This is a genomic window from Stenotrophomonas sp. STEN083, assembly GCF_056759195.1.
Genome location: NZ_JBRRCU010000007.1, coordinates 1 through 109,269, shown reverse-complemented (window position 1 = coordinate 109,269; position 109,269 = coordinate 1). Strand labels below are relative to the sequence as shown.

90 protein-coding genes, 2 tRNA genes and 1 pseudogene are annotated in these 109,269 nt (G+C 62.6%); 58 read left to right on the top strand and 35 right to left on the bottom strand.

What is annotated here, in order from left to right:
* Positions 1-127: 127 nt before the first annotated feature.
* Positions 128-1,549 carry a M28 family peptidase gene (locus ACVOK8_RS04145; protein ID WP_481565703.1) on the bottom strand — a complete coding sequence of 474 codons (1,422 nt, stop codon included), beginning with the start codon at positions 1,547-1,549 and terminating at the stop codon, positions 128-130.
* A gap of 253 nt (positions 1,550-1,802) precedes the next feature.
* On the opposite strand from ACVOK8_RS04145, the gene ACVOK8_RS04140 reads away from it, so the two are divergent.
* A complete protein-coding gene (locus ACVOK8_RS04140) occupies positions 1,803-2,783 on the top strand; it encodes a hypothetical protein (RefSeq protein ID WP_481565702.1) in 981 nt (326 codons plus the stop codon).
* A 61-nt stretch (positions 2,784-2,844) separates the two neighbouring features.
* Here ACVOK8_RS04140 and mscL read toward each other — a convergent pair whose 3' ends face one another.
* The 3 genes from mscL to ACVOK8_RS04125 form a co-directional block, all read right to left on the bottom strand.
* The gene (gene mscL, locus ACVOK8_RS04135; RefSeq protein WP_481537904.1) at positions 2,845-3,261 is read right to left on the bottom strand and encodes a large-conductance mechanosensitive channel protein MscL; all 417 of its coding nucleotides are present in this window, start codon (positions 3,259-3,261) and stop codon (positions 2,845-2,847) included.
* 58 nt (positions 3,262-3,319) lie between these two features.
* On the bottom strand, positions 3,320-4,024 hold the full coding sequence (locus ACVOK8_RS04130) for a fumarylacetoacetate hydrolase family protein (RefSeq protein WP_481565701.1): 705 nt from the start codon (positions 4,022-4,024) through the stop codon (positions 3,320-3,322).
* 278 nt (positions 4,025-4,302) lie between these two features.
* A complete protein-coding gene (locus ACVOK8_RS04125) occupies positions 4,303-4,584 on the bottom strand; it encodes a hypothetical protein (RefSeq protein WP_481565700.1) in 282 nt (93 codons plus the stop codon).
* A gap of 173 nt (positions 4,585-4,757) precedes the next feature.
* Here ACVOK8_RS04125 and ACVOK8_RS04120 point away from each other — a divergent pair, with 173 nt between their 5' ends.
* The gene (locus tag ACVOK8_RS04120; RefSeq protein WP_481565699.1) at positions 4,758-5,105 is read left to right on the top strand and encodes a Rieske (2Fe-2S) protein; all 348 of its coding nucleotides are present in this window, start codon (positions 4,758-4,760) and stop codon (positions 5,103-5,105) included.
* Between the two features lie 210 nt (positions 5,106-5,315).
* On the opposite strand, the gene ACVOK8_RS04115 is transcribed toward ACVOK8_RS04120, so the two are convergent.
* The 4 genes from ACVOK8_RS04115 to thiS form a co-directional block, all read right to left on the bottom strand.
* Positions 5,316-7,163: an SLC13 family permease gene (locus ACVOK8_RS04115; RefSeq protein ID WP_481565698.1), complete on the bottom strand. Its 1,848-nt coding sequence runs from the start codon at positions 7,161-7,163 to the stop codon at positions 5,316-5,318.
* A gap of 124 nt (positions 7,164-7,287) precedes the next feature.
* Entirely contained in the window at positions 7,288-8,040 is a 753-nt protein-coding gene (trmB, locus tag ACVOK8_RS04110; protein ID WP_481565697.1) for a tRNA (guanosine(46)-N7)-methyltransferase TrmB, read from the bottom strand.
* The gene (locus tag ACVOK8_RS04105) at positions 8,040-8,834 is read right to left on the bottom strand and encodes a thiazole synthase (RefSeq protein ID WP_282272409.1); all 795 of its coding nucleotides are present in this window, start codon (positions 8,832-8,834) and stop codon (positions 8,040-8,042) included. The genes trmB and ACVOK8_RS04105 overlap by 1 nt, the downstream gene beginning before the upstream one ends.
* Positions 8,835-9,209: 375 nt before the next feature.
* Positions 9,210-9,410 (bottom strand): sulfur carrier protein ThiS, encoded by a 201-nt coding sequence (thiS, locus tag ACVOK8_RS04100; protein ID WP_481565696.1) that lies wholly within the window; start codon positions 9,408-9,410, stop codon positions 9,210-9,212.
* A gap of 178 nt (positions 9,411-9,588) precedes the next feature.
* Between thiS and ACVOK8_RS04095 the strand changes: the two genes are divergently transcribed.
* The 6 genes from ACVOK8_RS04095 to ACVOK8_RS04070 all read left to right on the top strand — a co-directional run bounded on the left by ACVOK8_RS04095 (position 9,589) and on the right by ACVOK8_RS04070 (position 15,531).
* Complete coding sequence (locus ACVOK8_RS04095) at positions 9,589-11,376, top strand: autotransporter outer membrane beta-barrel domain-containing protein (protein WP_481565706.1); 1,788 nt, start codon at positions 9,589-9,591, stop codon at positions 11,374-11,376.
* A 250-nt stretch (positions 11,377-11,626) separates the two neighbouring features.
* Positions 11,627-11,700 (top strand) — tRNA-Gly (locus ACVOK8_RS04090).
* 147 nt (positions 11,701-11,847) lie between these two features.
* Complete coding sequence (gene rimK / locus ACVOK8_RS04085) at positions 11,848-12,723, top strand: 30S ribosomal protein S6--L-glutamate ligase (protein ID WP_296247046.1); 876 nt, start codon at positions 11,848-11,850, stop codon at positions 12,721-12,723.
* A 209-nt stretch (positions 12,724-12,932) separates the two neighbouring features.
* Positions 12,933-13,394, top strand: a complete 462-nt coding sequence (locus tag ACVOK8_RS04080; RefSeq protein ID WP_481565695.1) for a hypothetical protein — start codon at positions 12,933-12,935, stop codon at positions 13,392-13,394.
* Between the two features lie 126 nt (positions 13,395-13,520).
* Positions 13,521-14,198: a response regulator transcription factor gene (locus ACVOK8_RS04075; protein WP_057629745.1), complete on the top strand. Its 678-nt coding sequence runs from the start codon at positions 13,521-13,523 to the stop codon at positions 14,196-14,198.
* Positions 14,191-15,531 carry a sensor histidine kinase gene (locus ACVOK8_RS04070; protein WP_481565694.1) on the top strand — a complete coding sequence of 447 codons (1,341 nt, stop codon included), beginning with the start codon at positions 14,191-14,193 and terminating at the stop codon, positions 15,529-15,531. Before ACVOK8_RS04075 ends, ACVOK8_RS04070 begins: the two co-directional genes overlap by 8 nt.
* A 208-nt stretch (positions 15,532-15,739) precedes the next feature.
* On the opposite strand, the gene coaE is transcribed toward ACVOK8_RS04070, so the two are convergent.
* From coaE to ACVOK8_RS04055, 3 genes are read right to left on the bottom strand one after another with little or no spacing between them, the layout of a single operon-like run.
* Positions 15,740-16,396, bottom strand: a complete 657-nt coding sequence (gene coaE / locus ACVOK8_RS04065; RefSeq protein WP_481565693.1) for a dephospho-CoA kinase — start codon at positions 16,394-16,396, stop codon at positions 15,740-15,742.
* A gap of 55 nt (positions 16,397-16,451) precedes the next feature.
* Positions 16,452-17,318 carry a prepilin peptidase gene (locus ACVOK8_RS04060; protein ID WP_481565692.1) on the bottom strand — a complete coding sequence of 289 codons (867 nt, stop codon included), beginning with the start codon at positions 17,316-17,318 and terminating at the stop codon, positions 16,452-16,454.
* A gap of 7 nt (positions 17,319-17,325) precedes the next feature.
* Positions 17,326-18,585 (bottom strand): type II secretion system F family protein, encoded by a 1,260-nt coding sequence (locus ACVOK8_RS04055; RefSeq protein ID WP_481565705.1) that lies wholly within the window; start codon positions 18,583-18,585, stop codon positions 17,326-17,328.
* A 357-nt stretch (positions 18,586-18,942) separates the two neighbouring features.
* Here ACVOK8_RS04055 and ACVOK8_RS04050 point away from each other — a divergent pair, with 357 nt between their 5' ends.
* The 5 genes from ACVOK8_RS04050 (at position 18,943) to ACVOK8_RS04030 (ending at position 24,741) form a co-directional block, all read left to right on the top strand.
* A complete protein-coding gene (locus ACVOK8_RS04050) occupies positions 18,943-19,299 on the top strand; it encodes a prepilin-type N-terminal cleavage/methylation domain-containing protein (protein WP_481565691.1) in 357 nt (118 codons plus the stop codon).
* Complete coding sequence (locus tag ACVOK8_RS04045) at positions 19,253-21,262, top strand: hypothetical protein (protein WP_481565690.1); 2,010 nt, start codon at positions 19,253-19,255, stop codon at positions 21,260-21,262. The genes ACVOK8_RS04050 and ACVOK8_RS04045 overlap by 47 nt, the downstream gene beginning before the upstream one ends.
* Before the next feature lie 181 nt (positions 21,263-21,443).
* Entirely contained in the window at positions 21,444-21,803 is a 360-nt protein-coding gene (locus tag ACVOK8_RS04040; protein WP_481565689.1) for a prepilin-type N-terminal cleavage/methylation domain-containing protein, read from the top strand.
* A 368-nt stretch (positions 21,804-22,171) separates the two neighbouring features.
* Entirely contained in the window at positions 22,172-23,485 is a 1,314-nt protein-coding gene (locus ACVOK8_RS04035) for a flippase (RefSeq protein WP_481565688.1), read from the top strand.
* The gene (locus tag ACVOK8_RS04030; protein ID WP_481565687.1) at positions 23,485-24,741 is read left to right on the top strand and encodes a class I SAM-dependent methyltransferase; all 1,257 of its coding nucleotides are present in this window, start codon (positions 23,485-23,487) and stop codon (positions 24,739-24,741) included. The genes ACVOK8_RS04035 and ACVOK8_RS04030 overlap by 1 nt, the downstream gene beginning before the upstream one ends.
* Positions 24,742-24,767: 26 nt before the next feature.
* On the opposite strand, the gene ACVOK8_RS04025 is transcribed toward ACVOK8_RS04030, so the two are convergent.
* From ACVOK8_RS04025 to ACVOK8_RS04005, 5 genes are read right to left on the bottom strand one after another with little or no spacing between them, the layout of a single operon-like run.
* Complete coding sequence (locus ACVOK8_RS04025; protein ID WP_481565686.1) at positions 24,768-25,538, bottom strand: glycosyltransferase family 25 protein; 771 nt, start codon at positions 25,536-25,538, stop codon at positions 24,768-24,770.
* Entirely contained in the window at positions 25,528-26,571 is a 1,044-nt protein-coding gene (locus tag ACVOK8_RS04020; RefSeq protein ID WP_481565685.1) for a glycosyltransferase family 4 protein, read from the bottom strand. The genes ACVOK8_RS04025 and ACVOK8_RS04020 overlap by 11 nt, the downstream gene beginning before the upstream one ends.
* Entirely contained in the window at positions 26,571-27,326 is a 756-nt protein-coding gene (locus ACVOK8_RS04015; protein WP_481565684.1) for a class I SAM-dependent methyltransferase, read from the bottom strand. The genes ACVOK8_RS04020 and ACVOK8_RS04015 overlap by 1 nt, the downstream gene beginning before the upstream one ends.
* Before the next feature lie 10 nt (positions 27,327-27,336).
* Entirely contained in the window at positions 27,337-28,563 is a 1,227-nt protein-coding gene (locus tag ACVOK8_RS04010; protein WP_481565683.1) for a glycosyltransferase family 4 protein, read from the bottom strand.
* On the bottom strand, positions 28,553-29,410 hold the full coding sequence (locus ACVOK8_RS04005) for a glycosyltransferase family 2 protein (protein WP_481565682.1): 858 nt from the start codon (positions 29,408-29,410) through the stop codon (positions 28,553-28,555). Before ACVOK8_RS04005 ends, ACVOK8_RS04010 begins: the two co-directional genes overlap by 11 nt.
* A 122-nt stretch (positions 29,411-29,532) precedes the next feature.
* On the opposite strand from ACVOK8_RS04005, the gene pilB reads away from it, so the two are divergent.
* Positions 29,533-31,260: a type IV-A pilus assembly ATPase PilB gene (gene pilB / locus ACVOK8_RS04000; protein ID WP_481565681.1), complete on the top strand. Its 1,728-nt coding sequence runs from the start codon at positions 29,533-29,535 to the stop codon at positions 31,258-31,260.
* A gap of 235 nt (positions 31,261-31,495) precedes the next feature.
* Here pilB and ACVOK8_RS03995 read toward each other — a convergent pair whose 3' ends face one another.
* Together ACVOK8_RS03995 and ACVOK8_RS03990 are read right to left on the bottom strand one after the other, a co-directional pair.
* Entirely contained in the window at positions 31,496-32,896 is a 1,401-nt protein-coding gene (locus ACVOK8_RS03995) for a sigma-54-dependent transcriptional regulator (protein ID WP_481565680.1), read from the bottom strand.
* A gap of 58 nt (positions 32,897-32,954) precedes the next feature.
* Positions 32,955-34,580 carry a sensor histidine kinase gene (locus ACVOK8_RS03990; RefSeq protein WP_481565679.1) on the bottom strand — a complete coding sequence of 542 codons (1,626 nt, stop codon included), beginning with the start codon at positions 34,578-34,580 and terminating at the stop codon, positions 32,955-32,957.
* Between the two features lie 256 nt (positions 34,581-34,836).
* Between ACVOK8_RS03990 and sucC the strand changes: the two genes are divergently transcribed.
* The 4 genes from sucC (at position 34,837) to ACVOK8_RS03970 (ending at position 39,466) form a co-directional block, all read left to right on the top strand.
* Complete coding sequence (gene sucC / locus ACVOK8_RS03985; RefSeq protein WP_346499776.1) at positions 34,837-36,006, top strand: ADP-forming succinate--CoA ligase subunit beta; 1,170 nt, start codon at positions 34,837-34,839, stop codon at positions 36,004-36,006.
* Between the two features lie 21 nt (positions 36,007-36,027).
* On the top strand, positions 36,028-36,903 hold the full coding sequence (gene sucD, locus ACVOK8_RS03980) for a succinate--CoA ligase subunit alpha (protein WP_481554207.1): 876 nt from the start codon (positions 36,028-36,030) through the stop codon (positions 36,901-36,903).
* Between the two features lie 543 nt (positions 36,904-37,446).
* The gene (locus ACVOK8_RS03975; protein WP_481565678.1) at positions 37,447-37,827 is read left to right on the top strand and encodes an endonuclease domain-containing protein; all 381 of its coding nucleotides are present in this window, start codon (positions 37,447-37,449) and stop codon (positions 37,825-37,827) included.
* A 1-nt stretch (position 37,828) separates the two neighbouring features.
* Entirely contained in the window at positions 37,829-39,466 is a 1,638-nt protein-coding gene (locus ACVOK8_RS03970) for an NAD+ synthase (protein ID WP_481565677.1), read from the top strand.
* Positions 39,467-39,991: 525 nt separating this feature from the next.
* Here ACVOK8_RS03970 and ACVOK8_RS03965 read toward each other — a convergent pair.
* Complete coding sequence (locus tag ACVOK8_RS03965) at positions 39,992-40,876, bottom strand: outer membrane protein assembly factor BamD (RefSeq protein ID WP_481565676.1); 885 nt, start codon at positions 40,874-40,876, stop codon at positions 39,992-39,994.
* A 117-nt stretch (positions 40,877-40,993) separates the two neighbouring features.
* Between ACVOK8_RS03965 and rluD the strand changes: the two genes are divergently transcribed.
* The 4 genes from rluD to ACVOK8_RS03945 are packed head-to-tail and all read left to right on the top strand — an operon-like array spanning position 40,994 to position 43,692.
* Positions 40,994-41,983: a 23S rRNA pseudouridine(1911/1915/1917) synthase RluD gene (gene rluD / locus ACVOK8_RS03960; RefSeq protein ID WP_481565675.1), complete on the top strand. Its 990-nt coding sequence runs from the start codon at positions 40,994-40,996 to the stop codon at positions 41,981-41,983.
* Positions 41,983-42,762 (top strand): peptidoglycan editing factor PgeF, encoded by a 780-nt coding sequence (gene pgeF / locus ACVOK8_RS03955; protein WP_481565674.1) that lies wholly within the window; start codon positions 41,983-41,985, stop codon positions 42,760-42,762. Before rluD ends, pgeF begins: the two co-directional genes overlap by 1 nt.
* A complete protein-coding gene (locus tag ACVOK8_RS03950) occupies positions 42,759-43,298 on the top strand; it encodes a DUF4166 domain-containing protein (RefSeq protein WP_481565673.1) in 540 nt (179 codons plus the stop codon). The genes pgeF and ACVOK8_RS03950 overlap by 4 nt, the downstream gene beginning before the upstream one ends.
* Positions 43,291-43,692, top strand: a complete 402-nt coding sequence (locus ACVOK8_RS03945) for a thiol-disulfide oxidoreductase DCC family protein (protein WP_481565672.1) — start codon at positions 43,291-43,293, stop codon at positions 43,690-43,692. The genes ACVOK8_RS03950 and ACVOK8_RS03945 overlap by 8 nt, the downstream gene beginning before the upstream one ends.
* Before the next feature lie 241 nt (positions 43,693-43,933).
* Here ACVOK8_RS03945 and otsA read toward each other — a convergent pair whose 3' ends face one another.
* The 5 genes and pseudogenes from otsA to ACVOK8_RS03920 form a co-directional block, all read right to left on the bottom strand.
* The gene (otsA, locus tag ACVOK8_RS03940) at positions 43,934-45,301 is read right to left on the bottom strand and encodes an alpha,alpha-trehalose-phosphate synthase (UDP-forming) (protein ID WP_481565671.1); all 1,368 of its coding nucleotides are present in this window, start codon (positions 45,299-45,301) and stop codon (positions 43,934-43,936) included.
* Positions 45,298-47,103: pseudogene (locus tag ACVOK8_RS03935) on the bottom strand (glycoside hydrolase family 15 protein); the annotation flags it as partial. The gene otsA and the pseudogene ACVOK8_RS03935, both read right to left, overlap by 4 nt.
* A 27-nt stretch (positions 47,104-47,130) precedes the next feature.
* Entirely contained in the window at positions 47,131-47,877 is a 747-nt protein-coding gene (gene otsB, locus ACVOK8_RS03930) for a trehalose-phosphatase (RefSeq protein ID WP_481565670.1), read from the bottom strand.
* A gap of 267 nt (positions 47,878-48,144) precedes the next feature.
* Positions 48,145-49,476 (bottom strand): OmpA family protein, encoded by a 1,332-nt coding sequence (locus tag ACVOK8_RS03925; protein ID WP_481565669.1) that lies wholly within the window; start codon positions 49,474-49,476, stop codon positions 48,145-48,147.
* Positions 49,477-49,737: 261 nt separating this feature from the next.
* Positions 49,738-52,170, bottom strand: coding sequence for a TonB-dependent receptor plug domain-containing protein (locus tag ACVOK8_RS03920; RefSeq protein WP_481565668.1), 2,433 nt, complete (start codon positions 52,168-52,170; stop codon positions 49,738-49,740).
* Between the two features lie 207 nt (positions 52,171-52,377).
* On the opposite strand from ACVOK8_RS03920, the gene ACVOK8_RS03915 reads away from it, so the two are divergent.
* The 6 genes from ACVOK8_RS03915 (at position 52,378) to ACVOK8_RS03890 (ending at position 60,650) form a co-directional block, all read left to right on the top strand.
* The gene (locus ACVOK8_RS03915) at positions 52,378-52,851 is read left to right on the top strand and encodes a DUF3574 domain-containing protein (RefSeq protein WP_481565667.1); all 474 of its coding nucleotides are present in this window, start codon (positions 52,378-52,380) and stop codon (positions 52,849-52,851) included.
* A 55-nt stretch (positions 52,852-52,906) separates the two neighbouring features.
* Positions 52,907-53,800 carry an XAC2610-related protein gene (locus tag ACVOK8_RS03910; RefSeq protein WP_481565666.1) on the top strand — a complete coding sequence of 298 codons (894 nt, stop codon included), beginning with the start codon at positions 52,907-52,909 and terminating at the stop codon, positions 53,798-53,800.
* Between the two features lie 64 nt (positions 53,801-53,864).
* Positions 53,865-55,442: a hypothetical protein gene (locus ACVOK8_RS03905; RefSeq protein ID WP_481565665.1), complete on the top strand. Its 1,578-nt coding sequence runs from the start codon at positions 53,865-53,867 to the stop codon at positions 55,440-55,442.
* A 77-nt stretch (positions 55,443-55,519) separates the two neighbouring features.
* Positions 55,520-56,332 carry a DUF3014 domain-containing protein gene (locus tag ACVOK8_RS03900; RefSeq protein ID WP_481565664.1) on the top strand — a complete coding sequence of 271 codons (813 nt, stop codon included), beginning with the start codon at positions 55,520-55,522 and terminating at the stop codon, positions 56,330-56,332.
* Positions 56,333-56,509: 177 nt separating this feature from the next.
* On the top strand, positions 56,510-59,098 hold the full coding sequence (clpB, locus tag ACVOK8_RS03895) for an ATP-dependent chaperone ClpB (protein WP_481565663.1): 2,589 nt from the start codon (positions 56,510-56,512) through the stop codon (positions 59,096-59,098).
* 265 nt (positions 59,099-59,363) lie between these two features.
* A complete protein-coding gene (locus ACVOK8_RS03890) occupies positions 59,364-60,650 on the top strand; it encodes an O-acetylhomoserine aminocarboxypropyltransferase/cysteine synthase family protein (RefSeq protein ID WP_481531338.1) in 1,287 nt (428 codons plus the stop codon).
* A 158-nt stretch (positions 60,651-60,808) separates the two neighbouring features.
* On the opposite strand, the gene ACVOK8_RS03885 is transcribed toward ACVOK8_RS03890, so the two are convergent.
* The gene (locus tag ACVOK8_RS03885; RefSeq protein ID WP_481565662.1) at positions 60,809-61,459 is read right to left on the bottom strand and encodes an NAD(P)-dependent oxidoreductase; all 651 of its coding nucleotides are present in this window, start codon (positions 61,457-61,459) and stop codon (positions 60,809-60,811) included.
* 120 nt (positions 61,460-61,579) lie between these two features.
* Between ACVOK8_RS03885 and ACVOK8_RS03880 the strand changes: the two genes are divergently transcribed.
* Both ACVOK8_RS03880 and ACVOK8_RS03875 read left to right on the top strand, forming a co-directional pair.
* Complete coding sequence (locus ACVOK8_RS03880) at positions 61,580-62,506, top strand: LysR family transcriptional regulator (protein ID WP_481565661.1); 927 nt, start codon at positions 61,580-61,582, stop codon at positions 62,504-62,506.
* 44 nt (positions 62,507-62,550) lie between these two features.
* The gene (locus tag ACVOK8_RS03875) at positions 62,551-63,429 is read left to right on the top strand and encodes an AraC family transcriptional regulator (protein WP_481565660.1); all 879 of its coding nucleotides are present in this window, start codon (positions 62,551-62,553) and stop codon (positions 63,427-63,429) included.
* Here ACVOK8_RS03875 and ybaL read toward each other — a convergent pair.
* The 3 genes from ybaL to ACVOK8_RS03860 form a co-directional block, all read right to left on the bottom strand.
* Positions 63,405-65,117, bottom strand: a complete 1,713-nt coding sequence (gene ybaL / locus ACVOK8_RS03870) for a YbaL family putative K(+) efflux transporter (RefSeq protein ID WP_481565659.1) — start codon at positions 65,115-65,117, stop codon at positions 63,405-63,407. The two genes, ACVOK8_RS03875 and ybaL, sit on opposite strands and share 25 nt — an antisense overlap.
* 234 nt (positions 65,118-65,351) lie before the next feature.
* Positions 65,352-66,560 (bottom strand): MFS transporter, encoded by a 1,209-nt coding sequence (locus tag ACVOK8_RS03865; protein WP_481565658.1) that lies wholly within the window; start codon positions 66,558-66,560, stop codon positions 65,352-65,354.
* Positions 66,560-67,750 carry a serine hydrolase domain-containing protein gene (locus tag ACVOK8_RS03860; protein WP_481565657.1) on the bottom strand — a complete coding sequence of 397 codons (1,191 nt, stop codon included), beginning with the start codon at positions 67,748-67,750 and terminating at the stop codon, positions 66,560-66,562. Before ACVOK8_RS03860 ends, ACVOK8_RS03865 begins: the two co-directional genes overlap by 1 nt.
* Before the next feature lie 121 nt (positions 67,751-67,871).
* Here ACVOK8_RS03860 and ACVOK8_RS03855 point away from each other — a divergent pair, with 121 nt between their 5' ends.
* On the top strand, positions 67,872-68,765 hold the full coding sequence (locus tag ACVOK8_RS03855; protein WP_481565656.1) for a LysR family transcriptional regulator: 894 nt from the start codon (positions 67,872-67,874) through the stop codon (positions 68,763-68,765).
* A 106-nt stretch (positions 68,766-68,871) separates the two neighbouring features.
* Here ACVOK8_RS03855 and ACVOK8_RS03850 read toward each other — a convergent pair whose 3' ends face one another.
* Positions 68,872-71,250 carry a TonB-dependent receptor plug domain-containing protein gene (locus ACVOK8_RS03850; RefSeq protein ID WP_481565655.1) on the bottom strand — a complete coding sequence of 793 codons (2,379 nt, stop codon included), beginning with the start codon at positions 71,248-71,250 and terminating at the stop codon, positions 68,872-68,874.
* 312 nt (positions 71,251-71,562) lie between these two features.
* On the opposite strand from ACVOK8_RS03850, the gene ACVOK8_RS03845 reads away from it, so the two are divergent.
* Positions 71,563-73,440, top strand: coding sequence for an ABC-F family ATP-binding cassette domain-containing protein (locus tag ACVOK8_RS03845; RefSeq protein WP_481565654.1), 1,878 nt, complete (start codon positions 71,563-71,565; stop codon positions 73,438-73,440).
* Between the two features lie 217 nt (positions 73,441-73,657).
* Here ACVOK8_RS03845 and ACVOK8_RS03840 read toward each other — a convergent pair whose 3' ends face one another.
* On the bottom strand, positions 73,658-74,539 hold the full coding sequence (locus tag ACVOK8_RS03840) for a LysR family transcriptional regulator (protein WP_481565653.1): 882 nt from the start codon (positions 74,537-74,539) through the stop codon (positions 73,658-73,660).
* Positions 74,540-74,706: 167 nt separating this feature from the next.
* Between ACVOK8_RS03840 and blaCESS the strand changes: the two genes are divergently transcribed.
* The 4 genes from blaCESS (at position 74,707) to ACVOK8_RS03820 (ending at position 80,320) form a co-directional block, all read left to right on the top strand.
* Positions 74,707-75,609 (top strand): CESS family extended-spectrum class A beta-lactamase, encoded by a 903-nt coding sequence (gene blaCESS / locus ACVOK8_RS03835; RefSeq protein WP_481565652.1) that lies wholly within the window; start codon positions 74,707-74,709, stop codon positions 75,607-75,609.
* A 71-nt stretch (positions 75,610-75,680) separates the two neighbouring features.
* Complete coding sequence (locus ACVOK8_RS03830) at positions 75,681-76,928, top strand: cation:proton antiporter (protein ID WP_481565651.1); 1,248 nt, start codon at positions 75,681-75,683, stop codon at positions 76,926-76,928.
* A 69-nt stretch (positions 76,929-76,997) separates the two neighbouring features.
* Positions 76,998-79,646 carry a serine/threonine-protein kinase gene (locus ACVOK8_RS03825; protein ID WP_481565650.1) on the top strand — a complete coding sequence of 883 codons (2,649 nt, stop codon included), beginning with the start codon at positions 76,998-77,000 and terminating at the stop codon, positions 79,644-79,646.
* A gap of 26 nt (positions 79,647-79,672) precedes the next feature.
* Positions 79,673-80,320 (top strand): hypothetical protein, encoded by a 648-nt coding sequence (locus ACVOK8_RS03820; protein ID WP_481565649.1) that lies wholly within the window; start codon positions 79,673-79,675, stop codon positions 80,318-80,320.
* Positions 80,321-80,356: 36 nt separating this feature from the next.
* Here the strand turns inward: ACVOK8_RS03820 and ACVOK8_RS03815 are convergent, their stop codons facing one another.
* Complete coding sequence (locus ACVOK8_RS03815) at positions 80,357-81,277, bottom strand: DUF3011 domain-containing protein (protein ID WP_481565704.1); 921 nt, start codon at positions 81,275-81,277, stop codon at positions 80,357-80,359.
* A gap of 207 nt (positions 81,278-81,484) precedes the next feature.
* On the opposite strand from ACVOK8_RS03815, the gene aspS reads away from it, so the two are divergent.
* The 3 genes from aspS (at position 81,485) to ACVOK8_RS03800 (ending at position 84,391) form a co-directional block, all read left to right on the top strand.
* On the top strand, positions 81,485-83,242 hold the full coding sequence (gene aspS, locus ACVOK8_RS03810) for an aspartate--tRNA ligase (RefSeq protein ID WP_481565648.1): 1,758 nt from the start codon (positions 81,485-81,487) through the stop codon (positions 83,240-83,242).
* Positions 83,243-83,245: 3 nt separating this feature from the next.
* Complete coding sequence (locus ACVOK8_RS03805) at positions 83,246-83,767, top strand: GNAT family N-acetyltransferase (RefSeq protein ID WP_481565647.1); 522 nt, start codon at positions 83,246-83,248, stop codon at positions 83,765-83,767.
* Positions 83,768-84,127: 360 nt separating this feature from the next.
* A complete protein-coding gene (locus ACVOK8_RS03800) occupies positions 84,128-84,391 on the top strand; it encodes a transposase (RefSeq protein ID WP_481565646.1) in 264 nt (87 codons plus the stop codon).
* A gap of 41 nt (positions 84,392-84,432) precedes the next feature.
* Here ACVOK8_RS03800 and ACVOK8_RS03795 read toward each other — a convergent pair whose 3' ends face one another.
* Together ACVOK8_RS03795 and ACVOK8_RS03790 are read right to left on the bottom strand one after the other, a co-directional pair.
* Positions 84,433-85,446 (bottom strand): FecR family protein, encoded by a 1,014-nt coding sequence (locus ACVOK8_RS03795; protein WP_481565645.1) that lies wholly within the window; start codon positions 85,444-85,446, stop codon positions 84,433-84,435.
* On the bottom strand, positions 85,443-85,925 hold the full coding sequence (locus ACVOK8_RS03790; protein ID WP_481565644.1) for an RNA polymerase sigma factor: 483 nt from the start codon (positions 85,923-85,925) through the stop codon (positions 85,443-85,445). The genes ACVOK8_RS03795 and ACVOK8_RS03790 overlap by 4 nt, the downstream gene beginning before the upstream one ends.
* A gap of 198 nt (positions 85,926-86,123) precedes the next feature.
* Here ACVOK8_RS03790 and ACVOK8_RS03785 point away from each other — a divergent pair, with 198 nt between their 5' ends.
* The 17 genes from ACVOK8_RS03785 (at position 86,124) to ACVOK8_RS03705 (ending at position 102,168) form a co-directional block, all read left to right on the top strand.
* Positions 86,124-89,201 (top strand): TonB-dependent receptor domain-containing protein, encoded by a 3,078-nt coding sequence (locus tag ACVOK8_RS03785; protein ID WP_481565643.1) that lies wholly within the window; start codon positions 86,124-86,126, stop codon positions 89,199-89,201.
* 36 nt (positions 89,202-89,237) lie between these two features.
* Positions 89,238-89,903 carry an esterase/lipase family protein gene (locus ACVOK8_RS03780; RefSeq protein WP_481565642.1) on the top strand — a complete coding sequence of 222 codons (666 nt, stop codon included), beginning with the start codon at positions 89,238-89,240 and terminating at the stop codon, positions 89,901-89,903.
* 67 nt (positions 89,904-89,970) lie between these two features.
* Positions 89,971-90,702, top strand: a complete 732-nt coding sequence (locus ACVOK8_RS03775) for a YebC/PmpR family DNA-binding transcriptional regulator (RefSeq protein WP_481565641.1) — start codon at positions 89,971-89,973, stop codon at positions 90,700-90,702.
* 73 nt (positions 90,703-90,775) lie between these two features.
* Positions 90,776-91,297 (top strand): crossover junction endodeoxyribonuclease RuvC, encoded by a 522-nt coding sequence (gene ruvC, locus ACVOK8_RS03770; RefSeq protein WP_481565640.1) that lies wholly within the window; start codon positions 90,776-90,778, stop codon positions 91,295-91,297.
* Between the two features lie 10 nt (positions 91,298-91,307).
* Positions 91,308-91,895, top strand: a complete 588-nt coding sequence (gene ruvA, locus ACVOK8_RS03765) for a Holliday junction branch migration protein RuvA (protein ID WP_346499851.1) — start codon at positions 91,308-91,310, stop codon at positions 91,893-91,895.
* 35 nt (positions 91,896-91,930) lie between these two features.
* The gene (locus ACVOK8_RS03760; protein ID WP_481565639.1) at positions 91,931-93,856 is read left to right on the top strand and encodes a potassium transporter Kup; all 1,926 of its coding nucleotides are present in this window, start codon (positions 91,931-91,933) and stop codon (positions 93,854-93,856) included.
* 33 nt (positions 93,857-93,889) lie between these two features.
* Positions 93,890-94,936 (top strand): Holliday junction branch migration DNA helicase RuvB, encoded by a 1,047-nt coding sequence (gene ruvB / locus ACVOK8_RS03755; RefSeq protein ID WP_481565638.1) that lies wholly within the window; start codon positions 93,890-93,892, stop codon positions 94,934-94,936.
* The gene (gene ybgC / locus ACVOK8_RS03750; protein ID WP_481553105.1) at positions 94,926-95,351 is read left to right on the top strand and encodes a tol-pal system-associated acyl-CoA thioesterase; all 426 of its coding nucleotides are present in this window, start codon (positions 94,926-94,928) and stop codon (positions 95,349-95,351) included. Before ruvB ends, ybgC begins: the two co-directional genes overlap by 11 nt.
* A 20-nt stretch (positions 95,352-95,371) precedes the next feature.
* Entirely contained in the window at positions 95,372-96,154 is a 783-nt protein-coding gene (tolQ, locus tag ACVOK8_RS03745; RefSeq protein ID WP_481535904.1) for a protein TolQ, read from the top strand.
* Positions 96,155-96,192: 38 nt separating this feature from the next.
* The gene (gene tolR / locus ACVOK8_RS03740) at positions 96,193-96,621 is read left to right on the top strand and encodes a protein TolR (RefSeq protein ID WP_481565637.1); all 429 of its coding nucleotides are present in this window, start codon (positions 96,193-96,195) and stop codon (positions 96,619-96,621) included.
* Positions 96,611-97,681, top strand: a complete 1,071-nt coding sequence (gene tolA, locus ACVOK8_RS03735) for a cell envelope integrity protein TolA (protein ID WP_481565636.1) — start codon at positions 96,611-96,613, stop codon at positions 97,679-97,681. The genes tolR and tolA overlap by 11 nt, the downstream gene beginning before the upstream one ends.
* 165 nt (positions 97,682-97,846) lie before the next feature.
* On the top strand, positions 97,847-99,166 hold the full coding sequence (tolB, locus tag ACVOK8_RS03730; RefSeq protein WP_481544131.1) for a Tol-Pal system beta propeller repeat protein TolB: 1,320 nt from the start codon (positions 97,847-97,849) through the stop codon (positions 99,164-99,166).
* A gap of 61 nt (positions 99,167-99,227) precedes the next feature.
* Positions 99,228-99,746, top strand: a complete 519-nt coding sequence (gene pal / locus ACVOK8_RS03725) for a peptidoglycan-associated lipoprotein Pal (protein WP_057628800.1) — start codon at positions 99,228-99,230, stop codon at positions 99,744-99,746.
* Positions 99,747-99,749: 3 nt separating this feature from the next.
* Positions 99,750-100,559: a tol-pal system protein YbgF gene (gene ybgF / locus ACVOK8_RS03720; RefSeq protein ID WP_481565635.1), complete on the top strand. Its 810-nt coding sequence runs from the start codon at positions 99,750-99,752 to the stop codon at positions 100,557-100,559.
* A gap of 27 nt (positions 100,560-100,586) precedes the next feature.
* On the top strand, positions 100,587-101,282 hold the full coding sequence (gene queE, locus ACVOK8_RS03715; protein WP_481565634.1) for a 7-carboxy-7-deazaguanine synthase QueE: 696 nt from the start codon (positions 100,587-100,589) through the stop codon (positions 101,280-101,282).
* Between the two features lie 78 nt (positions 101,283-101,360).
* The gene (queC, locus tag ACVOK8_RS03710; RefSeq protein ID WP_481565633.1) at positions 101,361-102,032 is read left to right on the top strand and encodes a 7-cyano-7-deazaguanine synthase QueC; all 672 of its coding nucleotides are present in this window, start codon (positions 101,361-101,363) and stop codon (positions 102,030-102,032) included.
* Between the two features lie 60 nt (positions 102,033-102,092).
* Positions 102,093-102,168, top strand: a tRNA-Lys gene (locus ACVOK8_RS03705).
* A gap of 235 nt (positions 102,169-102,403) precedes the next feature.
* Here the strand turns inward: ACVOK8_RS03705 and ACVOK8_RS03700 are convergent.
* On the bottom strand, positions 102,404-103,480 hold the full coding sequence (locus ACVOK8_RS03700) for a DUF5694 domain-containing protein (protein WP_481565632.1): 1,077 nt from the start codon (positions 103,478-103,480) through the stop codon (positions 102,404-102,406).
* 315 nt (positions 103,481-103,795) lie between these two features.
* On the opposite strand from ACVOK8_RS03700, the gene ACVOK8_RS03695 reads away from it, so the two are divergent.
* Both ACVOK8_RS03695 and ACVOK8_RS03690 read left to right on the top strand, forming a co-directional pair.
* Entirely contained in the window at positions 103,796-104,419 is a 624-nt protein-coding gene (locus ACVOK8_RS03695) for an ECF-type sigma factor (RefSeq protein ID WP_481565631.1), read from the top strand.
* Between the two features lie 23 nt (positions 104,420-104,442).
* Positions 104,443-107,196, top strand: coding sequence for a protein kinase domain-containing protein (locus ACVOK8_RS03690; protein ID WP_481565630.1), 2,754 nt, complete (start codon positions 104,443-104,445; stop codon positions 107,194-107,196).
* A gap of 37 nt (positions 107,197-107,233) precedes the next feature.
* Here ACVOK8_RS03690 and recQ read toward each other — a convergent pair whose 3' ends face one another.
* The gene (gene recQ / locus ACVOK8_RS03685) at positions 107,234-109,036 is read right to left on the bottom strand and encodes a DNA helicase RecQ (RefSeq protein ID WP_481565629.1); all 1,803 of its coding nucleotides are present in this window, start codon (positions 109,034-109,036) and stop codon (positions 107,234-107,236) included.
* Positions 109,037-109,269: the final 233 nt, after the last annotated feature.

Genomic DNA, 109,269 nt, shown 5'->3' with positions numbered 1-109,269 from the left:
CGGCGCAGCTCTTCGCCTTCCTTCAACACCCTCCCCCCGGCCCGGACGCTCCGCCCCGCCCACTACAGAAAGCCAAACCAAGAAAGGCGCCCTGCGGCGCCTTTCTTGGCTTCAATCCGACAAGGAATCACTCCCGCGGCGGCACCACATCCTTGGCTTCGCTGCCGAAGCTGCCTTCAGACTCCGCTGCCAGATAGGCAAACACGGTGTAGGCCGCCACGTTCTGGGCAAGCGCCTTCGGGTCGATCTTGTCCAGGGTGTCGTCCGGAGTGTGGTGCAGGTCGAAATAGTCGGTCCCGTCCTGCGCCAACCACGCCCAGGCACCGCCCTTGGCCGCCAGCGGGCCGACATCCGGGCCGGGGCCGCCTTCATTGGCACGGTACTCGATGCCCAGCGGCGCCAGCGCCTCGCCGATCTGGCGGGTAGCCTCGCGCGATTCGGCCGGATTGCCCGAGCCGGTGTTGAAGGCATAGATACGCCCGGCGCCGAAGTCGCTCTCTGCAGCGATGTGCTGCTGCACGATCTCGCCTGCGGCCACGCGTGCGGCGGCGTAGGCCTTGCCGCCGTGCAGGCCCTGTTCTTCATTGGCAAAGGCGATGACGCGGATGGTGCGCTTGGGTGCCTGCTTGAGCTGGCCGATCAGATGGCCGGCGGCCATGGTGATGCCGATGCCTGCGCCGTCGTCGATGGCGCCGGTGCCCAGATCCCAGGAGTCCAGATGACCGCCGATCACCACTACTTCCTTGGGCAGGCTGCGGCCGGTGATCTCGCCGATCACGTTCTGCGAGGTGTAGCTGCCATCCCAGCCGCAGTCCAATGCGATGCGGATGCGGGTAGCACCGCGCGCGACCAGACGATTGAGCTGGTCGGCATCTGGGCCGGAGAGTGCGGCCGACGGCACCGGGGTCAGGCCTTCGTCGTAACGGGTGATGCCGGTATGCGGCATACGGTGCGAATCGGTGCCGGCCGAGCGCATGATGAAACCGACAGCGCCCTTGCGGATCGCTTCGGACGGGCCACGGCTGCGCACGCTGCCGCCGATGCCATAGTCAGCACCATCCCGCTTGCGGGTCATGGTGAAGTCGACATAGGCGATCTTGCCGGTCAACGAGCCTTCCGGCGCTGCCTTCAATGCATCCAGGCCTTCAAAGCGTACGATCTCGGCTTCCACCGTGCCGGCCGGGCTGCCGCCCAGCGCGGTGATGGTCAGCGGCTGCGGATGCGCGCCCAGTACCGAGGCGTGTTCGCTGCGGCGCTCCCACTTCGGGAAGGTGACCGGCTCGGTCCAGACCTTGTCGAAGCCAAGTGCCTTGAACTTGGCCTTGGCCCATTCCACTGCACGTGCATCGGCCTCGCTGCCGGCCATGCGCGGGCCAACTTCGGTGGTCAGCGATTCCACTACCTGCCAACCGGTGTTGTCAGCCAATGCCTGCGCGCGCAGTTCGGCGGCCTTGGTGAGTGCCTGCTGCGGAATATGGGTGGGCGCAGCGTTGGCAGCGGCCGAGGAGCACAGCAACAGGAGGGCAAGGGAAAGAGCGCGGCGACGCATAGTCAATTCCAAGGTGATTTGTCGAGTCAGGGTAACAGTGGTTTGGCGTAGGGGAATGTGCCGGTTGGGATGTGTGGAAGTCTTGGCACTGGCTAAGTAGTTCCCCTTCTGGCTGCTTTTGCACGCATCCGCTAGGCGATATGGGCGGCCAAAACGATGACAGGCAAGCGAGGGTTTTTCTCGTATTGCGACGCAACATCACAAGCGAGCCTGAGCACCCCCACCGGTTTGGTGGATAGCTCAGGAACACTTGATGACATTGCGACACAAGACTGCAGGGACGTTGCTGATGTTGGCGTTGCCAGTAATCGGACTGGCACAGACGCGCTCCATGGACGATGTGCTTTTCACCGGGCCGTTGCTTACTCCGGGACCGGCAGCCATGCCGCAGGGCGAGTTTTTCGCTCAATCGTATTGGATATACAGCCGCACCAATGGCGTGTACGACGATCAAGGCGATCGCCATGCGCTGGATGCACACGACAGCAGTCAGTTGCTGAGCCTGTTGCTCGGTGGTGGTATCACCGATCACCTGACCGGCGAGTTGGTGCTCAATGGCAGTCGCTCCGCGCAGGGCGCGCAGCACAGTGATGGCTACCGCATTGGCGATAGCGCAGCGCGGCTGCGCTACCAGTTGCGCGCTGGCGATGCATTGGCCAGCGAGATGACCTTGGCTGCGATGCTGAGTCAATCGCTGGCGACTGGCCGGCATGACCGCTTGGGTGAGAACACGCTCAACGGGCAGGGCAGCGGTGTCTATCGCACAGGCCTGTCGTTGCTGGGGCAGCAAGTGCTGTGGATGCCGAATGGCCGGCCGCTGCGCTGGCGCTGGCAGACTAGCTGGAGCCCGTCGCCGCGCAGTGTTTCGGTGGTCGGGCGCAGTGTCTATGGCACCGAGCAGAGCTTTCGCGGCACGTTCAACGCAGGAGCGGCGGTCAGTGGCGCATTGGGGCTGGAATACAGCATCAACCGCAATTGGGTGTTGGCCTTGGATCTGACTGCCAGTACGCAGTCGGGCAGCGTGCTTGATGGCAGTGTTGCTGATGCATCTGGTCAGCGGAAGGCGCTGCACCAGAATGGCTCACGCAGCCGCGCGTTCAGTGCGGCACCCGCTGTGGAATACATCATCAACGACCAGGTCGGTGTGCTGTTCGGTGTGCAGGCGTCGTTGCCGGGAGGGCGCAACAGCGCCTCCCATGTCAGCCCGCAGGTGTCGATGACGATGACGTTCTAAAGGTTGCAAACGGCAACGGCCGGGGAATCCCCCGGCCGTTGCTGGCAGATCTGTAGAGCGGTCAGTGCTTGTTGAGGCCGTCACGGATTTCACGCAGCAGCAGCACTTCTTCGCTGGGCTCAGGCGCGGCGGCCGGGGCTTCTTCCTTCTTGCGCGACAGGCGGTTGACCACCTTGACCAGCATGAAGATCGCAAAGGCGACGATGACGAACTGGATCAGCGTATTGATGAAGTCGCCATAGCCGATCACCACGGCAGGGATTTCCTTGCCGTCGGCGCCGATCTTTGCCGGTGCCAAGGTCCAGGCCAATGCCGAGAAATCGACATTGCCGATCAGCCAGCCGATCGGCGGCATGATCACCTTCTCGACCAGCGAGGTGACGATCTTGCCGAATGCGGCACCGATCACGACACCGACCGCGAGGTCGATGACGTTGCCGCGCATCGCAAATTCCTTGAATTCGCTGATCATTCCCATGTGTTTTTCCTAGGTATGCATGAAGGGGAGCTGGCGCAGACTACTCCAGTGGATGTCATCAGGCGATCAAACCTTCGCGATGTGCGATTTTTCCTAGGCGGGCGATGAAACGGTCGCCGGGCTGGAGTGCGGCCACACCGGCCGGGGTACCCATGAAGATCAGGTCGCCGGCACGCAGTGCGTAGAGCTTGGACAGCTCGTGCAGGATGTCGGCGACGTTCCAGATCATCTGATCGAGGGTGGACTTCTGGCGCAGTTCGCCATTGATTTCCAGCGACAGTTCCAGCGGTGCCAGATCACCGACCTCTGATGCCAACACCAGGCTGCTGACCGGCGCGGAATGGTCGAAGCCCTTGGCGATATCCCAGGGACCGCCTTTGGCCTTGGCGGCTGCCTGCAGGTCGCGGCGGGTCAGGTCCAGACCGACGCCATAGGCCAGTACCAGGTCCATTGCCTGATCCATGGCGAGCACGCCAGCCGGCGCATCCTTGCCCAGCGCCACCACCAGTTCCACTTCGTGGTGCAGGTCGGAGGTAGCGGGCGGATAGGGGATCGCGGTGTCGCCAACCACGATGGCATCGGCTGGCTTCATGAAGAACATCGGCTGGCCGCGTTCGCTGGCCGAGACCGGTGCTGTGGCGCCCATCTCGCGGGCGTGATCGGCAAAATTGCGGCCCACGCAGTAGATGCGGTGCACCGGGAAGGTGCCGCCACCGGCAACCGGGATGCGCGGCTGGGGCAGGGCGGGAATCAGGTCAGTCATGGTTGCGTCCAGGTGAAACGACGCAAAAGTCTAGCGGACGCAGGCGCATTCTGTAGAGCGAAGCGCTGCTCCTGGAATGCCGATTTTCTGTGGGAGCTGCGTAAGCCGCGAAGCAGATTGCAGCTATGTCGGTAGTTTCAGTGGTGTCGGCTTCGCGGCTTACGCCGCTCCCACAACCTTGGTGCACCGGTAAGGCTGTTGCCGAGCATGGCTCGGCACTACCGGGGAGGTGGTCGGGAAAGCCCCTGCCGAGCATGGCTCGGCACTACAGAAAAGCGTTAGCGTGCTTGCGGCAGGGCGGCTCTGCGTACTACGCGGTACTCGGCGTCGACCACGGTCGGGTCGGCCTTGCGTACGGCGCGGGCCTTGCGCGATGCAAACAGCTTCCAGGCGATGCCGCCCAGGATCATGGCCGCGCCAATGAACACGCCGCCGACCACCAGCACCGCAAGAATTGCGATGCCGAGCAAGCCCAAGGCAATGCGCACCAACGGGTTGCGCGGTTTGCGCGGCTCGAACAGGTTGCGCAGCTTGGCGAATTGGACGTAGCGGATGTTCATGAAAGCTCGATGACGTTGAGTCTGCTGTGGAGTATCAGGGGCGTTTGGGCCAATTGCGTGAAGTTGTCGTTAATTGATGTCTGAATAGGGGGCGCGACAATGCCGTGAGTCAGCTTCGTCCCGACCTTGGCCACCCATGCGACAATGACGGGCTTACTCGTATCGGTGTTCCAATGTCCAGCGCCATCGCTTCCGGAATCGAACTTTGCCCGTTGGCCGCCGTGCCTGACCAAGGCTTTCACTCGGTGGTGGCAGTGATTGATGGCGATGCCGAAACCTTGGTCTTGTACCGTGATGGCGATGCGGTGCGGGCGTGGTTGAACGTGTGCCCGCACGCCGGGCGTGCCTTGGATTGGGCGCCGGGCCAGTTCCTCAAGAGCCGCGAAGGGCATCTGGTCTGCGCCGTGCACGGTGCCTCGTTCGAACTGGAAGGTGGTATCTGCGTCGCAGGTCCGTGCAAAGGTGACTCGCTGCGCGCGGTGCCGGTATCGGTCGGCGATGGCAAGGTGTTGCTGGGCTGAGGCTGGTCAAACGGGTTTTGCAGGCCCTACGACTTTTGTAGGAGCGGCGGGGGGCCCCCCCCCCCCAGCGGTGGGCCGGCGGCGCTGTGTGGTGTGGGGGAAAAAATACCCCCGGGGGTGGGGTGGGGGGGTTTTTTTTTTTGGGCTGGGGGGGGGGGGGGGGGGGGGGGGGGGCGCCCCCCCCCCCGCTCCTACAAGATCCCGAGCCTCTCAGAACATGATGTTGATCATGATCACCACGATCACGGTATAGAGCAGCGACAGCGGTCCGCCGACCCGCCACATCTCACGCGGGGTGTACTTGGCCGGGCCCATCGCCATCGAGATTACCGGGTTGGAGGCGGTCATCAGGTTGTTGGACGCCGACAAGGCCACGATCAGCGCGAATGCGGTCGGATTGCCACCCGCAGCCAAGGCCAGGTTGACCGCGATCGGCACCATCACGATGGTCGCGCCGACATGGCTGATCACCAGCGAGAACGCGGTGGTCAATAGCGCCAGTGCGATCTCAAACACCCACACCGGAATACCGGCGGGCAACTTGTCGATGGTGTGGCCGGCAATCCAGGCCGCCGCACCACTGCTGTCCATCGCCCAGCCCAGCGGAATCAGGCCGGCCATCATGAAGATGGTCTTCCAGTTGATCGCCGCATACGCCTCGTCCATGCGCAGCACGCCAGTCAGCAACATGCCGGCCACGCCGGTGAGCAGGGTCAGGGCCACCGGCAGGTGCGAGGTGAGCGCGATGATGATGGTCAGCGCGAAGATTGCCATCGCGATCTTGAATTTGTGCGGGCGCTGCTCGCCCTTGGGGTAGTCGGTGACCACCACGAAGTCGCGGCTCTCAGCGGCAGTGGCCAGGTCCTGCCAGATGCTGTGGAAGACCAGCATGTCACCGGCACGCAGTGCGGTGTTGCGCACGTCCTCGCGGATCACCTGTTTGTCGCGGTTGATCGCCAGCAGGCTGATGCCGCGTTCCTTGCGCAGGCGCAGCTCGCCGGCGGTCTTGCCGATCAGGCGCGAGGTCGGCGGTACCACCGCTTCGGAGATGCCGGCGCGGGCCGGATTGAACAGATCGCCCAGTTGCTTCAGTCGCGAGGACATACGCAGGAACTGGTTCTGTGCGAAATCCGATACCTGCTGGCGCGGCCCCATCGCACCGATCACGCTACCTACCCAGATACGCATGTCGGCCGGCGGCGACAGACGGGTGTCATCGCCGGTCTTCAAGGCAAGCAGCAACGGCGCATCGAACAGGTTCTCTGCCTCGCCAACGGTCATGCCGACCAGCGGGCTTTCGGCGGTAACCAGCAGTTCGAAGACGTCGCCTTCAATGCCATAGGATTTGGCGAAGTAGCTCTCGGTGCGGGCCGGCGCCTGGCCATCCTCGCTTTCGGTTTCTTCTTCCTGCAGTTTGCGGCTGCCGTAGAAGCGGAAGTAGAGCAACGAAGCGATCAGCAAGGCGACGCCAATTGGCAGCGGCGCGAACATGCGCAGCGGTTCGATGGTGGCGGTGCCGGAGGGCAGGTTGTTGTTGGCCGACATCAACAAATCGTTGAGCAGGATCAGCGGCGAGTTGCCGACCATGGTCAGCGCGCCACCCATCACGATGGCGGCGGAGATCGGCAGCAGCTGGCGCTTCAGGGTGAGCGCGGTGCGCGAAGCCAGGCGCGAGGCGACCGGCAGGTACAGCGCCATCACCGAAGGGTTCTGCATGAACGAGGAGTTCAAGCCGGCGGTGGCGCTGGTCAGCAGCAGCAGCCGTTGTTCCAGGCCATGCGAACGTCGCAGCAGCCAGCCGGCGAGCCGGTTCAGTGCGCCGGTACGGTCCAGGCCGGCACCGAGAATGGTGGTGGCGATGATGCTCATCACCGCGTTACCGGAGAAACCACCGAAGATTTCTTCAGGGGCAATCAGGCCGGTGACGCCCAGCACCACCATCACCACCAAGGCCACTACGTCGGCGCGGATGCGCTCGAACAGGAACATGGCCATCGTGAAGCCCACCAGCCCGAGCACGAGCTTCATATCGGTGGTGAGCGTCAGCGCGGTATCCATCAGGGCAGTGGCTTCAAAGAGGAGAGCTGGGACGGTTTGACAGTGCACTCTGCCATCAACGCTGCGCAGGCGGCGTGTTCGGCAATCTCATGGAAGCGTGCAGCTGTCATCGCGTCCTCATCACTCAGCCGGCGTCCGTGTTGCCGGGCTTGTCATACAACAGATCCCAGACGCCATGGCCCAGCTTCTGCCCGCGGGTCTCGAAGTGGGTCTGCGGGCGCCAGTCCGGACGCGGTACCGCGCCACGTGGACCGGCGCGGTTGACCAGGCCGGGAGTAGCGTCAAGCACGTCCCACATCTGCTCGGCGTAGTCTTCCCAGTCGGTGGCGCAATGCAGACGGCCGCCAACGCGCAGCTTGCGCACCAGCAACTCAGCGAAGGCCGGCTGCACCAGGCGGCGCTTGTTATGGCGCTTCTTGTGCCAGGGATCCGGGAAGTAGATGCGGATCTCGTCCAGCGCGCCGTCGGCGATTTCCTTCTCCAGCACTTCCACGGCGTCGTGGTGGTAGAGCTTGACGTTGTCGGCATTGTCATCAGCCAGTGCATTGAGCAGGCGGCCTACGCCCGGTGCATGCACCTCAATGCCGATATAGTCCTTGGAGGTGTCGAATTGGGCGGCGTAGCGCAGTGCAGCGCCGTTGCCGAAGCCAATCTCCATCACCTTGGGCGCGTTGCGGCCGAAGGTGGCGTCCAGGTCGCGCGGCTCGCCATTGAAGTCGATACCGAAGCGCGGCCAGCGCTCGTCGAACGCGCGCTGCTGGGCCGGGGTGAAGCGGCCCTGGCGCAGCACGAAGCTGCGGATCTCGCGGCGGCCTTCGGTCACGGTGAAGGGCTTGGGCGGTGCCTTGGAGCCCGCGCTGTCAAAAGGATTGGTCATCAGCCGATCAGCCCATCAACGGGAGAGGAGGCGCTGGCGTAGCGCTTGCGCGGGATGCGGCCGGCGAGGAAGGCCTCGCGGCCAGCTTCCACGGCCTTGCGCATGGCGCTGGCCATCAACACCGGGTTGCGGGCACCGGCAATGGCGGTGTTCATCAATACACCGTCGCAGCCCAGCTCCATCGCGATGGCTGCGTCCGAGGCGGTGCCGACGCCGGCATCGACGATGATCGGCACCTTGGCGTTCTCGATGATCTCGATCAGGTTGTACTTGTTCTGGATGCCCAGGCCCGAACCAATTGGCGCGGCCAGCGGCATCACCGCGGCGCAGCCGATTTCTTCCAGGCGCTTGGCCAGGATCGGGTCGTCGGAGGTATAGACCATGACGTCGAAGCCGTCCTTGACCAGTTGTTCTGCGGCCTTGAGGGTAGCCATCACGTCCGGGTACAGGGTCTTCTGGTCGCCCAGCACTTCCAGCTTGGTCAGGTTGTGGCCGTCCAGCAGCTCACGGGCCAGGCGGCAGGTACGTACCGCGTCTTCGGCGGTATAGCAGCCCGCGGTATTGGGCAGGATCGCGTAGCGGTCCGGCGGCAGCACGTCGAGCAGGTTGGGCTCGCCCGGGTTCTGGCCGATGTTGGTACGGCGGATGGCCACGGTGACGATCTGGGCGCCAGCGGCTTCGGTAGCCAGGCGGGTTTCTTCCAGATCCTTGAACTTGCCAGTGCCGGTCAGCAACCGGGAGGAATAGGTTTTGCCGGCGATGACCAGCGAATCGGTGGGGACATTTGCATTCATGTCCGAATTATCACCCATCCCGCCGACCTGTAGTGCCGAGCCATGCTCGGCAGGGGCGAGCCAGGACTGTGGTGCCGAGCCATGCTGGGCAAAGGGCGTCACAGGTAACGCCCCAGCGCAGCACGGCTGCGCTCTACAGGTGGAGCCGGCAGCTGGCTGCTGTTGCTCCCTCCCTTTGCCGCAGGCAAGGGGAGGGCTGGGGAGGGGGTGGTTTTTCAGCCCTTTGTGGATTGCCAGCTTCGCGGCTTACGCCGCTCCTACGCGCATCGCCGGTGAAGCCTCTGCCGAGCATGGCTCGGCACTACCGATCCCTCCACAAAGCTCGCTGGGAAAGCTCCTTGCCGAGCATGGCTCGGCACTACCTTGTTGCGGTACTCAGCCGCCGCCCAGCGCGTGCACGATTTCCACTACGTCGCCGTCCTGTAGCTGATGGCTCGCATGCTGGCTGCGCGGAATGATGTCGCCGTTGATCTCAACCGCTACGCGCCGCTCGGCCAGCCCTTCGGCGGCCAATAGGTCAATCAGGGTCAGGCTGGGCTGCAGCTGGCGGGGTTCGCCATTCAGATGGATGTTCATGCCGCCATTCTCGCCAGCCAAGCCGCAAAAGCCCAGCCGGCAGACAGTTTGCGGCGGCGCAGCGTGTGTGTCTTACGCGGTAATGAAAACATAACAACGTGCGGCGGCGTATGTCTGTCCGTTTTCCCTCACCCAGGAGTTCAACATGTCTCTTTCCCTTCGCCCGTTGCGTGCTGCCGTGGCTGTCGCCATGGCCTTGGCCGCAGTGCCGGCCATGGCGCAGTCGCCGTATTCCAAGACGGTGTTCTTCGGTGACAGCCTGACTGATACCGGGTATTTCCGCCCGGTGTTGATGCAGCTGGATCCGAATGCTGCCGTGGTGGGCCGTTTCACCACCAACCCGGGTTGGGTGTGGGCGGACTACGTAGCCAAACAGTACGGCACCAATGCCAGCCCCAACGGCAACGGGCAGACCGGCGACAACTACGCTGTTGGCGGCGCCCGCGTGGGTGTGGATACGGTGGGCGCGTTGGGTGCAACGCCGTCAATGAAAAGCCAGATGACCAAGTACCTGGCGGCCAACGGCGGCAAGGCAGATGCCAATGCGCTGTACACGGTGTGGGGCGGTGCCAATGATTTGTTTGCGGTGCAAGCCGCGCCAGCCCAGGCGCAGGCCATCATTGGCGCGGCGGTGACTGACCAGATTGGCATCGTTGGTACGCTGAAGGCCGCTGGTGCGCAATACGTGGTGGTTCCGACCCTACCTGATATCGGCTTGACCCCAGCCTCCCGCGCCGGTGGCGCCGTCGGCATGGCGCAGGGCACTGCGCTGGCGAAGGCTTACAACAACGCCCTGTTTGGCGGGCTGAAGCAGGCGGGGCTGCAGGTGATTCCGGTGGATACCTTCACCATCCTGCAGGAAATCGTCGCCAACCGGGGAACCTATGGTTTCACCAATGTAAGCAACATGGCCTGCACCTCGGCCTCGTCGCTGACCTGCTCACCGCTGAGCCTGGTAGCGCCGAATGCAAACAACACCTATGTGTTCGCCGATGGTGTGCATCCGACCACCGCGGCCCATCAGATTCTCGGCCAGTACACGATCTCGGTGTTGGAAGCGCCGCGGCTGCAGCAGGTCCTGAGCCATTCGGCGCAGACCACCGGCCGTGCCCGCGCCGACCAAGTTGGCGCCCACTTGGGTGCGCGTCCAGCAGATGGCCTGAGCTGGTGGGGCAATGTGCGCGGTGACATGCAGCGCTATGACCATGCCGATCTCTATGACGGCATGGCCCCGGCAGGTCTGTTCGGCGTCGATTGGGCGCGTGATGGCATGGTGCTGGGCGGATTCGCCGGCTATGGCCGCATGGATGCCGATTTCGGCAACAGCAAGGGCAACTTCACCCAAGACGACGCCACGTTGGGTCTGTTCGCCGGCTGGTACGGCGAGCACGCGTGGCTCAATGGCCAGGTGAGCTATAGCTGGCTGGGTTACGACGTCACCCGCAAAGTGCAGCTCGGCCCAGCGACCCGTGAGCACAAGGGTTCGCCGGACGGCAGCAACCTCACCGCCGCGATCAATGCGGGCTACGAGTTCGGCCAGGCCGGCGGCTTCCGCCATGGTCCGGTGGCCGGCGTGGTCTGGCAGAAGGTGAAGCTGGACGGCTACGTTGAAAGCAATGCCAGTGCCACTGCGTTGGGCTATGGCGACCAGGACCTGGATTCGACCGTTGGCCGCATTGGCTGGCAGGCCCGCTTTGATGGCGGCAATGTTAAGCCGTACGTACAGGTCACCTATGACCATGAGTTCGAAGACGGCAAGCAGGCCAGCGCCTGGTTGCAGACCATGGCTGACGTCGGCATGTACAAGGTGCCGGGGCTGCAGTTCGATCGCAACTACGCCACCGCAGTGCTGGGTGCCCGCCTCAAGCTGTGGGGTCTGGACAGCAATATCGGCCTGAGCACCACCACGATGCAGAAGTCCGCGCGTGACGCCACGGTGTTCGCCAGCTTCGGCGGCAGCTTCTAAGTTGACGTAGTAGCAAACAGCTAGGTGTTGTGTGTGGGAGGCGGTGTCGCATCTGCGGCATCGCCTCTTTTTTTGCCCGGGCATGCATGAAGTGCTTGTGATGCGGGCAGCGCTTACCCGGGCTACGGCCTCGTTGCCGGCATTGGTCTGCACGCAAACCCGCCCGGCCAGGCTTGCTTTTTAGCTGGGAACGCGCAATCGGAGACATTGCTTTGTCCCTGCGTGGCGCATAGACTTCAGCCTCGCCAAAGCGGGCGTAGCTCAATGGTAGAGCTGTAGCTTCCCAAGCTACTGACGAGGGTTCGATTCCCTTCGCCCGCTCCATTTCTGGCTGGTTTTCGGGGAATGCGCGCGACGCGATGGCGGGTCTTGTTTACCCGCCCATGAAGGCCCCGCCAACACCACGTTTCAGATCATCCGGAACCGGTAACGTCGCGATATGCTGCGCGCCTACCGACCATTCCCGCCGCGATGAAACTGGCCATTCTTTCCCGTAATACCAAGCTGTACTCGACCCGCCGCCTGGTCGAAGCTGCACGCAGCCGCGGCCATACCGTGCGCATCCTCGACCCGCTGCGCTGCTATATGCGTATCACTTCCAGCGGATTTGGCATGCACTACAAGGGCAAGGCGCTGACCGGGATAGATGCAGTGATCCCGCGCATCGGTTCCTCCATCACCCGCTATGGCACGGCCGTGTTGCGCCAGTTCGAGATGATGGGCGCACGTACCCCGAATCCTTCCGATGCGATCCTGCGCGCCCGCGACAAGCTGCGCGCGCACCAGTTGCTGGCTGCCAAGGGCATCGATATGCCGGTGACGGTATTCGGCGACAACCCGGACGATACCGACGACCTGCTGTCCATGCTCGGGCCGCCGCCGCATGTGGTGAAGCTCAGCGAAGGCACCCAGGGCAGGGGGGTGATTCTCACCGAGAAGCTCAGTGCCTCCAAGGGCACCGTCGAGGCCCTGCGCGGCTTGTACGCCAACTTCCTGGTGCAGGAATTCATTGCCGAGGCCCAAGGCGCGGACCTGCGCTGCCTGGTGGTGGGGGACCAGGTGGTGGCGACCATGCGCCGGCAGGCGCAGGACGGGGACTTCCGTTCCAATCTCCACGCCGGCGGCGTTGCCGAACGGGTGGTCTGCAGCAAGGCCGAGCAGCAGGTGGCCATACGTTCGGCCAAGGCGCTGGGGCTGGGCATTGCCGGCGTCGACCTTATCCGCTCAAAGCGCGGGCCACTGGTGCTGGAGGTCAATTCCACCCCGGGGCTGGAGGGGATCGAGGGTGTCTCAGGGGACGATATTGCCGGGCGCATGATTGAATACGTGACCAGCCTCAAGCGTTGAGACCGGGGATGCAATTTCTTTGCATGGTTTTAACAAGCCTTTAATCCGGCTGGCCCTAGCCTGTTTCCACTGTGCCCAGCCCTCCTCAGTGGGTCCGGTGATCGGGAATTTTTTAGGCCCTGGCGGTTTCCGTCGGGGCCTTGTTTTTTGGAAAGTATTGTTGAGTGCGTGAGCTGGGGTTAGAGTGCGAAAAATCACATGGAGGCGGTATGGTGCGTAAGCTGACGTTGTTTGCCCTGGCGTTATTTCCCTTTATGGCGTTGGCTGGTGAAGTAAGGATGCCGTTGCTATCCGACGTGCCTTTCCAGGCGCAACAGGCAAAGGTGCGCTCGGAGCTGTCCGCTGGTGAGGTCTATTCAGAAATTGCTCCAGCCGAGCGTGACAATGTGTTGGCCGCCCTTGACCGGCTATCGGTTGTTGTTGGCGAGGGAGCTGTCAATGCGCTGCCGGCTGAAAGCAAGGAGCCTGCGCTCAGAGATCAGGAGTTGATCAATACGGCCCTTGCCAAAGCCCGCGCTGACAGTCGTCTGGTTTGTACGCGCGAGCGGCCGATGGGTTCCAACAGGACCACCCGGCAGTGCATGACCGCTGCTCAGCGCGAACGTATTCGTCAGGACACAGTCAAGCGGGACTTCATGGGCGGCGGGCGGAGCAGCACTTTGGGCAACTGATTGGCCGCAACAGGTGTATGTTCGAATGGCAGGGGCGCAGGGCGTTAACGCGAACTATGCTGTAATTCCTCGCATACACGGGCATCTATCGCCTGTTACTCCTATAAATCGAAGGTAACCGCACACGTGCGTATTCTTGTAATCGAAGACAACAGCGACATCGCCGCCAACCTTGGTGACTATCTTGAGGACCGTGGGCATACGGTGGATTTCGCCGCTGACGGTGTAACCGGCTTGCATCTGGCCGTTGTGCATGAGTTCGACGCGATCGTGCTGGATCTCAACCTGCCCGGCATGGATGGCATCGAGGTCTGCCGCAAGTTGCGCAACGATGCGCGTAAGCAGACGCCGGTGTTGATGCTTACCGCACGCGATTCGCTGGACAATAAGCTGGCAGGCTTCGATTCCGGTGCAGATGACTACCTGATCAAGCCGTTTGCGCTGCAGGAAGTGGAAGTGCGGCTCAATGCACTTTCGCGTCGCGGCAAGGGCGCGCACACCCGCGTGTTGGAAGTAGGTGATCTGGAATACAACCTGGATACTCTGGAAGTGCGCCGCCAAGGCAAGCTGTTGCAGCTCAACCCGACCGCGTTGAAGATCCTGCAGGCTTTGATGGAGGCCTCGCCGGCGGTGGTTACCCGGCAAGAGCTTGAAACCCGCGTCTGGGGTGAGGAACTACCGGATTCGGATTCGCTACGTGTGCATATCCATGGCCTGCGCGCCGTGGTGGACAAGCCCTTTGAAGTGCCGATGATCCAGACCCGTCACGGCATTGGTTACCGTATCTCCGCACCCGATGCCTGAATCTGCATTGCCTGAGCGGGTTAGCAAGCGGGGGCGTTACCGTCGCCGCTTGCGCAGCCGTATCATCGTCTCGTTCGTGCTGCTGGGCTTTTGCCTGACAGCATTGTTTGCGTTTGCCACGAACTGGGCGCGGATGCGCGTGGAGAATCAGCTCGTCGAAGATGTGATGAATCGCAACATCGACGAGTACGCACGACGTTATTACGTTGATCCGACCCGCAATCCTGAATTTCCTGTGCTGCAGATCCGAGGATACTTTTATCCCAAGGATAAGTTCGAGCGGGTGCGCGAGGAACGTCCGGAATGGGCTGCGCTCCCCAACGGGAACCACAACGTCAGTGGCATTGACGATGCGGGGGTGCCGTTTGCCTACAGATTGGCGGTTCGTAAGGCGGACGATGCGTGGTTCTTCCTTGCTTACGACATGACAGAGAGCATCCGAGGTGAGCAGCAGCTCAAGCGCGCGCTGTTCTTCTCGGTCATTGTATTCAGCCTGCTTTCCTGGGTGTTGGGTTGGTGGTCTGCGTCACGGGTGATGCGACCTGTGTCCGACCTGGCGGCCCGCCTGCGCGCCTATCGGGGGGGGAACACACATCCCGAACCGCTCGCGCCGCGCTTTCCCGATGACGAGGTAGGGCAGCTGGCCGAGGCGCTTGATGATTACTCAGCACGTCTGACCGAAGTAGTGCAGCGTGATCGTGAGTTCAATGCTGACGTCAGCCACGAGTTGCGCACGCCGCTGGCGGTGATTCGTGGGGCTACCGAGTTGCTGTTGGCGCGCCCCAATCTTGATGAAAAAGTGCTTCAGCGTCTGCAGCGCATTCAGCGCGCCGAACAGCAGTGCAGTGATCTGATTGGCTCGCTGTTGCTGCTGTCGCGCAATGAACGTGCGCAAGGGAGCAGCAATGTTGCCCGGGTTGCCGAGCAGCTGCTGGAATCGCACCGGGCCCAGCTCGGTGGTAAGCCGTTGGAGCTGGCGCTGGAAGGCTCACGTGAGCTGGTGATCGATGCGCCCGAGTCGGCGCTATCAGTGGCGCTGGGCAATCTGATCGGCAATGCCGTCAAATATTCGCAGGAAGGCCGGGTGCTGGTGCGGGTAGGCAGCAATGCGGTGGAGGTGATCGACAACGGCCCGGGCTTGAGCGAGAAGGATGCCGCCAGTCTATTCCAGCGTGGCTATCGCGGCACTCATGCGGGGCATTCGCAGGGCGGCGGTATCGGCCTGTCGATCGTCAGCCGGCTTTGCGCGCTCTATGGCTGGCAGGTGGATATTCGGCCGGGCAAGGAACGCGGTGTGATCGCAACGCTGACGTTTTCGCCTGAGCAGCCCTGATCGGAGTGGATGCAGGAATTCCTCCTGTCATCGCAATGCCGCTGATTAAAGCATTCGACTCACCAAAAATCCGATGCCGGACCGTCGGTTTCGGATTTTTGCAGGAGCGGCGTAAGCCGCGAACAGGCGCATCTTCAGGTGAAGAGGCGAGAGCAGTGCCAGCTTCGTCGGTTAAGCCGTTCCTACAAATAAACAGTGGGCCGGTGGATCACCCGCTTCGCGAGCCGATATCCACGTATGGTTTGCGTCGCCCTGCCGCCCCAGCAAGCTCCCGATAACGTGCATCCAGCATCTCGATATGCGCCTGCAGCGCATCCGGATGGCCATCATTGACGATCACATCGTCCGCCAATGCCAAGCGCTGCGCGCGGCTGGCCTGCGCCTGGATCATCCGTTCCGCCAGCGCGGCATCAATGCTGTCGCGGCTGAGCAGGCGCGCAAGTTGTATCTCCTTCGGTGCGTCGACGACCAGGATACGTTGCAGCCAAGGGTAGCTCGCTCGCCCGCCAGCTTCGGTGAGCAGCGGAATTGCTGCAATCGCATAAGGACTGGTCGACTCCTCGCAAATGCCGCGCACACGGGCGCGGATGGCGGGATGGGTGATGGCTTCAAGTGCGCGGCGTTCATCGGGGTTGGCGAACACGCGCTGGCGCAGGAAGGCGCGGTCCAGGCTGCCATCTGCTTGCAGGACCTCGCTGCCAAATAGTTGGGCAATTGCCGCAAGCCCGGGGCTGCCGATGGCCACCACCTCGCGCGCTGCGATATCCGCATCCGCCACGGTGATGCCCAAGGTTTCGAAGCGCCTGCTGACTTCGCTCTTGCCCGAGGCGATGCCGCCGGTCAGTCCAACGATGAAGCTGCTCATGCGATCACTCCAAAACAACAATGGCCCTTGAGGGGCCATTGTCGCTTGTGCTTGTTTATTGCTGTAGTCCAGCCAGCCGCATATAGCTGCCTATCATCTGGTCGCCCCACATGAAGACCAGCCAGCCAGCGATGGCCAGGTAGGGACCAAACGGGATGGGCGTGGCGCGGTCGCGGCCGCGCGAGTACAGCCAGATCGAACCGATGATGGCGCCGACCAGCGAGGACAACAGGATGATCGGCAGGATGCCCTTGAGCCCGCACCAGGCGCCCAATGCCGCCAGCAACTTGAAGTCGCCGTGGCCCATGCCTTCCTTGCCGGTAATCTGCTTGAACAGCCACCAGACGGTCCACAGTGACAAGTAGCCAAGCGCGGCGCCTATCAGCGCGGGCTTCGTAGGCATGTACAGGTTGTCCATGCTTCCGATCAGGCCCAGCCACATCAGCGGAATGGTGAGTTGGTCGGGTAGCAGCTGCGTGCGCAGATCGATGCCGGACAGCGCAACCAGGAAGCAGCTCAGTACGATCGCGCCAAAGCCTTGCCAGCCGAAACCGAACTGCCAGACGCTGGCCAGCACCATCAACGCGGTAACCAGCTCCACGATCGGATACTGGATGGAGATGGGGGCCTGGCAATGGCGGCACTTGCCGCGCTGGATCAGCCAGCTGAACAGCGGGATGTTCTCGTACCAGCTCAGCTTGTGTTTGCAGTGCGGGCAGTGTGAGGGCTCCACCACGATGCCTGGCGGCGGCGGCTCATAGATGTCGGGCAGTTCGAGGATTTCGCGCGCATCGCGCTTCCACTGCCACTCCATGCGCTTGGGCAAGCGCAGGATCACCACGTTGAGGAAGCTGCCGATCAGCAGTCCCAGTCCGGCCGCGGCTGGGTAGCCGAGGCCGGGATGCTGGTCGAGAAATGCCATACGTTAATTATCCAACAATCGAGGCCAGCTTGAAGATTGGCAGGTACATGCCGATGACCATGCCGCCCACGACCACGCCGATGAATACCATGATCATCGGCTCGATCAGGCTGCTCAGCGCGTCCACGGCATTGTTCACTTCCTGCTCGAAGTACTCAGCCACCTTGAACAGCATCGTGTCCAGGGCGCCGGCTTCTTCACCGATAGCGGTCATCTGCACGACCATGTGCGGAAAGATGTTGACCTGCTTCATCGCCATGTTCACCGGGTAGCCGACGGCAACGTCGTCACGCATGTGCAGAACGGCTTTTTCGTAGACGCTGCTACCGGTGGCGCCGGCAACAATGCCCAGTGCTTCCACCAAAGGTACGCCGGCCTTGAAGGTCACCGCCGTGGTGCGGGCGAAGCGGGCAATGGCACTGTTATGCAGGATCTGGCCGATAACCGGGACCTTGAGGATCAGCTTGTCCATGGTGTGCTGCATGGACAGGGAGCGTCTGTAGGCGAACATGAAACCGACTACGGAGCCCACACCGATGAGCAGGATGAGCCACCACCAGCTCACCAGGAACCTTGATGCTGCCACGATCATCTGGGTGAAGAACGGCAGGTCGGCGCCAAAGCCTTTGAAGACTTCCTCGAACTGGGGCACCACCCAAATCAAAAGGATGGCGCTGACCAGCAATGCCACGGCAACGGTCATCGCCGGATAGAACAGGGCCTTCTTGATCTTTCCCTTCAGTGATTCCAAGTTCTCCTGGTAGTTGGCAATGGTTTCGAGCACCGTCTCCAGTACACCTGCGCCTTCGCCTGCGCGGACCAGGTTGCGATACAACTCGTCGAACTGCACCGGATGCTTGCTGATGGCTTCATAAAGGGATGAGCCGCCTTCCAGGTCGGTTCGCACCTGGCCGACCATCTTGGCCATGCGCGGATTCTTGTGGCCGCTGCCGATGATCTCCAGGGCGGTCACGATCGGCACGCCGGAGCGCATCATCGTCGCCATCTGGCGGCTGAAGAAGGCGATATCCCTAGGCTTGATGGGCTTGCCCGCCGCGCCAAACAGAGGCTTGGGCTTGGGTTTGACAACGGTGGGGTTGATGCCCAGCCGGCGCAATTCCGCCTTTAGGGTGGCGGGACTTTTTGCGTCCTGTTCGCCTTTCATCTTGACGCCGCGCTTGTCGGTCCCCTCCCAGACAAACGGCTGCATCTGGCTGGTGCTGCGCCCAGCCGGTTCGTTCTTGATTGCGCTACGGGTAACGGCCACTTTTCTCTCCCCGTCCAAGCTTCCCCAGCCCGGACACCAGACCGCATGGTAGCCGTTCGCTTGGCTTTCGGCACACTCTTTACGAACAGTTTGGTGGCCTTCGTCACGCCGCTGTCGGTTCGGGCTTGGCTGGCAGGGCGTGCAATGAATGGTCACAAAGTGACGTTGAGGGGCATCATGAGGTGCCGATCAGGATTTTATGGCGGGGGGCTTCCCTTATTCATGGATGCTGCCATCATTGTCACGGGGAGTAGGGGGTGTTGGTCCAGTTGGCACGTAACCTGCTTTGTAACCCCATGCGGGGCAGGCATTCGCCTGTAACCATGTTCACAATTCACACCTCTAGGGGATGTACTCATGAAGAAGCAGCAAGGCTTTACCCTGATCGAACTGATGATCGTGGTCGCGATCATTGCCATTCTGGCCGCCATCGCGCTGCCGCAGTACCGTAACTACACCCAGCGTTCGGCCAACGGCGCTTGCTTGGCTGAAGCCAAGGCCTACATGGGTGCTGCGGTTGCCAATCTGGCAGATAGTACGGCTGCACCGGCATTTGACAGCAATGCCTGTGAGAGCGGCGCAACCCCGACTGTTGCCCAGTACAACGGCGGCACCACTGTTAGTTTTGTGACCCCGACCAAGGGTAACGTGGCTGTCAAGAAGAGCGTTGACTGCAATGCAGGCAGCGGTGCTTGCGAGCAGGTTGCTCCGTAAGGTTCCAGTGTCCGGTTGTTGTTGCAATGGAAAGCGCCGAAAGGCGCTTTCTTTTATTCAGACCATTGTTGTGTTTTTTTTGGGGTTGACCGGGGCGTTGATGAAAGGCGTGAGACCACTTGAGGCAAGGCAGTTTCTGCTATGGGGCCTACTTCTGGCGATACTGGCAGCCTGTCCTTTCATTCCAGGCTTGGCTGGCGGCTTCATATTTGACGACGTGCCGAACATAGTCGAGAACGCTGCTCTGCATGTGCATGGGTTTGATTTGGATGCTCTTGCCAGCGCTGCCTATAGCTTTCAGCCGGGAAATGGCACTCGAGCATTGTCCATGCTTAGTTTTTCCTTGGACTACATGAGGGGGGGCTTGAATCCGGAGACCTTCAAGAGCACGAATCTGTTTATTCACGTGCTTACCGTTCTGGTTTTAATGGCGTTTCTGCGCCGCCTGTTCAGGGTTATGGGTTGGGGGGGCGGGCGGGGAGACTTCTGGGCGCTTCTGCTAGGGTTGATTTGGGCTGTGCATCCGTTGCAGGTTTCATCGGTGCTATATGTCGTGCAGCGCATGCAGACGCTGGTCACATTATTTGTACTGCTCGCGTTATGGGCCTATTTGGAGATGCGGCAGGCTCAAATTGACGGCTGTAGGAGCCGCGGGTACGCAGTGTTCGTGGCCCTCTTCTGGGTGCTCGGCATGGCGAGCAAAGAAGATGCAGCTTTACTTCCGCTCTATACGTTATTGCTTGAGCTGACCGTGTTGCAGTTCAAAGCAGCCAACGGGCGTATCGCGAAGATTTGGAAGCGAGGCTACCTCGCTTTTGTCACTCTGGGGACGATTGCTTTTCTTCTCTATGTTCTTCCTCGCCACTGGCATTGGGATTTCTATGTTGGCCGGGATTTTTCAAGTGTCGAGAGGTTGTTGAGTCAGCCTAGAATGCTGCTTATGTATTTGGTTCAGATAATCTTTCCTTATACAGGATTTATGCCTTTCTATTACGATGATGTCGAGGTGTCGCGGAGCCTGCTGCGGCCGCTGACAACACTTCCAGCGCTGCTGGCAAGTGTATTGCTATTGGTATGCGCCTGGTGCTGGCGCGAACGCCGGCCTTTGTTTTCATTTGGCGTGCTTTTGTTCTTCGCCGGTCATTTCATGACGAGTAATGTCATAAATCTCGAGCTGGCCTTTGAGCATCGAAATCATCTTCCGATGATTGGGGTGTTGCTTGCATTGGCAGATCTAGGTGCGTGGATTGCTTCGCGCTTCAATATTCGCTTTTCTGCGTCGGTTTTGGCTTTCGTGTTGGCGGGGCTTCTCGTTTTGGTTGGGGGTACCTTTGAACGATCGAGATCTTGGGGCGATCCAATGCTCTTTGCAAAAGAAAGTGTCAGATCTGCTCCTGCATCTTCCCGGGCCTGGCTGATGCTTTGTGGGGAATATTTTGAACGAAGCGGTGGAAGGGCGGGCAGCCCTTTCTTGGACATGGCCATTAATGCCTGCACGGACGGATCAAAAATGACCAACTCCGCTCCCATGCTTTCCAATGTGGTCATTTTCAAGACGATACGTGGAGATGCGCGTTTGGCGGAGGACTGGCAGAGACTGCTGGATCGGTTGCGTGTTGTCCGGATGAATTCGCAGAATAAGAATATTGCATTGGTTACGCTTGATAATATTGATCGAGGAATTCCTCTGGATGAGGCAAGGGTCATGGAGCTTTTTGACATAATATCGAGCAAGTCTGAATTGGCTCCTCGGGATTATCTTCGAATAGGTGCTTATATTCATAATGAAACCCGTCAGCCGGATCGAGCATTTTCATATTTCAAGAGTGCGGTGAATGCTTATCCGCCGGAAGATCCTTCGGTGCGGAGAGTTATATTGCAACTGAAAGAGGCGGGAAGAGGGGACTGGGCGATTCAGCTGGAGAAGGTGCGTGAATCCAGGGCTGAGCCAGGTGCCGGTTGATATGGTGATTGTTACTCCAAATATGCTTGCTTATGTGTTCATTGCTCCATTGTGCTGTGCTCCATATTTTTGAGTATTGATGGGGTGTTTGATCTGACTGTGGTTACTTTCGCAGCATTGCGTTTGTGGGCATCAGTCAAGGTTTCTTTTCGCAACTTCGACCACTTGGGGGTTGGTTTTTATGAAGAACAATCAGCGCGGCTTTACGTTGATCGAGTTGATGATCGTGGTTGCAATTGTCGCGATTTTGGCCGCAATTGCGCTGCCTCAATACCGCAACTACACTCAGCGATCCGCAAATGGCGCTTGTCTTTCTGAGGCAAAGGCTTATATGGGTATTGCGGTTGTTAATATGGCTGATTACACGGTGCCTCCCGCATATGCTCCCAAAGCGTGCGATCCGAGTACGAACATTGGATTGAGCAGCGGGGATTTTGCGAGTCCAAGGACCGTCATGTTTACCTCCCAATTGAAAGGGAGTGTGGACGTAAAGAAGAATGTTGATTGCAATACTGGAAGTGGGCAGTGCGGCTTCCGGTAGCAGGTGGTGGGCTTCAGCCAAACGAATGGCTGTATCCATTGCCTTTGTAGATGTTCAGATTTATCCGTTTTTTTGCAGGCGTAACACGCAGGCGGTGAAGTCCGGATGTCTTCGTAGTTTATGCTGGATGGCGTCGGCTGAAGCTCTATGTATGTGGAGCTCCAGCACGCTCGCCTTGCGTTGCCGTTCTTTGTGGCCGCTCTCTGCCGTGGGCGTTCCAGTGATAGGCTATGGGGGATGGCAGGTTTTCGTTTGTGGAGTTTTTAGCTGTTTCATTGAAAAAATGACTCGTATGTGTCAGTTGCCTGCTACTCTGTTTGCGTCAAGTGCACATTGAGGGATCGGGTGCTGATGCCGGTGAGAAGAATATGAAGTTGTCTGAGCGCGGCTTGCGCCTGCGTGAATATCTATTTGCGGGCAGGATGCGACGGGGTGTTTTGTACTCGGCGCTGGCGATGTTGATGATTCGGCTTGGTGGTGTTTCAATCGCTTTTGTTTTAAGCATGGTGTTGGCGCGTGTCTTGGGCGCAGGTGGATTTGGACTGTATTCTTATGTGATCGCTATAGCAGGAGTTCTGTCCATCCCTGCGGCATTGGGTTTGCCTCAATATCTGGTGAGAGAGGCGGCTGGTCGTGCGGAATGGGTGGTTCATCTTCGACGTTGGGCGGACAGGCGCGTTGTTGTTGCAGGTTGCCTGATTGCGGCTCTGATGGTTTTGGTTGCGGTTTTTTCGAGCGACTTGAGTCGGCGCAGATTGTTCGCCCTGGCGGCGATAATCCCATTGTTCGTTGCGTTATCGGAAGTCAGGAGAGGATTGCTTCAAGGTGCGGGTATGGCGGTACGTAGCCAGCTCGCCTCTCTGTTTGTCTCACCTCTTCTGATACTGGCTGGTGTATCTCTTGTTTATCTAAAGATTGAGCAGATAGAAGCTTGGCACGTCGTAGTTGTTACGGCGATTGCGGGCGCAGCGGCGTTTGTTTTTGGAGATTGTCTGCTGCGCTTGGTCCCGAAGGTGGATGAAACGCTTCGATTTTCGAGTCCGCCAACGGTCAGTACGACTGACGCGATCAGGTTCATGTGGTTGGGGGCGCTGTATTTGCTGCTGAGCCGAACCGACCTGATAATGCTTGGGCTTCTTTCAAATGATAAAGAGGCTGGTATTTACGCGGTATCTTCGCGGGCCGCAGACTTGGTTCCTTTGGTCCTGGTCGCAGCCAATATGGTAATAGCGCCCCGGATAGCTCGCTGCTATCGCGAAGGAAAATTGGAAGAAGTCCAGAGCGTGATTTCATTGGTGATGAGGCTTGTATTCTGGGTCTCATTGCCGATTGTATCGGTATTGATCATTTTTGCTGATCAGCTCTTGTCTTTGTTCTATGGCGAAGCATTTTCTGATGGCGCCACGGTGATGAGACTGTTGGTTTTTTCTCAGTTCATTCTTGTCCTCGGTGGGCCCCTTGGGACCGTTCTTGAGATGACGGGGAACGAAAAGGCGAGCCTTTCGGTCTTAGCATGGGTCGTCATTCTTAATATGCTTCTCAATATTGTTACCATTCCGGTTTTTGCGTCAACCGGTGCCGCGCTATCGACCTGTCTCTGTGTCATTATCGGGCGAATTCTACTTTCGTATAAAGTGCGTAAGTTGGTCTCGCTGCGGCCCACGATTTTTGGAGCCTGGTGATGGAGCTGCGTGTGATTGCTTTCCGTGGGCGTGTTTGTGCTGGAAGGGGTCTGGCTAGTGATCACCTTGCCAATTGTGAAGTCAGAATTACGGAGCTCCTGAAGGCGCACCCGCAACCTGGCTCTCTCAACGTCGTGTTGAACTTTCCGCTCAAACTTGCTCCTGAAGAGGGGTTTTGGCTGGATCGCGAAGCGGGGCGCATGGTTTGGACAGGGCGGCTGAATGGTAGAAGCGTCCTGCTGTATCGATGGATGGGATGTCCGCTCTCCATCTTGGAGGTCATCAGCGATGCGCACCTTCGTAGCGAGCTCGGTCTGGACGATAGTGATGCGGTTGTTGTTGAGGTTGAGCCCAAGCTAGTGACATCATTGATAGGGCGCGAGTGGCTGGGCTGGTTGGTGTTGTGGATGGGCCGGTCCCGGTTCTACTACAAGGATGGTTACGCAAATGGAACCGTTTCCCTGCAACTCTTTTTTGATCGAAAAATCAGTGGGAAGGCAATGATAGAGAGGTTGTTAAAACGTGTTCTGAGGGCGATTCGAAGTGGTTTTAAATCGCTCATGCCTCGGGCTGTTCCGGATTTGCGACGATCATTTGTCAGAGGCGTAATCAGGGAGGGGGAGGCTAGCAATATCGATCGCCTGCTGAATGTGTTGGCATATACAAAAACATCGGGAAGTGCATATTCTGCTGAGCGTTTCCCTGCGGGATATCACACGCTGCAGGTAGATGGGGTGGTTTTGGAGGGGCAGCGCTTGCCCTCCGCTCGATTGGATCTTTTGCCTATTTCGCTAGAAGGCTTGTCGGTCTTGGATATAGGTAGTAATCAAGGTGGAATGCTTTTTGAAGCCCAGCGGCGAGGTATAAGTTGGGGTGTTGGTATTGATTACGACTCACGGATGGTGAATGCGGCGAATAAAGTGAAGCAGTTCAGAGGCGTTTCTAATCTGGATTTCTTTGTGTTCAATCTGGACGAAGAGCAACTTCCGTTGCTGGGGGATTTTCTGCCGCAGGCGAAAGTCGATCTGGTTCTTCTTCTTTCGGTGTGCATGTGGGTTGATAGATGGCGTGACGTTATTGCTTACGGTGCACAAATCGCGCCAAGCATGCTGTTTGAAAGTAACGGTACTCCAGAGCAACAGAATGAGCAGCTGCAATGTCTTGAAGAGAATTTCAAATCTGTAAACATTCTTCAGTTGCAGTCGTTGGATGATCGCGGGCAATTAAATAGAAAGCTGTTTTTTTGCAGAAATTGAGTTGCTTGTTGTTTTATATGGTTCGTTCATCTTATTTGGACAAGCTTCAATTTTCGGGCGAAGATGCGCAATAGTAACTTTGAAAAAAAACGGCTGGTGACTTTGGGGATGCCATCTCTTCTTATTCTATCCAGCTCGTTTCCGGCTGCTCTCTGCGCTCGTTCTCGTTCAATGTTACTGTCTGCCAGGTCGATGGGGTGTGAGATCTGTTTGGTGAAATAGAAATTTTCCCAGTCGCTGAAATATTGATCCCATTTATCGGATAAGTCGAGCCGCTGCCGTTGCAGGGAAACTAGCTTCCGTGCGGAAGCTCTAGTAACGACATAGCAGCATGCGCGCGTAAAGAATTTTCTCGCAATGCCTGGAATTCTATAGGTGTCGCTCACGTCGGTGCGTTCACCATAGTTATAGGCTTCTCCTCTTAACCCATCTTGCCCGCCGCATAACAAGAAGCTGGCGTCGGGTAGTGCCGCGATGACGTTGCTGATTGTCTTGATGTCATCGGCGGTGCCGATCACATCATCTTCGAGAATGAGTGCGTAGCGCGCCCCCGATAACAGAAATCTTTCGAGGGCGTGCAGATGACTCAGGGCGCACCCGAGCTCAGAGTTTGTAATTTTGCTGTTATATTCTCCCTGCTGATATGTATCAACAAGTTGCGCTTTGTCCGATATTCGCACGCCATCAATCAGTTCAAATTCTGCATAGATGGGATGGAATCTCTTCTGCATCTGCTCCCTGCGGGCTCCATCTTCTTGTAACGATATAAGGTAGATTCTGAGTTCGTCAGCGCTCATGAGAGTTCCTGTTTTTTGTGAGCAAACGATATATATGCTCGTACTCATGCAGCATTTTCTTGCTGGTGAATTTTGCCCTGATATTCTCGATTGCTGCCTGTGACATCGACTCGTATAGCAACGGGTTTTCGGCAAGAGATCGTGCCGCTGCTGCGAAAGCAAGGATGTCGTCTGGAGTACACAGTATCCCGGTAGTCCCGTCGTTGATAACCTCGGGGAGAGACGCGGCCCGGCTTGCAATCACCGGGACTCCGCAGGCACTCGCTTCGGCTGCAACGAGGCCGAATCCTTCACTGCGCGATGGGAAAAGGAGGGCGTCGCTATTATGGAGCGCTGCGGCAACCTGTGTAGCTCCGGATAGTCGGCCGATGTCGCGCATATTTGCCGGATAATCTTGTTTTCCGTGATTTTTAGATGAGTCCCCCGTATAGCTCAGCTCAAATCCATCGCCAAGCTGACGCATTATATGTGGGAGAAGATCCACGCCCTTCCGCTTTATCCAGCTTCCGATGTAAAGCAAACGAAAGGGCCGCTTGGTTCGTTCGCCACGTTGCTTTGGTTTAAATATTTCTACGTCTACGCCGTTGTAAATGGTCTGCATTGGAACGTCTACCAGTGTGTTCCTGCATGTGGCGGAGACATGGTTACTCACCGCGATCGCACGATCTGCTCGGCGCAGGATTTTGCATTCATTCGGGGCAATCCAGTGCCGATGATAGATTGCTTGCAAGGCGCTCTTGTAGCTGCGCTCCGTTGGTGCATGCACAGCATGATGGAGTGTGGCTACCAAGGGAATATGTGAGGGCAAGAATCTAGAATGCATGCAGGTGTTGACATGTGCCACCGTCGCCCACTTGGGAGCGCTAGGGACACTTACTGCCCACGGCGCATATTCCGAATGAAGTGGTAGCCAAGTAATTTCTGTGCGTATGCCGATCCTCTGGAGTTCAGATGCCAGGTTTTCTGTGAAGATGTCTGCTCCTGTATGGGCTCTTATGGTTGGAAACCAGACCGCTGGAGTGGTGGATTGCATCAGCGTAGATCCTTGGTGGTTATTACGCTGGAATCAACGATGGTGGTTGGCTTGGTCGCGAGCACCTGGTATCCGGATGTAAAGGCAGTCCAGTTGGGAAATATACTTCCGAGCAACCAACCGCCAAGGTTGATGGCAGGGATCATCAGTCCGAGAAGAGGAAGTAGAATCACTCCAAGCGCTCGTTGCTGAATGGCCCGCAGGGCGCTGCCGCCTAGTGCCAGGCATGCTAGCAACGCAGCTGTTTCGACGGCGTTTAGCCGTGTTTGGATGCTTTTTGCTTCAAGTCCCGCTTCAATGATGTCCCGATGCAATCCGTGAGATGTCAGGCGCTGATAGTCATGGGGGGCGTCATGGATCGGATACAGAAATGGCATCGTGAGAAGGAGTTTCCCGCCGGGGCGTAGGACCCGTGCCGCCTCCCTGAGGGCTGATTGTGGAGCACTTAAGTGCTCAAGTACTTCTAGGAGCAGGACGCAATCGCACGAATCCGCGGGAAATGGCAGGTGAGCGGCATCCGCGTAGGCGTCGGGAGTGGCCTTGTAAAGGTTTTTACCGGTGATGAGATAATCTATCCCTATGTATCGAGTGCCGGTAGGGAGGATTCTCTCGACCCAACGATTTGCGCAGCCGACGTCAAGAACGGTTCCATGAGCGAGCGTGACGATCCATCGCCCCAATTCCTCATTTTCTCTTAGTAGCCATTGAGGGTGGAATGGCGTTTGGCGAAGAATCTTGAGGATACGGGTCTTCATCATTGAAAATTTATCGGGGCGGAAGGGGCCCAGGGCCAATTGAGTTTGTTTTATATGGCTTTCTGTCGCTATTCCCATCAGAAAACTCTCTTGGAAGGCAGAGGGCGAAGAGTTTCCTTCCAAAAACAGGCCAGTAGAATTTCTGTGCGAAGCTGTGACAGCGAGACGATAGTGATTTGCTTGCGGCAAGACAGTCGCGTACTGCTGTCGAGAAGGCGAGATAATCACCGGGAGCGACCAGCTCGCCAGATTGTCCATTGGTAACTGATTCGATTACTCCACCATTTGCAAATGCCACCGTGGGCAGGCCGTGGGCGGCGGCCTCGATTGCAACCATACCAAAGCCTTCGGGATCCCCGGGGATATCGCGTACGGGAAACACATGTAGTGACGCGCATTCAAAGGCGCAAGCGAGCTCCTTGCTGTCGGTGATAACTCCCAGAAAGCGAATATGCCCACCTACCCCTACTGCATCAGCCGCAGCTTGGATGCTTTGGCGGGTCTGAATTTTCGCGAACAGGGAATCGGAAGGGCTGTCGCCGATGACGGCAAGTGTGATGTCTGGTGCATCCCTGACAATAGAAGGAAGCGATTGCTGGACGAATTCCCTTAGCCCCTTGCGCGTGGTAAGGCGGCCAACTGATAGCAGTATACGTCCGCTTCCAAGACTGTGACGCTTCCTGAAGTTTTCCAATTCCTGTTCAGATTGTGGCGCTTGGGGATCATGTACACCCGGATTCAATACTTGAATCCGGGATGCGATCACTCCAATAGCGCTAGCCAGATCAGCGGTGGGCTTGCTGTTCGCAATGACCACGTCAATTCGGCGGATCATGGGATGCCAAAGGGCACGATAGATTCGGTTCTTGAACGCGGCATCAAGTCCGTGTAGATAAGTGCCGGTGCGCGTTTTCGCTATGCTGCCGGCGATGCAGGCAGCCGGGGCAGTCAAACCGCTTCCGGCAAGTATGAAATCCGGTTTCCACGTGCGCGCGACTGATACGGCTTCCCACGCTGACAATAGTAGGAAGCGCCACAGAGGTTTCAACGGCACCTCTGTCAGTTCGGTGGCTTTGGGGCGGATGGATGCGGAGCCTTTAGGACCTATAACCCTGATTTCGGCGTAGTGTGAAAGTTCGTCGGCAATGTGCCAGTTAAGGCGCTCCATTCCACCGACCATTGGCGGAAGATTCCGGGTGATCAATAGGATGCGCGGGCGCGAACGGTCAGCTGTCACGTCGATACATCAAGTTGGTGATTTGCTCCGATATCAGTCCGATCAGGAAAATGATTACGGCAGCGCTCAGTAGTAGTGTGCTCATGTTGGTAAGCCTGTGCATTGTCACGAACGTATATCCGTAATAGCCAAGCCCGGTCATGAAAAACGCCATCGCCACCGGTGCAAACAACTTCATCGGCGAGTAAAGCGTCGCAATCTTGAAAATGATCAGCAGGAACCGAATGCCGTCCTTGATCGGCCGGATATGACTGCCGTTGCCCACCCGCTTGGCTACCGGGATCGGTACATAAGCCACCGGATAGGCGCTGCGGAAGAACGCCATCGTGCTGGTGGTTGGATAGCTGAAGCCGTTCGGCAGCAGGTGCAGGAACTCGCGGAACTTGTCCGCCCGAACCGCACGGAAGCCCGAGGTAAGGTCGTCGATCTTGTGGCCGGTCATATGGCTGGCCAGTTTGTTATAGAACGCATTGGCCAAACCACGGTGAAGGTTGGCCTGGCCGCTGCTGTCGCGGGCACCGACCACCATGTCATAGCCGTCTTCCAGCTTGGCCAGCAGTTGCGCGATATGGCTGGCGCTGTGCTGGCCATCGGCGTCCATGAACACCAGAATCTGCCCGTTGGCGGCGCGGGCGCCGCGTTTGATTGCCGCGCCATTGCCCATGGAATACGGACTGCTCAGCACGCTGGCGCCGTGTTCCCCTGCGATTGTCGCGGTCTGGTCGGTTGAACCGTCATCGACAACGATGATCTCGGCGGTCGGGTACACCGCTCGTAAGGCAGGCAGTGTCCGCTTCAGCCCCTCGGCCTCGTTCTTTGCAGGCAGGATGATGCTTAGTTCACACACGTTTGATTACCTGTAGTTCTCCCCGCTGGCATAGTAGCCGGGTTGGTCGTCCTGGTGCGGACGTACTGCCGGTTTATGGAGGCTTGAGGTAATCTGGGAGCCTGATTTCAGGGGATGCCTCAATGAACGTTGCCACTGCAAACTTGGTCGGAATCACCGGCATTGCCCGCCGATTGGTTCAGGACGGTGCCTTGGAAGAGGCCGTGGCCCGCACCGCCATGGCTCAGGCCGGCGATGCCAAGGTGCCGTTGGCGCAGTGGTTGGCCGACAAGAAGCTGGTGAGCGCGGCGCACATGGCGGCAGCCAACGCCATGGAATTCGGCATGCCGTTGCTGGACGTGTCGGTGTTTGATGCCAACCAGAGTGCGATGAAACTGGTCAGTGAGGAGCTGCTGCGCAAGCATCATGTCTTGCCGCTGTTCAAACGTGGCGGCAAGCTGTTCGTGGGCACGAGTAACCCCACCCAGCAACTGGATGAAATCAAGTTTCAGACCAATCTGGTGGTTGAGCCTATCCTGGTTGATGAGGAGCAGATCCGGCGGACCTTGGCTCTTTGGTTAGCCAGCAACGAGTCGCTGGGTGAGGGTCTTGGTGGTGACGATGAAGGCATGGGCGACCTGGACGTCGCTGCCGGCGATGAGGACATGGGTAGCGGTGGTGATGCCGGCGTCGATGCAAAGGGCGACGACACGCCTGTCGTCAAGTTCGTCAACAAGGCCTTGGTGGATGCGATCCGCAAGGGCGCGTCGGATATCCACTTCGAGCCCTACGAGGACGACTACCGAGTCCGTTTCCGTATTGATGGCCTGCTCAAGACTGTGGCCAAGGCGCCGGTCAAGCTGAACCAGCGTATCGCCGCGCGCCTCAAGGTCATGTCGCAGTTGGACATCGCCGAAAAGCGCGTGCCGCAAGATGGTCGCATCAAGCTCAACCTGTCCAAGACCAAGCAGATCGACTTCCGCGTCAGTACCTTGCCGACTTTGTTCGGCGAGAAGATCGTGTTGCGTATCCTTGACGCCAGCGCGGCCAAATTGGGTATCGACAAACTTGGCTACGAGCCGGACCAGCAGAAATTGTTCCTGGAGGCGATCCACAAGCCCTACGGAATGGTGCTGGTGACCGGCCCGACTGGTTCAGGCAAAACGGTGTCGCTGTATACCGCGCTGGGCATCCTCAATGACGATACCCGCAATATCTCTACCGCCGAGGATCCGGTGGAAATCCGTCTGCCTGGCGTCAACCAGGTGCAGCAGAACAACAAGCGCGGCATGACTTTTGCGGTGGCGCTGCGTTCGTTCCTGCGACAGGATCCGGACATCATCATGGTCGGCGAAATCCGTGACCTTGAGACCGCTGAAATCGCGATCAAGGCCGCGCAGACAGGCCATATGGTGCTGTCCACGCTGCATACAAACGATGCACCGCAGACCATCGCGCGACTGATGAACATGGGTATCGCCCCATACAACATCACCTCTTCGGTGACGCTGGTTATTGCGCAGCGTCTGGCGCGGCGACTGTGCAGCAGCTGCAAGCGTCCGCAGCAGTTGCCAGAAAATGCGCTGCTCGCTGAAGGCTATACCGCCGAGCAGGTTGCCAAGGGCGTGCAGTTGTTTGAAGCGGTTGGCTGCGAGGAGTGCACCGAAGGCTACAAGGGCCGTACCGGTATCTACCAGGTGATGCCGATGACCGACGACATTGCGGCAATCGTTCTGGAGGGCGGTAATGCAATGGATATTGCTGCCGCCGCGCAGAAGATCGGGATCAATGACTTGCGTCAGTCGGCGTTGCTGAAGGCGGCGCAGGGCACTACCAGTCTGGCCGAGATCAATCGCGTCACCAAGGACTAAGCCCCGCGTAGTGCCGAGCGATGCTCGGCAGAGGCTTTCCCAGCACTCCGCGCATTTAGTGCCGAGCCATGCTTGGCTAGGCTTTCCCGGTAATGCCCAGCCGAGCATGGCTCGGCTCTGCAGCGAGGCTTTCCCGGTAATGCCTAGCCGAGCATGGCTCGGCTCTACAGTCAGGCTTTCCCGGGAATGCCCAGCCGAGCATAGCTCGGCTCTACCGGGGTTATCGCCGTTCGCCTTATTCCATGCCCAGCTTTTTCAGCTTGTAGCGCAGGGCTCGGAAGGTGATGCCGAGCTGGGCGGCGGTCTTGGTCTTGTTCCAACGATTCTCTTCCAGCGCCTTCTGGATCACCGTGCGCTCCATCTGTTCGATGTAGGAGGGCAGGGCGGAGCTGGCAGGGTCGATATCGACAACGGCTTCCTGGGGAGGAGCAACAGGTGCCGGGGTGTCGTCGCTGGGAATGCGTGGCGGCGCAGTTTGCGGCTGCGGTAGGCGCAGGTCGCTGGCGTCGATGCGGTCGCTGTCGGCCAGCGCCAGCGAGCGCTCGAGGATATTCTCAAGTTCGCGGACGTTGCCGGGAAAGGAATAGGCGTCCAGTGCTTCCAGCGCCGAAGCTGCCAATTGTGGTGGCTTCTGGCCTTGCTGCTGTGCCAGCCGGTTCAAGATGGTGCTGGCCAGCTGCGGCAGGTCGCCGCGGCGTTCGCGCAGCGGTGGTACGCGCAGTTCAATGACGTTGATGCGGTAGTACAGGTCGTGGCGGAAGCGCCCGTCCTGCACCAATGTGCTCAGGTCTTTATGGGTGGCTGAGAGGATGCGCACGTCCACGTTGACTTCGGTGGCAGCGCCTACCGGGCGCACCGACTTCTCCTGGATCGCCCGCAGCAGCTTGACCTGCATCTGCAGGGGCAGCTCGGCCACTTCATCCAGGAACAAGGTGCCGCCACTGGCCGCTTGGAACAGCCCCGGCTTGTCCGCGTGGGCGCCGGTGAAGCTGCCCTTGCGGTGGCCAAAGAACTCACTTTCCATCAGTTCACTGGGGATCGCGCCGCAGTTGACCGGGATGAACGGCCCGGCCGCACGCGCGCCTTGGTCGTGGATGGTGCGGGCCACCAGTTCCTTGCCAACACCGGATTCGCCCAGGATGTAGACCGGTGCCTGGCTGCGGGCGACCTTGCCGATGGTGGCGCGCAGCTCATCCATGGCCGGCGAGCTGCCGAGCAGGCGGGTGGCGTTTTCCGGCGGTGGCGGGGTGCTTGGGCGGGCTTCGTTGTTCAGTTCGATGGCGTGTCGGACCAGTCCGCGCAGCACATTGATGTCTACTGGCTTGCTGACGAAATCGAAGGCGCCGGCCTTAAGGGCCTCCACCGCCAGATCCATGCTGCCGAAGGCGGTGATCATCGCCACCGGGGTGGCCGGGTGGTCACGGGTGATCTCGGTGACCAGTTCGATGCCGTTGCCATCGGGCAGACGCATGTCGGTCAGGCATAGGTCGAAATGGTTGCTGGCCAGCAGTTCGCGGGCCTCGGCAAGGTTTGCTGCGGTGCTGATCCGTAAGCCCATCCGGCCAAGGGTTAGGACCAGCAGCTCACGGATGTCGCGTTCGTCATCGACGATCAGGGCGCTATGTGTTGCGTTCATGAATGGAACGATAGCTGAGGTGGCTGCATGTCTACAAACGATTGCATCAAGAAACGGCTCATTGGCGTTCGCCGCGGGCGAACGCGGTTTTGGGGATGCTCAGGGTCAGCCGGAAGCAGGCACCGCCAGCCGGAATGGACACATAGTCCAACTGGGCTTGATTGGCCCGGCAAAGCTCGCGGGCGATATACAGGCCCAAGCCGGTGCCATGTTCGGAGGTGGTGTAAAACGGCCGGAACAACTGACTGGCGATGGCATCAGGAATGCCAGGGCCGCGGTCCATGATGTCGATGACCGCATTGCGTTCAGCCGAAGCGACGCGGATGCGGATCCGTGCCGGCTCATCTGCTATGCGGCCATATTTGAGACCGTTGTGGACCAATGCGGTCAGCACCTGGTGCAGGTGCCGGGGGTCCATCATCGCCATTATCGATGGCTCGCGGATCACTGCTTCCAGGCTGTCGTTCTCCAGTGACAGGGTCTGCCGGTACTCGATCACGAAGCGGCGCACGAAGGCTGCCAGGTCGAGGTTCTCGGGATTGGCCCGTTCGCGTCGGGCCAGCGCCAGCACGCTCTCCACGATGCCATTGGTGCGTTGGCATTGCTGATGAATGATCTGCAGCAAGCGTCGGTCGGCTTCGCCTATGTCTGCCGACTCCTCCAACAACTGGGTGGCGTAGTTGATGGCCGCCAGTGGGTTGCGGATTTCATGGGCGAGGCTGGCCGAGAAGCGGCCGAGGGTGGACAGGGTCAGCGATTCGGCGCGGCGCGAGACCACGGTGGTGTCGTCCAGGAAGATCAAGGACATGTCGCTGTCGGCCAGCAGGCGGGCGAAGCGTGGCAGTACTTCGGCCTGCTCCGGGGCCAGTTGCAGCGGCTGTTCGTCTTCGTGCCAGCCATTGCGCCAGCGTTGCAGGCGTCGTGCGAGTTCCGGCGAAGCAATAGCCAGGGCGACACGCTCGGTGGCAAGCGCGCCTTCCATGTCGCCGAGCAGGGCAGTAGCAGCTTCGTTGGCCAGTGTTATACGGCCATTGGTGTCCACTACCAGTACGCCGGTTCGCATGCGACGGATGATCAACTCGTTCACTTCGAACAGGTTGGCCACTTCGGCACCGCGTTGATCGGCCAGTTGCTGGGTGCGACGGGTGCGGCTGCCGATCTGGTAGGCGATGAAGGTAAGTGCCATGTAGCTGGTGACGAACATCGCCAGCTCGGCCAGTGTGCGGGTGTTTTGTCCCCCCTCCAGCATCTGCCAGATGTACTCGGCGACGCTGGCAGCACACGCCAGCAGGGCGATCAGCATCGCTCTGGACAGCGGCAACAGCAGGCCCGCTGCTGCGATGTTGAACAGCAGCGACATCGAGATGCCAGCGCTGGCGCCGGGTAGAGCGTGGCTGAGCAAGGTGGCGGCGGCGATGTCGATCACCACGCTGCCGATCACGATACGCTGCAGCCAGCGCTCATTACGGCCCCAGATCAACAGGCCAATCGAGACAAGCAGATAGGCGATGGAGACCGCTTGCGCCAGCTGCGGCTGGTGGGCCTCGCCCACCATGGGAGTGAGTGGCCCGAACACCAGCGCGCTCAGCAGTGCGGCAACCAGCACCCGATACAACGCAAAAAAGTACAGCTCGCGCGTTGGGATGGACTCGATGCGGTCGATGATCGACGAACTGGGGGTCAAGCCGGATCTCCTATCCAAGCGTAATCGGGCCAGTATAGGTGCGCCGACGGCTGCTCGGGGGACTCTCTGAGCAGCCTGCCAATCACCGGCAAGCTGCTGAATTGGCTGGTAAAACCGTGCCGGTTCTGGCGATTTGTACAGACTTCTTTGCGTGCTGGGCCGCCGTCGGCGACAATATCGGGCCCGCCCGCCCTGTCAGTCGGCCATTTCTGGTCCTGCGGACTGCGTGCGGTCGTTCCTATTCCCACGGTGACGCATGAATTTCCACGAGTACCAGTCAAAACAACTGCTTGCCGAATACGGCATCCCGGTCCCGGCCGGCAAGGTCGCTGCGACCCCGGACGAGGCTGTTGCAGCTGCCCAGTCGCTGGGCCAGGGCCCCTGGATGGTCAAGGCACAGATCCACGCTGGCGGCCGCGGCAAGGCTGGCGGCGTCAAGTTCTGCAAGACCACCGACGACGTCAAGGCCGCTGCGGCCAAGATGCTCGGCACCAAGATGGCCACCTACCAGACCGCAGGCGTCGAGCTGCCGGTCAACCTGGTGCTGGTGACCACTGCTGGTGAGATCGTCAAGGAGCTGTACCTGTCGGTGCTGGTTGACCGTGGCACCAAGACCATCACCTACATCGCTTCTTCGGAAGGCGGCGTGGAGATCGAGCAGGTTGCTGCTGAAACCCCGGAGCTGATCCACTCGCTCAACGTCGATTTCGTTGAAGGCGTGCAGGGCTACCACGGCCGTGATTTCGGCTTCAAGCTGGGCCTGACCGCCAAGCAGGCTGGCCAGTTCGCCAACATCATGGTGAATCTGTACCGTCTGTTCAACGAAAAGGACCTGGCGCTGGTTGAAATCAACCCGCTGGCCATCCTGGACGACGGCAACCTGTACGCGCTGGACGGCAAGTTCGACAGCGACGACAACGCCGCGTTCCGTCAGAAGGCTCTGGTCGCCATGCGCGACAAGACCCAGGAAGACCCGACCGAAGTGATCGCTTCGGAGCTGGACATCAACTACGTCACCATGGACGGCAACATCGGCTGCATGGTCAACGGCGCAGGTCTGGCCATGGCCACCATGGACGTCATCAAGCTCAACGGCGGCGAGCCGGCGAACTTCCTGGACGTGGGCGGCGGTGCCAACAAGCAGCGCGTCATTGAAGCCTTCAAGCTGATCCTGTCTTCGGACAAGGTCGAAGGCATCTTCGTCAACATCTTCGGCGGCATCGTCCGCTGCGACATGATTGCCGAAGGCATCATCGCTGCCGTGAAGGAAGTGGGCGTCAAGGTTCCGGTCGTGGTGCGCCTGGAAGGCACCAACGTGGAAGAAGGCAAGCAGCTGCTGCGTGACAGCGGCATGGCCATCATCCCGGCTGACAACATCAACGATGGCGCCAAGAAGATCGTTGAAGCTGTCAAGAACGCCGCCTGATCCGACACCGAAGGAAATCCAATGTCAGTTTTGATCAACAAGAACACCAAGGTGATCGTGCAGGGCTTTACCGGCCAGCAGGGCACCTTCCACGCCACTCAGATGATCGAGTACGGCACCCAGGTTGTCGGCGGCGTGACCCCGGGCAAGGGCGGCACCACCCACATCGACCTGCCGGTGTTCAACACCGTGGCCGATGCCGTGCAGAGCACCGGCGCCAACGCTTCGGTCATCTACGTGCCGCCGCCGTACGCGGCTGACGCGATCCTGGAAGCGGCTGCTGCCGGCATCCAGGTCATCGTCTGCATCACCGAAGGCATTCCGGTGCTGGACATGCTGCGCGTCAAGAACGTGCTGACCCGTTCGCATCCGGACACCGTGCTGATCGGGCCGAACTGCCCCGGCGTGATCACCCCGGGCGAGTGCAAGATCGGCATCATGCCGGGCCACATCCACATGCCGGGCAAGATCGGTATCGTGTCGCGTTCGGGCACCCTGACCTATGAAGCGGTCAAGCAGACCACGGAAGTGGGCCTGGGCCAGTCGACCTGCATCGGTATCGGCGGCGACCCGATCAACGGCCTGAATTTCGTTGACTGCCTGAAGCTGTTCAACGAAGACCCGCAGACCGAAGGCATCATCATGGTTGGCGAAATCGGCGGCGACGCTGAAGAAGCCGGTGCCGAGTACATCAAGCAGTTCGTGAAGAAGCCGGTTGTTGGCTTCATCGCTGGCGCGTCGGCTCCGGCCGGCAAGCGCATGGGCCACGCGGGTGCGATCGCATCGGGCGGCAAGGGCACGGCTGAGGGCAAGTTCGCAGCGATGGAAGCTGCTGGCGTTGTCACCGTCCGTTCGCCGGGCGACCTGGGCGCTGCCATCGCGAAGCTGGTCAAGTAAGACTGCGCTTCAGTGATTTGAGAGAGGCCACCTTCGGGTGGCCTTTCTTGTTTTTGGGGGTGGTGGAAGGCAGGAGCCAAGGCAAAAGCAAAAAAACCAAGAGCAAGTGCTTGCCCTCACCCCTACCCCTCTCCCGCAGGCGGGAGAGGGGACAGCCACAGCCACAGCCAAAGCCAAAGCCACAGCCGAAGCCGAAGCCGAAGCAAGGGCCGAAGCAAGGGCCGAAGCAAGGTTCCGGCTCTGGATTTAGGTTCTGGACTTACGCTTTGGTCTTGGTCTTGGTCTTGGTCTTGGTCTTGGCTTTGGCTTTGGCTGTGGCTTTGGCTGTGGCTGTGGCTGTGGCTTTGGCTTTGGTAGTTGCAGTTGCTTTCCCCTCTCCCGCCTGCGGGAGAGGGGTAGGGGTGAGGGCAAGCTTTTGCTTTTGCTTATCAGCTCCCATGCGGCATCGTCACGGAAGCGGGAATCTCTTCATTCAAAGTCCTGGTTCCCCCGATTCCAGCCATCGCCCCACCAAGCAATCGTCTCCCAACCAAGGAGACACCCATGCGCAAAGGCAGCAAAACCAGCAGCGCCCGTGCCCTGCGCCGGCGCATGACAGATGCCGAACACCGCATCTGGTACTTCCTCAGAGGCCGCCACCTGGTCGGCTTCAAGTTCCGCCGACAGCACCCGATCGGCCCTTATGTCGTCGATTTCGTCTGTCTGCAGCACAAACTGGTCATCGAATTGGACGGCAGCCAACACGCAACCGACCCCAATGACCGCCGCCGCGACGCCTTCCTGCACCGCAATGGCTACCGCGTGCTGCGCTTCTGGAATAATGAAGCCCTGAACCACACCGCCGCGGTCTGTGAAAGCATCCTGCGCGCGGCGTTGGTAACACCAAGCCCCCGCAGGGTGCGGGGCCAAGCAGAAGGTTGTTGATATGTCCGAATCGCTACGCATCGCCCTGGCCCAGTTCGACTTCCCGGTCGGGGACGTGGACGGCAACGCCAGCCGCATCATCGAGCTGATGCAAGAGGCGCGTGACGAATACGGTGCCGACGTGGTGCTGTTCCCGGAGCTGGCCATAAGCGGCTATCCGCCGGAAGACCTGCTGATGCGCCCTGGCTTCTTGCGCAGCTGTGAGCAGGCGTTGGCGCGGGTCGCGGCGGAAGTGCAGGGCATCGTTGCTGTGGTTGGCTGGCCGCAGAGCGCCGGCGCGGTGGTCTACAACGCCGCCAGCGTACTGCGTGATGGCGCCATCGCCAGCACCTACCGCAAGCGCGAGCTTCCCAATTACGCCGTGTTCGACGAACGCCGCTACTTCGACGTGGACCCGGATGGCGGTAACTGCGTGTTCGAGGTCAATGGCGTGAAGCTGGGTCTGGTGATCTGTGAAGACCTGTGGTTTCCCGAGCCGCTGGCCGCCACCGTCAAGGCAGGCGCCGAGCTGGTGCTGGTCCCCAACGCCTCGCCATACGAACGCGGCAAGCACGCCCAGCGCGATGCGCTGATGGCCGAGCGCAGCCGCGAGGCCGGGGTGGCCATTGCCTACGTCAACACTGTTGGTGGTCAGGACGCGGTGGTGTTTGATGGTGCTTCGGTCGTGGCCGATGGCGACGGCACCGTGCATCCAGCCGCCGTGGCTTTCACAGAAGAAATGCTGGTGGTTGAGTACAACGTCGCCGTGCGCAGCTTCATGCCGCTGCGCTGGATAGACGATGGCGATGAGAGCATGGATGCCTTGGCCTGGCGCGCAGTCACCCGCGGCATCCAGGACTATTGCGGCAAGAACGGTTTCAGCAAGGTTTGGTTGGGCCTGTCCGGCGGCATCGATTCGGCACTGGTGCTGGCGTTGGCGGTGGATGCATTGGGTGCGGACAACGTCACCGCAGTCAGCCTGCCCTCGCGCTATACCGCTGACCTGTCCAATGATCTGGCGGTGGAGCAGTGCCGCGCGCTGGGCGTGAAGTTGGAGACGGTACCGATCGAACCCGCCTTCCAGGGCTTGATGCAGTCGCTGTCGGCGATGTTTGAAGGCCAGGTGGCAGATGTCACCGAAGAGAACCTGCAGTCGCGCAGCCGTGGCGTGATCCTGATGGCCTTGGCGAACAAGTTCGGCGGCCTGTTGCTGACCACCGGCAACAAGAGCGAATACGCAGTCGGTTACGCCACCATCTATGGCGATATGTGCGGTGGCTATGCGCCGTTGAAGGACCTGTACAAGACGGAGGTCTACGGCCTGTCCAAATGGCGCAATACGGTTGGTGGTGCGCCAGTGATTCCGCCAGCGGTGATTGCCCGTGCGCCCTCGGCTGAGTTGCGTGACAACCAGACCGACCAGGATTCGTTGCCTGCCTACGACGTGTTGGACGGCATCCTGTACCGCTACATCGACCAGGAACAGTCGCGCGAAGATATCGTCGGCGCCGGTTACGCGCCGGAAGTGGTCGACCGGGTGCTCAGGTTGGTGCGGATCAGCGAGTGGAAGCGCCACCAGGCCGCGCCGGGGCCCAAGGTGTCGCGCCGCGCATTTGGCCGCGAGCGTCGCTATCCCATCACCAATGGTTATCGCGGCTGAGTATCTTGCCGATAGGATGTGCGCAGAAGGGGCCGTAAGGCTCCTTCTGCTTGTATGGAGGTTGATCGGCGAAGGCGGCATCCGGCTGGAGCGGGCTGGCCCGATAACGGTTCGTCAGCTGGACTGCTCAAACCAACGAGTTTTCGACAAATTCTCTACATATTGCGAGCCCAAGATGGGGGCACAAGAAAACACCGGTCCATCTCTCCCTGCCATCGAGTTGTCGGTGGCATTTTTGTTTTTGTAATGAGGGGAGACGACGGTGGTGGGCAGCTTTTTTTGTTGCGGGAGCTTTAATGCTGTCCTCACCCCAACCCCTCTCCCGTAAACGGGAGAGGAGCTAGTGCATTACGAGCGCAAGCAATGCGAACCCCTCTCCCGTTTACGGGAGAGGGGTTGGGGTGAGGGCAGCTTCTAGCAAGCAAGCCCATCCGAAGCCAAAGCCAGGAAAACCAAGCCCTTAGACCCCAAAAACAAGAAAGGGGCCGCAAGGCCCCTTTCCATCACCACCAGTACCGCAGCAGCTTACTTGCCGCGGTTCATCTTGGCGCTGCTCTGCCCGGTGGCCACCGAACGCTCGCCCGCGAACGGGTTCAGCTTGCGGATCATCCATGGGTACTTCGGCCAGTTGCCGGCCAACCACGGATGCTCCGGCTGGTTGAGCTCAAGCACGCGGCGGGCATCGTCGGCCAGAGTCTTGTTGCCCAGGTTGGTGTAGGCCTCGCCCAGCAGCGCCACTGCGTCGTACTGGAATGCGCTCTGCGGGTAGGTCTCCAGCAGGTAGTTGGCGCGGCCAACCACTGATACCCAGGCGCCGCGACGGGCGTAGTACAGCGCATCGTCCAGCTCATGCTGGGCGAACACGTCGCGCAGTTCGATCATGCGCTGGCGGGCATCGGCGGCGTAGCGGCTGTTCGGGTAGCGCTCGGTGACGATGTTGAAATCGGCGTAGGCCTGGCGCGGGGTCGACAGATCGCGGCGGCTCGGGTCCAAGGACCATACGCGGCGCAGGAAAACCGTATCGCGGTTGCCGTTGGCAAGACCGCGCAGGTAGTACAGGTACGCGATGTTGCGGTGGGTCGGGTAGGTGCGGATGAAGCGGTCGATGCTCGACACCGCGTCATCGTTCTTGCCGGCCTTGTACTGGGCGTAGGCGCTTTCGATCATCGCCTGCTCGGTGTACGGGCCGTACGGATACTGCGCAATCAGGCGCTTGAAGCTGGTTTCGGCGCCGGACCAATTGCCGCCCTCCATCAGCTTGTGGCTCTTTTCGAACAGTTGTTCGACCGGCGCGCCTTCGTCGGCGTCCTTCTTGGCGCCGCGATGGCAACCAGTGGCGACGAAGACCAAAACCAGCAGCAGGGCGGTGAGGCGGACGGGCGCGGACAGCAGCGAAGAGCGTCGGATCATGGGTTCAGGGCAGGACGCGGCAGGAATACGAAGGGGCGATGATAGCCTAGTGGCCTGTCCTGCGACTGACTGTTGTCGTCAGGACCCCATAATTTCGTCTACAGCCGGTCTTTGCCCATGTCCGAGAACACCTCTTCCAGCCCGCGCCACGCGCAGGTTCCCGATTCCGCCGCCGGTCGTCGCTTCGACGCGGTCCTGGCCGAATTGTTCCCCGAATTCTCCCGCTCGCGCCTGACCGAATGGATCAAATCCGGCGCAGTTTTGCTCGATGGTGAGCCCGTCAGGCCGCGCGATCCGGTCCGCGGCGGCGAAATCGCCACCCTGAATGCGGTGCTCGAAGTCGAAGTCCACGCCCTGCCGGAAGACATCCCCTTGTCGGTCCTGTACGAGGACGAACATGTGTTCGTCATCGACAAGCCGGCCGGCCTGGTGGTCCACCCGGGCGCAGGCAACCCAACCGGCACCCTGCTCAATGCGCTGCTGTTCCGCGACCCTGAAATCGCCAAGGTGCCGCGCGCAGGCGTGGTCCACCGCCTCGACAAGGACACCAGCGGGGTGATGGTGGTGGCCCGTACCGTGCAGGCGCAGACCGCGCTGGTCGAGCAGCTGTCCGCGCGTGAGGTGCATCGCCAGTACCTGGCCGTGGTGGTTGGCGCGCTGGTCTCCGGCGGCACCGCTGACGCCCCGATCGACCGCCATGCCCGCGACCGTCTGAAAATGGGCGTGCGCGAGGACGGCAAGGAAGCTGTGACCCATTACCGCCTGCGCGAGCGCTTCCGCGCCCATACCGCGCTGGAATGCCGCCTGGAAACCGGCCGTACCCACCAGATCCGCGTGCATATGGCGCACCTGAAGCACGCCATCGTTGGTGATCCGCTGTACGGCGGCTCGCTGAAGCTGCCCAAGGGCGCCACCGACGAGCTGGTCGCCGCACTGCGCGGCTTCAAGCGCCAGGCCCTGCACGCCGAGACCCTGGAATTCCAGCATCCGATCACCGGCGAGAGCATCAGCAACACCGCACCGGTGCCGGCTGATCTGCTGGCGCTGATGAAGGCGTTGCGCGAGGACTCCAAGGCCTTCGCCGACCGCGAGCGAGGCCGCTGGTAATGGCGGAGGCGAGTCCGCTGTGGCTGGCCGACTGGCCTGCGCCTCCGGGGGTGCGGGCCTTCACCACGATGCGCCATGGCGCTGGCGGCTCGCAGCCTCCGTTTGACCGTTTCAACCTGGGCAACCGGACCGCCGCCGATGGCGACGATCCGGCCCAGGTGCAGCGCAACCGCGACGAACTGCAGCAGCTGGCGAAGCTGCCATCGGCTGCGCACTGGCTGCGCCAGGTGCATAGCAGCGTGGCCTTGCGTTTCGACGCACCACCGCAGGCGCAGGGGTTGGACGCCGAGCCGACCGCTGATGCCTCGGTGACCTCGGTACCGGGCGTGGTGCTGGCCATCCTCACCGCGGACTGCCTGCCGGTGGTGTTCGCCGCCCGCGATGGCAGCGAAGCGGCGGCCGCCCATGCCGGTTGGGGCGGATTGGCGCGCGGCATGCTGGAAAACACCCTGGCCGCCATGCACACGCCCGCTGAGGCGCTGGTAGCGTGGATAGGCCCTGCCGCTGGTCCTGCCCTGTACGAGGTCGGCGTGGACGTGCGCGAGGCCTTCCTGGCGCATTCCAGTGCCGCTGAGAGCCATTTCGTCGCCACCCGGCCCGGTCACTGGCTGGTAGACCTGCCCGGGCTGGCACGGCAGCGGCTGGTGGCTGCAGGCATGCAGCCGGCGGCAGTCCACGGCGGCGACCTGTGCACCATGGCCGACCCGCAGCGCTGGTTCTCGCACCGTCGTGACCGTCGTAGTGGCCGCATCGCCACCCTGGTGTGGATGGAGCCTTGACCACACCGCTGTTCGCACAGGTGCTGGGTCCGGCGTTTGAACGTTTGGCCCCGCAGGTGCGTGCGCTGCACTCGATCCCTGCGCGTCAGCGCTGGAACGGGCAGGGCGAGGTGCTGCGCGGCAGCCATTGGCTGGTCGCGCCCTGCGCCTGGCTGGCGCGGCTGCCGCCAACCTCCAGCGTGCCGGTGACGGTGGAGTTCGTGGTTGATGCCAGCGGAGAACGCTGGAACCGCCGATTCGGCCCCGCGCGCATGGCCTCGCGCTTGTGGCAGCGCGATGGACAGCTGTTCGAGCAGCTTGGTGCGGTGCGTTTCCGCTTTGGACTGCGCGAAGAGGCTGGCCAGATCCTGTGGCGAGCGGAACGTGTCTGGGCATTCGGTGTGTTGCCGTTACCGACCCGCTGGTTCGCGCAGGTGCATTGCCGCGAGCGTGAGCAGGCTAGGCGCTATGAATTCCTGGTGGATGTGTCGATGCCGCTGATCGGGCGGCTTATCCGCTACGAAGGCTGGCTGTTGCCGGAACAGGCGCATGGCTGAGCCGGCGGTGATCGTGTTCGATGGCGTCTGCGCGCTGTGCAGCCGCTGGGTGCGCTTCCTGCTGCGTTTTGACCGGGCCGGCCGTTACCGGTTCGCGGCGATGCAGGGTGGGCAGGGGCGTGCTTTGTTGGCCGCGCATGGGCTGGATCCGGATGATCCCTTGTCGTTCCTGTTGGTCGCCGATGGGGTGGCGTATACCGACACCGATGCGATTCTGCGGGTGGTGACCGGATTGGGCGGGGCTTGGCGCGTGGCTGGGCTTGCGTGGGTGCTGCCGGCTTCGCTGCGGGATCCTGCGTATCGCTGGTTGGCGCGGAACCGGTACCGATGGTTTGGGCGGCATGAGAGCTGCTTTCTTCCGACGGCGGAGCAGCGTGCGCGGTTTTTGGATTGAGTGGGTTTGGTTTGGGTTTGCTTGCTAGAAGCTTGCCCTCACCCCAACCCCCGCTCCGCGCCCCGGCCCTCGCGCTGGCGCGAGGTCGTTCAAGGAGCAGCGAACCGGTGGTTCGCAAGCTGCTCCTCTCACCCCGCAGGCGGGAGAGGGGCTAATGCACTACGAGCGCGAGCAATCCGAGCCCCTCTCCCGTTTACGGGAGAGGGGTTGGGGTGAGGGCAGCTCTTGCCTGTGCTCCCGTCTATGTCCCCTCCAACGCCAACAGATAGTCCCGTCGCCAGCGATGGATGTCATGCGTGCGCAGGTGCTCCATCATCGCCCGCCAGCGCTCGATCCGTTCTGCCCGCGGCATGTTCGCCGCCGTCGCAATCGCATCGGCCACGCCGTCCAGATCGTGCGGATTGACCAGCAGCGCCTGCTTCAATTCATCCGCGGCGCCGGCCAATAGCGACAGAACCAACATGCCGGGATTCTCGGGGTCCTGCGCGGCGATGTACTCCTTGGCCACCAGATTCATGCCGTCGCGCAAGGGCGTTACCAAACCCACTGCCGCTTGCCGATAAAACCCGGTGAGCGTGCTGTGCGCGTAGTTCTGGTTGACGTAACGCAGCGGGGTCCAATCGGCCTCGGCATGGCCGCCGTTGATATGCCCGGCGAGCCGCTCCAGATCACTACGCAGTTTGCGGTACTCGTTGACGCTGCCACGCGATACCGGCGCGATCTGCAGGAAGGTCATATCGCCTTTCTGCTGCGGATAACGCTGCAGGTAACGCTCGAAACCGTGGAAGCGTTCTGGCAGGCCCTTGGAGTAATCCAGCCGGTCCACGCCGATTGCCAGCTTGCGGTGCTGCAGGCTCTGCCGCAGGTCGCGCACCGGCTTGTTGCTGGCCGCGCTGCGGGCCTGACGCGCGATGTGCTCGGTGTCGATGCCGATCGGGAATGCGGAGGTACGCACGCGGCGACCGTCGGGTGCCTTGATCCAGTCACTGTCGATCAGCGTGCCGCCGCCGAACAGACGCACGTAGGATTGAAAACGGTCCACATCGCGGCGGGTCTGGAAACCGAGCAGGTCGTAGGAATACAGCGCTGAGAACAGCGAGCGGTGGTCGGGCAGTGCCTGGATGAGGTCGGCCGAGGGAACCGGCACGTGCAGGAAGAAGCCAATCCGGCAGGCGATGCCGCGCTCACGCAGCAACGCCGCCAATGGGATCAGGTGGTAGTCGTGGATCCACACCGTGTCGTCGTCGCGCAGCAGTGGAGCCAGGGTATCGGCAAACAATCGATTGACCTTCCAGTAGCCCTCGCGCTTGCGCCGGTCGTAGTCCACCAGGTCCAGGCGGAAATGCAGCAGCGGCCACAGGGCGCGGTTGGAAAAGCCGTTGTAGTAGTTGTCCAGATCGGTTTTGGACAGATCCATCGTCAAGTAGCGGATCGGGCCGTCCTGCGCTTCATGCAGGGCGCCGCTATCGACACTGACGCTGCGCCCACTCCAGCCAAACCATAGCCCACCCCGTTCGCTGAGCGCCGCCAGCAGGCCGGTCGCCAGTCCGCCGGCGCGGTTCTCGCCCGGTAACGCCACCCGGTTGGAGACCACGACCAATCTGCTCACGACGCCTCCTGCCAGCTGCGCGACAAGCGCATCGCGGCGATCACCAACCCCACATGCGAGTAGGTCTGCGGGAAATTGCCCCAGGCTTTGCCATCGAAGCCGAGGTCTTCGGATAGCAGGCCCAGGTGATTGCGCTGCTGCAGCAGGGTCTCGAACATCTGGCGCGCTTCGTCCATGCGCCCGATCGCGGCCAGCGCGTCGATGTACCAGAAAGTGCAGATGGTGAAGCTGGTTTCCGGTGTGCCGAAATCGTCCGGCGCGGTGTAGCGGTACAGCGCATTGCCATGCTTCAGATCGCGGCCGATGGCCTCGACCGTGGCGATGAAACGCGCGTCCTTGGCATCGATGAAGCCGATGTCGGCCAACAGCAGCAAGGATGCATCCAGCCGATGACCACCGTAGGTGTCGGTGAAGTGACCAAGCTGCTCGCTCCAGCTTTCGTGCATGATCCGCGCGTGGATCTGGTTGGCCCGTTCACGCCAGTAGACGGCGCGGCCTTCGAGTTTCAGGCGGGTGGCGATCTTGGATAGCCGGTCGCACGCCGCCCAGCACATCGCGCTGGTATAGGTATGCACTTCGGTGCGGCCACGGAACTCCCACAGTCCCGCATCCGGCACGTCATGCAGGGCGAAGGCCTGCTCGCCCAGAGGCTCCAAGCGCGCGAAGGTGTGCGTATCGCCCGGGTCCTGCAGGCGTTGATCGAAGAACAACTGAGTCGAAGCCAGCACCACGCTGCCATAGACATCGTGCTGGCGCTGCACCCAGGCCAGGTTGCCGCGGCGTACCGGGCCCATGCCGCAATAGCCGGACAGCGAGGCAACTTCCTCCTCGTCGAGCTTGGCCTCGAAGCCGATGCCGTACAGCGGCTGCAGGCTGCCGTCGGTGCTGGCCAGGTTGAAGATGTAGCCCAGGAACTGCTCCATGGTACGGGTCGCGCCAAGCCGGTTGAGCGCGCGCACCACAAAGGCGGCATCGCGCAGCCAGCAATAGCGGTAGTCCCAGTTGCGGCTGCTGCCCGGTGCCTCCGGGATGGAGGTGGTCATTGCCGCGATGATGGCGCCACTGTCCTCGTATTGGCACAGCTTCAAGGTGATGGCGCTGCGGATCACCGCGTCCTGCCATTCCAGCGGCACCGACAGGTAACGCACCCATTCGCGCCAGTAGTCGCGGGTGCGCTGCATGGCTTCCTGCACGTAGCCGCTCAGCGAGCGGTTGAGTGATTCGTCCACGCCGAGCACCAGATGCACGCGATGATTGAGCACGAAGGGCAGGGCATCGCGGACGAAGCGCACCGGTACATCGGTAGTCAGCCGCAGCACCAGATCCGGTAGCAACCAACGGATATGGTTGCTGCCCCAGGTGGTTTCCGGTTGCCGCGCACCCCAGTCGGCCAGCGGTCGTGCGCGCACGGTGATGCGCGGATTGCCGGAAAGCGGGGTGACCTGGCGGATCAGGCTGACCGGCCGATAGAAGCGATCGTTCTGGCGCCAGCGTGGGGCGAAATCGATGATCTCCACCGCGCCGCCATGGCTGTCGCGCAGCACGGTGCGCAGGATCGCGGTGTTTGTGAGATAAGACTGCTCGCTGTCGAGAAAGTCCTCCAGCTCGATGCCGAAGTCACCGCCGGGGTGCTGGTTGGGATTGAGCAGGGCGCAGAACGCGGGGTCGCCATCGAAGCTGGGCAGGCAGCTCCAGACCACGCGCGCCTGCTTGTCTATCAGTGCACCGAAACTGCCATTGCCAACTACGCCAAGATCGAGGGTGGCGTCTTGCATTGCATTCTCCTTGTTGCGCGAACGCCACTGGCGCCGCTGTTTCCTCCGGGTGGGTCAGGTAATGGCTGCGCGCAGCCAAGCGTGTACGGACGTGATATCTGGCAGCGTTGCAGCGGCCAGGCTGTCTCTTCGTTGGCCGACAAGTATGCCAATGCCTTTGAGTTGCTGAGCGGCCTGGAAGCCGTGTTCGTCGGTGAGGTCGTCACCGATGAAGATCGGGCGCCGGCCTTGGAAGGGCGGGTGCTGCATCAGCTGCTGCAGAGCGCGGCCTTTGTCGTGGCCGCTGCCGACGAACTCGATCACGTGGTTGCCTGGTTGCAGGCGAACGCCGGGCAGATGCGGCAGCTGTGTGTTGGCGAATGCGATGATCGCAGCGCCTGCCTCTGGCGCTTTGCGCCAATGCAGGGCCAATGCCTGGCCTTTGTTTTCGATCAATACGCCGGGGTGTGCATGTGCCAGCTGCATCGCCCGCTGGTGAAGCGCATGCAGCCACGCCGCCGTGTCTGTTTGCTCTGGTTCTGCATCGGCAGAGATGAGCAGTTGCGCCCCGTGCAGCCCGGCCATTGGCAGGCGCAGCGGTGCAAACATTGTTTGCAGTTGACTGACAGGACGACCACTGAGCAGCGCCAGCGCGCCCCCCAGACGCTGCTGCACGCTGGCCAGCAGCGCGAGCAGGGACGGGTCGGGTGCTACCTTGTCCGGATGGTCGGCAAAGGCGAGCAGGGTGCCATCTACGTCGAGAAACAGTGCGTCGTCATCTGCCAGCGCCGGAGGGGGCGGTCGCTGTGGGTCATCAAGCATTTCGACACTATGCCGCAGCGGTTGTTACAGGAAGGTCATTTGAGGGGCGGTTGGGTTTACGTGCTTTCAGAGCGCCCTCACCCCAACCCCTCTCCCGCAGGCGGGAGAGGGGCTCGGATTGCTTGTGCTCGTAGTGCACTAGCCCCTCTCCCGCAGGCGGGAGAGGGGCTCGGATTGCTTGCACTCGTAGTGCACTAGCCCCTCTCCCGCAAGCGGGAGAGGGGTTGGGGTGAGGGCAAGCTTCTGCTCTTCACCCAATGCAGAACATTACTTGGTAACCGCAAACTCAATCCGACGGTTCTGCGCACGACCTTCTTCAGTGTCATTGCTGGCCCGCGGTTTTTCCTGGCCATAGCCCTTGGCACTGAGTGTGTCGGCAGCAACACCCAGCTCAGCCAGCTTGGCGACTACCGCATCAGCACGCTGCTGGCTCAAGGTCACGTTGGCAGCGGCATCGCCGGTATTGTCGGTATGCCCACCCACCTCGATCTTGGTGCCTGCAGGTGCCTGCTTGATCGCATTCGCCGCGCTGGTCAGCGTCTCCAGACTGTCGCGGGTGATGGTGGCCGAACCTGTGTCGAAGTAGATGTTCATCAGGTTCAGTGCTTTGACCAGATCATCACCGCTGAAGCCGGCCTTGAGTCCTGACAATGCCGCTGCCGCACGGTCCCACAAGCCGCTGATCTCGAAGCCGCCGAACAGGCTGCGCAGCTTGTCGCTCACCGCGAAACGATCCGCTTCGGACATGCCGCTGGTATCGATGTTGAGTTTGTCGCCATCGAAGCCGAACTTCAGGCCCTTGGCTTTGAGATCCGGCAGTGCGGCGATCAGCTTGTCCATCCATACGGCCGGTAGCGTTGCCGGATCAACGGTGATGTTGCCCGACAGATTGCCTTCACCGAAGTTGGCTTTCAGCGCATCCCATAGACGGGTCTTGTCGGCCTCACTGGCGACCTGACCGCTGACCGTGACCTTGCCGTCTACATTCTCAAACCCGAAGCGCGGATTGGTTTGCGCTACCGGTGCTGCAGGTTGGGTGGTGGCTGCAGGTTGCATCGGTGCCGGTGCAACGACTTCTTCCTTCTTGCAGCTGCGGAACAGCAGGAACGCGGCAAGCAGCAGGATCAGTGGAATCAGCCATTTCCAGAAGCCGCCTGACGGTTTGCTGGCAACGGTGCCACCGCCGCTATAGCCGGCGGTAGGTGTGCTGGTACCGAACCAGCGCTCGTAGTCGGCCGGGCGCGAGGTGGGGATCTTGCCGCCAGGGGTGAGCTGGCCAACGATCTTCGGCAGCAACCACGCACCAGCCATGTTTACAGCCGCTGCTGGAATGCCGAGCTTGCTGGCAATACCGCTGGACAGGTTCTGGCCGAAGCCGGCGCTGAACTGATCGGGCTGCAGCACGTTGTCGCCTGGTGTGGTGCCTATCCACGACGAGAACAGGCCGTCGAGGCCTGCGTCAGTAAAGCGTTTCTGCAGTCCGGCGAAGCCGCCGTTGGCAGGATCGAAAATGGCATCGACAAGCTGGCGCACGAGGCGCCCCGCGTTGTCGCCGAGGTGAAAGCGGTTGGCCGCTTGGCGAATCAACGACTCGAACATATACGCCTCCGCAAGGGATGAACCGGGCTGGAATGTGCCGGCAGGCGTAAGGAGCGCCTAGCGCTGTTAAAGCTGGATGAATTCGGGGATTTTTGGTTCTTTAGCCAGAAGCTTCCCCTCACCCCAACCCCTCTCCCGTGAACGGGAGAGGGGCTCAGAATGCTTGCGCTCGCAGTGCACTAGCCCCTCTCCCGCCTGCGGGAGAGGGGTTGGGGTGAGGGGAGGCTTCAAGCAAGCAATCCTCCCCGAAAAGCACCCCAATCAGAACGTAAACCGCACCCGCCCATACCAGTACGCGCCGTTGCTGCCAATCGGCGACAACACGTCATACGGCAGGTTGCCAAAGTAGTAGATGTCTTCGTTCGACTTGTCCGGATAGTTGTCGGTCAGATTCTGGCCGCCAACAGCCACGCTCCACTGCGGCGTGATGCGGTATTCCACTTCCGCATCCAGCTGCCATTCGGCCTGGTAGGTCTGGGTCGGGATATAGCCACCACCAAAATCGAACACACGCTTGGCGCTGCCATGACGGCTCACGCGGCTGCTCAGCGACCAGCTGTCATTGGCCCAGCTGGCGGCGAACTGCGCGCGGGTACGCGGTGCAGCGTCGGTCAATGTATTGCTCTCTTCCACGCCGAACAGCACGTAGTCCGGATTCAGCGCCAGCAATTGCGAGGGCGTGGCGACGACGTTCTTCAGCTCGGTCTTGGCGTAGCTCCAGGTGCCGGTCAACAGCAGCTCGCCGTCACCCAGCGACTGCCGCCAGTTGCCGACGAATTCAGCGCCGCGGGTGCGCGTATCGGCGGCATTGACGAAGTAATGCGCGCTTTCCAGCCCGCCGATGCCGAATTGCTGCTGCACGAAATCGGTCAGTGCATCGCCGGTGATGCTTTCCGACAAGGCGATGCGGTCATCGATGTCGATCTGGAACAGGTCCAGCGACAGGTCGAAGTGGCTGCCGATCTGGCTGGTGAAGCCCAGGCTGTAGTTGATCGACTTCTCCGGCTTCAGGCCAGTAGCGCCCAAGGCACGTGCGATTGGATTGTTGACCGACAGGAGGCGTCCCTGCACCAGTTGGCCGCCGGCGGTGTAACCGGTCGAGGTGGATTCGTAGCCGATCTGGCTCAGCGACGGTGCGTGGAAGTTGTTGGAGATCGAGCCACGCAGCGCGAAGGCTGGTGCGAAGGCATAGCGCGCGCCGATCTTGCCGGTCAGCTCGCCGCCGAAATCTTCGTAATGCTCATAGCGGGCGGCGATATCGGTGGAGAATTTCTCGCCGAAGGTGGACGACAGGCTGGTGTAGGCACTGATCACGTCGCGTGACAGATCGGCTTCATCCTGCGGGGTCAGGCCACCACCGGCCTGCGAGCCAGTCGGGCGGTCGGTGTAAGGACCGGCTGCATAGCTGGCCGGGTCACCGGCGCCGGTTTCATAACGCTCGTGACGGCCTTCGATGCCGAAACCGAGGCTGTGGGTGTCATTGGTACGCACGAAGATGCGGCCGAAATCCAGGTTGGCCACGGTCTGGGCGAAGCTGAAGTCCGCGGTCTTGAAGCGGGTTGGGCTGGTCGGGCCAAGCGAAGCGTTGAGCGAGTTGCGCAGGCGATAGGTGAACTCGTTGCGGCCGTGGTCGAGGCTGGCGTCGTAATTCCAGTCGCCCAGTTCGCCACGCGCACCGGCCACAAGCTGCACGTCCAGGTTTTCGCCTTCGGAGATCGGGCGGTAACCGTTCGGGTACAGCTCTTTCCAGTTGGCTTCGCCATCCGGGTAACGGAAGTAGTTGGCGCCTTCGGTATCGCGCTGGTTGTAGGTGCCGAAGGCATAGGCGTTGGAGGCGCTGCCGAACGGGATTTCGGCATTGAACCAGGCGTTGAGGTCCTTGCTGGCGCCGTCGCCCAGCGAGTAATTGCGCTTGCCGGCCAGGGCCAGATTGTCCGGGGTCTGCGCTTCCCACGGCGGGATCTGGTCGAAACCGGCCCGGTTGGTGGCTTCGCGGTTCTTCAGTTCCAGACCCACGCGCAGGAAGCCGCCGTCGTCCGTCAGCGCGGTGCCGACCTTGGCACTGAAGTAGCTGGTCTGGCCGTCGGTCAGAGTGCGGTCGATCGGCTTGAGGTCGGTGTGGTGCGCGCCGAAGCTGGCTTCGATGGCGCCGCCTTCCGGGGCATCGTCGAGGATCACGTTGATCACGCCGGCTACCGCATCGGAGCCATACAGCGCGCCAGCGCCGTCACGTAGCACCTCGATGCGCTTGATCGCGCTGACCGGGATAGCGTTGAAATCAACCGGTGTGGTGCCCTTGCCGATCTTGCTGTCGGTATTGACCAGCGCGCTGTTGTGGCGGCGCTTGCCGTTGATCAGCACCAGCACATGGTCGGGCGAGAGGCCGCGCAGCTGCGCGGCGCGGATGTGATCGGCACCGCCGGAGTTGGACTGGCGCGGGAAGTTGAACGAAGGCAGCAGCGCCTGCAGCGCGCTGCCCAGCTCGCCGTTGACCACGCCGGCCTTGCGGATGTCCTCGGCGCTGAGCACGTCCACCGGCGAGGTGGACTCCAGCACGGTGCGATCCACGGCGCGGGTGCCGGTGACGATCACCGTATCCAGATTGGTCGCCTGCTGGGCGTCCTGGGCAAAAGCAGGGGAAGACAGCGCCAGCGCGATGGCCAGGCCGAGCGGGGCCGAGGTGGGGCGGGACATGGGAACTCCGGAAATACGATGGGGAAGGGCGGGGAGAGGAATTGCAGATGGCGTCAAGGCTTACATCCATCCGGATGAAGCGATATATTATCTTCGCGTTAACAGCGCCCGGGATGCAAGTCCTGCTGGCAATTGGCTGATAACCAAACGCGATATCCCTTGCGGTGCCTTGGATGCCACCGTGTTGTTCTTGCCCGGAGGTTCTCCATGAAGTTGCACGCTGTCCTGTTGCCCCTGCTGTTTGCCATTGCCGCCAATGCGCATGCTGCCCCGCCTGCTGCCGAACCAGCGCCGAGCGCCCAGCTGCACGGCGATGCCGCGCGGCCGGCCGAAGCCGGTGGCTGGGTACGCAGCGAGCTGTATTTCGGCGTGGGCGAGGAAACCGGGCCGTCGGCCCGTGAGCAGACCGACGTGATCAGCGAGACGCAATGGCGTGCCTTCCTCGACAAGGAAGTCACCCCGCGATTCCCTGATGGCCTGACCGTGTTCGATGCGTACGGGCAGTGGTTGTTCCGTGGTGCACCCGAGCCGAACCGGCTGCGCACCAAGGTGCTGGTGATCCTGCACGAGGACAGCCCGCAGCGTCGCAACGACATCGAAGCCATCCGCCTGGCGTGGAAGCAGGCCACCAAGCACCAGTCGGTGCTGTGGTCGCGGCAGCCGGTCGAAGTTTCGTTCTGACCAGCACGGGATCGGCTAGCCTGCGGGCAGCCGCCAACTGCAGATGAGCTTCTCGATGCCCCCCTTGATATCCACGTCCCTCCGCCGCTTTGCCGCCCGTGGCCTGCTGGTGGCGGGGGTTTCGCTGCTGGCAGCGCCCGCGCTCGCAGCAGATGACAGCGAGATCCGCTTCGAGGTCGCAGGCGGTGTGAGCGCGCATGCGCGCTTGCTCGGCGATGGCAGCGTGGAGGTGGGCAGCAACCACTCACCAGCGCGGCAGGTGCTGCCTGCGTCCACGAACGAGGAAGGCGGCGGCACGCGCCTGGGCCACGCCGACTACAACTTCGACGGTTATCAGGACCTGGATTCCAGTGCCACGCTGGGCCAGGTCAACGAATCGGTCACGGTTTACCTGTACGAGCCGGCCAGTGGCCAGTTCCGCGCATTGGCAGCACCTGAGGGCCCGGAGATCAGCTGCGAAGGCTTTTGGTCGCTGACCCCGGACTCGGCCACACGCACACTCAGCAGCAGCTGTCGCAGCGGGCCGATGTGGTACAGCGATATCTACCGCTTTGAGGGTGACAGGGTCTACCTGTACCGATCGATGCGCAACGCCTTCCTCGACACCGAAGCGCTCGCGCAGGTGTTGGCAGTGGCTGAAGTGGAAGATGCGGAGATCCTCACGGTGTGGAGCACCTGGGATGCCGCAGGCAAGCGGCTCGAAACCGCCATCTGGAATGCCTTCGATCCGCCGTTGAAAGACGCGCCGATGCCCGGCCGCAGCGCGTCGGTGGTGCCGGACAAGCTGCTGCTGTACAGCAAGGCCGGCGATACCGCCACCAAGCGTTACCTGCTCAAGGGCGACCGCGTCGAGCTGCTGGATGAAGCCGACGGCTGGCTGCAGCTACGCTACCGCAACCCCAGCCGTGGTCCGGTACTTGGTTGGGTGAAACTGCCCACGAACGAATGATCTGTTCCAACCGCACGCATTTTTCCAGCGTTACCATCGCTCCGCTTTCCTGACGATATCTCCCATGAATTCTTCCGCTTCAACATCCCGCCCACGCTGGTTCGTGCCGGGTGATCTCAACGGCTTCTTCGGCCTGGTGGTCGACAACCTGTCGATCCTCGGCTTCATCGCGATGGCATTGATCGGCATCTTCCAGTTCCCGGCCGATGTGGTGTTCGGCCGCATGTTCCCGGGTACCGCCTTCGGTGTGCTGATCGGCAACCTGATGTACACGGTGATGGCACGGCGCCTGGCTGCCCGCACTGGCCGCGATGACGTCACCGCGATGCCGCTGGGGCTGGATGCGCCAACCAGCATCGGCATGGCGCTGCTGGTGCTGGGCCCGGCCTTCGTCGGCTTCAAGCAACTGGGCATGGACCCGCAGGCCGCGGCGATGGCGACCTGGAAGCTGGGCATGGCCTCGCTGGTGGTGATGGGCCTGCTCAAGCTGGTGCTGTCCTTCGTCGGCGATGCGGTCACCCGCCATGTGCCACGTGCGGCGCTGCTTGGCTCCATCGGCGGCGCGGCGCTGACTCTGCTCGGCTTCCTGCCGCTGATCGAGAGCATGCGCCAGCCGCTGGTCGGCTTGGTCACGCTGGGCGTGCTGCTATACGTGCTGGTGGCACGCGCTGTGGTGCCGTTGCGCTTGCCGGGCGTGCTGTTTGCGCTGCTGGTTGGTGTGGCCTTGTACTACGGGCTGGGTGCAGCAGGTGTGCTGACCGGCTTCCAGTGGCCGCCGGCAATCTCCTTCGCAGCAGCCTTGCCGCTACCCTCGCTGGGCTTTGTCGAGGGCCTGCCGCTGACCGTGCCGTATCTGTCGTTGCTGCTGCCGTTCGGCCTGCTGATGGTGGTGGGCGGCATCAACGTGGCCGAGAGCGCACGCGCTGCCGGTGACGACTACCGCACCCGCGACATCCTGCTGGTCGAGGCCGTCGCCACGCTGATCGCCGGCGTCTGCGGCGGTGTCGCGCAGACCACGCCATACATCGGTCAGCCGGCCTACAAGCGTCTTGGCGCGCGCACCGGTTACACGCTGCTGACCGGCCTGTTCATCGGCATCGGCGGCATGCTCGGCGTGGTTGCCGGGCTGGTGCAGTGGCTGCCGGTGGCGGTGCTGGCACCGATCATCGTCTTCGTCGGCCTGGACATCACCGTGCAGGCCTTCCAGCAGACCAAGCGCGAGCATGCGATCGCGGTCGCGCTGGCCTTCCTGCCGGCGATTGCCTACCTGATCAACATCAAGTTCGGTACCTGGGTGGCACCGGATGCGGCCGCAGCACTGTATGCGGCGGTCGACGGCCATGGCCTGTCGGATGTGGCGACGCTGCAGTTGCTGGGCAATGGCTTCATCATCTCCGCGATGATCTGGGCGGCTGCCCTGGTGGCCTTGATCGAGCGCCGTCCCGGCGTAGCAGTGAGCCTGTTGTTTGTGGCCGCGGCATTGAGCGCATTCGGCGTGATCCATTCCACCGATCCGCGCGGCGGCATCTACCTGCCGTGGCAGCTGGAAGGCCTGCGCCAGGCCATCACCTTGCAGGTGACGGCTGCCTATGCGGTGCTGGCGGTCGTCATCGGCCTGATGTCGCTGCAGAAGCAGCGTTGATGCACGAGGCTTGAACCGCTGGGGAACCCAGCGGGATAAACAGGGTCACACCATCACACGCAATAAAGGTGCAAGTGATGCAGAAGCGCAAAGCAGTGTGGCCCTGGGCAGTGGTTGGCGTCGTCGCGGTAGGCGGCGCGGGATGGTGGATGTTCCGTGATGATGTGGCGCAGCTGCGGCAGGCAACGCCGGCTGTTGCTCCGCTGGTAGAGAACGCGACCACACCGGCCATCCAGCCGCCCGCAGCTGCCGAACAAGCGGGCGAGCCAAAGTACCCGCTCGACGTGGCTGCCGACCCGGCCTTGCCGGCATTGGCCGACAGCGATGCTTCCAGTTGGCAGGCGCTGAACGGGTTGTTCCCTGCTGATGCCTTGGCCGTACTGCTGCGCGAACACCTGATCCAGCGCGTGGTCGTGCATATGGACAACCTGACCCAGCCCAGTCTGCCCGGTTCGGCGATGGCGCTGCGGCCGCTGCCCGGAACACTGCTGGTGGAGCAGGGCAGTGCCGGCGGCGAGCAGCTTGCGGCCGCCAACGCCGCGCGTTATGCCCCGTTCGTGGATGCTTTTACCCGTGCCGATGCAGGCGCCGTCGCGGTGGCCTACACCCGTTTCTATCCCTTGCTGCAGCAGGCCTATCGCGACATTGGCCATCCCGAAGGCCATTTCAATGACAGGTTGGTGGCGGTGATTGACCACCTGCTGCAGACCCCTGAGCCGGCCCGGCCGTTGGCGCTGGAGCCGGATGGCAAGGGCCGCTATCGCTTCTCCGACCCGGCCCTGCAATCGCTGTCGGTAGGCCAGAAAGCCTTGCTGCGCATGGATTCCGGCCAGCAACAGGCGGTGAAGCAACAGCTGCGGGCGCTGCGCTCGGCGATCACCCGCGGCTGAGCCGCGCTGCCGCTTGCGTTGGATCAAGGTTGCGAGCTCGGCGGCTGGCGATACTGGAGGAGGATCTCGATTGCAGCTGAACAAGGGCGCTATTCACCCTTGAATCACGCCGTTGCAACCGCATCTGAATCAATATCGCCAGCAATGCTGGCCTCCCAACCTTGAGGAAGAAGACCCATGCGGATGGATAAGCTCACCTCCAATTTCCAGAAAGCCTTGGCAGATGCCCAGTCGCTGGCGGTTGGCCGTGATAACAACATCATCGAGCCGGTGCATGTGCTCAGCGCGCTGCTCGATCAGCCCGGTGGCAGTAGCCGGCCCTTGCTGGCCCAGGCCGGCGTCAACGTGCCGGTGCTGCGCGAGCGGCTGACCGAGGCGCTGGATGCATTGCCCAAGGTGTCCGGCCAGGCCGGCAGCCTGTCGATGGGCAACGATCTCAATCGCCTGCTCAACAACACCGACAAGCTGGCCCAGCAGCACAACGACCAGTTCATCGCCAGCGAGTGGTTCCTGCTGGCGGCGGTGGACGATGGCGGCCCGGCCGGCATGGCCCTGCGTGCTGCTGGCGCTGACAAAAACAAAGTAAAGGCCGCGATCGACAAGCTGCGCGGCGGAGAAACCGTGCAAAGCGAAAACGCCGAAGAGCAGCGCCAGGCGCTGGAAAAGTACACCATCGACCTGACCGCGCGTGCCGAAAGCGGCAAGCTCGACCCGGTGATTGGCCGCGACGAGGAAATCCGCCGCACCATCCAGGTGCTGCAGCGCCGTACCAAGAACAACCCGGTGCTGATCGGTGAACCCGGCGTGGGCAAGACCGCGATTGTCGAAGGGCTGGCCCAGCGCATCATCAACGACGAAGTGCCCGAGGGCCTGCGCGGCAAGCGCGTGCTCTCGCTGGACATGGGCGCGTTGATTGCCGGTGCCAAGTTCCGCGGCGAGTTCGAAGAGCGGCTGAAGGCCGTGCTCAATGACCTGTCCAAGAACGAAGGTCAGATCATTCTGTTCATCGACGAACTGCACACCATGGTCGGCGCCGGCAAGGGCGAGGGCGCGATGGATGCGGGCAATATGCTCAAGCCGGCGCTTGCGCGTGGCGAGCTGCATTGCATCGGCGCCACCACCCTGGACGAGTACCGCCAGTACATCGAGAAGGACGCTGCGCTGGAGCGCCGCTTCCAGAAGGTGTTTGTCGGTGAGCCGACGGTGGAGGACACCATTGCCATCCTGCGTGGCCTGAAGGAACGCTACGCGGTGCACCATGGCGTGGAGATCACCGACCCGGCCGTGGTTGCGGCTGCGACCTTGTCGAACCGCTACATCACTGATCGCCAGCTGCCGGACAAGGCCATCGACCTGATGGACGAGGCCGCCTCGCGCATCCGCATGGAGATCGACTCCAAGCCGGAGGAACTTGATCGCCTGGAACGTCGTCTGATCCAGCTCAAGATCCAGCGCGAAATGCTGAAGAAGGAGAAGGATGACGCCTCGCGCAAGCGCCTGGCCGATCTGGAAGCCGACATCGACACATTGGAGCGCGAGTTCTCCGACCTCAACGAAATCTGGAAGTCGGAGAAGGCTGCGCTGCAGGGCGCGACCAAGATCAAGGAGCAGGTCGAAAAGGCAAAACTTGATCTGGAAGCCGCACAGCGTCGCCAGGACTTCGCCAAGATGAGCGAGATCCAGTACGGCCTGCTGCCGAACCTGGAAAAGCAGCTCGCTGCCGCGCAGGAAGTGGACCGCAAGGACTTCCGGCTGGTGCAGGACAAGGTGACCGACGAGGAAATCGCCGAGGTCGTCTCGCGCTGGACCGGTATCCCGGTCAGCAAGATGCTCGAAGGCGAGCGCGACAAGCTGCTGCGCATGGAAGACATGCTGCACAACCGTGTGGTTGGGCAGGAAGAAGCGATCCGCGTGGTCTCCGACGCGGTGCGGCGTTCGCGCGCCGGCCTGTCCGATCCGAATCGTCCAAGTGGCTCGTTCCTGTTCCTGGGCCCGACCGGCGTGGGCAAGACCGAGCTGACCAAGGCGCTGGCCGACTTCCTGTTCGACTCGCCCGACGCGATGGTGCGCATCGACATGAGTGAGTTCATGGAGAAGCACAGCGTGTCGCGCCTTATCGGTGCGCCCCCGGGTTATGTGGGCTACGAAGAAGGTGGCTATCTGACCGAGGCGGTGCGTCGTCGCCCGTACAGCGTGATCCTGCTGGACGAAGTGGAGAAGGCGCATCCGGATGTGTTCAACATCCTGTTGCAGGTACTGGACGACGGTCGTTTGACCGACGGCCAGGGCCGCACGGTGGACTTCCGCAACACCGTCATCGTGATGACCTCGAACCTGGGCTCGCACCAGATCCAGGACATGAGCGGCGACGACAGCCCGGAAGCCTATACGCAGATGAAGGCCGCGGTGATGGGCGTGGTGCAGGCGCACTTCCGTCCGGAGTTCATCAACCGGCTGGACGACATCGTGGTGTTCCACCCGCTGGACAAGCAGCAGATCAAGCAGATCGCACGCATCCAGATGCGTGGGCTGGAGAAGCGGCTTGGCGAGCGTGGCTTGCGTCTGGAGGTGTCGGATTCGGCCTTCGATGTGCTGGGCAATGTTGGTTTCGACCCGATCTATGGCGCCCGTCCGTTGAAGCGTGCGATCCAGGCCCAGCTGGAGAACCCGTTGGCGCAGAAGATTCTGTCCGGCGAGTTCGTCAGCGGCGACACCATCAAGGTGGAAGCTGGCGGTGGCGGGCAGTTGCAGTTTGGCAAGGGCTGAAAGCCGGAGCCAACGCTTCAAAAGCTTTAAGAGCTGCCCTCACCCCAGCCCCTCTCCCGCAGGCGGGAGAGGGGCTAGGAATGCGGCGGCTCGTAGTGCACTGAGCCCCTCTCCCGCGCGCGGGAGAGGGGTTGGGGTGAGGGGGAGCTTCTAGCTGAAAATGCATCAGAAGATTCCATCCCCTCACAAGTAACCCCTGCAACCGTCCACCGGTTGCCATCCATCCTCGGCTATCGTCAGCGGTCACTCCTTAGCGAGCACTCCGATGACCGATCCGCAGTGGAAGCCTGAAACCATCGCCGTGCACGGCGGCTACTCCCCTGATCCCACCACCCGCGCAGTTGCGGTGCCGATCTACCAGACCGTTGCCTACGCCTTCGACGACACCCAGCACGGTGCCGATCTGTTCGACCTCAAGGTGCAGGGCAACATCTATACCCGCATCATGAACCCCACCACCGATGTGCTGGAGAAGCGCATCGCTGCGTTGGAGGGAGGCATTGGTGCATTGGCGCTGGCTTCGGGCCAAGCCGCCATCACCTACGCCATCCAGACCATTGCCGAGGCCGGCGACAACATCCTCGCCTCAAGCGCGCTGTACGGCGGCACCTACAATCTGTTCGCGCATACGCTGCCGCAGTTCGGCATCCAGACCCGCTTTGCCGACTACCGCGATCCGCAGGCGTTTGCGGCCTTGATCGATGAGCGCACCAAGGCGGTGTTCGTCGAATCCATCGGCAACCCGCGCGGCAACATCACCGATATCGAAGCCATCGCCAAGATCGCCCACGCCCACGGCGTGCCGGTGATCGTCGACAACACCGTCGCCACACCGTATCTGCAGCGCTCCTTCGATTTCGGCGCGGATATCGTGGTGCATTCCTTGACCAAGTATCTCGGCGGCCATGGCACCAGCCTTGGCGGCGCGATTGTCGATTCCGGTCGTTTCCCGTGGGCCGAGCACAAGGAGCGCTTCCCGCGCCTCAACACGCCGGACGTGAGTTACCACGGCGTGGTCTATACCGAAGCACTTGGCCCGGCGGCGTTCATCGGCCGTGCGCGGGTGGTGCCGTTGCGCAACATGGGCGCAGCGATTTCACCGTTCAACGCATTCCAGATCCTGCAGGGCATTGAGACGCTTGCGCTGCGCATGGACCGGATCAACAGCAATACGCTGGCGGTGGCCAACTATCTGCAGAAGCACGCGAAAGTTGCCTGGGTGAACTACGCCGCATTGCCTGACCATCCGGAGCATGCGTTGGTGCAGAAGTACCTGCGCGGGCATGGCTCTGGCGTGCTGACGTTTGGCTTGCCGGGCGGGCGTGAGGCCGGGGCGCGTTTCCTGGATGCGTTGCAGTTGTTTACGCGGCTGGTGAACCTTGGGGATGCAAAGTCGCTGGCCACGCATCCGGCGTCCACCACGCATCGGCAGTTGGATGCGGCGGAGTTGGAGAAGGCGGGAGTGACGCTGGATACCGTGCGTCTGTCGGTGGGCATCGAACACATCGATGACTTGCTGGCGGATCTGGAGCAGGCGTTGGCTGGGGCTTGAGTGGCAGATCAAGAGCGGGGTCTGCTTGTTGGAAGCTTCCCCTCACCCCAACCCCTCTCCCGTAAACGGGAGAGGGGCTAGTGCGCTGGCAGCCGACGCAATCCGAGCCCCTCTCCCGCCTGCGGGAGAGGGGTTGGGGTGAGGGCAGCTTTCAGCTTTTACCAGGCAACCGTAAACCGCTCACCAACATGCTTCGGCGCTTCCAGCTCATCCACCACCGCCACCGCCAGATCCGCAGCACTGATCGTGCCCGGGCCATCACCGGTGCTCAGCGGCGTCTCGCCGCCAACCCGGTACTTGCCGGTGCGCTCGGTGGCGCTGCCCGGATGGAACGCAACCGGCGGGCTCAGCTGGGTCCAATCCAATGTCGTCTCGTTACGCAGCTCGGTCAGCGCATCACGGGCAGCGCTGGCGCCGGGATAGATCGCGGCCGGGAAGTTGGGTGAATCCACCAGTTGGGTGCCGTCCGGCGCATATAGGCTACCGGCGCCGCCGATCACGATGTAACGCTTCACACCTGCGGCCTTGGTGCCGGCGACGATCGCGCGGGTGCCGTGCAGGAACTCGTTGTACAGGTCCGGATTGGCCCAGCCGGCGTTATAGGCGCTGATCACGGCGTTGGTACCGGCAACGGCGGCATGCACTTCATCGGCATTGCGCACATCCGCCTTGATTACCTGCAGCTGCAGGCGAGCTTCCAGCTTGGCCGGGTCACGGACCAGCGCGGTCACGTCATGGCCGCGGGCCAGCAGTTCGTCGAGTACGGCCTTGCCGACAAAGCCGGTGGCACCGATCAGGGCAACTTTCATGGGAACGTCCTTGGGGTGGGGAATGAGGCCAGTGTCCGCCCAAGTCGGCGTCGACGGCAGTCGTAAAAAATCACAACCACCTTGAAGCTGTGCTTCACAATGGCGGCACGGAGGTGGCTGATGGACAGCGTCAAACGGATGGCCTTGTTTGCCCAGGTGGTGCAGCACGGTTCGATGAGTGCGGCGGCGCGGGCGCTGGGCATGAGTACATCGGCGGTGAGTCAGCAGGTGCGCGCCCTTGAGCAGGACGCGGGGGTGGCCTTGCTGCACCGCTCGACGCGGCGGCTGGCGCTGACCGACGTCGGCAGCCGTTACTACGCTGCCTGCGCGCGCCTGCTGGATGCAGCGGGCGAGGCGGAGGCCGAGCTATCGGCGGCCCGGCAGGCACCCAGCGGTGAGCTGCGGCTGTCAGCGCCGCTTGGCATGGCCGCGCATATCGGCCCGGCTCTGGGCGCTTGGCTGCAGGACAACCCGCAGCTGCGTCTGCACCTGTTCTTCGACGATGGCTGGACCGATCTGTTGCAGGCGCGTATCGATCTGGCGCTGCGCTTCGGCCAGCTGCCCGACAGCGATTGGATGGCGCAGCGTCTGGTTAGCCTGCAACGCTGGCCCTGCGCGGCACCGGCATGGCTGCAGCGGCACGGCTTGCCCGACGATCCGCTGCAGATACCGGCGGCCGAATGGCTGGGCTTGCCGCAGGTGCCGGGGCTGGTCTGGCATCAGCGGGAGAGCGGCGAGGAGCGGCTGGTGCCCGCGCATCCGCGCATCGCCAGCCAGAACCAGCCGGCGGTACTGCGCCTGTGCGAGGCGGGATTGGGTGTCGCGGTGCTGACCAGTCTGGATGCGGCGCCGCTGCTGGAATCCGGCAGCCTGCAGCGCTTGCTGCCGGAATGGGAGGTGCCAGCACTGCCGGTGTGGGCGGTCACCCCGCATCGGCAGACTCAGCCGGCCAAGGTGCGTCAGGCCATCGTATTGCTGCAGGATCATCTGGCAGGTCTGCCCGGTGCGGATGCCGAGTTTGCGCAAGATCGGAAACGCCAGCGCTGAGCAGGCGCGCTGCAATAGCCTCACCAGCCAACGGAGATACCGCAATGAAAGCCAATGTCGCGCAGTTGCCACGCTTGGACCGAGTCATCAGCAGCCTGCAGCAAAGCATCGATGCCGGTGGGCCATTGCCTGATCTGGATGCGTTGGCTGCCATTGCCCATTACTCGCCGTTCCACTTCCATCGCGTGTACCGCGCGCTGACCGGCGAAACCATCGGCCGCACCGTGCAGCGGCTGCGCGTGGTCAAGGCCTTGCAGCGCTTGGCGCACAGCGATGCCAGTGTTACCGAGATCGCCTTGCTGTCCGGCTACGACACGCCGCAGGCCCTGGCGCGGGTGCTGCGCGGGACGGTGGATGCCAGCGCCAGCGAGCTACGGGGCGATCCGCAGCGCTTGGCAGCCAGTATCGAGCAGCTTTCACGACCGCTGCCCTTGGCTGAAAAGACCGCGCCACTGAGCGTGGAGGTCATCACTCTGGAGCCGTTCGAAGTGGTGGCGCTGCGCGCGCGCGGTGCCTTCGATGATCTGGATGGCGTGTTCGGCGAACTGTTCGGCTGGGCCGCGGAGCAGGGCCTGATTGAGCAGTTGCAGCAGCTGATCGGCGTGCCGCTGGGCGATCATCGCGAACTGCCAGCCGAGGAGCTGTTGTTCGATTGTGCGCTTGCGCTGGATGCGGAATTGCCGGCGCTGCCGGAATCGCTGCGGCGCCTGGTTCTTGGGGGCGGCAGCGTGGCGCGGCTGCGCCACGTCGGCAGCTACTCGCTGCTGGAAGATGCCACTGATCAGCTGCTGCGCGATTGGTTGCCGGGCAGTGGCCACGCCCTGCGCGATGCGCCGCTGCACTACCACTTCCTCGACGACCCGGAAGAGGTACCCGAGGCCATCCTGCGTGCCGATATCTACGTGCCGCTGGCCGCCGGCTGAGGCATGCCCGGGCGCAGGCTGCGGTAGGGCGGGGTGGACATGATCATCTCCGCCAGCGAATAGGCCAGCTCGCGCTCGGCCATCACCGTGCCATCGGCGCCGTGATCGAGCAGATGCTTGACCTCGGCGTCGCTGTGGGCGCGGGCGAGCAAGGTCAGGTTGGGGTTGATGGCGCGCAGCTTGGCCAGCACTTCGCCTGACTCCAGTGGCTGCGGGATGGCCAGCACTGCAATCGTCGCGCGCTCGGGATGGGCTTCGGCCAGCACCTTGTCCGAGGCGGCACTGCCGCGGATGCCGGGAATGCCGGCCGCGTGCGCGCGCTCAACGTGTTCGCGGTTGTCGTCGATCACCAGCACCGGCACGCCGCGGTCGCGCAGCACCTGCGCCAGCTCGCTGCCAACCCGGCCGTAGCCGACCACGATGGCGTGGTCCTGCAGGTCCAGCGACGGCCCCGGCGGGATTTCCGGTGCTTCCGGTACCGGTGTGGTTTCCTTGTGGCGCGCCTGCCAGCGGTCGAGCAGGCCGAACACCACCGGGTTGAGCATGATCGACACCAACGCACCGGCCAGTACCAGTGATTGCCCGGTCGGCGGCAGGATCTTCAGCGCCACACCGAGGCCGGCGATGATGAAGGCGAACTCGCCGATCTGCGCCAGCGAGGCGGAAATGGTCAGCGCGGTGCTCTTGGAATGGCCGAACGCACGCACGATGAAGAATGCTGCAGCCGACTTGCCGAACATGATGATCAACACGGTCGCCAGCACCTGCCACGGATGCTCGACGATGATCATCGGGTTGAACAGCATGCCGACCGAGACGAAGAACAGCACCGCGAATGCGTCGCGCAGCGGCAGCGAATCATGCGCGGCCTTGTGGCTGAGCTCGGACTCGTTGAGCATCATGCCGGCGAAGAACGCGCCCAATGCGAACGACACGCCGAACAAAGCGGCAGCGCCGAACGCCACGCCCAGGGCAATCGCCAGCACGCACAGGGTGAACAGTTCGCGCGAACCGGTACCGGCCACTTTCTCCAGTACCCACGGAATGACACGGCGGCCGACCACCAGCATCACCGCCACGAACAGGCCCAACTGCACGAAGGTCCAGCCAATCGAGGCCAGCAGCCCGCCGATGGACAACTCCTTGCCGCTTGCCTCCGGGCCAAATACGTCGGCGATCACCGGCATCATCACCAGTGCCAGCACACAGGCCAGGTCTTCCACGATCAACCAGCCGACCGCGATCTTGCCGCGCGTGGTTTCCAGCAGGCGGCGCTCTTCCATCGCCCGCAGCAGCACCACGGTCGATGCGGTGGCCAGCGAGAAGCCGAAGATCACGCCGTGCAGCACCGGCCAGCCCATCAGCGTGGCTACGCCCCAGCCGAGCAGGGTGGCGACCAATATCTGGCCGATGGCACCGGGGATGGCGATGGCCTTGACCGCCATCAAGTCCTTCAACGAGAAGTGCAGGCCAACCCCGAACATCAGCAGCATCACGCCGATCTCGGCCAGCTGGTTGGCCAGCGCCTGATCGGCGACAAAGCCCGGCGTGAACGGCCCTACGATGACACCGGCAACCAGATAGCCCACCAGCGGCGACAGCCGCAGTTTGTTGGCCAGGGCACCAAGCACGAAGGCCAGGCCCAAACCGATGGCAATCATGTTGATCAGGGCGGTGTCATGGTGCATCAGGGCTCGCTGGGTCGGGTGGGGGTGGTTTGATTCTAAAGGGGCTGGCGGCTTGGGTGCGGGGAAATACATGAAAAATCTGGGTTTTTATGTCCCAAGGAACTGGGTCGGTGGGATTTGGGGCTGGCCAGATCAAGGGCGAAGGCAAGGGGAGGGTTGGGGAGGGGTAATGCGCTGCTCCAACTCAGTAAAAAATGCTCCGGTCTCCCCGTGCATCTTCCTTCCGGAGCCGCGTCAGGGCTCAGAACAGCTGGCGTTACTCGCGGTCCTCTTGTCGCTGGTGCAGGGGAAACCATGCTGCCTTGCGGCCCATACCACGACCAGGGTCGCCACCAGCAACACCAGCAGAGCGGGAGCAAACGCACCGACGCCCCAGCGCCCGAGCAGCGCGCCGCCGATGATGCCGCCGCCGGCGATTGCCGCGTTCCAGGCGGTGACCAGCATGGATTGGGCGACATCGGCGGCCTCTCCGGCAGTTTTTGCCAACGCCGTCTGGAACAGGGTCGCGGCACCGCCGAAGGCGACACCCCAGGCCGCCACTGCCGCATAGACCACAAGCGCCGTCTCACTGGCCAGCCCGAGTGCAAGTGCGGCCGCGCCGAACAATACGGTGCTGGCAAGCGTCAACGCGCGCAGGTGCTGATCGACCAGTACGCCGACGATCCAGATGCCCAGCAATGAAGTCATGCCGAACACCAGCAGCACCAGATCGGTGCGCTCGCCCATGCCAGCCTCGGCCAGGAATGGAGCGATGTAGGTGTAAAGGATGTTGTGGGCCAGCACGAAGCCCAGCACCACGAACAGCACCGGGCGCACACCGGCGATGGAGAACACCTGCCGCAGCGGTAGCTGCCGGCTGTTCGGCTGGCCGGCGAAGTCCGGCACCTTGAACCGCACCCACAGCATCAGTACCAGTGCCAACACGCTCATCGTGCCAAAGCAGATCCGCCAGCCCAGCAGATTGCCGAACAAGGTGCCGGCCGGCACGCCCAGCGACAGCGCCAGCGGCGTGCCCACCATTGCGATGGCAATCGCCTTGCCTTGTTGATGCGCGGGCACCGTGCGCGCGGCATAACCTGCCAACAGGGCCCACAGCAGACCGGCGGAAACACCGGCGAGAAAGCGCGCCGTAAGCGTCAGCGCGTAGCTGCTGGAGAAGGTGGTGACGGTATTGGCGACGGCGAAGCCGGCTATTGCTGCCAGCAGCAATGGACGACGACGCAGGCCTTGGGTCGCGCTGGTCAGCGGAATTGCCGCCAACAACGAGCCGATCGCGTAGATCGTCACGGTCTGTCCTATCCATGCCTCGGAAACGCCCAGGCCACGTGCCATCTGTGGGAGCAGGCCGGCCGGCAGGGCTTCGGTGAGGATGGTGATGAAACTGGCCATCGCCAGCGCCAGCAATGCGCCAAATGGCAGGCGTGCAGAGTTTGCGGCACACATCAACGTGGCTCCACTGCAGCATAAACCGCATCGCGCAGCTCAGTGACGAAGCGACCGGACATGCCTTCGTACAGCGTATTGGTGAAGGCGACCACGCTCAGGCCCTGCGCCCGGTCCACGAACCAGGAATGGCCGTAAGCACCGCCCCAGCGCCACGTTTCCAGTGATTCTGGTGAGCCGGCAAGCGCTGGATCGCGCAGCACCGAGAAGCCGAGGCCGAAGCCGAAGCCCGGTGCGCTGGGCAGTTCCAGGCCGTTGGTCTGGTCACGCCCCATTTCGGCGACCAGTTCGGCGGGCAGCAGACCATTGCCGCCAATGCGCAGCGTTTCCAGCAGTCGCAGCAGATCGTCGGCAGTGCCGGCCATGCCCGCGCCAGCCGAGGGGAAGGCGTGCGCATCGAAGATGCGCGCCGGGCTGTAGGTGATGCCGATGGCGCCATCGAACGGCGAAACAATCTCGCCCTCGCTGAGCAGGTGTGGCTGTGGTGCATCGCTTACATAGGCGCTTGCCACGCGTTGGGACTCGTGGGCGACGAAGCCGGTATCCGTCATGCCCAGTGGACCGGTGACCAACTGATCCACAGCTTGCTGCAGCGGCGTGCCGTGGATGCGTTCGATCAAGGCACCCAGCACATCGGTCGCCAGCGAGTAGCCCCAGGCGCTGCCGGGTTGGTAGAGCAGCGGCACTCTGGCGATGCGGCCCAGGTTTTCCTGCAGGCTGATGCCGGAGGCATCCATGCCATCGGAGACGCCGGCCCGGGCATACGGACCGTCCGCGTCCGCTTCGAAAAAGCGGTAACCCAGGCCGGCGGTGTGGCTGAGCAGTTGCCGTGCGCTGATCCGTGCTGGGCGACCGTCGGCCAAGCGTGGCTGGAATTCCGGCAGCCAGTGTTCGATTCCTGCGTCCAGCTCGAGTTTGCCCCGTGCCACCAACACCATCGCTGCGGTGGAGACGATGGGCTTGCTGACCGAAGCTAGCCGGAACACGGTGTCCACGCGCATCGGGCGTGCGCTGGCGCGGTCGGCGAGGCCGCTGGCCTGGCGGTGGATCAACGCGCCATCACGGGCGACCAGCGTCATCGCGCCGACCAGGCGCTGTTCGTCCAGAGCCTGCTGCACGACGGTCTGGATAGGGGCCAAAACCGGGTCCGGCGTTGCGCTTGAGGGGAGGGGGAGCGTGGGGATCGTCATGGCAGCTGGCTCACTTGAAAGGGCAGGCCGTGACGATAGAAATCCGTGAATTGAAGAAAAAGTAGGCTGCAGTTCCGTGATGAGCGGAATAAAATGTCCGCAATCAAGCGGAAGGCGGATCATGGACAGCCTCAACGGCTTCGTGGTGTTTGTGCAGGTGGCTGAAACGCGCAGCTTCGTCGCCGCCGGGCGTGAGCTGGGGGTGTCGGCCTCGGCGATCGGCAAGAGCGTGGCGCGGCTGGAAGATAAGCTGGGTGTGCGCCTGTTCCATCGCAGCACCCGCAGCGTGACCCTCACCGCCGAAGGCATGCTGTTCCTGGAGCGCAGTCGCCGCATCCTGGCCGAGATTGACGCCGCCGAGCTGGAACTGTCGCAGGCCAGTGCGGCGCCACGCGGACGCCTGCGGGTGAGCCTGCCCTTGGTCAGTTCGCTGGTGCTGCCGGTGCTCGGGGAGTTCATGCGTGCCTACCCGCAGATCGAGCTGGACCTGGACTTCACTGACCGCATGGTCGATGTCATCGAGGAAGGCTTCGATGCGGTGGTGCGCACCGGCGAACCGGCCGATTCACGCCTGTCGGCGCGTCGCCTGGGCAGCTTCCACATGCGCCTGGTGGCGTCGCCGGATTATCTGGCTCGTCGTGGCGTACCGCTGGTGCCGGCCGATCTCGAGCAGCACAGCTGCCTGCACTACCGCTTCCCCAACAGCGGCAAGCTGGAAACCTGGGCACTGCGGCGCGCAGCCGGCGAGGCCGAGCTGCAACTGCCGACTTCGATGATCTGCAACAACATTGAGACGCGTATGTGCTTCGCGCTGCGTGGGCTGGGAATTGCCTACCTGCCGGATTTCGCCATCCGCGAGCCGCTGGCAGCAGGGCTGCTGCAGCCGATCCTGGTCGATCAGGTGGGTGGAGCTGGTGTCTTCAATGTGCTGTGGCCGGCCAGCAAGTACCCGTCGCCGAAGGTGCGGGCGCTGGTGGATTTCCTCTGCGCGAAGGTGTTCCCGGAAGCTGCCTGAGGCAGTGCTCGCGCTGCAACGCGTTGTGGCCGCGCAGCGGCAATCCAGTGCAAAGAAGGTGCCCCGGTTTCCCAGGGCATCTTCCTTTCACGACGTCGAACCGGTTTTACCAGGTGTAGCTGATACGGCCGTAGACGTAGGCGCCGTTGAAACCATAAGGGGAGTAGTTGCTGTACGGCAGCATGCCCCAGGTCGAGTTCTGCAGATCGGCGGTGCGGTCCGGGTACTGATCCAGCAGGTTGTCGGCACCCAGGGTCAGCTTCCAGTTTTCGCTGGGCTTGAAGCTGGCCGAGGCATCCACCACCCAGCTGGCGTCGTAGGTCTGGTCGCGGGCAGCGGTGGCCGAGTTGCGCACGGTGAAGCTGCCGTAACGGGTGGCCGACAGGCCCAGTTCCCAGCGGTCCGAGCGCCAGGTGCCGCTGACGATGGCCTTGTCACGCGGGAAGCTGTCCTCGATGCGGCCGATTTCGTCACGACCAATCAGCGACTGGGTGATGCCCAGGCTGCCGAACACTGCCGGCGAAGCGATGAACTTCTTCACTTCGGTCTCGTTGTAGCTATAGGCAGCGGTCAGCTCCAGGCTGCTGGCAGCAAACGGGATGGTGTAGCTGGACACCGCATCGACACCGCGGGTGCGGGTGTCCACGCCATTGGTGAAGTAGGAAAACGCGGTGACCTGCGGCAGCCCCAGACCGGCCAACAGCGCGTTGGCGGCGGCATTGGTGGTGATGTTGGTGGACAGCACGATGCGGTCGTCGATGTCGATCTGGTAGGCATCGACGGTCAGGTACAGGCGGTCAACCGGCTGCAGCACCAGGCCGACACTGTAGGAAGTGGAGCTTTCGGCCTTCAGCGGTGCTGCGCCCAGTGCCTGTGCGGCAGCGCTGGTGGTCGGGAAGGTGCCGCGGTCAACGAAGCTGCCGTTGATGATGGTGCTGGTCACCGCCTGGTAGCTCTGCTGGGCCAGCGATGGGGCGCGGAAGCCGCTGGATGCGGTGGCGCGCAGCGCGACCTTGTCGGTGAAGGCGTAGCGCGCCGACAGCTTGCCGGAGAACTTGTCGCCGAAGTCCGAGTAGTCCTCATAGCGGCCGGTCAGGCCAGCGGAGAACTTCTCGGTCAGGTCGGCTTCCAGGCCGGCGTAGACGGCGTAGTTGTGGCGGTCGTTGTGCACTTCGTTGGTCGGGGTGAAACCACCGAAACCCTGGGCGCCGCTACCGGTATAGGAGTTCAGTTCACCTGCTTCCTGTTCCCACTTCTCACGACGGTACTCACCACCGAAGGACAGCGTGACCGGGTAAGCCAGGCCCCAATCCAGCGACTTGGTGATGTCGGCGTTGAAGATGTCCTGCTGGTACTTCAACGTGCCGTCGTAGAACGAGGTCGGGCTGTTTACACCCAGGCTGTAGTTGATGCTGTTGCGGGTGTGGAAATCCAGGGTGTTTTCACCGTGGTTGACGCTGACATCCCAGGTCCAGCCGCTCTCGGTATTGCCCTTGACGCCGGCCACCAGCGAGCGGTCCTTGGAGTACTGGTTGATCTGCGGCACGTAGCCGTCCGGGTAGGTCTGCGCCAGCAGCGCGGTCTGGCCGCTGTGGTTGGGCGAGCGGTAGAACGCGAACGAGGTGATGTCGCGGTTGCTCAGCAGCGCGCTGGCGTAGGCGTTGATGTTGTCGCTGAAATTGAAACTGGCGTTGACCGAGGCGGCGGTGGCATCCACGCGCGGGTCGCCGACCACGAAGGTCTTCTCACCGATGGACGGGAAGTTGCCGGTATTCGGCGCGGTGCCCTGGTAGGGGCCGGCGCGGTTGCTTTCGTCCTGTTGGCTGACCTGGCCGGCGAAATGCACGCTGCCACGGCCATCGGCGAAGCTGATGCCGGTGTCGCCGGAGAGCTGGTACTTGTTGCCGTCACCGGCCGAATACTGGCCGTAATCCACGGCCAGGCTGCCGCCCTTGCCGCTGCCCTTGAGCACGATGTTGACCACGCCGGCGATGGCGTCTGAGCCGTACTGCGCCGAAGCGCCGTCACGCAGCACTTCCACGCGCTCGATGGCGGCGATCGGAATGGCATTGATGTCCACCGCCGAAGAACCGCGGCCGATGCTGCCGTTGACGTTGATCATCGCCGAGGTGTGGCGGCGCTTGCCGTTGACCAGCACCAGCACCTGGTCAGGCGACAGCCCGCGCAGCTGCGCCGGGCGGATGCCACTGGTGCCGTCGGTCAGCGCCGGGCGCGGGAAGTTCAGCGAGGGCAGGGCGCGCGATAGCGCCGTGGCCAGCTCGCCGGTGCCGGTGGACTGCAGTGCCTCCGGGGTGATGATGTCGATAGGCGACTGCGACTCGGCCACGGTGCGGTCGGCGACGCGGGTACCGGTAACGATCACGGTATCCAGGGTATTGGCGGCGGACTGGGCCAGGGCGGGCAGGGCCGGGGCGCCAAGGGCGATGGCAATGGCGACGGCGAGGGTGCTGGACGTGCGATTCATCAGGTTGCAGCTCCGGTATTGAGTGGCGGCATCGGCGGCGCGTGGGGTTCGCGGCTGTTGCGGTGCGCCATTAACGAATTAATGGAATTTTTACCTCGTGTCAAACCGGATGGCGCAGCTAAATTGTTGCTTTTGAAAGCGTTTTCAGTTCAGCAAAGGCGATTTGGCAATGCGAGTACTTGCTCTCTGTCAGGCAATGCCGTTCAGGCGCGTGCGATAACAGGAGGTGAGTCAAGTATTGGTTAACGTTAGAATTGCGTCGCAGGAATGCTGCTCACATGCACATTCCTTTTCGTTATAACGGACCTATTCATGATTTCCCTTCGTAATTTCGCCCTTCGCCGGGGCGAGCGCCTGCTGTTGTCCAACGTAGACCTCACCCTGCATGCCGGCTATCGCGTAGGCGTTGTGGGCCGTAATGGCGCAGGTAAATCCAGCCTGTTTGCCGCTGTCCGCGGTGAACTGGAAGCCGACAAGGGCGACGTGTCGCTGCCCGGCAAAATCCGCATCGCCGATGTCGCCCAGGAAACCCCTGCGCTGACCGACCGCGCCATCGACTATGTGCTCGGCGGTGACGACGTGGTCGCCGCGGTGCTGGCCGAAGAAGCCGCCGCTGCTGCGCGTGAGGACTGGGAAGCCGTCGCCAACGCGCACCAGAAAATGGGCGAGCTCAATGCCTATGACGCAGAAGCCCGTGCAGGCAAGCTGTTGCATGGTTTGGGTTTCCCGGCCAATACCCATGAGCGCCCGGTTGCGGCGTTCTCCGGTGGCTGGCGTGCGCGCTTGAACCTTGCCCGCGCGCTGATGATGCCCAGCGACCTGTTGCTGCTCGACGAACCGACCAACCACTTGGATCTGGACGCCGTGTATTGGTTGGAACAGTGGCTGCTGAAGTACCCGGGCACGCTGCTGCTGATCTCGCATGACCGCGAGTTCCTCGACAACGTCGCCACGCATACCCTGCACCTGCACAGCGGCACCGCCAAGCTCTACCCGGGTGGTTACACCGACTTCGAGCGCCAGCGTGCCGAGCACCTGCGCCAGCAGCAGATCACGCACGAGAAGGAACAGGCCGAGCGCGCGCACCTGCAGAGCTTCATCGATCGCTTCAAGGCGCAGGCCAGCAAGGCCACCCAGGCGCAGAGCCGCATGAAGCGTCTGGCCAAGATGGCCGGCACCGAAGCGGTGCGTGCCGAGCGCGAGTTCCGCATCGAGTTCTCGCCGCCGGCCAAGCTGCCGTTCTCGCTGATCCGCCTCAACGACGTCACCGCTGGCTACGGCCCGGACGCGGTGATCCTGGACAACGTCGGCTTCGGTCTGGAAGCAGGCCAGCGTGTCGGCCTGCTTGGCCCGAACGGTGCCGGTAAGACCACGCTGGTGAAATCACTGGTTGGCGACCTGCCGTTGCTGGCAGGCGACCGCATGGCCCACCCTGACCTGCAGATTGGTTACTTCGCCCAGCACACGGTGGAATCGCTGCACGCCGGCATGACGCCGATGGATCACTTCCGCGAGATTGCCCCGGACGGCGTCAACCAGTCGTTCCGCGACTTCCTCGGCAAGTGGAACTTCGCGGGCGATCGCGCATTCGAAACCGTGGATGGTTTCTCCGGTGGCGAGCGTGCGCGTCTGGCGCTGGCCTTGATTGCATGGCAGCAGCCGAACGTGCTGTTGCTTGACGAACCGACCAACCACCTTGATCTGGAAATGCGCGAGGCCCTGGCCGAAGCATTGGCCGTGTTTGAAGGCGCCATCGTGATGGTTTCGCATGACCGCCATCTGATCGGCTTGGTCTGCGATACGTTCTGGCGTGTAGCCGATGGTGTGGTTGAGCCATTTGCAGGCGATCTGGACGAGTACGCGCAGTGGTTGCGCACCCGTGCCAGCGCGCAAGGTGCACGCACCAAGAGCGATCGCCAGGAAAAGCCTGCCGCCGCCGCACCGGTTGCACAGGTGGCTCCCGCCAAACCGGCCTCGAACAAGAAGCCGGTCAATCCGCACAAGCTGGAAGCGGCCGAGAAGAAGGTGGAGCAGCTGGGTGAATCGCTGGCCGAAGTTGATGCGCAGCTGGCTGATTCGGCCAACTACGCCGACGCAGCGAAGATGGCCAGGCTGGGCGGCGAGCGTGAAGTGCTTGCGCAGCAGCTGGAGCAGGCTGAAGCGACCTGGATGGAGATGTTGGAAGACTGAGCCTTGGCTTGGATTTCCTTGTAGGAGCAGCGTAAGCCGCGAAGCTGGCACCAATGACGCGCCAAATCATCGGCGATCCGACGCAATCCCGGCTTCGCGGCTGACGCCGCTCCTACAAAATTCCGCGTTGCTGGTGGTGCCTCAATCATCGCCGTAGAGCCTGGCCATGCTCGGCTGAGGCATTGCAGGTGACGCCATTGCCGAGCATGGCTCGGCACTACAAGGGCGCTTCCAATTGCCCCTGCGCCTGCAGCCACAGCCGGAAGCGTCGCAGCGGTTCGCGCTCCTGCCGGGAGCGCAATCGCGTCAGCCAATACCTGCCCAACGACAAGGTCTGCGCGAACGGCTGCAACAACCGGCCCTCGGCCAGGTCCTGCTCGAACATGCGCAGTGGCAGCAACGCCACGCCAGCACCCGCGGCTGCTGCACTGGCCAGTGTCAGCGACGAATCAAACACCGCACCACGCGCTTCCACGCCGCTGACGCCGGCAAGCTGCAACCAACGCGGCCATTCGTCGTTGCGGTAGGAACGCAGCAGTGGCACGTTGCCCAGATCACGCGGTTTCCGTAGTTTCCGCGCCACCGCCGGTGCGCACAGCGGTGCGAACAAGGTATCGACGATCGGCGTGCAATCCTGTCCCTGCCAGTCGCCATCGCCGAAACGGATCGCCAGATCCAGGCCTTCGCCGGCCAGGTCGATGCGGTTGTTGTGGGTCTGCACCCGCAGCTCGATATCCGGATGTGCTGCCTCGAACTCGGGCAGACGCGGCAGCAGCCAACCGGTCGCAAACGTGCCGACCACGCCCACGGTCAGCACTTCGCGGAAGCGCCCGCCGGTGAAGCGGTCCAGTGCGATCGCCATGCGGTCGAAGCTCTCGGTCAGCACAGGGTATAGCGCCGCGCCTTCGTCGGTCAGGGCCACCCCGCGCGGCAGCCGATGGAACAGGCTTACCTGCAGGCGGTCCTCCAATCCACGGATCTGGTGACTCAGCGCGGCCTGGCTGACGCAAAGCTCCAACGCGGCGCGAGTGAAGTTCAGATGGCGTGCGGCGGCTTCGAAGGCGCGCAGTGCGTTGAGCGGCAGCTGGGGTCGGATCATGGCGGAGTCATGACGAAACTTGATGGTCGGCGGCATTATTCCGTGTCTAGTGGTCAAATTTCCGTAAGAGCCGCAAATTTAACTAATGGCAGGCGATGATTATTCGCGATGGTCCAAGGCGACACTGGTTGGCAAGATCAGCCCGATCAGCCCCAAGGAGAGTCCCAATGCTTGCTCGTCGTCAGTTCCTCACACTTGGCGGTGCCGCCTTGGCCAGTGCATTGATCCCTGTCGCATGGGCACGTGCTGGTAGTGCCAATGCGGCGCCACCACCGGCGGCAGTCAGTGACGCCGACTTCGCCGCACTTGAGAAAGCCAGCGGCGGTCGCCTGGGAGTCTGCCTCTGGAACCCGGCCAGCGGGGCCCGCTATGGGCATCGCATGGACGAGCGTTTTCCGATGTGCAGCACGGTCAAATTTCCGCTGTCTGCAGCCATCCTGCGCCACGCCGACGCCGGCCAGTTGTCGCTGGATCAGCGCGTACCGGTACGCCAGGCCGACATCCTCGACCATTCGCCGTTCACCGAACGCCACGTCGATAAGACCATGACCGTACGTGATCTGTGCCGGGCGACGATGATCGTCAGCGACAACGCTGCAGCCAATCTGCTGCTGCCACTGGTCGGCGGTCCAGCCGGACTCACTGCGTTCCTGCGTGAGCACGACGACCGCGTCACCGTCAGTGCGCGCAACGAACCTGAGCTCAATCGTTTTGCAGCAGGCGACCCACGCGACACCACCAGCCCGGCGGCGATGGCCGGCAATCTGCAGCGTTTCCTGCTCGGCGACGTGCTCAAGGAGGCCTCGCGCCAGCAGCTGGCCGATTGGCTGATCGACAACCAGACTGGTGACGCGCGCCTGCGCGCCGGGCTGCCAACAGGCTGGCGGGTCGGCGACAAGACCGGCAGCAACGGCAGCGACACCAGCAACGACATCGCCGCGCTGTGGCCGCTGGCCGGTGGTACGCCGTGGTTGCTGGTCAGTTACCTGCAGGGCTCTGCACTGGATGATGACGGCCGAAATGGCATCCTCCGCCAGGTAGGGGAGCTGGCCGGCGCTCGCCTGCGCTGACGGCTCCACCGTTGGCGCGGCGGTGGCCGGTGGGCGAGACCCCACGTACCCGGTCACAGGAAACAGGCGTCATGAGCAAGGAAGTAATCTATCTGTTGTTGATTTTCGCGTTGCTGGTCATCCCACGCGCGTTGCAGCGTTTCAATATTCCCGCGCCATTGACCTGCCTGGTGTTCGGCATCAGCGCGATGCTGTGGCTGGGTGACGGATCGCACGATCCGGTGGTCAACCTGCTGGCCACGCTGGGTATTTCCTCGTTGTTCCTGTTTGCCGGCCTGGAGGTGGATCTGGCCGACCTGCGCAAGGGCATGTGGCCGCTGCTGACCCATCTGGTGATCCGCAGCGCCACGCTCACCGGCGTCGCCTGGTTGGCATGGCATTACGCCGGCCTGCCCTGGCAGGCGGCGGCCTTGCTGGCGCTGGCGCTGCTCACTCCCTCCACCGGCTTCATCATGGATTCGCTGTCCCAGCTCGGCCTGGATGATGCCGAGCGGTTCTGGGTCAGCAGCAAGGCCATTGCCGGCGAGTTGTTGGCGCTGGCTGCGTTGTTCGTGGTGTTGCAGGCCGGCGATCCGGTGCATATGGTACTGTCGAGCATGGCCTTGCTGGCGATGATGGTCGGCCTGCCGTTGCTGTTCATCGGGCTCGGCCGCTGGGTGGCGCCACATGCGCCGGGCTCGGAGTTCTCGCTGCTGGTGATGGTCGGTATGCTGGCCGCGTACATCACCTATGCGCTGGGCGTGTACTACCTGGTGGGTGCGTTCATCGCTGGTCTGGTCGCGCGCCTGTTGCAGCAGCGCATGCCATCGCTGGCTTCGCATGAAAACCTGCATGCGCTGCGTCTGTTCGCATCGTTCTTCGTACCTTTCTATTTCTTCAACTCGGGCACCAAGGTGCCAGCGGAAGCCTTGAGCTTCGAAGCACTGGGCTTGGGCTTGCTGATCACCCTGGTGGTGCTGCCGTTGCGCATCGCGGTGATCTGGCTGCAGCGGCGTGTGCTGTTCGGCGAGAGCTTCCGTACCAGTCTGCGGGTGGCGCTGGCGCTGTCGCCGACACTGATTTTCACCTTGGTATTGGCGGCGATCATGCGCGAGCGCTTCGCTATCTCGCCGGTGCTGTTCGGTGCACTGCTGTTGTATGCGGCGCTGACAACACTGTTGCCATCGCTGGTTTTCCGGCGGCCGATGGATGTGGATCCGCTCAGCAACGAGAGTGCTGAAGCCGCCGATTCCAATGTCGTAAGAGAAGCTGTGGTTGATGCGGGTGATGCGATTCCGGATTCGTCATCCGCACCCGGCTCTTACGTACCGGAGCGTTGAGCGGCGCTTATCATCCCCAAGGCAAAGCTGGCTTCGCAATGTGGCGGGCGGCTGCTACAGGGGGTGTCGGTGGATCGGGATAGTTGGCAACAGGTGCGCGAGCTGTTTGACGCAGTGTGTGAACTGCATCCGTCGCAATGGCGGAGTGAGCTTGCGCGCCTGAGCGCTGATCCAGCCGTCATCGCCGAAACACTGGAGCTGCTCGAAGCGCAGACCAGCGAGCTCGGTCGTGCCCTCGATCCAATGCAGCAGTTGATCGTCGCTGCGATTCCTTCCGAACTGAGCGAAGGCGATGTCATCGGGCCTTGGCGGCTGTACGAACGGCTGGCCAGTGGCGGTATGGGCATGGTGTTCCGCGCCGAGCGCGCTGATGGTCTGTATGCGCAGGAGGTGGCGATCAAAGTCCTGCAGGGCAAGCCCAGTGCACGCGTAGCCGAGCGTCTGGCCGCCGAGCGGCGGATACTGGCCAGCCTGCAGCATCCGAATATCGCGCGCCTCTACGACGGCGGCACTACGCCGGGCGGGCATCCGTATCTGGTGATGGAGTACGTGCGTGGCGAGCCGCTGGACGTTTACTGCGCGCGCCGCGAGCTTGACCTGCGCCAGCGCCTGCAGCTGTTCCTGAAGGTATACAGCGCGGTGCAGGCCGCACATGCGCGGCTGGTACTGCATTGCGACCTGAAGCCCTCCAACATACTGGTGCGCGAGGAGGGTGAGCCGGTGCTGCTCGACTTCGGCGTGTCGCGGCTGTTGGGTGACGAGGCCAATGATCCGGGCGCGCAGTTCTTCACCCCAGCCTACGCCGCGCCAGAGCTGCAGTCAGGACTGGCGGTGGGGGTGAGTAGTGATGTCTTCAGTCTGGCTGCGGTATTGAGTGAGCTGCTGGCGGGCAGGGGTGGCAGGCGCGGTGCAAACGATAGCGGGGTTGCGGTGGCTGCTCCCAGTCGGGTCGCCCAGGCCGACTGCCGCTGGCTGCGTGCGCTGCGCGGCGATCTGGATGCGATCGTGTTACGCGCTGGTGCATTGCCACCTGAGCAGCGCTATCCGTCGGTGGAGGCGATGGCGGCCGACCTGCAGCGTTATCTGCAGCATCGGCCGGTGCAGGCACGCAACGGTGGCCGGTTCTATCGCAGTGGACGCTGGCTGCGGCGCAATTGGAAGGGGGCGGCGCTGCTGTTGCTGGCGCTGCTGCTTGCAGCCTGGTTTGTGTGGCGTCTGGCGGCCGAACGCGCAGCCGCCGAGCGCGAGGCCAAGATCGCGGAGCAGGTCAGTGGCTTCCTGGTGGAAATGTTCCAGGCGGCAGACCCGCGCGAGAAAGGCATGCGGGGCGGTGAGGACATCAGTGCCCGCGAGGTGCTGGACCGGGCCGCGTCGCGTATCGACGAGGAGCCGGATGGATCGCCGGAAGTACAGGCGCGCTTGAAAGGCGTGATTGGCCTGGCCTACCGCAATGCAGGCGATCTGCGGCGGTCTGATCCGCTGATGTTGCAGGCTGCTGAAGCGCTGGCTGCCGCTGGTGGCGACAAGAATCTGGATGAAGCCGCGCGCCTGTTCAACCTGTTGGCAGGTACCTATTCCAACAACCGCAACGGCGTGGAAGGCGCGAAAATGGCGCGGCGGGCGCTGGCGCTGCTGGGCAAGCAGCCGGCGGACAGCTTCCGCGTTGCCCAGTCCTACAACTCATTGGGGCTGTCGTTGTTGTCCGAGCAGCGCTATGACGATGCCGAGGCTGCGTTCAAGCAGGCGCTGCAGCGCCACCAGGCCGGCAAGCGCGAGCAGTACATCGGCGTGACATTGGACAACCTGGGCATGATGTACCGGCGCAAGGGCGACCTGGTCGCGTCGGCTGCAGCGTTCGACCAATCCACGCCGATGTTCCTGCGCAGCCTGGGGGAAATGTCCTATGACTACTGGGCCAGCAATACCGAGCGCAGCTTGATGGTGATGGACCGCGGTGATCTGGATGCGGCCATCGCCGCGTTCGAGGCCAACCTGGCGCGTGCGCCAAAGATCTTCGGTCAGCGCAGCGTCTATGTGGTCAGCGAGAACAACCGATTGGCATTGGCGCTGATACGCAAGGGCGAATACGCGCGCGCACGGCCTTATGTTGAAACCGCGCTGCAGCTGTCGGCAGAGGTGCTGGGCACGGACAGTTACAACTATTCAGTCGTCACCGAGACCGCCGCGCAGATTGCACAGGCGCAAGGCGAGTCCGCCGCCGCCGAAACCAGTTACCGCGAGGCGTTGGCGGTACGCATGGCGGCAATTGGCAGCGATCATCCGGACAGCCTGGATCTGGAGCTGCAGCTCGGCCTGTTGCTGGCCGCCCAGGGCAATGCTGAAGGCGATGCAATGGTGCAGCGGGCGCATGATCTGTGGCTGCCGCGTATTCCAGCTGGCAGCGCGAATGGTATTCGCCTGCAGCAGGGTTGGGCCGAATGGCTGATCGCCAAGCAGCGACTGGACGAGGCCGCGCAGACGTTGGATGCCGTGCAGCCGCTGCTGCTCGAAGGGCCTTATGCGTTAGTACGCCAACAGGTACTGCGCGCGCGTTTGGCCGAGCATCGCGGCAATCACGGCGATGCCGTGCGGTATTGGCGGGCCGCCGTCGCTGCATCCGAGCCCTTGTACGGCAAGGCATCGGCGGTGACCTTGCAGTGGCACGGTGCCTTGCAGGCGGCGCGAGATCATGTGCAAGGCAGCGGCGCGTTGCCTTGAACTGGCGCGTAGGCGAGGATCGGGGGATGAAAACCTCTTCCTTCTCAAATTTGATATGCGTTCTGGCCTTGGCTGGCAGCGCCGTCCTTCCCGTTTTGGCAGTCGCCGCCAGCACCGCGCCGGCAGCAAAGACGGCAGTTGCGCCGGCCGACCGGTTTCTTGCCGATCTGGCGCAGCACTGTGGGCAGGCCTTTGCTGGCCGCATCATCGCCAATCAGCCAAAGTCCAGCGCGCCGGACCCGTTCGATGGCAAGACCCTGGTGATGCATGTGCGTGGTTGCGACAGCCCGCAGCAGGAGCTGCGGGTGCCGTTCCATGTCGGGGATGACCATTCGCGGACCTGGGTGATCAGCCGCACCGACAGCGGCCTGCGCCTGAAGCACGATCACCGCCATGCCGACGGCAGCCCGGATGCAGTGACCATGTACGGCGGCGATACCGCGCAGGCCGGCAGTGCAGGGCGGCAGGAGTTTCCGGTCGATGCGGACTCGGTGGCGATGTTCACCGAAAATGGCATGACCGCCTCGCTGCGTAATACCTGGGCGATGGAGCTGGTGCCGGGCAAGCGTTTTGTCTACGAGCTGGCGCGTCCGGATGGGCGTCTGTTCCAGGTGGAATTCGACCTGAGCGTGCCGGTGGCGCTGCCGCCAGCGCCGTGGGGCAGCGAGGCCTGAAATACAGAGGGCGCCGTTGCCGGCGCCCTTTGAAACTCAGCGCCCGCTGAAACGGGCGCGACAGCCGCCGTTGACCCAGATGCTGTTGCCGTTGAAGCCCCAATTGCGGCCTTCCACGCAGCGCGTGTCGGAGGCCTGCTGGACGATGACCGGGCGGCCTTGGCGGCGATCCCAAGCGCAGGTGTTCAAGCGGTTGCTGTTGCTATGGCAGTCCACGAAGTAATTGTTGCCACCCCAGCCGCCGCCATTGCCCCAGCCGCCACCGCGGCCTTCGGCGAACTCGGCACGGCAGCCGCCGTTGACCCAGACCGCACCATTGCTGCTGCCCCAGTTGCGGCCTTCCACGCAGCGCGTGTCGGAGACCTGACGTACCAATACTGCGTTGCGCCAGCCGGTATTGCAGACCACATGGCGGTTGCTGTTGCTGTCGCAGCGGATGGTCTGGTTGCCGTTACCGTGGCCAGGGCCGCCGCCCCAGCCACCACCGCCACCGCGGCCTTCGGCAAACTCAGCGCGACAACCGCCGCTGACCCAGACGCTGCCGTTGTTGCTGCCCCAGTTGCGGCCTTCGGTGCAGCGGGTATCGGAGACCTGGCGGACCAGTACCGCGCTGCGCCAGCCGGTATTGCAGACCTGCTGGCGGTTGTTGTTGCTGTCGCAGCGGATGGTGCGGTTGCCGTTGCCATTGCCGTTCCAGCCGCCCTGGCCACCGCCCCAGCCGCCGCGGCCTTCGCTGAATTCAGCGCGGCAGCCGTTGCTGACCCATACATTGCCGTTGCTGCTGCCCCAGCTGCGACCCTCGGTACATTGGGCCTTGGACAGCTGCCGGGTCAGCACGGCGCTGCGCCAGCCGGTGGCACAGACACGCTGGCGCTGATCCACGCTTTCGCACCGGATCGGACCATTCTGGTTGCCGCCGGGGTAGCCGGATTGGGCCGCCGCGGGGAACGGGCTCATGGCCAGCCCCAACAGGGAAGCCAGGCCTGCAAGCAGGAGGTGACGGTTCATGGCGGCTTCCCTGTTCAGGTTTGGACGCGGAACTATAGGCGCAATCCCACTTAAGGCGGCGTGACTGATGGGGCGGATTTGCTCCAACCCCCGCTGAGCGCCAAAATACGGGGCTACCCGGCACCGTTTCGTGCCGGGCCCCCTGCGGAGCTTTCCATGCGTACCCATTTCTGCGGCCTGGTCGATGAGACCCTGATCGGCCAAACCGTGACCCTCGCCGGCTGGACCGACGTTGCCCGTAACCTCGGCGGCGTCTGCTTCATCGACCTGCGCGACCACGAAGGCATCGTCCAGGTCACCGTTGAACCGGACAACGCCGAGGTCTTCGCCGTCGCCGCCAGCCTCGGTTACGAAGATGTGCTGCAGGTCGAAGGCGTGGTGCGGGCGCGTCATGCGGTCAACGACAAGATCCGCAGCGGCAAGGTGGAAGTGATCGCCACCCGCATCAGCATCCTCAACAAGGCCGCGCCGCTACCGTTCCATGCGCACGAGAACCCGGGCGAAGAAACCCGCCTGAAGTACCGTTACCTGGACCTGCGTCGCCCGGAAATGCAGCGCATGCAGCGCACCCGCATCAAGCTGGTGCAGGCGCTGCGCCGCCATCTGGACGAGCGTGGCTTCCAGGACATTGAAACCCCGATCCTGACCAAGGCCACCCCGGAAGGCGCGCGCGACTTCCTGGTGCCGGCGCGCATGCACCCGGGCGAGTTCTACGCCCTGCCGCAGAGCCCGCAGTTGTTCAAGCAGATCCTGATGGTGGCCGGCTTCGACCGCTACTACCAGGTTGCGCGTTGCTTCCGCGATGAAGCGCTGCGTGCCGACCGCCAGCTGGAATTCACCCAGCTGGACATGGAATTCGCCTTCGTCCGCGAGAGCGACATCCAGGACTTCGTCGAAGGCATGATCCGCTCCATCTTCAAGGAAGTGGTGGACGTGGAACTGGCTGCGCAATTCCCGCGCATGACCTGGGCCGAGGCGATGCGTCGCTACGGTTCGGACAAGCCGGACCTGCGCATCGCGCTGGAGCTGGTGGACGTGGCCGAGCTGGTCAAGACCAGCGAGTTCCCGGTATTCACCGCTGCCGCCAATGACGCCGATGGCCGCGTCGCCGCGCTGCGCATTCCCGGCGGTGCCAGCCTGAGCCGCAAGCAGATCGACGAGTACGCCGCCCACGCCGCCAAGTACGGCGCCAAGGGTCTGGCCTACATCAAGATCGCCGAGAACGGCGAGGTCAGCTCGCCGATCCAGAAGTTCTTTGCCGAAGACGCCTTCGCTGCGCTGCTCAAGCACATTGGTGCCGGCAATGGCGACATCGTGTTTTTTGGTGCCGGTGGCTACAACAAGGTCTCCGACTTCATGGGCGCGCTGCGTCTGAAGGCGGGCAAGGACTTCGGTCTGGTTGCCGATACCTGGGCGCCGCTGTGGGTCACCGACTTCCCGATGTTCGAGTGGGACGAAGAGGCGCAGCGCTACGTCGCCCTGCATCACCCCTTCACCGCACCGGCGGTGGACGATGTGGCGGACCTGCGTGCGCATGCCAAGACCGCGGTGTCGCGCGGTTACGACATGGTGCTCAACGGTAACGAGATCGGCGGTGGTTCGATCCGTATCCATCGCCCGGAAATGCAGAGCGCGGTGTTCGAGCTGCTCGGCATTGATGCTGAAGAAGCCCGTGCGAAGTTCGGCTTCCTGCTGGATGCGTTGAACTACGGCGCGCCGCCGCACGGTGGTATCGCCTTCGGCATCGACCGTATCGCCGCGCTGATGGCCGGTACCGAGTCGATCCGCGACGTGATCCCGTTCCCGAAGACCACCGGCGCACAGTGCCTGATGACCGATGCGCCGTCGCCGATCGCCGACGCGCAGCTCGCCGAAGTGCACGTGCAGGTGCGTCCGCGCGCCGACAAGGCCTGAGCCTTGGCAACTGACGCCAGCATCCGTCGTGCTACGCCCGATGATGCTGGCGTGCTGTGCGCGCTGGCCGAACGTACCTTCGTGGAGACGTTCGGCCATCTGTATCCGCCGCAGGACCTGGCCGATTACCTGGCCACAGCCTATCCGCTCGAACTGCAGCGGCAACAGCTGCAGTCCGGTGAATACGCGGCGTGGTTGCTGGAAGTGGAAGGTGAGGCCATTGGCTTTGCCTTTGCTGGCCCCTGCGGTCTACCGCATGTGGATGCCAGAGCGGCTGACGGCGAGTTGAAGCGCTTGTATGTGCTGCGCCAGCATCAAGGCGGCGGGCAGGGCGGGCAGTTGTTCGCTGCAGCCCTGCAGTGGTTGCAGACCCCGGGGCGCACGCTGTGGATCGGCGTGTGGTCGGAGAATTTCGGCGCGCAACGTTTCTATGCACGGCATGGCTTCGAGCAGGTCGGTGCCTACGAGTTCCCGGTTGGCAGCGTGCGCGACAATGAGTTCATCCTGCGGCGGCTTGCTGGCTGATTGACGCTGCCCGACGTTGAGTTGTCGCATCGCGGCGGAAGTGCCTTGCCGAGCATGGCTCGGCACTACAGGTTCGTGCCTGCATTCGTGGGAGCGGCGTGAGCCGCGAAGCTGGTAATCCAGCAGTTTGCCAATACCCTTCCTGCATGCATCAAAGTGTGCGCTGCATCGCTGTGGGTATGGTTGGCTGCTGCGTCTAGACAGGAAAGGGACTGGTTTGCGTGCTCATACGTGCGCGGCCTTCCGAATATCGGACCTGGTAGCTGAGCCTTGTTGCTGCGACCACGGTGCGGATTGTCTGGGCGTTGGTACGGACGGCAAAACTGGCGTTGATGCAGTTGCCGGCAAGGCGAAGCAAGCATGAGAAAGCATTTTGACGAGGCGCAGGTGATCGGCTTCCTGCGCGAGCTTGATGCCGGTCAGACCCTGCAGGAGCTCTGCAGGAAGCACGGTTTCAGTGATGCATCGCGTGCGCTGCTGCAGCGCATCTGCGCTGGTCGGCGCGCGTCTCACGCAAGCCACTTGCGGCGGCTGCAGGCGGAGAACCAGCGGCTCAAGGATTTGTTGCACCTGCAGGTGCTGGAGCGCGAGCGAATCAGGCAGGCATTGCTGCAGCCACTCTGAGTTGCCAACGCGCGCCGCAGGCGGTCTGCGGCGCGTGCTTATCAGCGACTGAGCTCGGTCTCGCCTGCGGCGTTGGTATGTGCCGAGATCTTGTGCAGGGTGTCCAAGGCTTCAACGAAGCCGGTGCTGTCATTGCTGCGAAACACGCCGGATACACGCAGTTCACCCAGCGCCGCATCGTCGACCCGCAACGGGCTGCCGCCGTAGCGGTTGAACTCTGCTATCGCCGCGCGCAATGGCAGGTTCTCAAACACCAGCTGGCCGTCGATCCAGGCCGGTGCGGTGCCGCCCTGGAAGTTCTGTACCTGTGGTGCCTTGCCCACAGTCATGTGCGCGCGCTGCCCGGGACTGAGTGTGGCCGCGGGGGCGGCGCTGTCATCGGCTGCTGCGGCGCGCAGCTGTACCTTGCCTTCGAACAGGGTTACATCAAGGCCATTGTCAAGACGATATACCTCGAACTGGGTACCGACGGCACGTACGCTGCCCTGTGCTGTATCCACGGTCAGCGGACGCGCGCTGTCAGCTGCGACCTTGAAGAAGGCGCGGCCCTGGTCCAGTTCAATGCGACGTTGCTGCCTGCTGTAACGCACGTGCAGTGTGGTGCCGGTATCCATATCGACCTGCGTGCCATCGTCGAGGGTGATGGTGCGCTGCTCGCCGATCGCGCTGGCATAGCGCTGTTCGCTTGCTGGTGCCGGGGCAAACACGCGCCAACCAATGACCACCGCAGTCAGCGCCGCAGCGCAGGCCGCCAGCCATTGCAGGCGGCGCGGTCTGCGCTGCCGTTGCGGTCTGGTTTGCTCAACAGCTGCTGTGGGAATCGTCGCCAGGCGCTGGCTGATGTCGGGCGTGGCTGAAAAATCGCTCAGCATCGTCCACATGCGCTCGACCTGCTCGTAGGCAAGCCGATGTGCGGGATCGGCATCCAGCCAGATCTGGTGCTCGGCCTCTTCCTGCTCGCTCAATTCATCGGCGTGCAGGCGCGCAAACCACGCCGCCGCCTGGGTGCGGATCGGATCAGTGTCTGCAACGATTTCAAGTCTGCTTTCTTTCATGGTTGCTCCAAACGCGTGCCGAAGTGGAGCAGGGCACGCATCATTTGTTTTTCGACAGCACTGACGCTGATGCCCAATTGACTGGCGATGGCGCCATAGGTCAGGCCTTCATAGCGATGCAGTAAAAATACCTGCTGGCAACGTGGCGGTAGATCATCCAGTACCTTCAAAAACGTCTGCAGGCGTTCACGGTCCTGGTAGACGCGTTCACCACATACCGTTTCGGTAGGCCAGCCTTCGGTGTTCTCATCGATGGGTACATGTTGTCCAACATGACGGGTACGGTCGCGACGGTAGCGGTCGCGCAGCAGGTTGCCGGCAATCGTCATCAAATAGGCTTCGACGTTGTTGACCTTGTCGGCCTGGGGGTCGCGCATCATCCGCACCAGGGTTTCCTGGGTAAGGTCTTCCGCGTCTTCAACCGTACCCAGGTGGTTCCTGAAGTAACGCATGAGGCGCGGGCGGTACTGTTGCGCCATGGCACCCGCGTCCCGGAGGCTGTCGGGTGGAGGCTGAACGGGCGGCAGGACGGCAGTCATTGGCAGGCGTTGACAGTCTGAGGCGACACGCGCAGCTTGGGCTAGTGCCAGTGATTCTGCCAGATGAGGGGTTTGGCACTTGTTGCGTCTGTAGATGGGGGCGGCTCGGTGTCAGTCCGGTTATCACTGGGAGAAGGGATGATTGCCAGCGCAGGTCGCGGAAATCAGCGAGGGTGGGGCGGCGGGCGTGGCGTGCTGCGTTGGTTGATGCTGTGCCTGGTTTTGGCGACCGCGCCTGCTTGGGCACAGATCAGTACCGTGACCCGCAGTTACAGCCAGCCCCGGCAGCCCTTGCAGCAGGCGTTGGCGCAGCTGGCGTCCACCTCCGGCCTGCAGATATTGATGGCGCCGCAGATGCTGGGTGGCAAGGTCGCGCCTGCTTTGAACGGGCGCTACAGCGTCGCCCAGGCCCTGCAGCAGCTGCTCGTCGGCAGCGGTCTGAGCTATCGGTTGACCAGCAGCGGGGTCGTCACCATTGTTCCGGCAGCGACGGTTACTGCCGCCGCGGCGCCCGAACCAGCGCAGCCGGCGGCGATGCCCGCAGTGGCAAGCTCGCTGGCCTCGCTGCAGGTCACCGGTTCACGGATACGCCGCAGCGAGTTTGAAGGCCCGGCACCGGTGACTGTCATCAGCGCCGAGCAGATGCAGCGCGATGGTTACTTCAGTTTGACCGACGCGCTGGCTGTGAATGGCCTGAGCGACTATGGCGCCGAATCGCAGGGCGGCGGTGGGCGCTTTTCGGCCAATGCGCAGCCCTTGAACCTGCGTGGTCTGGGCCCGGGCAGGGCGCTGATTCTGGTCGATGGGCGGCGTTTGCCGGACTACCCGTTTCCCTCTAATGGACGCAGTAATTTCCAGAGTCTGGGTAGCATTCCCTTGGCCAGTGTTGAGCGCGTCGAGCTGATGACCGGCGGCGCCTCGGCCATCTACGGTGCCGATGCGATTGCCGGAGTGGTCAACATCGTGCTCAAACAGCAGCACAGCGGTTCGCAGGTCAGATTACGTACTGGCACCAGCAGCCAAGGTGGCGGTGATCGTTTTGATCTGCAGTGGTCAGCCGGGCATGGCGGCGAGAACTGGGGGTTGAACTACGCCGTGCAATATTCGACTGCCGAGATGTTGCGCGGCTCGCAACGCGATCTGCAACGCCACGGAGGCGTCAATGCAGGCACGCCGTTGAATCCCGAACTCGGGCTTGGTTTTGTGCGCGCTGGTGGCGCAGCTCAAACGCTGGTGGCGCTGCCGCGCGATGTCTGTGCGCGCTGGCAGGGCGAGTTTGTCGACTGGGATTTCGTGGCGCCTGCCAGCGCGTCATCAGCGCTGCAGGGGCATGGCTGCGGAACCTGGCGCAACGCCGGCTATACGTCGTTGATGGATGGCGAGCAGGAGATATCTGGCCAGCTGCACGCACAGTGGACCCTGTCACCCCGCACGCAGGCATGGGCGAGTCTGCAGTTGTGGAGCGCGCGCAGCGAACTGGCCAGCGGCTTTGAGACCATCACCGGGCCGCACTCGGCTACTACCGGCAAGGTCAACCAGATCTACGATCCGCGTTTCGGCTACCTCGCGCCACTGCGCGTGCTTACCCCGCAGGAAGTCGGCGGGCTGGATGCGATGAATGATCACTACCGCGAGCGGATGTGGGATCTGGCATTGGGTCTGCAAGGAGGTTACGGGCAGCGCCTGGACTGGAGTCTGACTGCCAGCCGTTCGGATTATCGGGTGCAGCGCGATCGGCGCCGTTTGCTCGGCGACAACGTCAATGCCTTCTTCTTTGGTCCAGCAACCGGGGTGACCGATGACGGCGTCATCGTCCAGCCCTTGAATCTGCAGCATTGGTATCGCCCGATCACACCTGGCGAATACCTGGCCATGTCGAGCAACGTGCACTACGACGCGCTGACCCGGGTGGATGAGGCGTCCTATGTTGTCTCTGGTGGCATCGCCGATCTTCCCGCCGGCGCCCTGGCGATGGCGCTGGTGGCGGAGGTCAGTCGACAGCGCTACCGGCTGCGCAACACGCCATCGGTGCTGCCCTTGCAGATGGACACCTACAACCTCACCGGCAGCGTGGGTGCAGGGGCGCGTGATCGCTACGCGGTGGGAGCGGAGCTGAGCGTTCCGCTGACCAAGGCCATCAAGGCCAGTGCGGCCGGTCGTGTGGACAGGTACGACGATGCTGTCGCCGTCGCCACCGCGCGCACCTGGAGTGCGGGTCTGGAGTGGCGGCCGACGCGCAGCCTGCTGTTGCGTGCCAGCCACGCCACCAGTTTCAAGATGCCGGACATGCATTGGGTATTCACTGATGGTGGTGGCAGCTTTGGCACGGCGCTCGACGCAAGGCGCTGCATCGTTGCTGGTGCCAATCCCGGCTGCGCTGGTTATGAAACGGAGTTTCTGACCCGGACCTACCGCAACCCGGAACTGGGCGCGGAGACCGGCGCCTCGACCACGGCGGGTTTCGTCTGGGATGCCAGTGATGCATTGTCGATCAGCGTGGACTATTGGGATGTCAGCAATGAAGGCGGGATCGGTCGGATTTCGCCAGCGCTGTTGCTGCGTGACGAAGCGGAGTGCTTTACCGGCCTGCGCCTGGATGGCAGCCGGAGCCCGGTCGATCCGCGCTCGTGGGAATGTCGCAAGGCGCGCTCAAGGGTCTTGCGTGGTGGTGAACAAGGCGATGGCCGCATCCTCATGGTCGAGTCGACGGCGGCCAATCAATCTGAACAGCGCATTCGCGGCATCGATGCGGTGCTCGATTGGCGTCTCAGCAGTGGCATCGGTGATTTCAAGTTGCACACCGCCTGGTCGCACACGTTCTGGGCCCAGCGTCGGGTGCGCTCGCCGGGTACCTTGCATGATCAATGGCGTCAGGCGCAGTGGGAGTCGGGTGAAAACCTGGCATTCCGCAGCAACCTGCGTGCCAGTCTGGGGTGGCAGGGGCAGGGTGGTTGGTCAGCCAACCTGTTCGGCATCCGTTATGGCCGTTTGCCACGTGTTGATGGCGAAGGCCGGATAAAGCCGCTGCTGCTGTGGAACGCCACTGTTGGCAAGCAGATCAGCGAGCGCGCAACGGTGACCTTGTTCATCAATAACCTGTTCAATACAGCGCCGCCGCGTGACAGCAGTAGTGTCGAATTTCCGTACTACTACGACGAGGTCTACAGCGCGGTAGGGCGGCAGCAGGCACTGCAGCTGGATTACAACTTCGACTGAAGATCGTGTCGCTGCCCGTTGTGATGGGCAAGGCCAATGACGGACACTGCGCGCATGTATTGGCAGAACTCCCCGCGTCCCCGTGTGTTGATCCTGCATGGGATCTGGAACACCCGCTCCTGGTTGTTGCCGCTGGCCTGGCGGCTGCGCACGAAGGGCTTTGCGGTGGATACGTTTGGCTACGCCAGCGTGTTCGGCGGGCCAGAACAGGCAGTGCCACAACTGGTGCAACGTTTGCGCACGGGAGGGCCGGTGTCACTGGTGGGGCATAGCCTCGGTGGTCTGGTAGCGCTGGAGGCATTGCGGCAGGCACCTGCGCTGGATGTGCCGCGGGTGGTCTGTCTGGGCTCACCGCTATGTGGCAGCGGCACTGCACGTTCCATGGCTGAGCACGGTTGGGTGGCGGCGCTGGGGCGTAGCAGCGACCTGTTGTTGCACGGCCTTCCGGATTGGCGGGGGCAGGCCGAGGTCGGTCTGATCGCCGGTTCGGTGGCGCATGGGCTGGGCGCGATGATGGGCGCGCTGGATGGCGAATCCGATGGCACCGTGGGCCTGGCCGAGACCCGTCTGCCGGGTCTGGCCGACCATTGCGTGGTGCCGGTCAGCCATAGCGGACTGGTGCTGTCGCCGGAGGTGGCCACGCTGACCGCCGGCTTCCTGCGCCAGGGGCGCTTCCCGACGGTTGCCGCCGCAACTGGCTGATGACGGGGGCTGGGCAGGGGATCAGGTAGAATTACCGTCCTGTTCCTGACAGATGTACGGTATTCCCATGGGTCGAGGTCCTTCCATCGAAGGCCGCAAAAACGCGAATGACGCGAAGCGCGGCAAGATTTTCACCAAAATCATCCGGGAGATCAGCGTTGCTGCCCGCGGTGGCGGAGGCGACCCAAACAACAATCCACGTCTGCGCGTAGCGATGGACAAGGGCCTGAGCGCGAACATGACCAAGGATGTCATCGAGCGCGCTATCAAGAAGGCCACCGGTGAGCTGGAAGGCGTCGAGTACGAAGAAGTGCGCTACGAGGGCTATGCCCCGGGCGGCATCGCCGTGATCGTCGATTGCCTGACCGACAACCGCGTGCGCACCGTGGCCGACGTCCGCCATGCTTTCAGCAAGTGCGGCGGCAACATGGGCACCGAAGGCTCGGTGTCGTTCATGTTCAAGCGGCTGGGCGTGCTGAGCTTTGCACCGGGTGCGGATGAAGAGGCCATCACCGAGGCGGCGATCGAGGCCGGAGCCGACGATATCGCGGTCTATCCAGAAGACGGCTCGATCGACGTCATCACCGCACCGGATGCCTTCCAGTCGGTGAAGGACGCGATGGCGGCCGCCAAGCTGGTGCCGGACCACAGCGAAATCACCTTCCGTGCCGACAACGACGTTGCCGTCGATGCCGACACCGCCGTGCAGGTGAAGAAGCTGCTGGACATGCTCGAAGACCTGGACGATGTGCAGGACGTGTATTCCAACGTTGATCAGGCTGGGCTGGAGCAGGCCTGACGGCCCGCCCTGTCCCACCGGATGAGACGGCGTCCGGCCATGCTGGGCGCCGTTTTTTACTGGTAGAGGCTCAATGACCCGCATCCTTGGCATAGACCCTGGCTCGCAGCGCACCGGCGTCGGCATCATCGACATCGACGCCAATGGCCGCGCCCGCCACGTTCATCACGCGCCACTGGTGCTGCTGGGTGCGGCGGATTTCCCGCAGCGGCTGCGGCTGCTGGCGCACGGGCTGCACGCCTTGATCGAGGAGTTCCAGCCGCAGGAAGTGGCCATCGAAAAGGTGTTCATGGCCAAGAATGCCGATTCGGCCTTGAAGCTGGGGCAGGCGCGTGGCGCGGCGGTGTGTGCAGTGGTGATGCGCGACCTGCCGGTCAGCGAATACGCCGCCACCGAGATCAAGCTGGCCGTGGTCGGCCGTGGCGGCGCGGAAAAACAGCAGGTGCAGCATATGGTGGGTTTGATGTTGAACCTGCAGGGCAAATTACAGGCAGACGCCGCCGATGCACTGGCGGTGGCCATTACCCATGCGCATGTCCGCGCCACGGCCAGCCGGTTGGGGGTGGATGTGCGCCAGGCTTGGAGTCGGAAATGAGGTTTTTCGCATGATTGGTCGCCTGCGCGGCATCCTTGCCCATAAGGCCCCGCCGTGGCTGGTGATCGACGTCAATGGTGTCGGTTATGAGCTGGAGGCGCCGATGAGCACCTTCTATGACCTGCCCGACGTCGGTCGCGAGATCATCCTGTTCACCCATTACGCACAGAAGGAAGACAGCGTCTCGCTGTACGGCTTCCTGCGCGAGGGCGAGCGGCGGCTGTTCCGCGACGTGCAGAAGGTCTCGGGCATCGGCGCCAAGATCGCGCTCGCGGTGTTGTCCGGGGCCAGCGTCGACGAGTTCGCGCGGCTGATCCAGACCGGCGATGTCACCGCGCTGACCCGTATCCCCGGTATAGGCAAGAAGACCGCCGAGCGTATGGTGGTCGAACTGCGTGACCGCGCAGCCAATTTCACCGGTGGCGGTGCACCGATTGCCGGTGCGCTGGGCAACGATGCAGTGTCCGAGGCGACAGTGGCGTTGCAGCAACTGGGCTATAAACCGGCAGAGGCCGCCAAGATGGCGCGCGATGCCGGTGCCGAGGGCGATGATGTCGCCACGGTCATCCGTAAAGCGCTGCAGGCAGCACTGCGTTAACCCCTTCGGCAGCATGACGCCAACCCGAGATCGCCATGTCCCACGCTTCTTCCACGTCTGAATCCTCCACTCAAGGCCATGGCCACGGTCACGGCGGCGCTGCCGGCGGCCTGGCGCTGGTTGTCGGCGCCATTGGCGTGGTGTTCGGCGATATCGGCACCAGTCCGCTGTACACCCTGAAGGAGGCGTTCTCGCCGCATTACGGGCTCAACAGCGACCACGACACCGTGCTCGGCGTGCTGTCGCTGGCGTTCTGGGCCTTGAACATGGTGGTCACGCTCAAGTACGTGACCATCATCATGCGCGCCGACAATGACGGTGAGGGCGGCATCATGGCCTTGATGGCGCTGGCCCAGCGCACCCTGCGCAACGGCTCACGCTCGGCCTACGTGGTCGGCATCCTCGGTATTTTCGGCGCCTCGCTGTTCTTCGGCGACGGCGTGATCACACCGGCCATTTCGGTGCTGGGTGCGGTCGAGGGCCTGGAAGTCGCGGCGCCGGGGCTGGGTCACTTCGTGGTGCCAATTACCCTGGTGGTGCTGGCGGCGGTGTTCGCGGCGCAGCGCTTTGGTACCGAGAAGGTGGGCAAGGTATTCGGCCCGGTGATGACCATCTGGTTCCTGTCGCTGGCCGCGATCGGCATCTGGAACGTGATTGCCGCACCGGAAGTGCTCAAGGCCTTCAATCCGCTGTGGGCGGCACGCTTCTTCATGGAGCATGGCTGGCACGGGGTCTTCATCCTCGGCGCGGTGGTGCTGGCGGTGACCGGTGGCGAGGCGCTGTATGCGGACATGGGCCACTTTGGTGCGCCGCCAATTCGCCATGCCTGGTACTTTTTCGTATTGCCCTGTCTGGTGCTCAACTACCTGGGGCAGGGCGCGCTGGTATTGCAGCGCCCGGACGCGGTGGCCAATCCGTTCTTTGAGGCGGTGCCTGGCTGGGCGCTGATCCCGATGATCATCCTGGCCACAATGGCGGCGGTGATTGCCAGCCAGTCGGTGATCACCGGTGCATTCTCGGTGTCGCGGCAGGCCATGCAGCTGGGTTACATCCCACGCATGCGCATCCTGCATACCTCGCACGACACCATCGGCCAGATCTATATCCCGGGTATCAACTGGGGCCTGGCGGTAATGGTGTTCGGGCTGGTGCTGGCGTTCCGCAGCTCCAGCAATCTGGCCGTGGCCTATGGCATTTCGGTGTCGGGCACGATGCTGATCGACACCATGTTGCTGGCGCTGGTTGCGCGCGTGCTGTGGCCACGTGCCCGCCATGCCATTGTCGCCTTGTGCGTGGTGTTTGTTTTCATTGACCTGGGCTTCGTGATCGCCAATGGCGCCAAGCTGCTGCAGGGCGCGTGGTTCCCGCTGGTGCTGGGTCTGGTGTTGTTCACGATGATGCGCACCTGGCGGCGTGGCCGCGAGCTGCTGCGTGATGAGATCCGCAAGGACGGTATCCGTCTGGACACCTTCCTGCCCGGTTTGATGCTGGCGCCGCCAGTGCGGGTGCCGGGCACGGCGGTGTTCCTCACCGCCGACCCGACCGTGGTCCCGCATGCGCTGATGCATAACCTCAAGCACAACAAGGTGCTGCACGAGCGCAATGTGTTCCTGCATGTGGAAACCCTGCCGATGCCGTACGCGGCCGAGGGCCAACGGCTGCGCATCGATTCGGTAGGCGATGAGTTCTATCGTGTCCATGTGCGCTACGGTTTCATGGAAACGCCGGATATTCCGCTGGCGCTGATGCGCTCCTGCGACCACGGAGGCATCTATTTCGACCCGATGGATACCACCTTCTTCGCCAGCCGCGAGACCATTGTGGCCAGCGCCAACCGTGGCATGCCGATCTGGCGCGACAAGCTGTTCGCCTTCATGCATCGCAACGCGGCGCCTGCCACCGGCTTCTTCCGCATACCGGGCAACCGGTTGGTGGAATTGGGCGCGCAGGTGGAAATCTGATCGGATGCGACGTGCTTGGCGCATAATTGCGAAATGACTGACGACCGCATCATCGGCGCCGGCGCTACCCGTGAGGATGACGCTGCAGACGCCAGCATCCGCCCGCGCAGCCTGGCCGATTACCTCGGCCAGGCACCGGTGCGTGAGCAGATGGATATCTATATCCAGGCCGCCAAGGCCCGCCGCGAGGCGCTGGATCATGTGCTGATCTTCGGCCCGCCGGGGCTGGGCAAGACCACGCTGAGCCACGTCATCGCCAATGAGCTGGGTGTGGCACTGCGCGTCACCTCCGGCCCGGTGATCGAAAAAGCCGGTGATCTGGCCGCGCTGCTGACCAATCTGCAGCCGCATGACGTCTTGTTCATCGACGAAATCCATCGTCTTTCGCCGGTGGTCGAGGAAGTGCTGTACCCGGCGATGGAAGACTTCCAGATCGACATCATGATCGGTGACGGCCCGGCCGCACGCTCGATCAAGCTGGATCTGCCACCGTTCACCCTGATTGGCGCCACCACCCGCGCCGGCCTGCTGACCGCGCCGCTGCGCGACCGTTTCGGCATCGTGCAGCGGCTGGAGTTCTATTCGGCCGAGGAACTGACCCGCATCGTGCGGCGTTCGGCGGCCATCCTCGGCATCGACTGCAGTGCAGAAGGTGCTGGCGAGATCGCCCGCCGCTCGCGCGGCACCCCGCGTATCGCCAACCGGCTGCTGCGACGCGTGCGCGACTACGCCCAGGTCAAGGCGGCCGGGCATATCGACCAGAACGTGGCGCAGGCCGCAATGCAGATGCTCAAGGTTGATCCGGAAGGCTTCGATGAGCTGGATCGGCGCATGCTGCGCACCCTGGTGGAGTACTTCGATGGCGGCCCGGTCGGGGTCGAATCGATGGCGGCAGCGCTCTCCGAGGAGCGCGGCACCCTGGAAGACGTGGTCGAGCCGTTCCTGATCCAGCAAGGCTTCCTGGTGCGCACCGCGCGCGGGCGCATGGCCACCAACAAGGCTTACCGCCATCTGGGCCTCAAACCCAAGGCGGCACCGGCGCCTGTGGACCTGTTCGCGGAGCAACGCGATGACGAATGAGTCTCGGTTCAGTTGGCCGACACGCATTTACTGGGAAGATACCGACGCTGGCGGTGTGGTGTACCACGCCCGCTACGTGGCCTTCATGGAGAGGGCAAGGACCGAATGGATGCGCGCCCTCGGCTATGGTCAGGAAGCCATGCGTTGCGGTGACGGCCAGGTATTCGTGGTCCGAGCCATGAACCTGGATTTCCTGAAGCCGGCCAAGCTGGACGATGCGCTGACCACCACGGTGGAGCTGCTGCAATGCCGGCGGGCCAGCCTGCTGATGGCGCAGGCGGTGATGCGTGATGACCAGGTGCTGGCGACGGCGCAGGTCCGTCTTGCCGCCGTCGGTGCCCGCGACTTCCGGCCGCAGGCGCTCGATGACACGCTGTACGCAGTACTGAAACCCCTTCAAACACAACCCGCTTAAGCAACACTGAGGAAGATCGGATGATCGCTTTGCTTCTGGCCCTGCAGGCCACCGTGACCGAGGTCCTGCCGGCCGACGTCAGCGCCGCCGCCGCGCAGACCGTGGCGCAGGCCAGCCATGGTGGCGGCATCAACTACCTGGACCTGATGATCAAGGCCAGTATCCCGGTCAAGCTGATCGTGCTGCTGCTGTTGGCCGGCTCGTTCATCAGCTGGGTGATCATTTTCCGCAAGGCGCGTGTGTTCAAGGCCGCCGACAACGAGGCCAGCGACTTCGAAAACCGCTTCTGGTCCGGTGCCGACCTCGGCAAGCTGTATTCCTCGGCTACCGACCGCAACCGTCAGGTTGATGGCCTGGAAGCCATCTTCGAAGCCGGTTTCCGCGAGTATTCGCGTCTGCAGGGCCGCCGCGCCTTTGATGGCCGCACCCAGCTGGAAGGCGCGCAGCGCGCCATGCGCACCACCTATGCCCGCGAAGTGGACGGGTTGGAGCGCAACCTGGAATTGCTGGCCAATATCGGTTCCACCGCCCCGTACGTGGGTCTGGTCGGCACCGTGTTCGGCATCATGGTGACCATGCACGACATGATCAGCAGCGGTGAGCAGGCCGGTATCGCCTCGGTTGCACCGGGCATTTCCGAAGCCCTGTTCGCCACCGCGATTGGTCTGTTCGTGGCCATCCCGGCGGTGTGGGCCTACAACCGCTTCACCACCCGCGTCGAGCGGCTGTCGGTGCGCTATGAGACCTTTGCCGAGGAGTTCAGCTCCATCCTGCAGCGACAGCAGAGCGGCAGCGACGAGTAAGTGCGCCCGCGCCTTCCTCTGACCGCAGGAGCCAATCTATGACCGCCGCCATTCCCCGCCGCAAGCGCCGCAAGCTCAAGTCCGAGATCAACGTCGTGCCGTATATCGACGTGATGCTCGTGCTGCTGATCATCTTCATGGTGACCGCGCCGCTGCTGACCCTCAGTTTCGAAGTCGACCTGCCCAGTTCCACCGCCAAGGCGCTGGAAAGCAAGCAGGACCCGATCGTGGTCTCGGTCCGTGCCGACGGCCAGATGAGCCTGAAGCTGCCCGAAGCCAAGGACCCGCAAGCCATGAATGCTGCCGCGCTGCAGGCGCAGCTGAGCGCCCTGGCCTCGCAGGACAAGGAGCTGCGGGTCATCGTGGCTGCCGACAAGAGCGTGGCCTATGAAAAGGTCATGGACGCCATGGATGTGATCAAGGCCGCGAAGATCGAAAAGGTGGGTCTGGCGACCGATGCACGCTGACGCACTGCCACCGCCGCACGACAACCGCAACGAGTGGGGCCTGCCGGTCGTATTGGCCCTGTTGGTACACCTGTTGGTAGCGGCGATTTTCATCATTGCCTGGGTGTGGTCGCCTTCGCGCAGCACCGAGGCTGCCGCTGGTGACCCGGCGCTCGAGGCCAATATGCAGCTGTCCGCCGCCGAGGCGTCGGCCGCGCGGCAGGCCCTGCGTGCCTCGGAAAAGCTGCCGGATTTGCCCGAGCCGGTGGAGGAAGTACAGCCCGAACCGGTGCCGGAAGACACCGTGCCGCCGCCGCAGCCCATCCCCGAGCCCAAACCGCAGGACGCACCCACCCCGCAGCAGCACAACGCCCAGGAACGCATTGCCCAACCGGACAATGTGGACCAGGAGCGGGTGAGCGCGCTGGCCATCTCGCAGGAGAAGGCCAAGCAGGAGCAGGAAGCCAAGCGTCGCCAGGAGCAGATCGACCTGACCGAGCGCAAGCGCGTGGAAGAGGCGGAGCAGAAGCTGCGCCTGGCCAAGCAGCAGGAAGAGGCGGATCGCAAGAAGCTCGCCGACCAGCAGCGCCAGGCCAACGAGAACCAGGCCGAACGGGAGCGCCAGCAGAAGATCGTCGAGATCCGCCGCAAGCGTGAGCAGGCCGAGCGCGAGGCCAAGCTGGCCGAGCAGCGCCTGCGCCAGGTGGCCGATGCCCGCGCCCGCGCGCAGGCGGCGTCCACCAGCAGTGGCAACAGCGGGCCAAGCACGCCGTCGCCGGGGCAGGGCGGTACCAGCAACGATCTGACCGCCAAGTATGCTGCAGCGATCCAGCAGGCCGTGCTCAACCAGTGGATACGTCCGGACTCGATCCCGCGCGGCCAGCGTTGCCGGCTGACCATCCGTCAGTTGCCTGGTGGGGAAGTGGTCAGTGTCGAATTCGCGCCCGGCTGCCCGTATGACGAGGCGGGCAAGCGCTCGGTGGAGGCCGCTGTTCTACGTGCGCAGCCGCTGCCTTACCGCGGCTATGAAACCGTATTCCAGCGCAACTTGAACTTCAACTTCGAGGCGCAGGATCGCTGAGTAACCGGGTCCCTTCCGGTGTTTTGTTTTCAATGGAAACCTTTTAACCGGGGTGGTTTGACGGCGGATGAGGAAATTTCACGCAATAGTTCGTTCATGATTGCGAAAGTATTCATCTTGCTGCTGCTATCCCTTTTTATCTTCGCCCGTACTGTTGAGCGCCCCATGAAGAAAATGCCTCGCTGGCTGCTTGCCCTCACTGCCCTGTTGTTGCCGCTTGCGGCGATGGCGCAGCAGAAGGGACTGGAAATCGACATCATTGGTGGCAACGCATCGGCAACCCCGATCACCGTTGTGCCGATGGCCTATCAGGGCTCGGCCGGTGCGCCGCAGACTGACGTGGCCGCCGTGGTCCGTGCCGACCTGGACCGTTCCGGCCAGTTCCGCAACCTGCCCGAAGCGCAGATCGCCGAGCGCCCCAGCCGTGGCAGCGAGGTGCAATACCCGACCTGGCGCGCACTGAAGCAGGATTACCTGGTGGTGGGACGAGTGCAGGACGCCGGTGCCGGCGCCTACCGCGTGGAGTACGAACTGTTCGACGTGGCCAAGGGTGAGCGCATGCTCGGCCTGGCGATGACCGCACGCTCCAGCGCGATGCGCGACGTCGCCCATCAGATGGCCGACGCGATCTACGAGAAGATCACCGGTGTGCGTGGCGCGTTCTGGACCCGCATCGCCTACATCACCGCCAGCGGCAGCGGCGCCAACATGCGCTATGCGCTGATGGTGGCTGATTCCGACGGCTACAGCCCGCAGACCATCGTGCGCTCGGCCGAGCCGTTGCTGTCGCCGAGCTGGAGCCCGGACGGCCGCAAGCTGGCCTATGTCAGCTTCGAGCGCGGCAATTCATCCATCTATGTGCAGGACATCGCCACCGGTGGCCGTGAGCTGTTGACCAGCTTCCGCGGCATCAACAGCGCGCCGTCATTCTCGCCGGATGGCCGCCGTCTGGCGCTGGCGCTGTCGCGCAGCGGCAATCCGGAAATCTACGTGATGGACTTGGGCAGCAAGCAGCTGACCCAGCTGACCAACCACTTCGGCATCGACACCGAGCCGACCTGGGCCGCCGACGGTAGCTCCGTCTACTTCACCTCCGATCGCGGCGGTCGCCCGCAGATCTACCAGGTCCCGTCCAGTGGTGGCAGCGCCAGCCGGGTGACCTTCCAGGGCAACTACAACGCCAAGGCCAGCGTATCCTTCGACGGCAAGAAGATCGCCGTCGCCCAAGGGGCTGGCAGCAGCTACAAGATCGCGATGATGGACAGCAGCCTGGGGTCGGCGCGCTGGAGTACGCTGTCGCCGGGTTCGCTGGACGAATCGCCGAGTTTTGCGCCCAATGCGAGCATGATCCTGTATGCCGCTCGTGAAGGTGGGCGTGGTGTGTTGTACGAAGTGTCAGCCGACGGTCGGGTGCGCCAGCGCCTGGTTCTGGCAGATGGCGATGTGCGTGAGCCGGCATGGGGTCCGTACCGCACTGCGCGTTGATAAAATGTTAATCTTCCCACGCATTAATCCCAACATTGGCCAGGAGCCACTAGGTATAGCCATGAACAAGTCAACTCGTGTTTTGCTCGTTTCGCTGCTGTCGGTAGCCGCGCTCGCTGGCTGCTCGAAGAAGGTCAAGGAACAGCCGGCACAGCCGCCGGTTGATACCGGCTCGACCACCCAGCCGACCGCTCCGTCGACCTCCGGTCTGTACGGCCCGGGCGACCTGGACACCGACGCCTGCCTGCGTCAGCGCGTTGTCTACTTCGATCTGGACCAGGATTCGGTGAAGCCGGAATTCCAGGCCATCATGGCTTGCCACGCCAAGTACCTGCGTGACCGTCCGTCCTCGCGCATCACCCTGCAGGGCAACACCGACGAACGCGGCAGCCGCGCTTACAACCAGGCCCTGGGCGAGCGTCGTGGTAACGGCGTGAACTCGGCTCTGCAGGCCAACGGTGGTTCGGCTTCGCAGCTGACCGTCGTGTCCTACGGCGAAGAGCGTCCGGTCTGCACCGATTCGAACGAGTCCTGCTGGTCGCAGAACCGTCGCGTCGAAATCGTCTACACCGCGCAGTAATCGATGCGCATCAGCCTCAAACTGATGCTCGTGGTCGCGGCAGCCCTGGTGGCTGTCGCGCCCGCGTATGCACAGCGTGCAAGTCTGGCTGACCGGGTTGGCGTGTTGGAAACGCAGGTCAACAACAGTCAGGCCAATACCGACATGCTCAATCAGCTGCAGCAGCTGCGCACTGAAATGCAGGCGCTGCAGGGCACTATCGAGCAGCTTCAGCATGAGAACGAACAGCTGAAGCAGCGTAATCGTGATCAGTATCTGGACCTGGACGGTCGCCTCAATCGCCTTGAAGGCGGTACTGGCGCGCCGGCAGCTCCTGACACTGGTGCGGTGACGCCCGCCGCTGCGGCCATAAAGCCGGCAGCGGCTGCTACCGAACGTCCGCCGACGGTACGTGGCGACGCCGGTACGCTGGCTTCGGCCGGTGATGAGCGTGCTGCCTACAATGTCGCGTTCGATGCGTTGAAGGCTGGCAACTATGCTGACTCGGCGCAGTTGTTCCAGAGTTTCCTTGAGTTGTACCCGAATGCTGCTTACACCCCCAATGCCTTGTATTGGCTGGGTGAGAGCTTTTACGCAACGCGTAACTTCAAGATGGCCGAGGCGCAGTTCAGTGATCTGGTTGCCCGCTATCCCACCCATGACAAGGCCGCGGGCGGTTTGCTGAAGCTTGGCCTGTCGCAGTTTGGTGAAGGCAACAATGCCCAGGCACAGCAAACCTTGGAGCAGGTAATTTCCCGTTTTCCCGGCAGTGATGCAGCCCGTACCGCCCAGGATCGACTGCAGTCGATCCGGCTCGGCCAGCAACTGCGTTGATGTGGTGCCGCACCGATGGTGCGGCTGATGACTATGAACTCTCCCAGCGCCGCTGTTCCCAGCGAGATCGTGCAGTCGCCGTTGCCGCGACTGAAGATCACCGAAATTTTCCTGTCCCTGCAAGGCGAGGCCGATAGCGTAGGCTGGCCAACCGTGTTCGTGCGCCTGACCGGCTGCCCGCTGCGTTGCCAGTACTGCGATACCGCCTACGCATTCCACGGTGGCGACTGGTGGGACATCGACGATATCGTCGCTGAAGTGTTGAAGCAGGGCGTGCGCCACGTCTGCGTGACCGGTGGTGAGCCGCTGGCGCAGAAGCGCTGCCTGATCCTGCTGCACAAGCTCTGCGAAGCCGGTTTGGACGTGTCGCTGGAGACCTCCGGCGCACTGGACATCGCCGAGGTTGATCCGCGCGTGTCACGCGTGGTCGACCTGAAGACGCCGGATTCGGCGGAAATGGCGCGCAACCGGCTGGAGAACATTCCGCTGCTTACCGCCCGTGACCAGCTCAAGTTCGTGATCTGCAGCCGTGGCGACTACGAGTGGGCCAAATCCATGCTCAGCGAGCACCGCCTGCCGGAGCGCTGCATGGTCTTGTTCTCACCGAGCAAGTCGCAGGTCAGTCCGCGCGAACTGGCCGACTGGATCGTCGCTGATCGTCTGCAGGTGCGCTTCCAGATGCAGTTGCACAAGTTGTTGTGGGACGACGCGCCGGGCTATTGAGCCGGCGTTGCGCCCGTCAAGTGTTTACCCCGGCGCGGGACAGCGTGCTGGCTTTCCTCCCCCAACCGGATCAACACCATGAAGAAGAAAGCAGTCGTGCTTCTTTCCGGCGGCATGGACTCAGCCGCCGTCGTCGCCATCGCCCAGGAACAGGGCTTCGAAGTACACGCCATGAGCGTGCGCTACGGCCAACGCCACACCTCTGAACTGGAAGCCGCCGCACGCGTGGCCGCTGCCTTGGGCGTGGCCGGGCACAAAGTAGTCGCGGTCGACCTGCGCAGCATCGGCGGCTCGGCCCTGACCGATGACATCAACGTGCCCGAGGCGGGCGAAGGTGACGGTATTCCGGTCACCTATGTGCCGGCACGCAACACCATCATGCTGTCACTGGCGCTGGGCTGGGCCGAAGTGCTGGGTGCCAATGACATCTTCTGCGGCGTCAATGCGGTCGATTACTCCGGCTATCCGGACTGCCGTCCGGAATTCATTACCGCCTTCCAGGCCCTGGCCAATCTGGCCACCAAGGCCGGCGTGGAGGGTGCAGGCATCCGCGTGCACGCGCCATTGCAGTACCTGAGCAAGGCACAGATCGCATTGGAAGGACAGCGTCTGGGCGTGGACTTCGGTCTGACTGTGTCCTGCTACCAGGCCGACATGGACGGCAAGGCCTGCGGCCACTGCGATGCCTGCCAGCTGCGCGCCGATGGCTTCACTGCCGCCGGCATGGTTGATCCGACCCATTACGCATGATGTTGTTTTTGCGTTTATTGCGTTAGAATACGCACCCCGGCTGCGGCCGGGTCTTTGTTTGGGCCGTTAGCTCAGTTGGTAGAGCAGAAGACTTTTAATCTTTTGGTCGATGGTTCGAATCCATCACGGCCCACCAGCATTGCAAAGGCTTCGGAGCGATCCGAAGCCTTTTTTGTTGCCCGCAGAATGTCGGCTGCTCCGCAAGCGGCCTGAACTGGCGGGTCGAGCGTGGCCCTGTCAAGCGCAGCGCACCCGCTAGACGCGAGTCCTGTGATCTTGATGGCTATGGATGAGAAGCCCCGGGTGCGTTGCGCTTACCCGGGCGACGGAGGCGTCGGCAAGGTCGCGGCTTTTGCCGCGACCTTGGTGTGTCACTTCAGCAGGGCCTGCTGGACATCGACGACGCGCACATCGTGCATCTGCTCGAGATAGGCATCCAGATACGCCTTATGCGAGGCGCCGACCAGCACCAGGGTGCGCATGCCAGGGGTTGCTCCCATCAGGTCACGGATGTTGGCGGCCATGCGCAGGTTGCGAGTCTCCCAGGACGTGACATACATGCGCCCGTAGCGTTCCGGAGAGGGCTCTTCCAGCGCGGCACCGTAGTCACTTGCGAAGGCGGCCGGGGCGACGTCCGCGCCGTTGTCACGGCGGTACACCGCCAGCACTTTTTCCGGCGTGTCGAGCTGTGCGTCCAGTCCGCTGTACTGCGCGCTGCGTTGCTTTGATGCCGGGTTGTCCCATGCCTTCCGGATCGCGGCCACATAGGCTTTGGGGTTGGGGCCGTACCGATCGGCGCTGTGGTCGTCGGTTGGCCAGAGCCGTTGGTGTCCCAGTCGTACCGCCAGTTTCGCAGCGATGAGCGTGTTCTCATTACGACTGCTGCGTAATGCTTCCAACGCGGCCATCAGCTCCTGGTTCAAGACGCCCTCTGCATGCCGCTCAGGCGCAGGCAGGTGCAACCATTGAACCAGTGCCGAATCATGTTCGCCTGCTGCCAGGAGTTTGGCGGCAAGTTCGCGACGCTGGGCCGCGCTTGGCTGTGCAGGCCAGCTTGCCAGCAGCGCTTCCGCTGCGGCATTCGCTGCCGGCACGTCCAGTCCGGTTGCCTTTGCCGCTGCAGACAGGTCGGGGCAGTAATCGTTCACCGTCAATCTGTAACGGCCAGGATAGCGGCGCAGCATGTCGCACTGCTGTCCTGATACCGATTCGACGGCGATCGCCTGCGGCCGCCACGCCGCCAGCCGGTCGGTCAAGGCATCGAGCGGCGCGGGGTCATAGCTTGCCGGCAAACTGGCCAGATGCATGGTGCCTAGCACCGCGACTTCGTTCTGCGTGCCTTGCTGTGGCCCCTTATGTGCACCTGGATCAAAGACCTGTGCCTGTGCTGCGGCTGCCAGCATCCCCGCTGACAACACCGTGCCGATCAAAACGTTCCTTCCCCACATGCCCTGGATTACTCCCTGCTGCATAGAATCCGCCGATCAAGCGCTTTTCGGGCGCGAAGTGGCGCAGAGTCCAACGCTGTGGAAATGTTGTCAACGGCCATCAGTCCTTTGTTCTCGGGCTGCCGTGCCTTTGTCGAGGCCGGGCGAATGCGGGCTCGGAGCGTTGGCTCGGCAAATCTCGGTGTGATCGGTGCAGCGCCTGCGTTGTGACCGCAATCTCTGTTTGCTGGCGGTCTGTCGACGGCATGAGCGACTGTAAAGGCGGTGCCCCAGCTGTCTACCGAACGAACAGTGCAGCCATCGTGGTTGGATCTGATGGGAACTGGTCCTAATATGGCCAGCGCACCGTTGGTTGCCGTTGCTGGCAGCCAGACATTGGGGACAGGGTTGAGCAAGCAGATCACGCTATTACTGCACCGCTGGCAACAAGGCGACATGGATGCGCGCGAGCATCTGTTCGCGGCCTTGTACTCGGATTTGATGCTGATTGCCCGCAGCCGCCTGTCGCAGCAGACCAGCGGCACCTTGCAGCCGGCTGCGCTGGTCAACGAATCGTTGATGCGCCTGCTCGGTACCGATGCGGACTACAAGGACCGTGCCCACTTTATTGCTATCGCTGCGCTGAAGATGCGCTCGGTGCTGGTCGATCATCTGCGCGCGCGCGCAGCAGACAAGCGTGGTGGCAATGCCGAGCAGTTGACACTATCCCACGCTGACCAGGTGCCGGACGATGCGGCCGTCGGTTACGACGTGCTGGCCCTGCACCAGGCATTGAATCAACTGGCCGAACTTGAGCCGCGCGCGGCGAGCACCATTGAACTGACCTACTTCGGCGGTATGAGCCGCGATGAGATCGCGCTGGTGCTGGATGTGTCCGCGCCCACGGTTGACCGCGATCTGCGCTTTGCGCGGGCTTGGTTGAACCGGCAGCTGCGCTGAGTAGCGATGACGGGGGCGGGGTAATGGCGAGCGAGCGTTGGCGGCAGGTTCGTGAGTTGTTTGATGCCATCTGCGAGCTGCCGCGCGAGCAATGGCAGCAAGCGCTCGGCGAGGGCAGCGACGACCCTGCGGTGCGCGAGGAAGTGCTGCAGCTACTGCGCTCGCAGACAGTAGGTCTTAGCCGGGTCAGTAATCGTCTGGACACTGCGTTGGCGCGCGCGTTGGCGCCGGAGCTAGGGGTGGGCGAGCGGCTAGGGCCATGGCGGCTGACCGAGCGTATCGCGCATGGCGGCATGGGCACTGTGTTCAAAGCTGAGCGCGCAGACGGTCTTTACCAGCGTACGGTTGCCATCAAGTTGTTGCATGGCATGCCGGGCGCCACCGAGGTGGAGCTGCTTGGTGCCGAGCGGCAGGTGCTGGCTGGCCTGCAGCTTCCCAATGTTGCGCGTCTTTACGACGGCGGTACCACGCCGGATGGGCATCCCTATCTGGTGATGGAATACATCGACGGCACGCCGTTGGATTGTTGGTGTTCCGAGCAGGCCTTGGGCCTGCAGCAACGACTTACGCTGTTCCTGGAAATCTGCAGCATCGTGCAGTCGGCACACGAACAGCTGGTGCTGCATTGTGATCTCAAACCTCCCAATGTGTTGGTGCAGGCCAATGGCCAGCCAGTGCTGTTGGATTTCGGTCTGGCGCGACTGCTCAACGAGGCGCGTGACAAACGCGACTCCGGCTACTGCACTCCGGGCTATGCCAGCCCGGAGTTGATCGCCGGGCAAACCGTTGGTGCGGCCAGCGATGTCTACAGTCTTGGTGTGATGTTGCTGGAGTTGCTGTCCACGCAGCCATCGATGCGCGAGGCGCAGAACGCCGGCGAGCCATTGATCGCGCCCAGTGCCAATGCACCGGCTGATCTGCCCTGGCGGCGACGCCTGCGTGGCGATCTGGATGCCATTGTTGCGCGTGCCTGCGCCAGTGACATCGCTCTGCGCTATCGCTCGGTTGAAGCCTTGATGGCTGACCTGCGCCGCTATCAGGAGATGCAGCCGGTACTTGCGCGCAACGGTGGCCGCTTGTACCACCTCGGGAAAGCACTGCGCCGGAACTGGCAGGGCACGGCGATCGGTGTCGGTGTGAGTGCGCTGCTTGCGGTGTTCGTATTCGGTTTGTGGGAGACCCGGCGGCAGGCGCAGGAAGAAGCGGTTGTGGCGCAGCAGATCAGCAACTTCATGGTTGGCATGTTTGAAACCGCTGATCCGTTCCTACGCACCGAACGCGGTGCCGAGGAATTGAGTTCGCGGCAACTGCTGGACAAGGCCACGTTGCAGGTCGCGCGTGACCTGGCTGATGCCCCGGCGCAGCTGGCACGAATGCGCGCGGTGCTGGGTGTTGCCTATCAGAACGCTGGCGCCTCGCACCAAGCCGACACACTGCTGCAACAAGCGTATGCGGGCTTCATGGATCCGCGCGTCGCGCGGCCGCTGGATGCTGCCAATGTGCTGGCGGATCTGTCCGTGCAGAAGACACTTGATGGTGATGGTGAGCAGGGGCGACAGTTGGCGGCGCAGGGCCTGGATCTGATTGGAGACAAGGCACCAGCGTTGGTGCAGGCGCGTCTGTACAGCGCCAAGGGGCTGGCCTTGGTGAATCAGCAGCATTTTGATCTGGGTGAAGCCGCCTTCAATAGGGCCACGTCGCTGTATCAGGATGTGAAGGATGTGGACGTCAGCGCCGAGACAAGTGAGTTGTCGTACAACATGGGCCTGATGTACCTGCGCTGGGGACGGCAGCCATCGGCAGAACACGAGTTCCGGCGGATGCTGGAAAACCTGCATGGCCGTCGTACCAGTCTGGCGTTGGCTGCCGAAACGCGGTTGGCGCAGATACTCCGCGAACAAGGCAAGTACGAACAGGCGTTGCCGCTGCTGAAAACCGGCATGCAGTATGCGCTGGAGTTGTACGGTGCGGAGAGCAGCTTTGTCCGGATGCAGTACGACGGTCTCGCGGACCTGTACCGGGATTCAGGTGACTACGCGGCTGCGGAGCTGCATTACCAGAAGCGGAATGCGTTGAGTGCACGCCTGGATGGGGAGGACTCGGTTGAGTACTCGATGGGCCTGTTCAATTACGGTTCGTTGAAAGTGCTGCGCGGCGAGCTGGCGGCGGGTGAAGCGTTGTATCGGCAGTCATGGTTGATCCGCAAGCAGAAATTGGGGGAGGACTCGCCTACCAGCCTGCGTGCCGAGAGCGAGTTGGCGCGGCTGCTGATGCGCGATGGACGGATGGGCGAGGCAGGCGTGATGCTGATGCACGCTGACAAGGGCTTGAGCCAGAGTTTGCCTGCCGATGCGCCCGGTCGCGTGCAGGCCCACTTGAACCGGATCGATTGGCATGTGCGTAGTGGCCAGCTTGTGCAGGCGCGACAACTGCTCGAGCAAATGGACTCACCGGTAGCGGAGGAACTGCAGCTACGGTGGCTGGGTATCCGCGCCGATCTGGCGGTGCGGCAGGGCGAGGGCGAGCAAGCGCTGGCTTTGCGCAGGGCTGCGGTGGAGTTCGCAGGCAGCAGGCAAGGCAAAGACAGCGCTGCTGTTGTCGAGACGAGTCTGGCGCTGGCCGAATCCCTGCTGCAGTTGGGGCATGCGCGTCTGGCCAAGGATGAGCTGCAGCGCGTGCTGCTGCTGATAGGGCGGCTGCAGGTTGCCGGCTCGCCGGATCGGCGCAAGTTGGATGGGCTGCTGTTGCTGGCCGAGCAGAACCTGAGTCAGCGTTAGCCGCAGCTACAAAGGCAGGGCAGCTCGGTGCTGCCGATCAGCCCTGTTCGCGTACGATCTCGACCAGCCGCTGACCATAGCGGGCCAGCTTGCTGCCGCCAATGCCGCCCACCTTGCCGAGTGCATCGACGCTGGTCGGGCGCTGTTCGGCGATGTTGCGCAGGGTGCTGTCGTGGAAGATCACGAATGCCGGCACGTTCTGTTCGCGTGCCAGTTCCGCACGCAGCCCTCGCAGCGCCTGGAACAGCGACAGATCGCCAGCCTGCACCGGCAAGCCGGTGCGCGGGCCGCCGCGCTCGCGCTCGCGGGTGGGTGCAGCGTCGCGGCGCATCATCATCTGCCGGCGGCCAGTGAGTACATCGCGGCTGGCATCGGTCAGGCGTAGGCCGCCGTGGCTTTCCGGATCCACTTCCAGCAGGCTGGCGGCGACCAGCTGGCGGAATACGCCACGCCAGGCGCGCGCGTCCAGGTCATTGCCGATGGCGTAGGTGCTGAGTTTTTCGTGGCCGAGTTGGCGGATGCGCTCGTTGTCGCTGCCGCGCAGGATGTCGATCAAGTGGCCGACGCCAAAACGCTGGCCGCTGCGATACACGCAGCTCAGCGCCTTCTGCGCCGGAATGGTGGCGTCCCAGGCGGCGGGCGGGGTGAGGCAGTTGTCGCAGTTGCCGCAGGGCTTGGGATAGGTTTCGCCGAAGCCGGCCAGCAGTACTTGGCGGCGGCATTGCATGGACTCGCAATAGCCGAGCAGGTGGTCGAGCTTGGAGCGCTCCAACTGCTTGCGCTCCTCGCTGGCTTCGGACTGCTCGATCATCTGCTTGAGCAGCACCACGTCGCCCAGCCCGTAACATAGCCAGGCTTCGGCAGCCTCGCCATCGCGGCCGGCGCGGCCGGTTTCCTGGTAATAGCCTTCCATCGATTTGGGCAGGTCGGTATGCGCTACGAAGCGCACGTCCGGTTTGTCGATGCCCATGCCGAAGGCGATGGTGGCGCACATCACGATGCCGTCCTCGCGCAGGAACCGGCGCTGGTTGGCGGCACGCACCTCGGCCGGCATGCCAGCGTGATAGGGCAGGGCCTGCATGCCCTCGCCACACAGGAACTGCGCGGTCTCCTCGACCTTGCGCCGTGACATGCAGTAAACGATGCCGGCTTCGTCGCGATGGTTGCGCAGGAACCCCAGCAGCTGGCGCTTGGCGTTGTCCTTCTGCACCACCGTGTAGCGGATATTGGGGCGGTCGAAGGAACTGACGAAATGCTGTGCGGTGGACAGGTCCAGGCGCTCGGCGATCTCGCGTTGGGTGGGCGGATCGGCGGTGGCAGTCAGGGCGATGCGCGGCACCTGTGGCCAGCGCTCATGCAGAACCGTCAGCTGCCGGTATTCGGGGCGGAAATCATGGCCCCATTGCGATACGCAATGGGCTTCATCGATGGCGAACAGCGAGATGTGCGCGCGGCTCAGCAGCGACAGGAAGCGCCCGGTCAGCAGGCGCTCGGGGGCGACGTAGAGCAGCTTCAGCTCGCCGGCCAGCAGCTCGCGCTCGACCCGCGCGGCGGTTTCGGCATCGAGGGTGGAATTGAGGAACTCGGCGCGGACACCGACCTGATGCAGCGCCTCCACCTGGTCCTGCATCAAGGCGATCAGCGGCGAGATGACGATGCCGCAGCCCTCTCGCAGCAGCGCCGGGATCTGATAGCAAAGGGATTTGCCGCCACCGGTTGGCATCAATACCAAGGCATCGTTGCCACTGGCAACGTGCTCGACGATGGCCTGCTGATCGCCGCGGAAACTGTCGTAACCGAAAACGCTGGAAAGCAGTTGTTGCGCGGGACTCTGGGGCATTGCGCTAGTTTACCCGCTGGCGGCCCACGCCGAACGGCCGATACAGCGCGTCAGGCAGTCAGCGACCTGCCTGTAGTGCCGAGCCATGCTCGGCAGAGGTCTGCCCGGTAAAGCCCTGTAGTGCCGAGCCATGCTCGGCTGAAGCCAAAGCCATAAAGCCCCTTCCGAGCGTGGCTCCGCACTACAGGTACTGCGCCGAGCTCTTTACTGCAATAGGGATAGCAGCATACATG

Bases quoted from the DNA above. Each gene is read 5' to 3' on its own strand.
- ACVOK8_RS04145 (WP_481565703.1), bottom strand. From the start codon at position 1,549: ATGCGTCGCCGCGCTCTTTCCCTTGCCCTCCTGTTGCTGTGCTCCTCG.
- ACVOK8_RS04140 (WP_481565702.1), top strand. From the start codon at position 1,803: ATGACATTGCGACACAAGACTGCAGGGACGTTGCTGATGTTGGCGTTG.
- mscL (WP_481537904.1), bottom strand. From the start codon at position 3,261: ATGGGAATGATCAGCGAATTCAAGGAATTTGCGATGCGCGGCAACGTC.
- ACVOK8_RS04130 (WP_481565701.1), bottom strand. From the start codon at position 4,024: ATGACTGACCTGATTCCCGCCCTGCCCCAGCCGCGCATCCCGGTTGCC.
- ACVOK8_RS04125 (WP_481565700.1), bottom strand. From the start codon at position 4,584: ATGAACATCCGCTACGTCCAATTCGCCAAGCTGCGCAACCTGTTCGAG.
- ACVOK8_RS04120 (WP_481565699.1), top strand. From the start codon at position 4,758: ATGTCCAGCGCCATCGCTTCCGGAATCGAACTTTGCCCGTTGGCCGCC.
- ACVOK8_RS04115 (WP_481565698.1), bottom strand. From the start codon at position 7,163: ATGGATACCGCGCTGACGCTCACCACCGATATGAAGCTCGTGCTCGGG.
- trmB (WP_481565697.1), bottom strand. From the start codon at position 8,040: ATGACCAATCCTTTTGACAGCGCGGGCTCCAAGGCACCGCCCAAGCCC.
- ACVOK8_RS04105 (WP_282272409.1), bottom strand. From the start codon at position 8,834: ATGAATGCAAATGTCCCCACCGATTCGCTGGTCATCGCCGGCAAAACC.
- thiS (WP_481565696.1), bottom strand. From the start codon at position 9,410: ATGAACATCCATCTGAATGGCGAACCCCGCCAGCTGCAGCCCAGCCTG.
- rimK (WP_296247046.1), top strand. From the start codon at position 11,848: ATGAAACTGGCCATTCTTTCCCGTAATACCAAGCTGTACTCGACCCGC.
- ACVOK8_RS04080 (WP_481565695.1), top strand. From the start codon at position 12,933: ATGGTGCGTAAGCTGACGTTGTTTGCCCTGGCGTTATTTCCCTTTATG.
- ACVOK8_RS04070 (WP_481565694.1), top strand. From the start codon at position 14,191: ATGCCTGAATCTGCATTGCCTGAGCGGGTTAGCAAGCGGGGGCGTTAC.
- coaE (WP_481565693.1), bottom strand. From the start codon at position 16,396: ATGAGCAGCTTCATCGTTGGACTGACCGGCGGCATCGCCTCGGGCAAG.
- ACVOK8_RS04060 (WP_481565692.1), bottom strand. From the start codon at position 17,318: ATGGCATTTCTCGACCAGCATCCCGGCCTCGGCTACCCAGCCGCGGCC.
- ACVOK8_RS04050 (WP_481565691.1), top strand. From the start codon at position 18,943: ATGAAGAAGCAGCAAGGCTTTACCCTGATCGAACTGATGATCGTGGTC.
- ACVOK8_RS04040 (WP_481565689.1), top strand. From the start codon at position 21,444: ATGAAGAACAATCAGCGCGGCTTTACGTTGATCGAGTTGATGATCGTG.
- ACVOK8_RS04035 (WP_481565688.1), top strand. From the start codon at position 22,172: ATGAAGTTGTCTGAGCGCGGCTTGCGCCTGCGTGAATATCTATTTGCG.
- ACVOK8_RS04030 (WP_481565687.1), top strand. From the start codon at position 23,485: ATGGAGCTGCGTGTGATTGCTTTCCGTGGGCGTGTTTGTGCTGGAAGG.
- ACVOK8_RS04025 (WP_481565686.1), bottom strand. From the start codon at position 25,538: ATGAGCGCTGACGAACTCAGAATCTACCTTATATCGTTACAAGAAGAT.
- ACVOK8_RS04020 (WP_481565685.1), bottom strand. From the start codon at position 26,571: ATGCAATCCACCACTCCAGCGGTCTGGTTTCCAACCATAAGAGCCCAT.
- ACVOK8_RS04015 (WP_481565684.1), bottom strand. From the start codon at position 27,326: ATGAAGACCCGTATCCTCAAGATTCTTCGCCAAACGCCATTCCACCCT.
- pilB (WP_481565681.1), top strand. From the start codon at position 29,533: ATGAACGTTGCCACTGCAAACTTGGTCGGAATCACCGGCATTGCCCGC.
- ACVOK8_RS03995 (WP_481565680.1), bottom strand. From the start codon at position 32,896: ATGAACGCAACACATAGCGCCCTGATCGTCGATGACGAACGCGACATC.
- sucC (WP_346499776.1), top strand. From the start codon at position 34,837: ATGAATTTCCACGAGTACCAGTCAAAACAACTGCTTGCCGAATACGGC.
- sucD (WP_481554207.1), top strand. From the start codon at position 36,028: ATGTCAGTTTTGATCAACAAGAACACCAAGGTGATCGTGCAGGGCTTT.
- ACVOK8_RS03975 (WP_481565678.1), top strand. From the start codon at position 37,447: ATGCGCAAAGGCAGCAAAACCAGCAGCGCCCGTGCCCTGCGCCGGCGC.
- ACVOK8_RS03970 (WP_481565677.1), top strand. From the start codon at position 37,829: ATGTCCGAATCGCTACGCATCGCCCTGGCCCAGTTCGACTTCCCGGTC.
- ACVOK8_RS03965 (WP_481565676.1), bottom strand. From the start codon at position 40,876: ATGATCCGACGCTCTTCGCTGCTGTCCGCGCCCGTCCGCCTCACCGCC.
- rluD (WP_481565675.1), top strand. From the start codon at position 40,994: ATGTCCGAGAACACCTCTTCCAGCCCGCGCCACGCGCAGGTTCCCGAT.
- pgeF (WP_481565674.1), top strand. From the start codon at position 41,983: ATGGCGGAGGCGAGTCCGCTGTGGCTGGCCGACTGGCCTGCGCCTCCG.
- ACVOK8_RS03945 (WP_481565672.1), top strand. From the start codon at position 43,291: ATGGCTGAGCCGGCGGTGATCGTGTTCGATGGCGTCTGCGCGCTGTGC.
- otsB (WP_481565670.1), bottom strand. From the start codon at position 47,877: ATGCTTGATGACCCACAGCGACCGCCCCCTCCGGCGCTGGCAGATGAC.
- ACVOK8_RS03925 (WP_481565669.1), bottom strand. From the start codon at position 49,476: ATGTTCGAGTCGTTGATTCGCCAAGCGGCCAACCGCTTTCACCTCGGC.
- ACVOK8_RS03920 (WP_481565668.1), bottom strand. From the start codon at position 52,170: ATGTCCCGCCCCACCTCGGCCCCGCTCGGCCTGGCCATCGCGCTGGCG.
- ACVOK8_RS03915 (WP_481565667.1), top strand. From the start codon at position 52,378: ATGAAGTTGCACGCTGTCCTGTTGCCCCTGCTGTTTGCCATTGCCGCC.
- ACVOK8_RS03910 (WP_481565666.1), top strand. From the start codon at position 52,907: ATGCCCCCCTTGATATCCACGTCCCTCCGCCGCTTTGCCGCCCGTGGC.
- ACVOK8_RS03905 (WP_481565665.1), top strand. From the start codon at position 53,865: ATGAATTCTTCCGCTTCAACATCCCGCCCACGCTGGTTCGTGCCGGGT.
- ACVOK8_RS03900 (WP_481565664.1), top strand. From the start codon at position 55,520: ATGCAGAAGCGCAAAGCAGTGTGGCCCTGGGCAGTGGTTGGCGTCGTC.
- clpB (WP_481565663.1), top strand. From the start codon at position 56,510: ATGCGGATGGATAAGCTCACCTCCAATTTCCAGAAAGCCTTGGCAGAT.
- ACVOK8_RS03890 (WP_481531338.1), top strand. From the start codon at position 59,364: ATGACCGATCCGCAGTGGAAGCCTGAAACCATCGCCGTGCACGGCGGC.
- ACVOK8_RS03885 (WP_481565662.1), bottom strand. From the start codon at position 61,459: ATGAAAGTTGCCCTGATCGGTGCCACCGGCTTTGTCGGCAAGGCCGTA.
- ACVOK8_RS03880 (WP_481565661.1), top strand. From the start codon at position 61,580: ATGGACAGCGTCAAACGGATGGCCTTGTTTGCCCAGGTGGTGCAGCAC.
- ACVOK8_RS03875 (WP_481565660.1), top strand. From the start codon at position 62,551: ATGAAAGCCAATGTCGCGCAGTTGCCACGCTTGGACCGAGTCATCAGC.
- ybaL (WP_481565659.1), bottom strand. From the start codon at position 65,117: ATGCACCATGACACCGCCCTGATCAACATGATTGCCATCGGTTTGGGC.
- ACVOK8_RS03865 (WP_481565658.1), bottom strand. From the start codon at position 66,560: ATGTGTGCCGCAAACTCTGCACGCCTGCCATTTGGCGCATTGCTGGCG.
- ACVOK8_RS03860 (WP_481565657.1), bottom strand. From the start codon at position 67,750: ATGACGATCCCCACGCTCCCCCTCCCCTCAAGCGCAACGCCGGACCCG.
- ACVOK8_RS03855 (WP_481565656.1), top strand. From the start codon at position 67,872: ATGGACAGCCTCAACGGCTTCGTGGTGTTTGTGCAGGTGGCTGAAACG.
- ACVOK8_RS03850 (WP_481565655.1), bottom strand. From the start codon at position 71,250: ATGAATCGCACGTCCAGCACCCTCGCCGTCGCCATTGCCATCGCCCTT.
- ACVOK8_RS03845 (WP_481565654.1), top strand. From the start codon at position 71,563: ATGATTTCCCTTCGTAATTTCGCCCTTCGCCGGGGCGAGCGCCTGCTG.
- ACVOK8_RS03840 (WP_481565653.1), bottom strand. From the start codon at position 74,539: ATGATCCGACCCCAGCTGCCGCTCAACGCACTGCGCGCCTTCGAAGCC.
- blaCESS (WP_481565652.1), top strand. From the start codon at position 74,707: ATGCTTGCTCGTCGTCAGTTCCTCACACTTGGCGGTGCCGCCTTGGCC.
- ACVOK8_RS03830 (WP_481565651.1), top strand. From the start codon at position 75,681: ATGAGCAAGGAAGTAATCTATCTGTTGTTGATTTTCGCGTTGCTGGTC.
- ACVOK8_RS03820 (WP_481565649.1), top strand. From the start codon at position 79,673: ATGAAAACCTCTTCCTTCTCAAATTTGATATGCGTTCTGGCCTTGGCT.
- ACVOK8_RS03815 (WP_481565704.1), bottom strand. From the start codon at position 81,277: ATGAGCCCGTTCCCCGCGGCGGCCCAATCCGGCTACCCCGGCGGCAAC.
- aspS (WP_481565648.1), top strand. From the start codon at position 81,485: ATGCGTACCCATTTCTGCGGCCTGGTCGATGAGACCCTGATCGGCCAA.
- ACVOK8_RS03800 (WP_481565646.1), top strand. From the start codon at position 84,128: ATGAGAAAGCATTTTGACGAGGCGCAGGTGATCGGCTTCCTGCGCGAG.
- ACVOK8_RS03795 (WP_481565645.1), bottom strand. From the start codon at position 85,446: ATGAAAGAAAGCAGACTTGAAATCGTTGCAGACACTGATCCGATCCGC.
- ACVOK8_RS03790 (WP_481565644.1), bottom strand. From the start codon at position 85,925: ATGGCGCAACAGTACCGCCCGCGCCTCATGCGTTACTTCAGGAACCAC.
- ACVOK8_RS03785 (WP_481565643.1), top strand. From the start codon at position 86,124: ATGATTGCCAGCGCAGGTCGCGGAAATCAGCGAGGGTGGGGCGGCGGG.
- ACVOK8_RS03780 (WP_481565642.1), top strand. From the start codon at position 89,238: ATGACGGACACTGCGCGCATGTATTGGCAGAACTCCCCGCGTCCCCGT.
- ACVOK8_RS03775 (WP_481565641.1), top strand. From the start codon at position 89,971: ATGGGTCGAGGTCCTTCCATCGAAGGCCGCAAAAACGCGAATGACGCG.
- ruvC (WP_481565640.1), top strand. From the start codon at position 90,776: ATGACCCGCATCCTTGGCATAGACCCTGGCTCGCAGCGCACCGGCGTC.
- ruvA (WP_346499851.1), top strand. From the start codon at position 91,308: ATGATTGGTCGCCTGCGCGGCATCCTTGCCCATAAGGCCCCGCCGTGG.
- ACVOK8_RS03760 (WP_481565639.1), top strand. From the start codon at position 91,931: ATGTCCCACGCTTCTTCCACGTCTGAATCCTCCACTCAAGGCCATGGC.
- ruvB (WP_481565638.1), top strand. From the start codon at position 93,890: ATGACTGACGACCGCATCATCGGCGCCGGCGCTACCCGTGAGGATGAC.
- ybgC (WP_481553105.1), top strand. From the start codon at position 94,926: ATGACGAATGAGTCTCGGTTCAGTTGGCCGACACGCATTTACTGGGAA.
- tolQ (WP_481535904.1), top strand. From the start codon at position 95,372: ATGATCGCTTTGCTTCTGGCCCTGCAGGCCACCGTGACCGAGGTCCTG.
- tolR (WP_481565637.1), top strand. From the start codon at position 96,193: ATGACCGCCGCCATTCCCCGCCGCAAGCGCCGCAAGCTCAAGTCCGAG.
- tolA (WP_481565636.1), top strand. From the start codon at position 96,611: ATGCACGCTGACGCACTGCCACCGCCGCACGACAACCGCAACGAGTGG.
- tolB (WP_481544131.1), top strand. From the start codon at position 97,847: ATGAAGAAAATGCCTCGCTGGCTGCTTGCCCTCACTGCCCTGTTGTTG.
- pal (WP_057628800.1), top strand. From the start codon at position 99,228: ATGAACAAGTCAACTCGTGTTTTGCTCGTTTCGCTGCTGTCGGTAGCC.
- ybgF (WP_481565635.1), top strand. From the start codon at position 99,750: ATGCGCATCAGCCTCAAACTGATGCTCGTGGTCGCGGCAGCCCTGGTG.
- queE (WP_481565634.1), top strand. From the start codon at position 100,587: ATGACTATGAACTCTCCCAGCGCCGCTGTTCCCAGCGAGATCGTGCAG.
- queC (WP_481565633.1), top strand. From the start codon at position 101,361: ATGAAGAAGAAAGCAGTCGTGCTTCTTTCCGGCGGCATGGACTCAGCC.
- ACVOK8_RS03700 (WP_481565632.1), bottom strand. From the start codon at position 103,480: ATGTGGGGAAGGAACGTTTTGATCGGCACGGTGTTGTCAGCGGGGATG.
- ACVOK8_RS03695 (WP_481565631.1), top strand. From the start codon at position 103,796: ATGGGAACTGGTCCTAATATGGCCAGCGCACCGTTGGTTGCCGTTGCT.
- ACVOK8_RS03690 (WP_481565630.1), top strand. From the start codon at position 104,443: ATGGCGAGCGAGCGTTGGCGGCAGGTTCGTGAGTTGTTTGATGCCATC.
- recQ (WP_481565629.1), bottom strand. From the start codon at position 109,036: ATGCCCCAGAGTCCCGCGCAACAACTGCTTTCCAGCGTTTTCGGTTAC.